The sequence below is a fragment of the Bacillus sp. FSL R5-0443 genome, assembly GCF_038608285.1.
GTDB lineage: Bacteria > Bacillota > Bacilli > Bacillales > Bacillaceae > Bacillus > Bacillus velezensis.
Window position 1 is genome coordinate 2485968 of the sequence record NZ_CP152013.1, and the last position, 115343, is coordinate 2601310.

69 protein-coding genes and 1 pseudogene (2 of these 70 cut by a window edge) are annotated in these 115343 nt (G+C 48.9%); 19 read left to right on the top strand and 51 right to left on the bottom strand.

Annotation, left to right across the window (positions count from 1 at the left end; all coding sequences use genetic code 11):
* The 7 genes from spoIIM to NYE28_RS12495 form a co-directional block, all read right to left on the bottom strand.
* A protein-coding gene (spoIIM, locus tag NYE28_RS12465) for a stage II sporulation protein M (RefSeq protein ID WP_007409404.1) crosses the window boundary here: on the bottom strand, positions 1-259 show its 5' end (the start). The gene continues 386 nt to the left of window position 1, outside the view; the window shows 259 of its 645 coding nt (coding positions 1-259); the start codon lies at positions 257-259; its stop codon lies beyond the left edge, outside the window.
* Positions 260-335: 76 nt separating this feature from the next.
* Entirely contained in the window at positions 336-563 is a 228-nt protein-coding gene (locus tag NYE28_RS12470; RefSeq protein ID WP_012117898.1) for a hypothetical protein, read from the bottom strand.
* A gap of 56 nt (positions 564-619) precedes the next feature.
* Complete coding sequence (locus NYE28_RS12475) at positions 620-910, bottom strand: hypothetical protein (protein ID WP_003153325.1); 291 nt, start codon at positions 908-910, stop codon at positions 620-622.
* A 112-nt stretch (positions 911-1022) separates the two neighbouring features.
* On the bottom strand, positions 1023-2336 hold the full coding sequence (locus NYE28_RS12480) for an NAD-dependent malic enzyme (RefSeq protein WP_007409402.1): 1314 nt from the start codon (positions 2334-2336) through the stop codon (positions 1023-1025).
* Between the two features lie 12 nt (positions 2337-2348).
* Complete coding sequence (nhaC, locus tag NYE28_RS12485; RefSeq protein ID WP_033574746.1) at positions 2349-3755, bottom strand: Na+/H+ antiporter NhaC; 1407 nt, start codon at positions 3753-3755, stop codon at positions 2349-2351.
* 141 nt (positions 3756-3896) lie between these two features.
* Positions 3897-5324, bottom strand: coding sequence for an aspartate ammonia-lyase (aspA, locus tag NYE28_RS12490; RefSeq protein ID WP_003153322.1), 1428 nt, complete (start codon positions 5322-5324; stop codon positions 3897-3899).
* A 37-nt stretch (positions 5325-5361) separates the two neighbouring features.
* A complete protein-coding gene (locus NYE28_RS12495; RefSeq protein WP_003153321.1) occupies positions 5362-6351 on the bottom strand; it encodes a type I asparaginase in 990 nt (329 codons plus the stop codon).
* 176 nt (positions 6352-6527) lie between these two features.
* On the opposite strand from NYE28_RS12495, the gene NYE28_RS12500 reads away from it, so the two are divergent.
* Positions 6528-6881: a helix-turn-helix transcriptional regulator gene (locus tag NYE28_RS12500; protein ID WP_007409399.1), complete on the top strand. Its 354-nt coding sequence runs from the start codon at positions 6528-6530 to the stop codon at positions 6879-6881.
* Between the two features lie 10 nt (positions 6882-6891).
* Here NYE28_RS12500 and NYE28_RS12505 read toward each other — a convergent pair whose 3' ends face one another.
* Both NYE28_RS12505 and NYE28_RS12510 read right to left on the bottom strand, forming a co-directional pair.
* Entirely contained in the window at positions 6892-8055 is a 1164-nt protein-coding gene (locus NYE28_RS12505) for a TIGR00375 family protein (protein WP_033574748.1), read from the bottom strand.
* Positions 8055-8609, bottom strand: coding sequence for an NUDIX hydrolase (locus NYE28_RS12510; RefSeq protein WP_003153317.1), 555 nt, complete (start codon positions 8607-8609; stop codon positions 8055-8057). The genes NYE28_RS12505 and NYE28_RS12510 overlap by 1 nt, the downstream gene beginning before the upstream one ends.
* Before the next feature lie 78 nt (positions 8610-8687).
* Between NYE28_RS12510 and mciZ the strand changes: the two genes are divergently transcribed.
* Together mciZ and NYE28_RS12520 are read left to right on the top strand one after the other, a co-directional pair.
* Positions 8688-8810, top strand: coding sequence for a Z-ring formation inhibitor MciZ (mciZ, locus tag NYE28_RS12515; RefSeq protein WP_003153315.1), 123 nt, complete (start codon positions 8688-8690; stop codon positions 8808-8810).
* Between the two features lie 62 nt (positions 8811-8872).
* Positions 8873-9793 carry an aldo/keto reductase gene (locus tag NYE28_RS12520; RefSeq protein ID WP_225046395.1) on the top strand — a complete coding sequence of 307 codons (921 nt, stop codon included), beginning with the start codon at positions 8873-8875 and terminating at the stop codon, positions 9791-9793.
* A 32-nt stretch (positions 9794-9825) separates the two neighbouring features.
* On the opposite strand, the gene NYE28_RS12525 is transcribed toward NYE28_RS12520, so the two are convergent.
* On the bottom strand, positions 9826-10050 hold the full coding sequence (locus tag NYE28_RS12525; protein WP_007409396.1) for a YqkE family protein: 225 nt from the start codon (positions 10048-10050) through the stop codon (positions 9826-9828).
* 122 nt (positions 10051-10172) lie between these two features.
* Between NYE28_RS12525 and NYE28_RS12530 the strand changes: the two genes are divergently transcribed.
* A complete protein-coding gene (locus NYE28_RS12530; RefSeq protein WP_342490083.1) occupies positions 10173-11087 on the top strand; it encodes an alpha/beta hydrolase in 915 nt (304 codons plus the stop codon).
* A gap of 39 nt (positions 11088-11126) precedes the next feature.
* Here the strand turns inward: NYE28_RS12530 and NYE28_RS12535 are convergent, their stop codons facing one another.
* From NYE28_RS12535 to NYE28_RS12555, 5 genes and pseudogenes are all read right to left on the bottom strand, one after another.
* On the bottom strand, positions 11127-11366 hold the full coding sequence (locus NYE28_RS12535; protein ID WP_003153307.1) for a DUF2552 family protein: 240 nt from the start codon (positions 11364-11366) through the stop codon (positions 11127-11129).
* On the bottom strand, positions 11341-11703 hold the full coding sequence (locus tag NYE28_RS12540) for an iron-sulfur cluster biosynthesis family protein (RefSeq protein ID WP_014305346.1): 363 nt from the start codon (positions 11701-11703) through the stop codon (positions 11341-11343). The genes NYE28_RS12535 and NYE28_RS12540 overlap by 26 nt, the downstream gene beginning before the upstream one ends.
* A 74-nt stretch (positions 11704-11777) precedes the next feature.
* Positions 11778-12743, bottom strand: a pseudogene (locus NYE28_RS12545) (GNAT family N-acetyltransferase); the annotation flags it as partial.
* On the bottom strand, positions 12740-13084 hold the full coding sequence (locus NYE28_RS12550; protein WP_015240143.1) for an antibiotic biosynthesis monooxygenase: 345 nt from the start codon (positions 13082-13084) through the stop codon (positions 12740-12742). The pseudogene NYE28_RS12545 and the gene NYE28_RS12550, both read right to left, overlap by 4 nt.
* 12 nt (positions 13085-13096) lie before the next feature.
* A complete protein-coding gene (locus NYE28_RS12555) occupies positions 13097-13567 on the bottom strand; it encodes a GNAT family N-acetyltransferase (RefSeq protein ID WP_012117908.1) in 471 nt (156 codons plus the stop codon).
* A 214-nt stretch (positions 13568-13781) separates the two neighbouring features.
* On the opposite strand from NYE28_RS12555, the gene NYE28_RS12560 reads away from it, so the two are divergent.
* The 5 genes from NYE28_RS12560 to NYE28_RS12580 all read left to right on the top strand — a co-directional run bounded on the left by NYE28_RS12560 (position 13782) and on the right by NYE28_RS12580 (position 17076).
* Entirely contained in the window at positions 13782-15008 is a 1227-nt protein-coding gene (locus tag NYE28_RS12560) for a DNA polymerase IV (protein ID WP_015417758.1), read from the top strand.
* Positions 15009-15023: 15 nt separating this feature from the next.
* On the top strand, positions 15024-15368 hold the full coding sequence (locus NYE28_RS12565) for a YolD-like family protein (protein ID WP_327954709.1): 345 nt from the start codon (positions 15024-15026) through the stop codon (positions 15366-15368).
* A 99-nt stretch (positions 15369-15467) separates the two neighbouring features.
* Positions 15468-15674, top strand: a complete 207-nt coding sequence (locus NYE28_RS12570; protein ID WP_003153294.1) for a YqzH family protein — start codon at positions 15468-15470, stop codon at positions 15672-15674.
* A gap of 73 nt (positions 15675-15747) precedes the next feature.
* On the top strand, positions 15748-16830 hold the full coding sequence (locus NYE28_RS12575; RefSeq protein WP_033574766.1) for an AI-2E family transporter: 1083 nt from the start codon (positions 15748-15750) through the stop codon (positions 16828-16830).
* 78 nt (positions 16831-16908) lie between these two features.
* Positions 16909-17076, top strand: a complete 168-nt coding sequence (locus NYE28_RS12580) for a DUF4083 family protein (protein WP_007409388.1) — start codon at positions 16909-16911, stop codon at positions 17074-17076.
* A 1-nt stretch (position 17077) separates the two neighbouring features.
* Here the strand turns inward: NYE28_RS12580 and NYE28_RS12585 are convergent, their stop codons facing one another.
* The 5 genes from NYE28_RS12585 to NYE28_RS12605 all read right to left on the bottom strand — a co-directional run bounded on the left by NYE28_RS12585 (position 17078) and on the right by NYE28_RS12605 (position 21634).
* Positions 17078-17467 (bottom strand): VOC family protein, encoded by a 390-nt coding sequence (locus NYE28_RS12585; RefSeq protein ID WP_025284959.1) that lies wholly within the window; start codon positions 17465-17467, stop codon positions 17078-17080.
* A gap of 24 nt (positions 17468-17491) precedes the next feature.
* Complete coding sequence (gene coaA, locus NYE28_RS12590) at positions 17492-18451, bottom strand: type I pantothenate kinase (protein WP_003153290.1); 960 nt, start codon at positions 18449-18451, stop codon at positions 17492-17494.
* Between the two features lie 75 nt (positions 18452-18526).
* Positions 18527-19876, bottom strand: a complete 1350-nt coding sequence (gene dsdA / locus NYE28_RS12595; RefSeq protein WP_038464056.1) for a D-serine ammonia-lyase — start codon at positions 19874-19876, stop codon at positions 18527-18529.
* A gap of 16 nt (positions 19877-19892) precedes the next feature.
* Positions 19893-20669, bottom strand: coding sequence for an SDR family oxidoreductase (locus tag NYE28_RS12600; protein WP_012117914.1), 777 nt, complete (start codon positions 20667-20669; stop codon positions 19893-19895).
* A 5-nt stretch (positions 20670-20674) separates the two neighbouring features.
* A complete protein-coding gene (locus tag NYE28_RS12605) occupies positions 20675-21634 on the bottom strand; it encodes an MBL fold metallo-hydrolase (protein ID WP_025284961.1) in 960 nt (319 codons plus the stop codon).
* Between the two features lie 396 nt (positions 21635-22030).
* Between NYE28_RS12605 and proC the strand changes: the two genes are divergently transcribed.
* Positions 22031-22870 carry a pyrroline-5-carboxylate reductase gene (proC, locus tag NYE28_RS12610; protein WP_012117916.1) on the top strand — a complete coding sequence of 280 codons (840 nt, stop codon included), beginning with the start codon at positions 22031-22033 and terminating at the stop codon, positions 22868-22870.
* Between the two features lie 36 nt (positions 22871-22906).
* On the opposite strand, the gene NYE28_RS12615 is transcribed toward proC, so the two are convergent.
* The 15 genes from NYE28_RS12615 to fabD all read right to left on the bottom strand — a co-directional run bounded on the left by NYE28_RS12615 (position 22907) and on the right by fabD (position 92434).
* A complete protein-coding gene (locus tag NYE28_RS12615; RefSeq protein ID WP_015240152.1) occupies positions 22907-23653 on the bottom strand; it encodes a polyketide synthase in 747 nt (248 codons plus the stop codon).
* Between the two features lie 58 nt (positions 23654-23711).
* Complete coding sequence (locus NYE28_RS12620) at positions 23712-24959, bottom strand: hydroxymethylglutaryl-CoA synthase family protein (protein ID WP_007409381.1); 1248 nt, start codon at positions 24957-24959, stop codon at positions 23712-23714.
* A 57-nt stretch (positions 24960-25016) separates the two neighbouring features.
* Complete coding sequence (locus NYE28_RS12625; RefSeq protein WP_015240154.1) at positions 25017-26171, bottom strand: cytochrome P450; 1155 nt, start codon at positions 26169-26171, stop codon at positions 25017-25019.
* Between the two features lie 81 nt (positions 26172-26252).
* On the bottom strand, positions 26253-32468 hold the full coding sequence (locus NYE28_RS12630) for a beta-ketoacyl synthase N-terminal-like domain-containing protein (RefSeq protein WP_342490084.1): 6216 nt from the start codon (positions 32466-32468) through the stop codon (positions 26253-26255).
* Positions 32465-38617 carry a type I polyketide synthase gene (locus NYE28_RS12635; RefSeq protein WP_342490085.1) on the bottom strand — a complete coding sequence of 2051 codons (6153 nt, stop codon included), beginning with the start codon at positions 38615-38617 and terminating at the stop codon, positions 32465-32467. Before NYE28_RS12635 ends, NYE28_RS12630 begins: the two co-directional genes overlap by 4 nt.
* A gap of 22 nt (positions 38618-38639) precedes the next feature.
* Positions 38640-46358, bottom strand: coding sequence for a type I polyketide synthase (locus tag NYE28_RS12640; RefSeq protein WP_342490086.1), 7719 nt, complete (start codon positions 46356-46358; stop codon positions 38640-38642).
* 4 nt (positions 46359-46362) lie between these two features.
* Positions 46363-61980: an SDR family NAD(P)-dependent oxidoreductase gene (locus NYE28_RS12645; RefSeq protein ID WP_342490087.1), complete on the bottom strand. Its 15618-nt coding sequence runs from the start codon at positions 61978-61980 to the stop codon at positions 46363-46365.
* 51 nt (positions 61981-62031) lie between these two features.
* Positions 62032-67758: a type I polyketide synthase gene (locus NYE28_RS12650; RefSeq protein ID WP_342490088.1), complete on the bottom strand. Its 5727-nt coding sequence runs from the start codon at positions 67756-67758 to the stop codon at positions 62032-62034.
* 23 nt (positions 67759-67781) lie between these two features.
* Complete coding sequence (locus NYE28_RS12655) at positions 67782-74093, bottom strand: type I polyketide synthase (RefSeq protein WP_033575313.1); 6312 nt, start codon at positions 74091-74093, stop codon at positions 67782-67784.
* A gap of 18 nt (positions 74094-74111) precedes the next feature.
* On the bottom strand, positions 74112-86705 hold the full coding sequence (locus NYE28_RS12660; RefSeq protein WP_342490089.1) for a type I polyketide synthase: 12594 nt from the start codon (positions 86703-86705) through the stop codon (positions 74112-74114).
* A gap of 39 nt (positions 86706-86744) precedes the next feature.
* Complete coding sequence (locus tag NYE28_RS12665) at positions 86745-87482, bottom strand: SDR family oxidoreductase (RefSeq protein ID WP_025284970.1); 738 nt, start codon at positions 87480-87482, stop codon at positions 86745-86747.
* Positions 87483-87496: 14 nt separating this feature from the next.
* Positions 87497-88861 (bottom strand): fatty acid--CoA ligase family protein, encoded by a 1365-nt coding sequence (locus tag NYE28_RS12670; RefSeq protein ID WP_160223162.1) that lies wholly within the window; start codon positions 88859-88861, stop codon positions 87497-87499.
* The gene (locus NYE28_RS12675; RefSeq protein WP_003153264.1) at positions 88858-89130 is read right to left on the bottom strand and encodes an acyl carrier protein; all 273 of its coding nucleotides are present in this window, start codon (positions 89128-89130) and stop codon (positions 88858-88860) included. Before NYE28_RS12675 ends, NYE28_RS12670 begins: the two co-directional genes overlap by 4 nt.
* Before the next feature lie 24 nt (positions 89131-89154).
* Complete coding sequence (locus NYE28_RS12680) at positions 89155-90135, bottom strand: LnmK family bifunctional acyltransferase/decarboxylase (RefSeq protein ID WP_015240163.1); 981 nt, start codon at positions 90133-90135, stop codon at positions 89155-89157.
* Positions 90136-90175: 40 nt separating this feature from the next.
* A complete protein-coding gene (fabD, locus tag NYE28_RS12685; RefSeq protein ID WP_337681040.1) occupies positions 90176-92434 on the bottom strand; it encodes an ACP S-malonyltransferase in 2259 nt (752 codons plus the stop codon).
* A 733-nt stretch (positions 92435-93167) separates the two neighbouring features.
* Here fabD and loaP point away from each other — a divergent pair.
* A complete protein-coding gene (loaP, locus tag NYE28_RS12690) occupies positions 93168-93698 on the top strand; it encodes an antiterminator LoaP (protein ID WP_007408401.1) in 531 nt (176 codons plus the stop codon).
* A 333-nt stretch (positions 93699-94031) separates the two neighbouring features.
* Here the strand turns inward: loaP and NYE28_RS12695 are convergent, their stop codons facing one another.
* On the bottom strand, positions 94032-94910 hold the full coding sequence (locus tag NYE28_RS12695) for a LysR family transcriptional regulator (RefSeq protein ID WP_337681039.1): 879 nt from the start codon (positions 94908-94910) through the stop codon (positions 94032-94034).
* 138 nt (positions 94911-95048) lie between these two features.
* On the opposite strand from NYE28_RS12695, the gene NYE28_RS12700 reads away from it, so the two are divergent.
* From NYE28_RS12700 to NYE28_RS12710, 3 genes are all read left to right on the top strand, one after another.
* Entirely contained in the window at positions 95049-95372 is a 324-nt protein-coding gene (locus tag NYE28_RS12700; protein WP_032870644.1) for a GlpM family protein, read from the top strand.
* 139 nt (positions 95373-95511) lie between these two features.
* Positions 95512-96528, top strand: coding sequence for an NADPH dehydrogenase NamA (gene namA, locus NYE28_RS12705; RefSeq protein WP_003153250.1), 1017 nt, complete (start codon positions 95512-95514; stop codon positions 96526-96528).
* Between the two features lie 113 nt (positions 96529-96641).
* Positions 96642-97415 (top strand): alpha/beta hydrolase, encoded by a 774-nt coding sequence (locus NYE28_RS12710; protein WP_012117933.1) that lies wholly within the window; start codon positions 96642-96644, stop codon positions 97413-97415.
* A 49-nt stretch (positions 97416-97464) separates the two neighbouring features.
* On the opposite strand, the gene rpmG is transcribed toward NYE28_RS12710, so the two are convergent.
* Positions 97465-97614 (bottom strand): 50S ribosomal protein L33, encoded by a 150-nt coding sequence (gene rpmG / locus NYE28_RS12715; RefSeq protein ID WP_003153246.1) that lies wholly within the window; start codon positions 97612-97614, stop codon positions 97465-97467.
* 75 nt (positions 97615-97689) lie between these two features.
* Positions 97690-98616 (bottom strand): ribonuclease Z, encoded by a 927-nt coding sequence (gene rnz, locus NYE28_RS12720; protein WP_160223164.1) that lies wholly within the window; start codon positions 98614-98616, stop codon positions 97690-97692.
* A 208-nt stretch (positions 98617-98824) separates the two neighbouring features.
* Between rnz and zwf the strand changes: the two genes are divergently transcribed.
* Positions 98825-100294, top strand: coding sequence for a glucose-6-phosphate dehydrogenase (zwf, locus tag NYE28_RS12725; RefSeq protein WP_012117935.1), 1470 nt, complete (start codon positions 98825-98827; stop codon positions 100292-100294).
* 89 nt (positions 100295-100383) lie between these two features.
* On the opposite strand, the gene gndA is transcribed toward zwf, so the two are convergent.
* A complete protein-coding gene (gndA, locus tag NYE28_RS12730; protein WP_007408395.1) occupies positions 100384-101793 on the bottom strand; it encodes an NADP-dependent phosphogluconate dehydrogenase in 1410 nt (469 codons plus the stop codon).
* Positions 101794-101901: 108 nt separating this feature from the next.
* Positions 101902-103146, bottom strand: a complete 1245-nt coding sequence (locus tag NYE28_RS12735; RefSeq protein ID WP_012117936.1) for a DNA polymerase IV — start codon at positions 103144-103146, stop codon at positions 101902-101904.
* A 75-nt stretch (positions 103147-103221) separates the two neighbouring features.
* Between NYE28_RS12735 and NYE28_RS12740 the strand changes: the two genes are divergently transcribed.
* Both NYE28_RS12740 and NYE28_RS12745 read left to right on the top strand, forming a co-directional pair.
* Positions 103222-103503 carry a hypothetical protein gene (locus tag NYE28_RS12740; protein ID WP_342490090.1) on the top strand — a complete coding sequence of 94 codons (282 nt, stop codon included), beginning with the start codon at positions 103222-103224 and terminating at the stop codon, positions 103501-103503.
* A gap of 32 nt (positions 103504-103535) precedes the next feature.
* Entirely contained in the window at positions 103536-104372 is an 837-nt protein-coding gene (locus NYE28_RS12745; protein WP_007408393.1) for a membrane protein insertase YidC, read from the top strand.
* Between the two features lie 113 nt (positions 104373-104485).
* On the opposite strand, the gene NYE28_RS12750 is transcribed toward NYE28_RS12745, so the two are convergent.
* Genes NYE28_RS12750 through mce form a run of 3 tightly spaced genes read right to left on the bottom strand, consistent with a single transcriptional unit; the run spans position 104486 to position 107556 of the window.
* Entirely contained in the window at positions 104486-105601 is a 1116-nt protein-coding gene (locus NYE28_RS12750) for a tripeptidase T (protein WP_003153237.1), read from the bottom strand.
* A gap of 16 nt (positions 105602-105617) precedes the next feature.
* Positions 105618-107135 carry an acyl-CoA carboxylase subunit beta gene (locus tag NYE28_RS12755; protein ID WP_124693166.1) on the bottom strand — a complete coding sequence of 506 codons (1518 nt, stop codon included), beginning with the start codon at positions 107133-107135 and terminating at the stop codon, positions 105618-105620.
* Complete coding sequence (mce, locus tag NYE28_RS12760) at positions 107128-107556, bottom strand: methylmalonyl-CoA epimerase (RefSeq protein ID WP_015240172.1); 429 nt, start codon at positions 107554-107556, stop codon at positions 107128-107130. The genes NYE28_RS12755 and mce overlap by 8 nt, the downstream gene beginning before the upstream one ends.
* Before the next feature lie 93 nt (positions 107557-107649).
* Between mce and prli42 the strand changes: the two genes are divergently transcribed.
* The gene (gene prli42, locus NYE28_RS12765) at positions 107650-107745 is read left to right on the top strand and encodes a stressosome-associated protein Prli42 (RefSeq protein WP_007408390.1); all 96 of its coding nucleotides are present in this window, start codon (positions 107650-107652) and stop codon (positions 107743-107745) included.
* 13 nt (positions 107746-107758) lie between these two features.
* Here the strand turns inward: prli42 and NYE28_RS12770 are convergent, their stop codons facing one another.
* The 6 genes from NYE28_RS12770 to brxB all read right to left on the bottom strand — a co-directional run bounded on the left by NYE28_RS12770 (position 107759) and on the right by brxB (position 112276).
* Complete coding sequence (locus NYE28_RS12770; protein WP_003153233.1) at positions 107759-108289, bottom strand: L,D-transpeptidase; 531 nt, start codon at positions 108287-108289, stop codon at positions 107759-107761.
* Positions 108290-108358: 69 nt separating this feature from the next.
* On the bottom strand, positions 108359-109312 hold the full coding sequence (locus NYE28_RS12775) for an aromatic acid exporter family protein (protein ID WP_007408388.1): 954 nt from the start codon (positions 109310-109312) through the stop codon (positions 108359-108361).
* Between the two features lie 77 nt (positions 109313-109389).
* Positions 109390-110112 carry an amino acid ABC transporter ATP-binding protein gene (locus tag NYE28_RS12780; protein ID WP_064115739.1) on the bottom strand — a complete coding sequence of 241 codons (723 nt, stop codon included), beginning with the start codon at positions 110110-110112 and terminating at the stop codon, positions 109390-109392.
* Entirely contained in the window at positions 110105-110764 is a 660-nt protein-coding gene (locus tag NYE28_RS12785; protein ID WP_003153227.1) for an amino acid ABC transporter permease, read from the bottom strand. Before NYE28_RS12785 ends, NYE28_RS12780 begins: the two co-directional genes overlap by 8 nt.
* A 61-nt stretch (positions 110765-110825) precedes the next feature.
* Complete coding sequence (locus NYE28_RS12790) at positions 110826-111593, bottom strand: transporter substrate-binding domain-containing protein (RefSeq protein WP_007408386.1); 768 nt, start codon at positions 111591-111593, stop codon at positions 110826-110828.
* Positions 111594-111838: 245 nt separating this feature from the next.
* Positions 111839-112276, bottom strand: coding sequence for a bacilliredoxin BrxB (brxB, locus tag NYE28_RS12795; RefSeq protein WP_003153223.1), 438 nt, complete (start codon positions 112274-112276; stop codon positions 111839-111841).
* A 178-nt stretch (positions 112277-112454) separates the two neighbouring features.
* Here brxB and NYE28_RS12800 point away from each other — a divergent pair, with 178 nt between their 5' ends.
* Positions 112455-113351 carry a YegS/Rv2252/BmrU family lipid kinase gene (locus NYE28_RS12800; protein WP_020956063.1) on the top strand — a complete coding sequence of 299 codons (897 nt, stop codon included), beginning with the start codon at positions 112455-112457 and terminating at the stop codon, positions 113349-113351.
* Between the two features lie 43 nt (positions 113352-113394).
* Here the strand turns inward: NYE28_RS12800 and NYE28_RS12805 are convergent, their stop codons facing one another.
* Positions 113395-114657: a dihydrolipoamide acetyltransferase family protein gene (locus tag NYE28_RS12805; protein WP_342490091.1), complete on the bottom strand. Its 1263-nt coding sequence runs from the start codon at positions 114655-114657 to the stop codon at positions 113395-113397.
* 21 nt (positions 114658-114678) lie between these two features.
* On the bottom strand, positions 114679-115343 hold the 3' portion of the coding sequence (gene bfmBAB / locus NYE28_RS12810; protein ID WP_342490092.1) for a 3-methyl-2-oxobutanoate dehydrogenase subunit beta. 319 nt of this gene lie beyond the right edge of the window; the window shows 665 of its 984 coding nt (coding positions 320-984); the start codon falls outside the window, past its right edge; the stop codon is at positions 114679-114681.

Sequence of the window (115343 nt, forward strand, 5' to 3'; positions counted from 1 at the left end):
TCAGCCCCAAATATTTCACATCATGAAAGACGGCCTGCCAAAACATTTCTGAAGCGCCGGCATGTTTTCCGTCAGACAGCTGTCCGAAAAACTTGCTTAAATAGTAATACAAATCTTCTTTCTGCGTGATGGTCATGCTGTTGACGATAATCGCCCCGAAAATGACCCCCATTAAAAACAAGACGAACACAAATATATAAAGTGACAGATGATCCTTTACATGGCGAAAAAACAGTTCTTTGTACGATTGTTTTCTCATACCGCTTTCCTCCCGCTAATCTATTGACTTGATTTAGTAGATTGTATGAAAGAAAAGAGAAAACATGACAGAGAAATCATAGAAAGGCGCGAGATTCGGGCATAAAAAAAGAACCCCCGTCATCACTCCGGTGATCATAGGGGTTCCTTTTTTTATGCTTTATTCTTTCAAGCCTGTCTTTTTTGGTTTTCGTCACTCTTTCATGGGTGCTGAAAGACGGCGCCGTCCCCCTTGACAGGACTGCGTCACGCATCCCGTTTCTTTTGAGATGCTCGCGCATTTTTTTCGTTTTGCTCTTCGCCATGTGCCAACCGCTCCTTTTTCCCTTTTCTTTATCATAACAAAAAAATCCAGATGTGTTCATGAATACGGCTCATGTTTCGACCGGTAAGCGCGCAGAGACGTTTTGGCAGATGAATAGCTCCCCATTGCGGCGTATCCGTAAAAAAACCCCATAAAAATCCCCGCATACACGTGTTCATGATGACCGAAAACGATAGACACAACATTTCCGGCAGCAAGGGCAATCGTGGGAACGAATATGCCCGGAACCCGGCAGAACACTTTGATCAGCTGTGTGACGCATAAGACGACCGGCACGCCGATCACAGCATCCCAAATATTTGTATGGATCAGCGGAAAATAATCCACATCGACACCTCTTTATTCCGTCTTTTGCTATCTGTTAGCCTGCCTAAGAATTCCGCTTCCTATTCATGATAAAAAAACAGCACCGGCACATGTCCGGTACTGTAAGAGTTGTTTATTTCCCTGCCGCGGCCCGTTCTACGGCTGCTGATACGGCTTGATGCACGTCCGCATCCAAAGGCTGAGGCACGAGATCGCCGTGTTTCGTGCAAGAGGCGATGGCTTCTGCGGCCGCCACAAGCATTTCATGGTCGATTTTCTTGCTTTTGGCGTTCAGCGCGCCGCGGAAAATCCCCGGGAAGCCGAGAACATTATTGACCGAACGGCCGTCAGCTGCATAAGCGGCCCCGGCTTGTAATGCCTCTTCCGGTTCAATCTCCGGCTTCGGATTAGATAAAGCCAGAATGACGTGTCCTTTTCTGACATCCTCTTTTTTAATGAGACCCGGAACTCCTGTGGTGCTGATCACAATGTCACACGTGTCCATTAATTCTTTGATGCTTCCAAGCGGCTGACCTCCGTACTGAGCGAGGCGGTTCATTGCGTCTTCTGACTTGTCCGTTCCGCAGACCGCTTTGACTCCGTATGCCATAAACATGCGGCAGATGGCGACGCCTGCCGCGCCGAGACCGATCTGACCGACCTTCGCTTCTTTTAAATCAAGGCCGGCGCTTTTACAAGCGGAAATGGCGGCGGCGAGCGTGACGACCGCCGTGCCGTGCTGGTCATCGTGCATAACCGGAATGTCCAGTTCTTCTTTCAGGCGGTCTTCAATGTCAAAGCAGTGGGGCGAACCGATATCTTCAAGCAGAATTCCGCTGAACCCCGGAGAAATATGTTTTACCGTGCGAATGATTTCTTCCGGATCAGAGGTATCGAGCAAAATCGGAATTCCGCTGATACCCGCCAGCTGGTCAAAAAGCGCGGCTTTCCCTTCCATTACGGGCATTCCGGCGACAGAGCCGATATTGCCGAGACCGAGAATCGCCGTTCCGTCGGTGACAATGGCGACAGAATTGCTGATTGTCGTATAGATGGACGCTTTTTCAGGCTCGTTTTCAATCAGTCTGCACACATCGGCGACACCCGGCGTATAAACACGGCCAAGCTCAGCCAGTGTCCGGATCGGCATTTTGCTTTTCATCTGAATTTTGCCGCCTTCATGAGCAGAGAGCACTTCATCTGAGACTGTATGAAGCCGGATGCCTTCACCGAGAGCTTCAATGGCTTGAATGATTTCCTGCAGCTGCTCTTCATTTTCGGCCTGCACCGTGATGTTGCGCATTGTGTAGTTCGGGCCGACTTTAACGGTTTCAACTTCCCCGATATCTCCGCCCATCACTCCGATGGCGGTTGCCACTTTTCCGAGATTTCCGGGAACAGTCGGCGTTTCAATCATTAACGTCCGAATCATATGCTTTGTAATCATGAAATGAACCTCCTAACCCAATTTTTGAGATTGCAAGGATTTTTCTTTCGTGTACCAAATGAATTTCCCCGTGTACCCGTACAATATTGCCAGTCCGATAGATACAAAACTGAGCCACATGAACGGCAGATAAGAAAATGTGGATACGCCGAGAATGCCGGCCATATAGATGCCGTTATCAGACCACGGCACCATCCCTGAAGTAAGCGTGCCGCCCACCTCTGCGTTCCGGGATAAAACTCTTCTGTCAAGTTTCAGTTTATCATAACTGTTCTCCATGATTTTCGGCGTCAGGATCAATGACACGTACATCGCACAGCCGAAAATGTTTCCTAAAAGGGCGACGATCAATGTCGAAAGCGTCACATTTCCCGGTGTGGTCAGCTTTTTCTCAAAAGTTGAGACAATCACTTTTAATACGCCGAGCTTCTCAAGAATTCCTCCAAAACCGAGACCGAACAGGATAACGACTAACGTATCCAGCATACCGGTAATGCCTCCGCGGTTTAACAGGCCGTTTAAAAATTCGACATCCGTTTTAATGGAAAAACCATTATAAGCAGTCGCGATGGCACTGGCAAAATTCATTCCCTGAAAGACGGAAGCCCAGATTGCGCCAAGCAAAGCACCGATGATAATAACGGGCATAGACGGCTTTTTCAAAATCAGAAGGACAACGACGACAACAGCCGGAATGAGCATCCATATATGAATGTCAAACGTTTTCTGCAATGAAGATTTTAAAAATTCCACTTTGCCAAGATCAATATTTTTTCCGCCGTATATAAATCCCGTTACGGTAAACAGAATGGCCGTAATAATATAGGACGGAATTGACAGAAACATCATCGCTCTGACGTGTGACAGCACATCCACCTTAGAAAGCGTGGAGGCAAGCACCGTACTGTCAGACAGCGGTGAAAGCTTGTCTCCGAAGTAAGCGCCGGACAAAACGGCTCCCGCCACGATCGGAAGCGGTATACCCATTCCTTCTCCGATGGCAATCATGGCGATCCCCGCGGTCCCCACGGTTCCCCACGACGTTCCGGTCGCAACGGACATAACGGAACAAATAACCAGTGTGGCCAGAAGGAAAATATGAGGATTAATAAACTCTAAACCATAATAAATTAACGTCGGTACAACGCCGCCGGCAATCCATGTCCCGATGAGCGCACCGACCGAAACGAGAATCAATACCGCTTCAAGACCGTTTGATATGCCGGTGACAATCGAAGCCTGCAAGTCTTTATATGAATATCCCAGCCTGACTCCGAGAATAATAGCGAAAAACCAGGATATTAATAGAGCTAGCTGGATCGGCAGGTCTAAAAACACTGTGAACGATAAGACAAGTGCTAAAAACCCGAATAATAAGATAATAATTTCCAATAAATTTGGCAATCTGGCCTCTTTCACAAGAAAATCCCCCTAGAAGAAAAAAGCTAAAACGCTTTCATCAAATGATATAACAAATTATACTATACTGCCTCATCCCTTTGTATGGCAACCGCCTATTCACTAAAAAACGTGAAAAGGCGGCTGTTGTTGCTTTAAAATTTATTTTTCTAATAGATCTTTTCCGGCAATCCCCGGTTTTGTCATTTCATATGGATTCAAAATGATATCCAATTCTTCTTCTGTCAGTACATCATTTTGAAGACAAAGATCTCTTACAGATTGCCCCGTCATGATTGCTTCACGGGCAATTCGCGCAGCCGCTTCATACCCGAGGTGCGGATTGACCGCTGTAATGACGCCGACGCTTTTTTCCACGTATTGCTTCAGACGTTTTTCGTTGGCTTCAATTCCCGCCAGACAATGATCGGTAAATGAACGGAACCCGTTATTCATGATGCTGATGGATTGAAGCAGGTTAAATACGAGTACCGGCTCCATTACGTTAAGCTCCAGCTGGCCCGCTTCTGAAGCGAGGCAGATCGTATTGTCATTCCCGATGACCTGGAAGGCGATTTGGTTGATCAGCTCTGCCATTACAGGGTTGACTTTCCCAGGCATAATGGATGATCCCGGCTGACGGGCGGGCAGTGAAATTTCCGCAAGTCCCGCGCGCGGACCTGAAGCCATTAAGCGCAGATCGTTGGCGATTTTAGACATGTTCATCATGCATACTTTCAACGCGGCTGAAACTTCCGTATACGCATCAGTGTTTTGTGTGGCGTCAACCAAATGGCCGGCGCCGACAAGCGGCAGTCCGCTGATGTCAGCCAGGTGCTTCACAACCTGTTCTATGTAGCGCGGATCGGCGTTAAGTCCCGTACCTACGGCCGTTGCCCCCATGTTTACTTCATACAGATGCTGGCGGGATTGTTTAATTCGCTTTATGTCACGCTCAAGCACGCGGCTGTATGCTTCAAATTCCTGTCCGAGACGGATCGGCACAGCGTCCTGAAGGTGTGTGCGCCCCATTTTAATGACAGAATCAAATTGTTTCGCTTTATCTTTAAAGACACTGAGCATATGCGCCATCGTATCAAGGAGCTTATCCAAAAGTTTCAAGGTTGAAATATGGATTGCCGTCGGGAACACGTCGTTCGTCGATTGTGACATGTTGACGTGTGTGTTCGGGCTGAGGTGAATGTATTCACCTTTTTTATGCCCCATGATTTCAAGAGCCCTGTTGCCGATTACTTCGTTGGCATTCATGTTCATGGACGTTCCGGCTCCCCCTTGGATCGGATCGACGATAAATTGGTCATGCCATTTTCCCTCAAGAATTTCATCTGCGGCCTGTACAATCGCATTTCCGATTCCTTCATACAGCCGTTTTACATCCATGTTGGCAAGCGCCGCCGCTTTTTTGACGATGGCGAGCGCATTAATCATTTCTTCGTGGATGCGGTAGCCGGTAATCGGAAAGTTTTCTTTCGCGCGCAGCGTTTGTATTCCGTAATACACATCAGCTTCAATTTGTTTTTCTCCGAGGAAATCTTTTTCCTGACGATATTCTTTTTGCGCGTTTGTCATGCTAAAACCCTACTTTCTCTTTGTGGTAGTCATGTTTTTACAGTACAACGTCGTCTGCGATCGGTGTCTCCATAATGTTTTTGACTTCAGCCAAGTTGTGAGACTGGCCGAGCGCCCACATTAATTTCGGCACGATGGCTTCCGTGTTCATATTTCTGGAGCGGATAATGAGATCTTGATTGACTCTTCGGCCGACTTCATAGACGCTCATGTCCTCTCCTTCTTCAAGACATTGTGTCGTAATGACGACGACAATGCCGCTTTCAATCATTTCATTGACTTTGGCGAGAATGTCTCTTCCTTCAAACGGCACGCCGCCGCTGCCGTAGCTTTCAATGACGATTCCTTTGTACATGCCCTTTAATGCGTCAAACATTTCCGGTTTCAGCCCCGGGTGTAGCTTGAGCAGGCACACGTCCGTGCAAAGTGAAGTATTGACCGTAAAAGCATCGTCTTTTGGCATGTGCACTTGTTTGTTGTATTCAATTCCGTTTTCGGTAATAAACGCGATATACGGATAGTTAATGCTCTCAAATGCATCATAGCTTTTCGTTCTTAATTTAATGGCGCGTGTGCCTTGAATGACTCTGCCGTCAAATACGACGTATACGCCGCCCACCCCTTCACATGCGAAGCGGATCGCGTCCGTGATATTTTTTTTGGCATCGGTTTTTTGAAATGTAATCGGGATTTGCGAACCCGTAATGACGATCGGTTTATCAGCATGCTGAAGCATATAAGACAGTGCCGCTGATGTATAGGCCATTGTGTCTGTTCCGTGCGTAATGACGAACCCGTCATATGCGTCATATTTTTCTTTGACAGCATTTGCGATTTCGGCCCAGTATTCAGGCTGCATATTTGTGCTGTCGATGTTCATTAACGAATGGGTTTCCATCGTGTAATCGTTATCAAGTTTTGATACGTAGGTTAACAATTCGTCTGCTTTCACCCCGGGTGCAAGCCCGTTTTCTCCTTCGACTGAGGCGATTGTTCCTCCGGTTGTTAACAGCAATAATTTTTTCATACCCTGCACCTCTTCATCCATTTCTCAAGATGTGTTAAGCATTCGCTTTTCGCATACTTTTAATCAAATTATAGACAGACGAATGAAATTAATCAAGTGATTATTATTCAATTCGCGTACACTTTTGCATATCGATATGATATAATTTGCTCAAGTGAAAAGGAGCGGTTTTGAATATGAATTTAGATCGTTTAACTGAACTGAGAAAAAAGAAAAATTGGTCTCTTCAATATACGGCTGACCGTCTCGGCATCGCCAAAAGCACGTACGCCGGGTATGAATCAGGATACCGGCGTCCGTCATTCGAGGCGCTGGGCACGCTTGCCGATCTGTTTGACACGACGTGCGACGATTTACTCGGGCGCACTGAAAAAAAGGCGGAGCCGTTTGCCCAGACCATCGAATTAACAAACGCCGCACAAGGCCGCGGCACACTGACCGTTGACGGACAGCCGCTGAATCAGGATGAAATCATCGAATTGATTGCGTTTGTCCGCACGAAAAAGAAGGTGCAGGAGGAGCTCCGTTAAAAACCGGCTTTTACGGCTTGATTCTGCCGTACGTCCCTCCGCCCCCGGCCTCAAGGACAAGCTGCCCGGTGCGCGCTTTATGAATGACAGCCGCTATTTTAGGCTGGACGACACGCGCCAATTCCTCTTCTTGCGCCTGATGAAGAATCGCCATCTCCGTCCCGAAAGCCCGCTTCAGTTTTTCTAACGTTTTCGGCCCGACCCCGGGAATGAACTGCAGCGGGATTTGATGAATATACGGCGGCCGCGGCACGCGGCTTTTTTTCGGGCCGCTCAGTTCCTCCAGCCGTTCACTGACCCCTTTTGTCATTGTTTTCCCCCCGCACTCCGGACATGCGGAAGCTCCTTTTTCAACCGGGCTGCCGCAGCGGTCGCAAGCCGTCCGGTAATACTTCCCGAGCTTCGGGTTCAGCCCGTAATTCGCCGTGATTTTTCTTCCGTCCTTCCCTTTTAAAGCCAGCGAAAATTCCGTGAAATTCGCTTCTTTAAGAAGCATTTCATTATATTCTCTGCCGATTTTTCCTAAGGAATGCGCATCAGAATTTGTTAAAAATGTATACGGATCAAGTTCTGTTACCCGCGAAGCCATGTCGGTGTCACAGCTTAACCCGAGTTCCGCCGCGTCAATGAGCGACGGGTCGAAAACCTCTGTCAAAGAAGATCTGACCCCTTTTCCGTACAGGCTTTTATGCGGGGTGAACATATGGGCGGGAATAAACAGCCCGCCCAATTCCTTTGTTTTCCTTTGAAGATTCAAACCGGTTTCATAAATGCGCTGAGAACTGAGATGGATATTTTTAAGCCTTTTTGCGAGCCACTCAGAAAACATCTTCATTTCGGCAAGAGACGGCATAAAGACGAGAACGTGAATCGGCCCGCGGCATGTGTGATCATAGATTTCAAGCTCACTGCCCAACAGAAGCGTCGTATTCCGATACCGGATGCCGCCTTCTTTCAGCTCACGGTATCTGCCTTCATCAATTCCGCGCTCGATTTCTTCTATGACTTCCGGGGAATGGCAGTCGATGATGCCCAATAGTTCAATTCCCTTCCCCTCACTGGCTTCTTCTAAAATCCGGTGCAGCGTCAACGTTTTGGCCCCGGTGATTTTGACCGGTTTTCCCGTATGGGTGCGGCCGACATGAATATGCAGATCCGCATAGATGGTTTTCATCATTTTTCCTTCAGCGCTTCTTTCAGCTGGAGATACTGAATCGCGTACGCCGTTTTTGCGTCATACACCCTGCGGGATTCAATCAGCTTCACGGCCTCTTCAAGCGTGACCTGCATGACTTCGACAAATTCATCCTCATCCAGCTCTCGTTTTTCTTCCAGCGGCGAAAGCCCTTCCGCAAGAAAGAGATGCACGATTTCATCAGCAAACCCGGGTGATGTATAAAAAGCGGTGATTTTCGTCAAGGTTTCCGCCGTATATCCCGTTTCTTCCTCGAGCTCTCTTAACGCCGTATGTTCCGGCTCTTCCCCCTTTTCAAGCTTCCCGGCCGGAATTTCAACGATTGTCCGTTCCAGCGGCTTTCTGAACTGGTTCACCAAAATAATTTTTCCTTCCTCGGTCACCGCAAGTACGGCCACCGCTCCCGGATGTTTGACGATTTCCCGCTTGCTTGTTTTTCCGTTCGGGAGCTCTACATCCTCTAAGTAAAGATCTATGACTTTCCCGTCATACAGCTTTTTTTTCGCAAGTGTTTTTTCTTCTAAATGTTTCATCATGTCATCTCCCGTTCTGTCTCTCTATTATGCCTCATATATTTTATCATACATGCATGAGAGGGAGGTGCTTTTCGATTGAAGGTGTACCGGAAGGATAAGAGTATCGTATTGGTCGGAAAGGCGTGGGAAGTGCGGGCTAAACTGAAAGAATACGGACGGACATTCCGCTATGTCGGAGATTGGATCACCGGGCCTTAACAGTTGAAAACTTCGCGCCTTTATATTACGGTCAATAAAAGACTATAAAAAGGAGCGAAACGATGAGAAAACGCACACTGGGACATTCTGATTTAGAAATAAGCGAAATCGGGCTCGGCTGTATGTCGCTGGGCACGGATAAAGCTAAAGCGCTGTCTATTTTGGATGAAGCGATCGAGCTTGGAATCAATTATTTAGATACCGCTGATCTTTATGATTTCGGCAGAAATGAGGAAATTGTCGGAGAGGCCGTCAAAAACCGCAGGCACGACATCATTTTAGCCACGAAAGCCGGGAACCGCTGGAATGATGATAAAGACGGCTGGCATTGGGACGCTTCCAAAGGATACATAAAAGAAGCGGTCAAAAACAGCCTGCGCCGGCTGAAAACGGACTATATCGACCTTTATCAGCTGCATGGCGGCACGATGGAAGACCATATTGACGAAACGATCGAAGCATTTGAGGACTTAAAACAGGAAGGTGTCATCCGGTATTACGGCATTTCCTCGATTCGTCCGAATGTTATTAAAGAATATGTGAAAAAATCAAATATCACCAGCATTATGATGCAATACAGCCTGCTGGACCGGCGTCCCGAGGAGTGGCTTCCCCTTTTAGAGGAGAACGGAATCAGCGTAGTCGCAAGAGGGCCTGTCGCTAAAGGGCTTCTTACGGAAAAACCGCTTGATCAAGCGGCCGCAAGCGTAAAAGAGAACGGCTATTTAACATATTCTTTTGCAGAACTGGCAGAAACCAAAAAAGCGATCAGCGCTGCCGCACCTGACTTGAGCATGACGGAGCTTTCTCTTCAATACTTACTGTCACAGCAGGCCGTCGCTTCTGTCATCACCGGAGCCAGCTCACTTGAGCAGCTGAGAGAAAACTGTTCGGCTGCAGAGGCCCGGCGTTTAAGCAGCCAGGAAATCAAAGCCCTGCAATACCATACAAAACCGGACGTATACGAAGCCCATCGTTCTTAAATCATAAAACCGGCACCTTTTCAGATGCCGGTTTATTTATATTTGTGCCAATCGAGACTGCTTTCATTCAGCAGCTCTTCAAAGCTTTTATGTTTTTCTTTTTCTTTTCGTTTTCTGATTTGTTCCGCCTTTTGCTGCGCCTGTTTTTTCTCGTCTTCTTCCTTCAGCTCACTTTTCATTTGCAAAAGCCTGGCCTTCAGATCTTCCTCCAGATCGTCTTTTAAGCTGTGTTTTTCTTTAGGCAGCTGCTTTTTCATCATTACGCCCCCCGTATCTGAATATGGTGAAGCAAGTGTACCACGGAGCGCCGGAGGCCGGCAACGTTCACGGTCCTGAAAAGCCGGAGGAAGGATTTTTCATATGAAAGGAGGGTGCCTGTGTGAAAAAATGGCTGGCGGTGTTCGGTTCGGCTTGCGCAGTCTTTTTGGCTGCCGGATTCGCTTTTACGAATCTGATTATGTTTATGAAGAAAAAGACGGATGAAGATATCATGAAAAAAGAAACGGCGGACGGGCATGATAGATTTGATTCCTTTCAGGCCATGGAAAAAGAAGAGGCCGTCATCCTGTCACGCCACGGGTATGAGATCAAAGGCTTTTACATCGCCCCGCATCATACGGCAAACACCATGATTATTTGTCACGGCGTTACCGTAAATTCGTTCAATTCATTGAAATACATGGATTTATTTTTAGATTTAGGATGGAATGTGCTCGTATATGACCACCGCGGGCACGGAAAAAGCGGCGGCAGAACGACGAGCTACGGCTATTTTGAAAAAGATGATTTGGAAGAAGCCGTGAATTGGGTGAGACACAAAACCGGAGACGGCGGTCAAATCGGCATCCACGGGGAATCGATGGGAGCGGTGACGGCCTTATTATACGCGGGCGGGCATCAGGATGAAAACGGCGCTGATTTTTATATTGCGGACTGTCCGTTCGCAAGCTTTCGCGATCAGCTCGCCTACAGGCTGAAGCGGGAGTTCCGGCTGCCTCCGTGGCCGCTTCTGCCTTTGGCTGATTTCTTTTTGCGGATGAGAGAAGGCTACCGTATCCGTGATGTATCTCCTCTATCGGTTATCAGCCGAATCCGGCAGCCCGTGCTGTTTATTCACAGTAAGGAAGATGATTATATACCCTCCGCTTCTTCCGAATTGCTGCACCGCAAAAAACGCGGCCCTAAGATGCTCTATCTGGCCGAATCGGGCGGGCATGCCATGTCGTACACCAAAAATCCGGAGAGCTACCGTAAAGCCGTTCAAACCTTTTTAGATACCATGACGCAAACGTAAAAAAGCGAAAGAACGTATGCTGGTTCTTTCGCTTTCCCGTCATAAAACGTCGGTAATCCCGTCCATATTTTCTCCGATCCAGTCAATGGCGAGGTCGATTGTCGTAAACTCCTGCGCTTTGAAGGTCATCTCATCCTGAAGCAGCCAGACATCCTTCTGAACGGATTCAGCGCCTCCGATGGACCAGTGCAGCAGACTGTACGGGTGGTTGTTGTTCAGAAAGGATACCCACGTTTTATGCTGTGCCGTCTGTTTAATGGCTTTCAGCTTTTGATTCACTTTCCGTTTCTCCCTGCTTTACTAATATGCTCATTCTCGGGCTCAGCATCTCTGCCGGGCTTTTTAAGACGAGCGTTTTTGCCTTTTCATTGTAATCGATTGTCATTTCCTCGTCAAAAAACACTTTTTGTGAGGTCTGGATGTAAAGCGGAAGTCCGTTGGTTTCAATGGCTTCGCATTGTCCCGTTAATTCGTCCGCCAGCCAGATGGTCGGCACGCCGCTCACCGCGCACCCGCAGCCTTCTGCGTCATAGCGGAGCTGCGCTTTTTTCCCCGGGTTGGCGTCCATTGCCTGCTGAAGTGTGTGTTTCGCCGCATCCGTCACATGTATTTGCATAGATGATCCTCCGTTTTTCATTTTCGCCATTGTAGCATACCGAGCCGCTGTATGCATTGTTTCTGCTTTCTTTACAGCAGCCCGCTCTCCCAGACCTTTGCCTCTTGTTCAGCCGCCTTGATCCAGTCATTTTTCCCTTCACTATACTTTGCCATATCGTATGGGTACGTCTTAGCGAGGTGCCGTTTCAGTTCCATGTATTGAGCCGCTTTTTCAGGCTTTGCGGTGAGGTAATCCCGGAACAGCAGATGACGCTTCACGTCCGGATGGCCTGTTTCGTATATGTGAACGTGGTGTGTGCGCTTGCTGCCGCCTTTTTGAAAGAAACGCCGGCCCTCTAGCCCGTTTTCCCCTTTCGCCTCATAGCCGAGTGCTTCCAGCTGCGGACTGAATCGGTCAGCGTCCGAAATATCTTTAACCTCCGCCAGTATATCGATGACGGGTTTGGCGGCCATCCCCGGGATAGAGGTGCTGCCGATGTGGCTGACAGAATGAAGTGCTGGGCCGAAGATTCGGATCAAGTCCGCCTTCTCTCTTTCAAACATTCCTTTCCATTCCGGCTTGTACGGAACAACTTCCGCTTTCCTCTTCGGATAAAGATGAAAAAATGAGAGGGCCAGCCCTTCCGGCGTCTCTATCTGTCCGGCTTCTGTGAAACCTGTTTTTAAATAGAGAGAGACTGCCGGAACGTTTTGGCTGGCGGTAGCCGCCTCTATTTTTTGGGCGTCCCGGTTCTCGTCTATCACAAATTGAATAAGCGCCCGTCCGATTCCTTTCCGAAAGCCGGACGGGTGCACCGTCAGCCTGCATATGACAAGGTCATATCCCTTTTTTTCATACGAAATGACGCCTGCAAGCTGATCTTTTTCCTTGAAACCGGCAAACGTCTCCCGTGACCGCTGTATATCATCGGGTGTTTCATGCAGGGCGGGAATGCCGAAAAAGCCGATCAGCTCTGCTTCTTTTTGATAAGCGCAGCGCTGAACCGCCGCAATTTCCCGCGCGGTCTGTTCTTGTGTATGCTGTAAAAATGTAATCAATCTTCCGCCCCTTTTGACGCAAACATCCGCTGTGACTCCGTCTTCGTAATGCGGACCGCGTACGCTTCATACCAGGCGGTTTTTCCTTTTTGTTTTGCCGCCTGGTGGTCAGTATGATCTTTCCACCTTTTAATCGCTTCCAGGCTGTCCCAGTAGGAAACCGTGATGCCGCAGCCGTTTTCCTCCCGAACGCTTTCCGCGCCTAAAAAGCCCGGCTGTCCGCCTGCCAAATTCATCATGCGCTCTGCCGTATGTTCATATTCCTCATCATATTTTCCCTTTATTGATGAAAAAATGACCGCATAATAGGGCGGTTTGGGCGTGTCAGCTAAAAAACCCATATTCATCCCCCTCTACATATATTTCACAAACAGAATCCGGTCTTCTCCCGGACCGTCATAATTCGCAAAAACAGGGATTCCGTTTACGGTTTTGGTTCCTTTTTCAGCTTCAAAGCCTAATTTTGTATGATAAGCGATTGATACTTTATTGACAGGCGCCGTCACGCAATTGACTTTTGTGCAGCCCCTTTTCTTCACCGTCTCCATAAATCGGTCGTAGAGCTGTTTTCCAATTTGCATTTTTCTGAAATCCGGATGCACACCGGAAAAATGAATGTAGGCTGTCTCAGGGTCTGATTGCGACTGAAAACCGATTAAAAAACCGGTCATTCCCTCCGGCCCGTACGTGATAAAGCTTGTGTCCTGAAAATGTTCAAAAAACAAGCGCGGCAGTTTGTCTTTCATCTGCCTGCCGCCCCACCATTCATTCAAAACAGACGTAACCATTTCATAGTCTTCAGAGGTAATTGTTCGAATATCCATTATCGATTGACTCTCCTTTTCGTCCGGCAAAATGAATGTCAGCTCTTCTCATTGGAATATAAAAAATTATATGTGGGTTGTTTGCAATTGTAAATGATTTCTTTTCAAGCAAACAAATCAGCACGTCTTCCAGCCGGGGAATGATTTACCAGTATAAACGTGGTCATTGTTCGGGTACAATGAAAAACAGAACAAACGTTCCCGGAGGTTTTTTATGGCTGATATTCTTCTTGTAGATATGCAATCGTTTTATGCGTCTGTGGAAAAAGCGGAAGCGCCTCATCTCAAAAGCCGGCCCGTGATTGTCTCGGGAGATCCCGAAAGACGCAGCGGCGTCGTGCTTGCGGCTTGTCCGCTCGCCAAACGATACGGCGTAAAAAATGCCGAACGGCTGTGGGAAGCGCAGGCCAAATGTCCCGACGCCGTTATTGTCCGTCCGCGGATGCAGCGGTATATTGATGTATCCGTCATGATTACCGAACTGTTTGAACGGTATACCGATCTTGTAGAACCCTACTCCATCGATGAGCAGTTTCTCGACGTGACCGGAAGCAGGCGGCTGTTCGGTGATCCTTTTACAATTGCCAAAAGCATTCAGCAAGCGATTATGCGTGAATTCGGAATTTATGCCCGTGTCGGCATCGGGCCGAATAAGGCGCTCGCGAAAATGGCTTGCGACCATTTTGCCAAAAAAAACGCATCCGGCATCCACAGATTGGATATGTCAAATATCAGGCAGGATCTGTGGCCGCTGCCGGTCGGAAAATTATTCGGCATCGGAAAACGAATGGAGCATCATTTAAGACGGATGGGCATCAGCACAATCGGCGGGCTTGCCGGACACCCCGCCGAATTGCTGAAAAAACGCTGGGGCATTAACGGCGAATTGCTTCAGCGGACAGCCCGCGGCATCGATCCCTCTCCGGTCACCGTCAACACGCACAGCCGGCAAAAAGCGATCGGCCATAACATGACCCTCCCGAGAGACTACAGCCGCTTTGAGGATATCAAAGTCGTGCTGCTGGAGTTAAGCGAAGAAGTGGCCCGCCGCGCCCGTTTCAAACAATACATCGGCCATACGGTTTCGGTCAGCATCAGAGGCGCTGATTTTGAATTCCCTTCAGGTTTTCACAGACAGAGAAAGCTGGTGTCTCCGACTAATTTCGGAATGGATATTTTTAAAACGGCGGTCAAGCTCTTCAAAGAGCATTGGAACGGTGAGCCCGTCCGCAGCGCCGGCGTCTCCCTTTCCCAGCTGGAGCCTTGTGATTATGTTCAGCTGAGCCTGTTCGATGCCCAGGAAAAAAAGATCAGTCTCGGCAAAGTATTGGATGATATTCATGAGCGGTACGGCCCTGCGTCGCTCCTCCATGCCGCTTCACTGACAGAGGCCGGCCAAGCCTTTCACCGGGCTGAAAAAATCGGCGGGCATTACAAATAATTTGAGGTGATATACATGAATCCGAACAAATTAACACCCGGGTATAATGTCATGTGGGAATCAAGCCGGATGATGCTGCCCGAACATCGGGAGCAGCTGCTTGCGAAAAAACGAAAAGAACGGGAATTCCGGCCTCCGGAACTGAGCGAAGAGCAACTGAACGACATGAACCGCATCATTGCGGCGTCGATTGAAGAAGACAGGGCCATTTCGGTCACCTACGCTTCCGCACACGGCCCCTGCCGCTTTTGGGGCTGGGTAAAACAAGTGATGCATGACGAAAAGCGTTTAAAAATCATAAACGATGAAGATGCGTTAACGCTGCCGTTTCATCGTATTCTCTCGGCTGAACTGGAATAAAAGCCTAAATTGTCCTGACAGAAAATATGATAGAAGAGTGGGAGGATCACATGATATTTAGTAGAATAAAGATGAATGACAAGAATAGGAGAATATATGATGGATCAATTTATAGAAAAAATGCTGGGACAAGCCCTCCGCCAGTATGGACGGAATGTGTCGACAGATCCGCTGAGCCCCTATGAAAAACAGAGTTTAAAAAAAGCTTTAGAAGAAAGAAGGAATGAAGAACCCGATGAGGATCTCCATGCCCATGTAGAAGATATTATCTACGATTACGTCACCAATCAAGGGCAGTTTTCCTGACACGGACGTTTATGCACCGGGCGATAAGGGAAATGTCCGAGAGTAAACCCTTAAAGATTGCGTGGTGCAGGATATGCCTGTCGGGCCTTATTTCAGGATCGGCTATGCCGTTCTTCTGTTATTTCTCATCATTTACCTCGGAACATTAATAGACTTTTTGTTCCAGCCTGTTGTGATTACAGTTAAAACCTTGTTTCCGCCCATTGTATTATCGGGCGTCCTTTACTATTTGTGCCGCCCGCTCGTCAGAGTGCTGCATGCGAAATTAAAGCTGCCCGAAGGAATCGCGATTTTAGCGATTTATGCGGGAACAGCCGGCCTTTTTGTCCTCTTCCTTTATACGGCGGGCCCTGCCGTTCAAAAACAGTTTACAGCCTTCACAGATCATATTCCGGAGCTTTCCGCAAAAGCTGAAAATTGGATCGGGCATCTCCAGGACAGCAAATGGTTTTCCCGGCTTCAGCATGGGGATTCCTTTAAAAAATTAGCAGACAAAGCCGCAAATTATTCCGGTTCAATCGCTGATTCTCTCAGCAGCCTGGCCGGTACGGCTGCCAATGCCGCCATCACCGCAGCCATTATTCCGTTTGCGCTGTATTACATGTTAAAAGAAGGAAACAAAGCCCCTCGGCGACTGCTGCAGCTTCTTCCGGAAAAACATCAAAAAGAAGGAAAACAAATCCTTCGGGACATGGATGAAGCTCTCAGTTCATACATACAAGGACAGCTGCTCGTCAGTTTCTGTGTCGGCGTTCTCGTCACGATCGGCTATTTTATAATCGGGCTCGATTATCCGCTCGTTCTGGGCGCGTTCGCCATGGTGACAAACCTGATTCCGTTTATCGGGCCTTGGATCGGCACATTTCCCGGAGTCATTGTCGGATTGTTCGATTCACCGACCGAGGCGGTGCTGGTGATTACGGTCGTCGTCATTGTCCAGCAGCTTGAAAGCCAGCTGATTTCCCCGCAAATTATGGGACGGAAGCTGGACATTCACCCGCTGACCATTATTTTTCTTCTGCTTGCCGCCGGCAAATTCTCAGGAATTGCCGGGATGCTTCTGGCCATTCCGGGATATGCGGCCGCAAAAGTGGTCATAAGCCACATGCAGAAACTATTCATTCTCAGAAAAAAAACAAAGCTAGGAGAGAAATGATTCATCCCCCATGTCTTCACATCGGTCAAAATGAAAAAACGGCGGGCTGAAGAAGCCCGCCGCACACAGGTAAAAAAGATGAACATCGGTGATGTCATTTTTCAATTGATTTCATTTATTGCAGCCGCATTTTTCCTGTTTGCCGTGATATACGTATTCAGAAGCTTGAACAAGCGCCGCATACAATTGGACAGAATCGAAAAGAAACTCGACGCGCTGCGCGAAGAAAAAAACGAAAAGTTATAGTTCATTCAGAAGCAGGAGCAACGAGCTCCACTTTTATCCGATCCGGGTCCTCCGTGTATACGGCGTAATGCGTGCTTCCGCCTGCATATGGATGGCGGTCCCTGTAAAGCACGGGGCATCCTCTGGCAAGCAGCTTTTCTGTCATCTCGTCAACCTGCTCTTTTGATGCAGCATGAAAAGCCAGATGGTTCAGCCCGACCCGGCATCTGTGGTACTCCGGTGTTAAAAAACGCTCCTCTGTCTGTACAAGCACAACATAAAATCCTGCGTTTTTCCAGCTGATGCCGGAGTCCCAATTTTGAAATTCCCTATAACCGAGCTCACCTAAAAACCATCCCCAAAACCGGGCGGAGGCTTTCAAGTCAGATACATACAACTCAATATGATGCATCATAATATTCGCTTCCTCCTCCCATTACACCCGCCTTACCAGCACCTCTTCAACTTTATGGCCATCACCTTTTCTCAAAATCAAATCCGATCTGAATTTTGTCGGCAGGATATTTTCATACAGATTCGGACGGTTGACGCTCTCCCAAATGGAGGCGGCCATGGTATCCGCTTCTGCATCAGACAAATCCTTAAATTTATGAAAATAAGAAGCCGGATCCTGAAAAGCGGTTTCTCTTAAGAGGCGGAAACGCTCCAAATACCACGTGAAAATCCGGCTTTCTTCGGCATCCACATAGATCGAAAAATCAAAGAAATCCGATACAAAAATCCGCGGATCTTCCCTGTCGTCCTCTAAGGTCGGCGACTGCAGGACATTGATTCCTTCGATAATAACGATATCCGCACCTTCGACAACCTCGACGGCGCCCTCTTCCCTGTCATACGTAAGATGGGAGTATACGGGCGCCTCCACTCTCTCTTTCCCCGACTTTATATCGTTCAGAAACTCAAGCAGCGCTTTCACGTCGTAGCTTTCCGGGAATCCCTTTCTGGACAGAAGGTTTTTCCTTTTTAATTCCGCCGTCGGATACAAGAAACCGTCGGTTGTCACCAGGCTCACCTTCGGCCTGTCCGGCAGACGGGAAAGAAGCTTTTGCAAAATTCTCGCCGTCGTGCTTTTGCCGACGGCGACGCTGCCCGCGATTCCGATGATAAACGGGATTTTCGCTGAATGCGGATGCTTCAGAAACACATTGACATGCTGATTCCGTCTTGCGGCAGACGTGACATGAAGATGGAGCAGGCGCACAAGCGGAATGTAAATCGTTTCTACTTCTTCCACCGACAGGTAGTCATTCAGCCCCTCTACGGCCTTGGCTTCTTCCTCTGAAACGGCAATGGAAAGATGGCCGCCGAATCCGGCCCACGACTCGCGGCTGTGCTGCGTATACAATGTATGTAAGTTCAATTCTTTACTTTTCACAATTCACACCAATCTCTCTGTATGGCTTTCCGATAAAAAAACAAACGCTTACAAAGATTGTAACGGAAAACCGCTTCACTGTCTGCCCATTTTTTTCAAAAATGAGGAACCGATCCGGCTGTACTCTTCCATTTCCTCCTCCGGAACCATGCTTCCGCCGGTGCTCCACACAAGGTGCACGGCATTTTCCATCTCAAGCCCCCGCTCTTTTATATAACGGTTTCCGGCTTCGGTCTGAACGACCTTGACGGCCCCGGCCAGTCCGGCGAGTGCAGAGGGTTCAAGGCTCTTATTCTCGGCCGCCCTTAATTGATAAAGCAGCGAAAAAAGCGTGCCGTCATCGGCGGTATAACAGCCGCTGAGTATAGGTTCCATCAGAGGGCCGGCCAGTCCGGACGGCCTTCCCACCGCAAGTCCGTCGGCGGCCGTTTGATTATCAAGACCGATATCCTGCACGCTGATTCCGTCATGCAAGCCGGAAAACAGTCCTAACAGCATACACGGTGAATGCGTCGGCTCACCGAAAAAAATATGGACATGCTCGCCATAGATCAGCTTTAGCGCAAGCGCGACGCCCCCTGGGCCTCCTCCGACCCCGCATGGCAAATAAACGAAAAGCGGTTCATCTGCATCAGGCTTTATGTTCATTTGATCGAGCTGCTTTTTCACACGGCTTCCCGCAACGGCATACCCCAAAAACAGATCCCGGGAATGCTCATCATCAATAAAATAACAATAAGGGTCCTGCTTCGCCTGCATGCGCCCCTCTTTGACAGCCAGACTGTAGTCTGCTTCATATTCGATGACGCGAACCCCCTTTTCCCGGAGCAGCTCCTTTTTCCACTGCTTTGCGTCACTGGACATATGAACGGTCACACAAAAGCCGAGCTTCGCGCCGATTATGCCGATACTCAGACCTAAATTGCCCGTAGAGCCGACGGCTATAGAGTATTTTGAGAAAAAAGCGGTAAACCGTTCTTCAGTCAATATGCTGTAATCGTCGTCTGCTGAGAGCATTCCCGCTTTTACCGCGAGATCTTCGGCATGCTTCAGCACTTCGTAAATCCCGCCGCGCGCTTTAATGGAACCGGAAATCGGAAGTTCGTCGTCGCATTTCAAAAGCAGACGCCCGGGGAAAGCCTGAGCGGCGCTGTGTTCCAGATGCTTCTTCATTTCATTAATCAAGACAAGCGGAGATTCAATGAGGCCTCCCTCCGCTTCCGTCTCCGGAAAAGCCGACGCGATATAAGGCGCAAACCGGCGCAGCCTTTCTTCCGCTTCGGCAATCTCCTTTTTCCATTCAGCGCCATGCTTTACTGGATCATCGGTTTTATGCGGATTGATCCAAAATACTTCACGCGCCTCCGCCATTTGCCTGACTAGAGGCTCTGCCATCAATGCCTTGTGTATATCCCGGTCGGACATTCCTTTTTCCCCCTTGTTACTTTTTCTTTAATGCGCGGCCGGCCAGTTTTTCTGTAAACGATGGGAAAAGCTGATACAGCTTCGTCCCGAGGCTCATCCATCGCGGAAGATTCATTTCCCGTTTATCCGTCAGAATCACGGATGTAATGCGCTCTGCCACATGGTCGGCATCAAGCATCCATCTGCCGACGCTTTTCACATAACCGCCCTCTTTATCTGCAATTGTAAAGAAGTCTGTTTTGATCGGACCGGGATTAACCGTTGTCACAGCTACACCCGTACCGGCCAGCTCAAGCCGCAGCGCATTGGAATACCCTAACACGGCGTGCTTCGTTGCAGAATAAAGGCTTGATTTCGGCGTCGCCAATTTGCCGGCCTGTGAGGCGATATTGATAATATGGCCGCTTTTCGCATGAAGCATCACAGGAAGACAGGCCTTCGTACAGGCGATTAATCCGAAGACGTTGACTTCAAACATTGCCTTCATATCATCCAAAGATGAATCAGCGGCCGTTTCAAAAATGCCGAAGCCGGCGTTGTTGATTAATACGTCAACATGACCGATCAAACGCCTTACGTTTTCAGCCTCTTCTGCATACCGGACGTCAAACGGAACGACATCACACTGTCCGCCGCACGCGGTAATCGTCTTTTTCACTTCCTGCAAGCGGTCCTCCCGCCTGGCGGATAAAAAAACATGAGCCCCTTCTGCCGCGCAAGAATATGCAAGCCGTTCTCCGAGTCCGCCGGATGCTCCGGTGATCCAAATCCGCTTATCCGTTAATCTGCTCATTTCCTTCACCCCTTCACAGCTTTAAACTTCAGAGTGTTCCCCGACTGAAAGGATACAGCCTTCCCTTCGGCGGCCAGCACGTCAAGATGGCCGATCGTTTCTGACATCGTTAAAAACAATTCATTTTCATACACAGCCGGAAACAGCCGCCGGCATACCTGGAAAGCCGTCAGTGTTTCCTCTGACAACAGGCGCAGCACATATTCCGACCGATTTCTCTGTTTTTCAAGCCGCCTGTCAAAAGCAGGCTTCACGTCTGTCAGCAGATCGCCGTGTCCCGGATATAAAAAGGACGGGTTTACGTCATACAGCCGCTTCATTGAGTTCAAGTAGTCGAGCATCGGGGCCGCGCGCACGCCCCCCTTTTCCGGAGCTTCCAGAATCGGATTGGTGGAGCTGTTGGACAAAAGCAGATCGCCGCTGAACATTTCACCGCTTTTTTCATGGTAGAGCGCAATGTGAGAAGCGGCATGACCCGGGATTTCGAGCACCGTCCAGCCGTTAAGCCCGTCAATTTTTCCGCCTTCCCTCACTGTTTTCGTTAACGGACGGTTTGCAGAAAATAAGTATGACAGCTTAACTGTTTTATGTATGTCTTCGGGCGTCAGAGGAACGCCCATTTCTGTCATAAGCGACAGAAAAAAATCCTCCTGCCGGGCGATATACGACTGGTTCTGAGTAATGTACCTGTCATTCAGCGGATGTCCGATCACTTCCGTATCCTCAGAAAAAAGGTGCAGCAGACCTGAATGATCTGCGTGATGATGAGTGAGCACCACCTGTTCTATATCCGCCGCAGAAACCCCGTGTTCCTTAAGCTGCAATGAGAGCGATTCAGCCGCTTCCTTTGTATTCGGGCCGCAATCAATAAGGGTTAGGGCTTCATCTTTTACTAAATAAACGATAACGTCGCCGACTGCAAACGGAGTCGGCACACGTATCGGAATGATCTTTCTCGCTGCCATGTTTACGCTCCTTCGTTCTTTTCATTCCTGAATAATCATATTTTAGCGTTTTCTTTTCACTGTGTCATTATTGCCGCATATCGGAAAAAAAGATTGACATCCCGCTCTTGCGCATAGCATAATGAACAACAAACTAGAAAACACGGAACGCGATGACGAGGAACTAGTATATAAACAACGGCAGCAGAGAGCAATGTCCCCGGCTGAAAGACATTGCGGCCCTCTTGTTTACAGAACCTGCCCTCAGAGCGGTTAGGAAAACCTAAACGTATCCCCTCGTTACGGGATTTGAGCTGAGCACGGCTGATTCGTGCTAATGTAAGGTGGTACCGCGAAACCTTTTCGTCCTTTTTGACGGGAAGGTTTTTTTGTGTTTTGAGAAGAAGGAGGATTTATATGAAGAAAATCGGTTTTATCGGGGCCGGATCAATGGCGGAAGCAATGGTGAACGGACTGCTGCAAAGCGGGATGACAGCCCCCGGACATATATATATGACAAACCGGTCAAATGACAGCCGGCTTGAAGAGCTCCAAAAAACGTACGGAGTGAAACCGTGCCGGGATAAAGAAGAGTTTTTCAGCAATACCGACATTATCGTTCTCGCCTTTAAACCGAAAGATGCGGCAGAAAGCATTGAGAACATTCGCGAATACGTGAAAGATCAGCTTGTGATTTCTGTCATCGCAGGGCTGACGATTCACACGATTCAGCAATATTTCGGCAGAAAGCTCACCATCATCCGGGCGATGCCGAATACATCCGCGGCCATTCAGCAATCGGCGACCGGTTTTTCCGCAAGCTCCGAGGCGAGTGAAGCTGAAATCCGGACGGCAAAAGAGCTTCTGGAAACAATCGGAGAAGCGACGCGCTTTGAAGAAAAACACCTTGATGCCGTCACAGCCATTGCCGGAAGCGGTCCCGCCTATGTGTACCGGTATGTCGAAGCAATGGAAAAGGCCGCCCTTCAAGCCGGCCTGCCGGAAGAAACGGCAAAAGAGCTGATTTTACAAACCATGGCCGGGGCGACGGAAATGCTTAGAACAAGCAGCAAACGGCCTGAACGCCTGCGCAAGGAAATCACAAGCCCGGGCGGCACGACTGAAGCAGGCCTTCGCGCATTAGAAGAGCGCCGCTTTGAAGAAGCCATCATGCACTGCATCGCAGAAACCGCAGCCCGGAGCGCCGAAATTAAAGAACAATTCGCAGGCTCCGTTCTGCAAAAGACGGACCAGTGATAAAGCATGGGGCTTCCCATGCTTTTTTCATTCTGTTTAACTGCCGTATAAGCGGCTGATTCTCTCTTTTACTTCAGGAAGATGGAATGTGGCTTCGTGCATGTTCACCTCTTCCTCAACCGCTTTTGTCAGCTCTCTTTTGATCCGTGCCGTCACATTGGTTTTCAGCGCAACCAGTGAGGCTCTCGGTTTATCCGCCAGCAGCCGGGCTAATTCGCGGCCTCTTTGAAGGACGTCTTTTTTCGGCAGCACTTCAAACGGAACTCCCCGTTTTTCCAGAGCGGCGCCGCTGAAATTCGCGGCAGTAAACAGCATTTCTTCCCCGAGGACAATTCCCAGTTTTTCAGGCACAATATACGTCGCGCCCATTCCCGGTGTAAATCCGTACTTCATATAATTACAAGAATAAAAACTCTCTCTGCTTAAAATCACAAAATCCGAGCTCAGACCGATCGTAAAGCCGGCTCCGATCGCATGCCCCTGCATGGCGGAAATCACAGGGATCCTGCAATCCAATAAAAGACTGTGAAGCTTTAAATCTGTAAATTGGAGCTTTCCGCTCTGAATGGTCAAAAGCCCCTCCTGCGTTCCTCCCGTGCAGAAATAATTTCCGTAACCCGTCAGAAGGACGGTTTTATAGGACGGGTGGGCATTGATGTCTTGGAATACCCGGTGCAGCTCTCTGACAAACTCTTCTGACAGCCCGTTTTTCCCGGCCGTATCCTGCATTGTGACCTGCACAATGCCCGGTTCTGTTTCCTGTACATCAATCATTGGATTCATGTTTATTCTCCGTTTCTTTAAAAATACTCAAGCCTTCCGTCTCTGAGTGTTTCTGATACTAGGTCGTCCATTCATACTTTCTGTGAAACTCTTTTATTTCAGTCAGCACCAATCGCGTTTTTCCTTGATGCGCATTCGGGATGTCTGCTGCGGGCGCGGCATTTCTTGTGCCGAATTTTACGATGCCGCTGTCTTGGAGCAGCCGGTCATAATCAGCCATCGATAAACGGACGCGTTCATCCAAATGCCGGCTGATCTGAAATTGATTCTGCCGCGTACGGCTTTGCGGCATAACGACACCGCTGTAAAATTCAGAACAGCAGCCCGAACCGTATGAAAAACAGCCGACTCGTTTCGGCGTTTCAAAAGAGCCGTTATCAATCGTGCTGGCAAGAGATAAAAATACGGTGGCCCCCATGATGTTGCCGACGCGCTGACAGTATTGAATCCCAGGCAGCACGCGTTGCTGAAAATCCGCTTCAATGTCTTGCGGCTTAGCCTTTGCCAATTTTCTCATCATCGTCCGATGCGCTCCTTTTACCATTCCGCCAAACGGAGTATGAAAAGAAAGGTATTGAAATGTATTCTTATAATCCGCCCCGCTCACACGCTTTCTGTATTCCTGAAATGATTTTTCACAGCAGTCCAAATAAGACATGAGCGACAGATCAGCATCCCCCGCTTCACTATCCGGGATCGGGCGGCAGGTATCCATGACTTCATACCCGTAATACCCGCTTGCGCCTTGATCAAGCAAAAAGACATGAGGGGTGCTGCTGACTAAAAGCGCCACAGCTCCCGCCCCCGCACTCGGTTCGGCATAGGACCATTCCTCCGTCAACGCGTCACCGCCTTCAGCCACTAAAAAGCGGGAAATATCCGTTCCGATGATGAGCGCTTTCGCTCCCGGCGATGTTTGCGATAAGATGAAATTCACGCCCATTTGAAACCCGGCCGTTAAAGAATAGCAAGCCTGTTTCACCTCAAATAACCGGCAATTCCGCTTCAGCTGCAAATAATCATGGACGTATGTACTGATGGATTTGCCAAAATCAATCCCGGATTCCGTACAGGTGATGACCATTTCAATCTGATTCCGTTCCTCTTCTGACAGAGAGTCGATAATTGGTTTTGCGGCATTTACGGCGAACGTAATCGGATCTTCAAACGGAAGCGCCACCACTTTTTCTTTCATCAGCAGGTTCTCAAACCTTTTTTTATCCAAGTTCCGATGTTCCGCAAGCTCCATGACGTCTACATACGCGGTTCCGCCAAACACGTTCATTGCTTCGATTCCTACATTCATTTCTCCAAGCCCCCAGAGTAAAGAGGCTTCCTGTGGAAGCCTCTTTTATTTTTTCGCTCAAAACTCAACAAGCAGCCTGTCAACGCCGTGAAATACAGGGCTCGGAACCAGATTCGGCTCTTGATCCTCAGTAAAACGCCATGCGGGCACCTGTTCAAAAAAGTGGGAAAGCGCGATTTTCGCTTCAAGCCGGGCCAGCGGCGCTCCTAAACAATAATGGCTGCCCTGACCGAATGACAGATGCTGATTCGGCTTTCGTCCCAAGTCAATTTGATCGGCATTTTCAAACTTCTTTTCATCTCTGTTCGCCGATCCAATCCACGCATACACTTTTTCTCCGGCCGGAATCGTTTTTCCGCCAATCTCGCTCTCAACCGCGGTGTAGCGGGTTACCCGCTGAATGGAAGGTCTGAGGCGGATGACTTCCTCAATAAAGTCAGGAAGGAGCGCCTTGTTTTCAAGCAGCCGGGGCAGAATGTGCGGGAACTCCTTGAGACTGAGAAATGAATTTCCGATCACATTTTCCGTCGTTACGTGCCCCGCGACGATCAACAAGCCGCAAAAACCGATTAATTGCTTGTCTGACAGCGGCTCTCCGTCTAAATCAGCTGAAATTAAATGGCTGATTAAATCATTTTGCGGCTGTTTTCTCCGCTGTAAAATAAACTGCATGAAGTATCCGATCATCTGCTTTTGCACTTCATTCATTTTCTTTTCATCTTTTACATTCTGGCTTTGGTCGACCCAGCTTTTAAAGATATCTCTGTCTTTCGGAGGAAATCCTAGAAGCTCTGCGATCACGATAATCGGAAGCGGAAATGCGTAATCTTCAATAATGTCCATCCTGTCTTTTGAACGGACGGTCTGAAGCAGGTCATCAGCGATAGCGGCTATACGCGGTGCAAGAGTCTCAACCGATTTCGGCATGAACGGCTGATTGACCAATTTTCTGAAGACGGTGTGTTCAGGCGGGTCCATTTTCAAAAGGCTGTCTTTGTTAATATGCCGAATCATTTTTTCCTGTTTGTCCGCACTTAAGTATTTATGATCGGAAGAAAAATGACTGTAGTCAGAAATCACCCGCTTCACTTCATCATAGGTGAAGATTTCCCAGCAATCTTCCTTTTCATTGTAATGAACGGGAGAGGTTTCTCTCATCGTTTGGTACCACTTGTACGGCTGCTGCTGTCTGATTTTTGTTAAACTGGTCATTTTCATTCCTCCAAGATGTGATCAAGATTTGAAATGACCCGCCAAAGCTTACGAGTAAACCCGGCGGGCGGATATGTGAAATTACGGTCTTGTTTTGGCGGGCTGCTTCAGCATCTTACCATGCACATTCAGTATCTTTTCCTGCAGCTGCAGAAAGCTGTATTCTGTCATTCCGTCTGCCGAATATAAAACGCCGCAAAATTCAGAAATCGTTTCGGCTGCGCTGTCTTCTGCCAATAACGTCATATGGTTGGATACCGCCACATCCATGATGGCGATGTTTGTCATATGCTCTTCCCACTGGCTCCAATAGTTGACGAAATCAGCGGATAAAATATCAGCCCTGATCGTAAAATACGGATCAAGCTCACCCAAGAAAATACCGTTTTTATTTCGGAAATAATAGCATGTCACCCCGTTCGGATCCGGAAGCGGCAGGAGTTCGTAATCAGTGATTTCGTAAGCGTCCTGAACGTTTATATTCTGCCTGATCAGATTTTTCACCAACGCGTCCGTCTTCGTTAACCCCCGCTGTTTGGCTTTTGCGATTAATTGCTCTAAAAATATGTCTTCATGAAGATCGGCATTCAGTTCATCACGATGAATCAAGGTTTCAGAAATGCGTTCCGGATGTTGATAGATTGGTGCAAATAAAGCCATGTTCACCGTCTGCAGCATCATATTTTTATCAAATAATTCATCAGGAATGTTTATTTCCCGCGCACCCGCTGAGTCAAAGGAGTCGAGCATGACGATTGACTCAACGGTTTCTCCAGCCAGCTGCAATTGCCGGGTGACTTCATAAGCGAGCATGCCCCCTAATGAATAGCCGCCCACATCGTAAGGACCCCGGGACTGCACGGTACGTATGAGCTTAACGTAATATTCGGCCATGTTTTTAATGCCGCGGATCGGTTCCCGGTCTGTCATCCACCCTCTTGCCTGAATTCCGTAAAAAGGACGCCCGGTCCGTTCGGCAACAGGCTGGTACAGCTCCACTGCCCCCAGCGCGGAATGAAACCAGAAAATCGGTCTTCCCTTTCCACCCGGGTTAAGACAGATCAGCTCGGGCGGTTCTTGATCATCTGTCTCTTCTGATATATCGTTTTGTTTCGTATGTTCCCCATGTACTTCCTCAGTGTCTTTTTGGACAGAACCGGTCAGATACCCGGCTAATGTTGCGATTGTCGGATATTCATAGACCAGATTTGCCGTAATAGACGCTTGATAGGTTTTATTAATGGACTGAACCCATTCCACACCGATAATAGAATCCAGCCCCATCTCAATGAATGCCTCATGCTCATCAATATCTTCCGGCTTCAGAAACAGGATGTCCGCAAGGCTTTCTTTGAGCTCTTTGCGCAAAGTGCCGTCAGAGATGCCGGCAAGGGGAGTTTCTGCTTCCGGGATTTGCGGACGTACCGCTGTTTCCTCCGCTTCAGCATACTCGGGTTTCTTTATTTGTCCCGCTATATATTCCGCAAGCTCTTCAAGCGTCGGGTGTTCATACACCTTATTGGCAGTAATCTCAGTGTGGTACGTTTTATTTACTGTTTGTATCCATTCAACCCCGATAATGGAGTCAAGACCCATGTCGATGAAAGGCTCATCAGCATCAATATCTTCCGGTGACAAAAATAAAATATCTGCCAGGCTTATCCTCAATTCTTCAAGCAATGTTCTATTGTCTTCGGAAACGGCTTTTTCTGGCTGCTGGACAGAAACAGTACAATCCAAAGGCTGTAACACGATTGGCTTTTGCAATGTCTCCGGTTCAAACGCTGTCATTTCGATCTCAGTTAAAGGACTCAGAGAAATCAGCCCTTCATGTTCAGGCTGTGGCGAAGACGGGAGAACGGTTTGCGTTTCAGACTTTTTCATGGTCTGTCCTGGTAAAGAACTGTTTACATCAGCCGCCCAATACCTTTCTTTTAAAAACGGGTAGGCAGGAAGCGGCGTTTTATAATATTGCCCTCCGTCAAAAAGCCGTGTAAAAGGAAGATCATACCCTCTGCAAAAAAGGTCAGCGATATGTGCCAGGTTTTCTCTGTACTGTGCGGGCGAAGCCGCCGAGCGGCACTGTTCAATGCATTCCATTCCGAATGTTTTCATTCCGGCTTCTTCTGCCGGCTTCTGATCCTTCAAATTGGACACAAACACACCCGGAAGCTCTCTTTTTACAAGCCACTCCGATAATACCCGCTTCAGTTCGTCCGCACTGCTGACGATACAGGCAAACCGGTGATGTAAATGCTTTCTGCCGAGCAGGAGCGTATAACTTATATTTCCCAGATCGCTGTCTTTGTTCTTGCTGAGTGAATCCAGCAGGCGTTCTGCCTGAATTTCCAGCTGACGCTCCGTCCGCGCAGATAAAGGAATGAGGCAGGCTGGTTTTGCCGGCGACCGGCGCACGGTTTGCGGCGCCTCTTCAATCACAAGATGGGCATTTGTTCCGCTGAATCCGAATGAACTGATGGCGGCTCTGCGCGGTGCATCCGGATTCCGTTCCCACGGTATCAGCTTTTCATTCACAAAAAACGGGCTGTCCGCAAATTGAATATGCTGATTGGCTTGATGAAAATGCAGGGAAGCCGGAATCTGCCGATGCTTCAGCGACAGCAGGATTTTAAACAGTCCGGCCATCCCCGCGGCCGCAGCGGCATGTCCGAGATTGGTTTTCACAGAGCCGATGGCGCAATATCCTTTTTTATCCGTATAGCGGCGGAAAGCGCGCGTTAAGGCGCCGAATTCGATCGGGTCGCCCAGTGCAGTGCCCGTTCCGTGAGCTTCCACCATTTGAATGGTTTCCGGATCAATGTGAAAAGTATCATAGACATGACGTTCCAATCGTTCTTGAGAAAGCGCGCTTGGAGCGGTGATTCCGTTTGTAGCGCCGTCCTGATTCATTGCAGATCCTTTTATGACGCCGTACACATGATCTCCGTCACTAACGGCGTCGCTAAGACGTTTCAGCACCACCGCTCCCACGCCTTCACCAGGCACGAACCCGTCCGCGCTTTGATCAAACGTATGGCAGCGTCCGGTCGGTGACAGCATATTCGCCTTATTTGACGACTGATAAAAAGCGGGAGTGGATTGAATGAAAACCCCGCCCGCCACCGCCATTTCCGTTTCTTTCGTCCAGAGCCCCTGACATGCCAAATGAATGGCTGTCAGCGAACTGGAACATGCCGTATCAACAGTGATCGCCGGACCTTGTAAATTAAGGTGATAGGCGATCCTTGCCGGAGTGACGGAATTATGATTGCCCCAAAACGCCTGCGCGGGCCCCTGCTGTTTAAAAATGGCCTGGTAATCTCCGCCGCAGGAGCCGGCATACACGCCGCATTCCCGGCCTCTTACCGAGTCTCCCGCATATCCCGCATCTTCAAGCGCTTTCCATGATTCTTCCAAAAACAGCCTCTGCTGAGGGTCCATATAGGTCGCTTCACGTCCCGATATATGAAAGAAAACGGGGTCAAAACATTCAATGTCCTCTATAAAACTGCCATACTGGCATTGGCTGTAAGAGATATCCCATCTGTCTGCTTTTTTAATCAGATCCCGTCCGGCGGCTAAGTGTTCCCAAAACTCATGGAGATTCTCCGATTCAGCAAACCGCCCGCTCATCCCGATAATCGCGATCGGTTCTTTTTCAGGTAACACAGCTGCTGATTTTACTGTATCGGCCGGATCCTTTTGTTCGGGGCGGTACGTCATTTGATACGGTTCAGAAACGCTGATGACGATTTTCCCGATATTTCCGCGGTCATCCAGACAGTGATACGCTTCTTTTATGTCTTCAAAGGAAAAGATTTTTGAGATGACAGGCTGAATGACTCCCTCTTCCGCCAGCCGCTGCAGTTCCAATTGATAGTCCTTGACCTGATCCGGATTTTGAAGGGACAGCTTCCGCAAATCCACGCTGTGAAACGATTGATTGTTATGAAGGACGGACAAGTCGACTGATTTAGCGGATTTCAGCGCAGTCATGGCAATTTCGATATATCTTCCGCCCGGCGCCAGGCAATTCATTCCTTTTTGCATGGCATCACCGGCCAGGGTATTAATGACAACATCCACCCCCCGGCCGCCGGTCATTCGCATGATTTCCGTTTCAAAATCTTCTTCTAAATAGCAAATGGTATTGCGGACCCCGAGCGAATGCAAATACTCAATTTTTTTCTGTGATCCGGCCGTAGCATATATTTCCGCGCCGATATGCCGGGCCATTTGCACCGCGATCAGCCCCGTTCCTCCCGTCGCGGTCTGAATTAATATTTTTTCGCCTTTTTTAAGTCCGGCTTTCCGGAAGGCGTCTATCATTGTCACCGCCACGGTGGGAAGAGCGCATGCTTCTTCAAAGGTCAGCCGGGCCGGTTTATGATAGACTTGATGTTCTTTACATGTGATGAGATTCGCCTGAGATCCAAATTCCTCTCCCATGCCGACAATCACTTCATCACCTGGAATGACGGATGTTACATGCCTCCCTGTCTTGATCACGACGCCGCTTGCTTCAAATCCCGGAGTGAACGGATAAGGCGGCATCGTCGGGTACAGCCCTCTGACACAAAGCAAGTCTCCGAAGTTTAAAGAAAAGGCGCGGACGGCTATTTGAACCTCGTCATCTTTTGTCTCGGGCACTTCACTGCGGGCAATCGTCAGATCTTCAATGCCGCCCGGACGGTCAATCACAACCCGGAACATTCCCGAGTCATCGGACTTTGCGAAAGAAGGCGGCATACGTTCTTGTTTCGGTTTCTGATAACCGTTTTCCTTTCTTTCCGTCTGCAGAGGTTTTTCAGCAGGCCGTTCTTCCTGAAGCGCCGGGCGGATTTTCGCTCTTTCGGCCTTCAGAGACGAGGCTATGATGGTTTCGTATTCTTCCGAGATATAACGGGTCAGCAGTTTCACATGATAGTAATCAAATAAAATCGTTGTCTGCAGTGTAAGATTCAATCGCTTATTAATCTCGTTAATCACATTGACGGCCAGAATGGAATCAATGCCGTATTCAGAGAAATTCAGTTCTTCCTGAATATCCTCTTCTTTCATTTTTAATACATCGGCAATACTTGTTTTGATGACAGAGCGGACATGGGAAGAGACCGATTCCCCATCAACCTTAACAGCTTGATGCTCCTCTGGCGCGCGGCTGCGGGAAACAGGCTGCGCGGGCTTTCGGAAAACTTCGGCCGGGGCGGCGTATGGCTTTCTGCCGTCTCTGATCCCTTGCATCCGGACGAGTCCGTCACTCTCAGCTGCGATAATCTGCTGACCTAAATCATGAGCCGTTTCAGCAGGGAAGCAGACCGCTCTGTATCCTTCCGAATGCAGCACACGCTCCCACGATTTTGGATATAAGCCGGGACTTCCCGGAATCCGAAGCTCAGCATCCTCATAGGACCACCAGCCGTCAAGCAGCCCGAAGGTTAAATGGGTAAAAACAGAACGATCGCTGATTTCGTTTATCAAAATCATCCCGTGGTATTTCAGGAGCGCTTTCAGACGGCGCAGTGTCAAACCGATATTTTTTGTGGCGTGAAGCACATTGGCGGCGATGACAATATCGTAAACACCCGTTTTGATATTTTGTGATTCGCAAGGCTCCTCCGCATTAAACAAGGCTGTTGTCAAATACGGCACATCAGGTCCGTATTCCTGTTCGGCATGCATTAAAAAAGCTTTAGAAACGTCCGTATAACAATATTCCGCAATCTGTTTTGCAAATGGTTTCAGTTTTGTAAACAGCATGGCGCTCGTTCCGCCCGTCCCGGCCCCTACTTCTATCAGCCTGATGCGGGCATCAGGGTGTTCTGTAAGATAGGCTTTCAGGTAAGCGGCCGCGGAATCTGCTAACACTTCATTAAAATAATCCGCGACAGGATTATGCTTATAAACACCTTCAACGAGCCGCATTGATGAATCGGGAAATACGATATCCGTAGCCGGACGTTCTCCTTTTAAAATGGAAGGCATCGCTTTTATCGTCGCCTCGGCCAATTCAGCTTGCGCAAGCTCCCCATTGGGAAGCAGGCGTTTATGGGCATTCCACTCATTCCAGACTGTGCGGCCGTCCTGGCGCTGATCCGTGAGAAGAGTGATCGTGTATCCGTCATACGCGATATATCCGTTTTCTTTTAATAGATTCAGGCTTTCTTCCAGCCATCTGCCGTATGTGCCGATCACGCCGGCGCTCCGCATGGATGCTGCAGGTGTGGTGACAGGCTCGCTGAAAAACCCGATTGACTGTAATTGGTAAAAGAGCAGTTTGCAAAGAAGGCTGTTCATATGCGCAACTCCATTTCTCGTTTTAAAGTCTCAAGCCGGTCATTCCGATCCGGATTTTGCCGCTTGACGCTTTCCATAAATGAAGGCTTCGGGCCGGATACAACCGATATTGCATCTTGATCCGTCAGCGCGGCTAAGCCGTGCGGAGCAGCTTTGATGAATGCTGCTTGGCTGAACGGTTCTGATAGTAAGACTTCCAGCGCCTCCATTGCTTCATCGGGTTCAATAGAACCGATCCCTGACGCCTCCATCCGTTTTCTGTAAGACGGGTCTGATACAACACCCAGACTGCCCCAATATCCCCAATTCATGACTTTCACTTCACAATCAAGCAAGGAAGCGATATGGCGAGCAAAGGCGTCTTGAAATGTACACCCTGCCGCATAGTTGCTTTGCCCGGCATTTTTTGTGAAAGAATTAACGGATGAGAAAAACAGCACAAAATCAAGCGGTTCTCCCTTAAAAGCTTCGATCATTCGGACGCTCGTATTCACCTTAGCTGAATAAGCGTTTCTGAAAGAAGCTTCATCCATATTCGCCATACTTTTGTCGGCAAGCGTTATCGCGGAATGGATGACTCCCGTTATATTGCCGTATTGTTCTCTTACGGAACGGACGGCCGCTTTAAGCGCTGCGGCATCTTGAGCATCAGCCTGTATATAATGCGGCGCGGGGCCTGATAGCGCCAGCCTGTCTATTTTGCTCTGAATCTCCTGATCCTTAGGCCGCCTGCCGATCCATATCATCCGTGCCTTGTAACGGGTGATCATGTATTTGCTCCATGCTTCTCCGATGCCGCCCGCTCCGCCGATGACAGCATAAACGCCGCCTTCTCTGTACGACATACGCGGAGCGGAACTTGTCAGCACCCGGACTGTTTTTTGCTTGTGCCAAGCTCCGTGACGGTACGCGGCAGCATTTCCGCCCGGATCTGGAGGAAGGCGCCAGATGTTTTTCATCTCAGACGAATCACTGCCTTCTTCTGCATCAATCAGCCTGATGTCCCAGTTCGGATATTCTTTTGCCAATGAACCGATCAAACCGTGTACGCCTGCATGCTCAGGCTGCGGCAGATCACCCGGATACACGGACTGTGTCTGCCGGGTCACCGCCGTAAAGCTGATGTTTCGGTTTCCATACCCGAGTGACAGCAGCGCTTTGATGAAACGGAAACATTGAATCACCCCATTCTCCTGCTCATCAAGCATTTCCTGACTGACGGATGCGGGTGCGAAACGATCCGGCGCAATCCATAAGAAATGGCGGATATCCTGATACCCGGCTGTCAATTCACGTAATGTTTGCTCGCTTGAATGATCCGGCGTCTCCGCCAGATGGGCGCGGGGCCACATTTTTGCCGCAGCCTTTATGGTATTTCCCGGCTTTCCGATGATCAGCAATTGTTCCTGATCAACCGCTCGATTTTCTTCCAGAGAAAAGAAAGTTTTGTCCCAAACAGGGGCAAGCATCGCCGTCTGAACTTCCTGCCGTTTGCTTTCGGTTTGGTTTGTCTGCCGGACAGCCCGGCAGGAAAATCCTGTTAATCTCATACAAACAGCGCCGTTTTCATCACATAAATCAATATCCAGCGTCAGCGCTCCGTTATCTGACCGATCGCTCTGTTTGCGGACAAGCGCCCACATCGTTTTCTGAGTCGGCAGAAATATTTCTGCCTGCCTCAGGGAAAACGGCAGCATCGGAGTGTCTCCGGCAGTATCTGAACCGGCACCAAGTGACGCCTGAAACGCGGCATCTAAAAGACTCGGATGGATGACAAACTGATCGGCGGTACTGTCTGCCGTTTCCGGCAGCGACAGCCGGGCTGCAGCACCCCTCTCTCCGATCATCAGCTGATCAATTCCTTGATGGCTCGGCCCGTATATCATACCCGCATGCCGGAAAGCCTGATAAACCTCATCAGACGTCATAACCGATTGGCTGCAGCCGGACAGCCAGCCCTCTAAGTGAACTGACGGAGCCGCTGCTATCTCTCCTGATACCGCGGTGCCTTTACTGTATAAAATCCGTTCTCCCCCGGGTTCTTCCGATAGGCTGTAAATTGTAAATTCAATGTCTTCATTTCCCTTAAGGATAAGGCTGATATGGACTTCTACATCCGTCCCCTTATGAACGACAGGCCTCATCCATATGAGATCTTTCAAATACAGTCCTTTACGTCCATCCGGCACAGCGTATGCGGCACGCTCAACGGCCGCCCTGGCCATTTCGATCACAGCGGCTCCCGGGAGCACCTTCTCCCCATTGACTGTGTGGTCAGTGAAAAAGAATTCCCGTCCGGTAAAAACAGAGGTGAATTTCAGCTCCCACAGATCGGATGTGTTTTCATGAAGCAGCGGATGGATCACCGTTTTGCCGTCATTCCGTTTTGAAACCGCCTCGGCTTCATCTTGAATCCAGCATCTGACCTTTGCAAACGGATAGGCGGGAAGGCTGATTCTCCGGGGTTTTTGTCCCGAATATAACAAGTTCCAGTCCACATCGACTCCCTGCACCCACATGTTCAGCAAATGACCGTACTTTCTCTTTTTCAGCCATTTGACCATGGCTTCCTGCAAATCTTCATCAGATTCAAACACAGCCACTGTCTCATGATTTCGCTTCGCCCGCCCCCTGTAAAGATGCGGTGCGTTTTCATTTTCCAAGTACGATCTGAGCTTGTCCTCCAGCTCCTTAAGAGAGTCCGCAATGAAAGCCAGCCGCTCATCCATCGCTTCCCGCCCCGCTTGTAAAGTGTATGCGACATCAAATAAGTCCGGCTTATCCGTATGCTTCTTTTGAAGAAAAGCAAGAAGGCGCTCCGCATATTCTGTCAGACGCTCCCCATTTTTCGCAGACAGCAGAATGACAGCCGGCTCTTGGCTGCTGATTGCTTGTTTGACAGGAGCCTCATATTCTTCAATAATGATATGCGCGTTAGAACCGCCCGCCCCAAAGCTGCTGATCCCCGCCCTGAGAGGCTGTTCTGCTCCGTCTGCTGAAATCCGTTTCCAATCTGTTAATTCCCGGCAGACGGAAAACGGCCCTTCGTCAAATTGGATATTCGGATTTAAAACATCCGCATGCAAAGATGGGGCGATTTGTTTGTGCTTCATCTGCAGCAGCACTTTTGTGACAGCGGCGATGCCTGCTGCAGATTCCCCATGTCCGATATTTGATTTGACAGACCCGATGAGACATGTTTCAGGAACATCACCGAATGCATCGGTTAAAGCCCGGATTTCAATCGGATCGCCTAATTTCGTCCCTGTCCCGTGCGCTTCCACATAGCTGATCTGGCCCGGAGAAACCCCCGCCTCCTGTAAAGCTTGAGAAATGACTTCGCTTTGCGCCTTGGGGTTCGGTACGGTGTAACCGCTCGCTCTTCCGCCGTGATTAATGGCAGCTCCCTTAATGACGCCGTAAATCCGATCTCCGTCTTGTACGGCGTCTTCTAAACGTTTAAGAAGCAGCACCCCGACCCCTTCTGCCGGAATATAGCCGTCACCCCCGGCGCCGAAACTCCCGCAGTGTCCTTTAGATGAAATGAACTGCCCCTGGCTCAGCATGAAGTACTTGTTAGGATGAACGGTGAGATTCACTCCGCCGGCAAGCGCCGCGCGAATCCGATGATCCCGCAGATCCCGGCACGCCATGTACAATGAAGTCAGCGAACCCGAACACATCGTATCGACCGAAATGCTCGGCCCTTGAAAATCACAAAAATAGGAGACACGGTTAGCAATGGATGAAATCCCGCCGGGGAGCCCGATATGCCGTCCTTTCACTCCCGCTTCAGCCGCGAATAGCGGGTATTCCTGATACATGACACCGGCATACACACCTACCTGACGGCCAAGTTCAGGTGATGTCCTCGTATATCCCGCATCCTCCATGGCCATCCACGCATGCATTAAAAACAGCCGTTCCTGAGGATCAAGGTGTTCCGCTTCACGGGGGGAAATCTTAAAGAACTCAGGATCAAAATCGGCGATCCCGTCAATGAATCCGCCCCATTTGCTGTAGATCGCTCCCGGCGCCGTCCGGTCCTCGGAAAAGTAATGTTCCCATTTCCAGCGGTCTTTCGGAATTTCGGTAATACAATCCTTTCCTTGTTTGAGATTTTCCCAAAACGCATTGATATCATCGGCCTGCGGATACTTGCCGGAAATCCCGACAATGGCAATATCCAGCGGATTTCCTTTCGTTTTCGGACGGTTTTGATTCCCGGACGGGGCAAAAGACGCATTTTCAAGCCGATTTGGCTGAAGCACTTCTTTCACAGACGCGTTTTTCAATTCCGCCAGCTGTTCCCCGGTATGACTGAGGACTGCGGCATCAAATGAGAGAAACCCGTCTTTTTTATGTTTGATTGTATTCACCACATAAACGGTATCAGACATGACAGGTCCGTAAAGCGTCAGCCTCTCAATCATGAGCGGAACGTGAATTCGCTTTTTCAGCTGCAATTCTTCTTCACCGAGCGACATATAACAAGAATTCAATATAAGCGGGTCAAATGCAAAGTGACGCAGATCGCCTTTTTCTTTTTTTCCTGATAAGTCCAGCTGCAATAAAAAGGAGCTCTCACTCATTTTGTATCCCGCCGTTACCGTTTTCAGCATCGGGCCTATCGTGAAGCCGGCAACCGAATCGTACAGACGGGAAATAACATCCGGTGCTACCTTTTGTGCATGCGCCTTCATTTGTTCAACGTCATACGATTTTTTTACGGGTGCCTCTATACCTCTGCTTATTTCTCCTTCGGCACACGTCTTCCGGCTTTCTTTACCGGAAACAGTGCAGCTTGCGGTAAAGCGTTCGGCACTCTTTTCTGCCGCAAATGAAATGTCAATCTGTGCGGCCTCTCCCTGCTCCAGCGTGACGGGCCCGCCTGTAAAGCGGATATCTTTCAGCTCGGCGGGATACGTGCCGGAATGAGACGCTCCGGATGCTTCAAGCACCAGACACGGATACACTACACCCATCAGTGCCGATTTGCCGAAAACCAGATGATCCTGAAGGAATGCTTCATGTTCATAGAAAGTAAATGTCTGACTGACTGATTGCGTTTCAGAGACCGGTGCTGCATCCGCGACAAGGCCGGAAGATTCACCTGTTCCTTTTGTTTTTATGTCTTCAAGCAGTTCGGATATGCTGCTGCACTCAAATAAAAGAGTCGGATTCAGCCGCAGATCAAACGCCCCTTCGATGTCTTTAATAATGGCCAGAAGCTGTGACGATTCAAGGCCTAATTCAAAAAATACGGTGTGCGCATCATTTCTTGTGACAGGACGGCCTACGTATGTTGAAAAAATGCGGTATAAGGTTTCCTCCATCTGCTGAACGCCTGGTATCAGCTGCCGGTCTGTCCGCACCTTTTTGGCTGTCAGGCCGAGCAGTGAAGCAATATGCGCACCGCTGAGGCTGTAAAAGTCAATATCCATTTTCACCATTTCAGAAGGCGTGCCGGATTTTTTCAAAATCACCGCGTAACAGCGCTCCGTAACGGTTTCAGCGGCACTAAACGAATCATAATAAATCGGTAAAAACAAACCGGCGCCTGCAGCTGTCTGCAATACGCCGGAGGCCATGGCGGCACCGTCCATCAGCGCGGGGTGAAAGAGAGCGCTGGGGAGATTTTCCTGGCATGAATCAGACTGCCGAATATCAAGGAAACATTCCTCTTCATTTGCATAGATCTCTCCCTCCGGCTTCATCAGCCCGTCATGCGACAGTCCGCGGCTTCTCGCGTCTTCGTAAACCGTATGCAAGGAGACTGATGGAAGCGTAACTTGTTTTTTCTCTTCCGCGTCAAGGCGCTTATCTGATGAGAAAGCCCCTTCATGCACCTCCGCTGATAAGAAAACCGTCCCGGAATCCGCCCCGCAAATCGAGGCAGTCCAGAACTCCTTTTCTTTACTGAATATGACACTCACATCAAGCCGCTCTGACCGCTTCACTGATAAAGGATGATAAATGGTCACCCGTTTCAGACAGATGGAACGGAATGAAAGATCAAGGCTTTGCTTTGCCAGCTGATACAGCATATCAATATAGGCCAGACCGGGCATGACAGATTCTCCGTGAACAAGATGGTTTTTCATAATGGGATGTTCTGCCGTCAGGCGCAGATTCACTGTTTTTTTCATGGTTCGTCCCCTTTTAAAAACGTCACGTTGTCACCTGCCAAAACGAGTCTGCAGGTGCAGTGCTTGTCTCTGCTTTTTTCTCATATTTCTTTAAAAGATCCGCAATGTCTGTTTTTTCATTACTTGTTTTTTCCGCTTCATTCTCCGTGCTGTTCCAGCCGCCCAAAAGCGGGTAGTGTTTTTTTCTGAATTCCGGCGGCTGAGGCGCCCGGTGATGTTCCCCCTGCCTTTCACCTCTGTATTCTTCAACGAGGATATGAGCATTTGTCCCGCCGTCAGGAAATGAACTCTGAGCTGCGACGCGGGGTTTCTTCTCTGAATGCCAATCAACGGGTTCACGATTAAAATGAATACGCGACGCTTCAAAGTCATAATGTTCAAATGGCTCACGCGCTGATAAGAAAGGCGGAATCCGCTTATGATAGACGCTCAGCACACATCGGATGAAGCCCGCAAGACCTGAAGACAGAAGCAAATGCCCCACATTCGGTTTCACCGATCCGATCCGGCAGGGCAGAAGCGTTTTCCGGTTCAGCTGATAGACATCTGAGAGCGCCTTGATTTCCACCGAATCAACGATTGGGGAACCGCCTCCGTTCACTTCTATATATCCAATGTCTTCGGGCGACTTTTCCGCCATGTCAAGCGCAGTTTGAATGGCGTCTCTCTGCGCTCTTATATTCGGTGAACCGGGACCGAGCGTCCGGCCGTCATTGTTTACCGAGACGGCTTTTATGACGCCGTAAATACGGTCTCCGTCCCGCACCGCATCGCTCAATCGCTTGATAAAAACCGCCCCCGCTCCTTCTCCGAGCACTTCTCCCGCTGATTCACGGTCGAATATATGAAACACGCCGTTCTCATTTAAAATATGGCGCGCTCCGAATAACCGGTGCGCGGACGGAGATAAGAGCAGACTCACCGAACCGACTAAGGCTGCGTCAATCCTTCCGGCCAAAAGGGCGTCTTTTGCAAAGGACAGCCCGATCAGCCCTGAGGAACATGCTGTATCCACGACAAGGCTCGGCCCTGTGACATTCAAAAATCGTGAAATGTTGGCCGCCAAATAGTTTTGCCCCGCCCCCAAAATCGGGTTAGGCGCCTGCAGGATATGTTCCATACCGGCTGAAGGCTGCGCCCTGCCGCCGATGTACACGCCGACTTTCCGGCCCGATAAATCCTTTTGGCCGTACCCGGCATCATAAACGGAATGAACCGCTTCTTCTAATATGATCCGCGCCTGCGGGTCCATAATTGCCGCGTCTTTTTCAGAGATGCCGAAAAATCCCGCATCAAACATGTCGATATCATCAATCCACCCCGCATAATCCTTTGCATGTGCTGTTGCATGCCAGCGCGATGCGGGGACAGGCCGGATGGCGGTGTTTCCTTTCATCAGCAGCTCCCAAAAAGCATCCGTTCCGCCCGCCCCCGGAAAACGGCAGGACATGCCGACGACGGCAATATCGTCTTCGGTATCCGCTTTCGGCTTCATGGATGTTCTCTCTTCAGCTGCGGCGGTTAAATCAGGCTCTACGTCCCTGTCTTGAACGAAACCATTTTCTTTTGTCACAAAATCGGCTTCATGATGCGCTGCGAAATAGTCAACCATTTCTGTAATCGTTTGATATTGAAGCATTAAGGACGGTGTTAACTTTATGCTGATCCGTTTTTGCAATGATTGAACCAATTCCGCAAAGAGTATTGAGTCAATCCCGTATTCATCAAACGGCATATCATCTTTTATCTGCTCATCCGTCATTTTCAGTTCTTCGCTGAAAACGATGCGCACCCATTGGCGAATCATATCCTTCACCTTTTGGTCACCGGCAGTGCTTTTTTTCACGGGAGCTTCAGATTTCTTCACCTTCAGAAGATCACCAAAATCAGGCTCACTGTCTTCGGGAACACAAGGAATTCCGCAGCTTTGTCCGTTTAAGATGATGTAATCTAAAAACTTCAGTCCGTCTTCGGCAGACAGCCTGGAAAGTCCTGATTTTTGATAAGCAGGTGTTTCCGGCAGGCCTTCAGCCATGCCGGTTTCTTTCCAGACGGGCCATTGAACGGCTTTAACAAACACGTTTCCTTTACCTGCTTGATGATTTGCAAAAGAGTCCATAAATGAATTAGCCATCGCGTAGTCACTTTGCCCCGCAGCAAGCGAAGGGATCAGACCCGAAACGGATGAGAACAAAATAAAAAACGACAGCGGCTCATTCTGAACAGCTTCATAGAGACCGCGAAGCCCTGTTACTTTCGGCTTGCAAACGCTTTCTATTTCAGTTTCGGTTTTATTATAAAAAGCGGGGTGTTCTCCCATTGCGCCCGCGCAATGAAAAACGCCGGTAATCGGTCCCATCGTGCCGCGGATGCTGTCCGTCATTTTCTGGAGCCCCTTTTGATCCGTAAGAGAAACGCTGTAATAACGGATCTCCGCGCCCCGCTCGGCTAACCTCTGCATCCGCTCGGCTTTTTCCGGGAGAATGCCGTCCTTTTTCATGTCTGCCCACTCTGAGGAATCGGGAAGCGGCTCCCGCCCCATGATGACCAGTTTCCTGCATCCGCGTGAAACGGCATGCTCCGCCGCAATTGCGCCGATCCCGCGCGATCCGCCCGTTATTAACAGCACATCATCAGACGAATAGGAAAGCTCAGGCGCCGCCGAAACATTCATACCCTGCTTCAGAAACGGCACATAACGGCGATTCAGCCTGTAGCAGCATTCACTGACGCTTTTGGCCCGCGGCTGTAAAAATTCAGTCTCAATCTGTCTGCTTAATTCTTCTGTATGCTCAATCTCACAATCGCTATCTATCGTAAAAGAATGAATGTTGGCATACTCAGCGCCCAGCATCCGGTACAGCCCCGCCGTTTTCGCCCCTTGCATCAGAGGTTTACTTTCCTTGAAAGGCTGGAGGCGGTGTGTCACTTGGCTGAACACAGCGCCGCTATGACGGAGTGATTCCAGAGCCTGCTGCAAAAAGGCAAGCTTTCCGTGTTCTATCTCTTCCTGCCGTTCATATTCCGCGTCATATGCGGTTATGTCGACGACCCCGAGTATCTGTTTGTTTTGAAGAGACTCCCGCACTCTGCCGTAAAGGTTTCGCCCCGATGCGGCGGCGTAATAATCGGCGCCGTCTTTTGCCTGATGGATGAAGCAGATCGTTTCAATATGGCCGTTTCCTTTAAAAAGAGCATCGGCCAATCGGCTCGTCTTATCAGTTGCAAGTATCATTACTGTTCCTGATAATGCTTCAGACTCCGCCGGATCTTGCTGCTTCCAGTCTTTTTGAAGAATGATCTTTTGGTTTTCCGCCGGTTCGTCTGTCTGTTTCCGGATATCCGCAGGCACAGGCACCCAATACCGCTCCTTCGCGAACGGATATACAGGAAGGCTGACCCGTTTCGGCTTCTCTCCTTCGTATAACAGGCTCCAGTTAACGGCGGCTCCTTTTGCCCACTCAGTGAGCAATCTGGAATATTGCTTGTTTTTCAGCAGCTCGGCCAATCCACTTGATGAAATATCATCTTGAGCACGTCCGCGGAAACATCCTTCAATTTCTGTTTTCCGTTCAAGCACATCCTTCAGTTTCGCTTGCAGGCCGCAAACGGATGTAACGATAAATGCCAGCCGTTCAGGCATCGCTTCTCTGCCAGCTTGAAGCGTGTAGGCCAGGTCTTTAAGGTTGACTTCTTTTTCCCGTAAAAAGCGGTCATACCGTTTGACATATTCTAATAGGCGATCTTCATTTTTTGCCGAAAGCAGAAACAGAACCGGCTCGTCTTCCCGTATATTCACCGATTTCTTTTCAGCCTGCGGCGGCAGATATTCTTCTATGACAAAATGGGCATTGCTCCCGCTGGCGCCAAAAGAGCTTAAACCCGCTCTTCTCGGCTGGTCAGGATGTGACGGCCGTTCCCATTCTTCCAGCCGGTCCGCCACATAAAACGGCGTGTCCGGAAACGGAATATGGGGATTCAGCGTGTCCGCGTGCAATGACGGAAAGATTTCTCCATGCTTCAGCTGCAAAAGCACCTTTGTTAATCCGGCGATCCCGGCTGCTCCTTCTAAATGGCCGATATTTGATTTGGCAGAGCCGATGGCGCAAAACCGCTTCTTGTTTGTCCATTTGCGGAAAGCGCGGCTCAGCCCTTCAATTTCAATCGGATCACCCAGAGACGTACCCGTTCCGTGAGCTTCAATATAACTCAATGTCTCCGGATCAATGCCGGCACTCTGAAAGGAATCTGTAATGACTTCCGCCTGTGATGCCGGATCAGGCACGGTCAAACCGGATGTTTTTCCGACATGGTTTAAAGCGGAGCCTTTTATGACGCCATATATCGGACAGCCCATTCTTTCCGCTTCTTGAACGGTTGTCAGTAACACCGCGCCGACGCCTTCTCCCGGCACATAACCGTCACCGCCGTCGGCGAAGCTTTTGCAGACGCCTTCTGAAGACAGAAATCCGGCATTCGCCAAAAACGCATATTTATGCGGGTGTGTGACCGCATTCACACCGCCGGCAATGGCGAATTCGCACTCCCCTCTTTTAATGCTTTCACATGCCAAATGTATGGATGTGAGCGAAGAAGAGCACATCGTATCAACAGCCATTGACGGTCCCGTAAAGTTCAGGCAGTGAGACACGATATTCGGAACAGAGGCAGGCGTCACGCCCATAGACAGCGGTGTGCCCCGCTGTGTGATTTCAGCCCCGAACAGCTCATAATGGCTCCAAAACACACCTGCGAATACCCCGACGCGTTTTCTTTTTTGTGAAGATGGCCCGCGCGCCGTTCTGTCCTGATAAAAACCGGCATCTTCACAAGCTTCCCAAGCCGTCTCTAAAAACAGCCGCGCCTGCGGGTCCATCATTTCAGCCTGGCGAGGAGTCAGATTGAAAAACAGCGGATCAAAGCTGTCTATGCGATCTAAAAATCCTCCGTAACGGTAGAACTGATCTGCTTCATATGAGAAAGGATAACCTTTCCATCTGTCTTTCGGCATTGTTGTGATGCAATCTTTCCCTGAGCGCAGATTTTGGTAAAATTCATCAATGCTTCCCGCCTGCGGGTATCTTCCCGCCAATCCGATTACCGCAATATCGTGCTCTTCTGTATGTCTCTCTTGTTTTCGGCTCCTTCTCTTTACAGCTGCATGGGATAATGAAGATCCGTTCTTGTCTCCCTTTGGACCCAATCGGCCCATGCTTTCAGTTACAGCCGGCTCTTTCCCGTATAAAATAACGGATTGCAGCTTGCCGAGACGCAGCATATATTCAAGTGCAGCCATCCCTTCCCCGGCCGGAAGCGGGCTGGTGCCCGTTGCATCATTCATGATCTCTTTCATCAAGCTGTCAACCTGCATGCCGCCATCTTCCCAAAGCGGCCAGTTGATCGTCATAGAAGCCCCGGTCCGTTCGCCTTTTTCCGCTCTGCAATCGCGATATTTCATATATTCATCCATAAAAGCGTTCGCTGCGGCATAATCTGTTTGGCCCGCATTTCCGGCCAACGCCGAGAATGAGGAAAATACGGCGAAAAACTCAAGCGGTTCATGCCGTGAAGCTTCGTCCGCATGAATCAAGCCGCTGATTTTCGGCAGGAACACCCGCTTCAAGTCAGAACTGTCTTTTTGGATGATAAATTGATCTTTTAAAACACCGGCGCAATGAAAAATGCCCGTTAGCCGGCCGAAGGTTTCTGTAATCTGAGCAAATGCCCGCTCTGTTTCGGCTTTGCTGCCGATGTCCGCTTGAACGTAAAGAACTTCTGCGCCCAATGCTTTCAGTCTGCTGATCTTCTCAGACTGTTCCGGCGAACGGCCGATGAGTGCGAGCTTCACCTTTTCTTTTTCTGCAAGGTGACGGGCAAGCAGAAATCCAAGACCGCCGAGACCTCCTGTAATGACATATACGCCGTTTTGTTTCCAGGGAGACTGTGTCTGCCCGTCCAGTTTCTCAATACGTTCGAACAATCTGATCTGCCGTATATTGTCTTTATACCGAATGTCTGTGCAGCCTGCATGAGAGCAGTCTGCTTCTGTTCTTATCATTGCGGCCGTTTCACTTGGCAATCTCTCATTCTTGTCACAGAAGGTGATCACCTGAGTGCGAAGAACCGGATTTTCCAGATGTGCCGTTTTCAGCATAGCCCCGAGAGCGGAAGACAATGCCGCTCCATTCTCAACGGCGCATACAAGCTGAATCAATGTATGTTCTTTTGGATGGTCTGTCAGTTCCCGTTTGAGCATACGAAATATGCGCTCGGCATCTGCTTCAAACTGCTCATCTGCAACCTCATGCTCCCTTTTCAGTTCTATCACTTCCGCTTCCGGGCAATATGTGCCGAGTTCACCGGTGAGACGGGGTCCTGCATCGGCAGCGATAATGAGATGACGGGTGTGTTTTTGCCCGTTCTGCACCGCCGTTTCCAGCGGATGATCTTTCCAGGCGGGTTCAAAAAACAGAACCTCATCAGCAATGTCAGCGTCTGATGTATGCCGTTCTTCGGCCGAATCTTTCAGCACACAGCCCGCTTCATTGATAAGGTAATCCGCAAGGCGGCCGACAGAGGAATATTCAAAAAGCAGTGTCGGATAAAACTGCTGCTGAAAAGTCTGCTCTAATATCTTTACAAGCTTCAGCAAATGCGCTGAGTCAAGCCCCATATCATAAAAGCCTTTCCGCACATCAATATCCTGTGCCGGACGATTGATCAACCTGGCGATTTCCGACTTTATGTAAGTCACCATGTTTTGTTCCGGCGTTTGCTGTTCAGACACGTCTTCTGCGGCCACAGAATTTTCCGACTCACCACGGCCGCTTCTGTTCTGCTGAGACGGCTTCTCTTTGTCTATCAGATGGGTAATCATATTCGCTTGTCTGACCCTTTTTACTGTCAGTTTCTCACATTCGGCCAATACGTTCCCTGCCCTGTCGTAAATCGTGAAGTCGGCCGAATAAACATCAGGTTCGCTATCTGATACGCCGCTTTCAGTGCGGCTGTTTTTCGCAGAATAAGTGTAAATCGTTTTCGGAAACGGCTGATACATGCAAAAACGATTGATCATAAAAGGAATATAAGGTGTGTCATTCTGCTTTTGGGCCGACAATGCAAAGGAAGAGCCGGCAAGGGTGGACGCATCTAAAAAAGCCGGATGCGCCTTAAATTTCTCCCGGAATCCTTCAGCCAAATCACTCAGAGTGAGCTCCATTAATTCTTCTTTATCCTGAAGCTGATAAACGGCCCCTTCATTTTTCATAAACTCGCCATGCTCAATATGGCTTCTTCTTGCAATTCCGTAAATGTCATGCATGTCCCATTTTCGGCTTGCGTTTTTTATGAACGCTTCAATATTCAGTTCTTTTGCCCGGGGCGTGTCTTCTTGCAAATAAAGCTGGCATTCCATATTCTCATCCCGGTTTCCGCCAAGCGGTGTGCCGTTTTTTGCTTTTTCGCTAGTGATCTCAACTTTCCAGCTGTCACGCGCCGGCGTAAAGGTCACATACAGGTGTTTATCAAACTCTTCAGATGTTACAACAGGCTGCTTAAAAATAATCTGTCTTAATTCTATAGGCCGTTCACCGAGATACCCGGCGGCGAGCCGATACAGCATATCTATTAAAGTCACGCCCGGGAGGACGCGGATTTGATGAACGCGATGATCCCGGACGATATAATTCGTATGGCTGATTTTCTGCAGGAACGTTTTGACTTGATCGGTGGCAACTGCCAATCTATCACACCTCGCTTATTTCAAACATTGCTTCTGTGCCCGCCTCATTTTCTTCCGCTTCGGGCAACTGTGCTTTTTCAGGCCAATACCGCTGTTTTCGGTATACTGTCTGGCCGCCTTTCGGTTCCATGGCCGCTTTTCGCTCTTTCGGTATTCCTTCGTTGCTGACAATGATATGGGCATTATTCCCGCCCAAACCGAACGCGCTGACCCCGGCCCTGAGTATCTCTTTTTTTCCGTCCCACCGCTTCAGCTCAAGCACAGGATAAAGCGGCGAATCATTAAATTGAAAGCGGGGATTCGGTTTATGGCAATGCAAAGTCGGCGGCAGTTCTTCATTGGCAATCGCCAGCAAAACTTTGATGATTCCCGCCGCGCCCGCCGCACTCAGCAAGTGGCCGATATTGCTTTTGACGCTTCCTACACCGCAAAATTGTTTTTCATCGGAATAAGCAGACAAGACATTGGTTAATCCTTTTAGTTCAATCGGGTCGCCGATCAATGTACCGGTTCCGTGCGTCTCTACGTATGTCATGGTGTCCGGCTCGATTTCCGCTGATTGAACCGCCTGCTCAATCAAGTCCTGCTGCGCCCGGGGATTCGGCGTCGTCACGCCCATTGTGCTGCCGTCATTATTAATCGCAGAGCCGTCAATAACGCCGTATATTTTATCTTCGTCTTCTATCGCTTTTTCAAGCGGCTTCAGCATCAGCACTCCGCAGCCCTCTCCGATTCCTGTTCCGTCCGCATCGGCATCGAAAGATTTTGAACGGCCATTTGGCGATAAGATTCTCGCCGCGCTCATTGTGAGAAAAGGTTTTTCATCAAGCAAAATGTCAACCCCGCCCGCAAAGGCCGCTTCCGCTTCTCCATTTTGAATGGCCTGTACGGCCAAATGAATTGCCGTTAGCGAACTGGAACAGGCCGTATCTACGACCAGGTTGGGCCCTGTAAAGTTATAAATGTGCGCCATGTGTGCGGTAATAAAATTTTGCCCCGCGCCAATAATCGCATCTTTTTGCAAATATTGGAATTTCTGATGAAACGCACCTGCCCTTGCACCGGCAAAAACGCCGATACGGCGGCCCCAGAGATCCTCTTTTTGATAACCGGCATCGGCCAAAGCTTCCGCGCTCACTTCGAGCCACTGCCTTTGCAGCGGGTCTATCATCGGTGCCAGCGTTTCTGAAATATTGAAATACTCCGGGTCAAATTGATCAATATCGTGAATAAAACCGCCCCATTTACTGATGCTTTTTCCTTCTTGATATTCACCCGGCTGATAGTGTTCCCCGGCGTTCCATCTGTCCGGCGGAACTTCAGTGACGGCATCCGTTCCGCTGCGGAGATTCTTCCAAAATTCTTTTATATCCCCCGCTTTCGGAAAATGGCAGGCCATGCCGATGATCGCAACCTTTCCCCGTTTCCCGGGCTTATCTGCCTTTTTTTTGCTCCGTTTCGGCGTCTTCTGCAAAGGGACCTTCTCCGCGGGAACTGCTGCATCTGCCGAAAAAGCTTCCGGACAATGTACGGCTAAATAATCCGCGAGCTGTTCTATGGTAGGGTGTTCCAGAAGGACAGTCGGATCAATTGAAACGGACGGCAGTTTTTGATCGATCTTTGTCAGCACTTGCGCCAGAAAGATAGAATCCATTCCGTATTCCTGAAAAGGCACATCGATATCCATATGCGTTTCATCGATACTCAGCTCTTTTGCCAAAAGCGACCTTAGCCAAGATTGAATATCAGTCCGGTTATGGTCCCGTTTTTTTGTTTCAGGAGGTTTGGAAGCTGCTTTCATTCCTTTATGGGCGGCTGGCTTGGCATTTTCCAGCGCTTTGGCGTCCCAATCATGTTTCACTTGTGCCGGCAGCACGACAGCTCCGGGTCTTTCTCTTAAAATGTAATCAAGCATCTTGAGACCTTCAGCGTCAGAGTGCCGCAGCAATCCCGTTTGCTCATAAATCCCGCTTTTTATATCCCTGCTCATGCCCGTCTCATCCCATGCCGGCCATTGTATGCTAATGATGCCGCTCTCATTGTTTTCTGCAAAATAGTCCATGTAAGAATTAGCCATCGCATAATCGCTCTGTCCCGCCGCAAGAATCGGGACGGCTGCTGAGACAGATGAAAACAGGACGAAAAATGCCGGCGCATCATCCTTTACACTCTCATACAGACTGTGAAGGCCGTCTGCTTTCGGCGCGAGCACCCGCGCGATACTGTCTTTGGATTTGCGGAGAAAAGCAGGGTTTTCACGGTCCGCAATTCCCGCGCAATGCAGAATGCCTCCGACAGGTCCGAGCGTTGTGGTTACCTCTTTTATAAGCCGTCCGACGGCCTGCTTATCCGTCAGATCAACTGCTGAGACGCACACTTTTACACCTTGTGATTCCAGCTGCCGGATAAGCTGTATTTTTTCCGAAACGACAGGGTCTGTTTGCTCAAGATCCCACTCGGTTTTCGGCGGCAGCTCCTTTCTGCCTGTCAGAAGCAGTTTCTTCACACCGTATGCGGAAACGAAATGCTTGGCGCATAAAGCGCCGAGTCCGCGCGTTCCTCCGGTTATCATCAGGACGGCGTCTTTTGGAAACGCAGCCCGGTCTGTTTGCACAGCTTCTGGTTCAATCTGATCAGTCTGCCGAAGAACATAGCTGAAGCGCATGCCGTCCCTATAGCAAACAGCAGACTCCGTTAAGTCTGATTCAATTTCTTGTTTAATAAAAGCAGCTGTCTGCTCCAGCGGCTCTTCAGGATCAATATCGGCGTGACAGGTGAGAATATGGCTGTATTCATGCCGCAGCATGCGATAAAGCCCCGCTTTTTCAATACCGTGCATAACGGCAGCCTTATTTTTGAAGGCTTCAAGCCCTTTTGTAAGATAAAGCATTTTCATGTTTTCTAGTCCGCGGCCGTATTCAATCAGCTGCTGCAGCGATGCCACCCAGCTGATGTCCTGCCGCTTTTGTCGGGAGCCGCAGCCGGTGAAGTCAATAAACCCGGAATAGATGGCCGCGTTCGGACCCTGTAAGAAAGAGATGAGATGATTTTCCTGCACAATGTCAGCATCATTCAGCTGTTTTTTCACCTCGGCGGCAAGGTCTTTTGTATCTTCAGAGACGATGAGCGCTATTTTGTTGTTGAACGGCTCGGATGAAGACAATGCCTCGCACGGTTCCCATGTTTTTTGCAATAATACTGTTTTTTGATTCGAAAGCGGCAGCTGCTCCCGTTTCGGCACCCAATAGCGGTCGGCTCTGAACGGATAGGAGGGCAGGCTGATGCGGCGCGGCTTACTGCCCGTATACAGCTGCTCCCAATCTGTGTCAAATCCGTTTGCCCAGAGCCGCAGCACTTTCCTGTATTTCTTTTTCTCAAGCCAGGCGCTGACGAGGTCAGCCGCGTCTTTATCGTCTGAGAACATGGAGATCGTGTTATTCTCGCGTTTTTTACGGCCGCTGATGATATCTTCGCTGTTTTTTCCCAACAGAAACGCGTTCAGTTTTTCAGTCAGTTCCTCTGCGGAGCCTGCAATGATTCCCAGCCTCGCTTCCATCGCGTCCCGTCCGGTCTGCAGTGTGTATGCGGCATCTGCAAGATCGATATCGCGGGATGATCCGTTCTGGATAAAATCTCGAAGGAGACGCGCTCTTTCTTTCAGCCGCTCTTCATTTTTAGCTGACAAAACAAAAAGAGATGACGCTTTCTCACTGGTTTCCTGCTGTTCCGTCTCACTTCTGCCCATGTATTCTTCAATAACGATATGCGCATTGACACCTCCGAAACCGAATGAGCTTACACCCGCCCGGCGGGGCAGGACCCGGCCGTTTTCATCACGCAGCGCTTCCCACTCCTTTGTTTCTGTCACAATGTAAAACGGACTGTCCTTCAATTTGATATGGGGATTGATGTTCTCGCAATGCAGACTTTTGGCGAGCGTCCGATGTTTCAGCTGCATCAATACTTTGATAACGCCCGCAATACCTGCTGCGAGCTCCAAATGTCCGATATTTGTCTTCACTGAGCCTATCCCGCAATATCCGCCCGGCGCCCCGTCTGTTTGGAAAGCTTTTTTCAATGCATTGATCTCAATCGGATCGCCGAGTGCCGTTCCTGTTCCGTGCGCTTCTATATAAGTGATGGTTGACGGGTGAATACCGGCTTCTTGATAAGCGCTTTTCAGCACATCCGTCTGAGCCTGCGGATTCGGCGCGGTAAGTGACGCTGAGCGTCCGCCGTGATTTTCCGCTGTACCGCGGATGAGGCCGTAGATGTGATCCCTGTCACGCTCAGCCTCTGAAAGCTTTTTCAAGACAATCATGCCGGCGCCCTCTCCTCTGACATAACCGTCAGCCTGATCAGAAAATGTTTTGCAGCGCCCGTCTTCACTGAGCATGCCTGCTTTTTGAAAACCGATATGCCCTTCAGGCGTGACGATCGTGTTGACGCCCCCTGCGACCGCCATATCACAATCTCCCGTTTCAATGGCTTTTACCGCGCGGTGAATGGCGACTAAAGAGCTTGAACAAGCGGTTTCTACCGGCTCGCTCGGCCCGTGGATATCAAGAAAATAACTCATCCGGTTCGGCCCGACGGACGGCACGATTCCGGTCATCGTATACCCCTCGACAGGAAGACCCGCCTTATTGATTAAAGTTTGATATCCGCTTCCCAGTGTGCCGGTGAAAATGCCGGTTTTTGTTCCGGCAATCCGTTTTGCTGAGTACCCCGCGTCTTCAATGGCTTTCCACACATACATCATTAATAGACGCTGCTGAGGATCCATCATTTCAGCTTCTTTCGGAGATATCCCGAAAAACAGCGGGTCAAACCCGGCGATTCCATCTATGAAACCGCCCCATTTAATTGACGTTTTATTTGCATCCGCTGCCGGATCGCCGTAATATTCGCGCCAATCCCAGCGATCTCGTGGAATTTCTGTGATGCAATGCTCTCCTTTTTGTAAACGTGTCCAGAATTCATCTATGTCTTTCGCTTGCGGAAAAATACCGCTGATTCCGATAATGGCTATCGGTTCGGTTTTTTCTTCTGATTTTCCTTTTACGGATACGGGCGTTTCCCGCTTGACATGAACGGCCGCCGGAGCTTCAGCTTTTCTTATTCCGGCTTTTGGAGCGGTTTTTAAACGCTCTCCTTCTAAGCCGCTGAATGCTTCTTTCCATTCAGATATCAAATGGCCGCTCAGTTTGCGCAATGTCGGAAATTCAAAGAAGATAGTCGGGCTGAGCTCAAGCTGATAAGACCGATTTAATAGATTTGTAAATTCAGTGAAGATGATCGAATCAAATCCGTATTCCGTCAGTTCGCTGTCAGCCTCAATATCTTTCATGCTTACCTTTAAAAGATCTGATACATGCCGCTTTAGTTTCTCTTGAACCTGATCTTTCAGATCTCTTGCATCTGCCACTGCCGGAGCTTGTCCGGCGGCGCTTTGTTCTTCGCCCAGATCGAAAATATGGCTGCGGATCCGTTTTTCGTCGCCTTCTGCCACCATGACCTGGTGTTCTCCGGAGGCAAAAGCGGCGTAAAGCGCTTGGATGCCTGAGGCCGATCGCATGGCTTTCATTCCGGTCTGTTCGTACATCAGCCGTTCGGTCTCTTTGTCCACACGCATACCGCCTTCTTCCCAAAGCGGCCAGTTGACAGACAGAGTCTGCCCGCTCCGCCTGTTGTCCCGCACGAGACGGTTCCGGCGGGCTGCATAAACATCCATAAATGCGTTGGCTGCCGCATAACCGGCCTGCCCCGGATTTCCCATGCCTCCCGCTAAGGAAGAAAACAGAATAAAAAAGTCCAGCCGCACATCTTTCGCTGCTTCATCAAGATTGATAAGCCCTTTCACTTTCGGCGCCATGACGGTCTTCCGTTCGTTTTCTGTCTGGTTCAGAATGTAGTTGTCAGCGATCACGCCTGCGCCGTGAATGATCCCGTCGAGTGTTCCGTGCTCCTCCTGTATGCCGCGGACGAGGGCGATGACCGCCGCCCTGTCTGTCACGTCAACCGGTTGATACAATACGCGGGCGCCCGACGCTTCCAAGCGCCGTAAGCGGGCGGAGCGCTCTTCATCAAGCACTTCTGCCCTCCCTGTTAATACGAGGACGGCGTTTTTGACGCGGGAGGCTATTTCTTCAGCGAAAATCAGGCCGATGCCGCCCGCTCCCCCTGTGAGGAGGTAGACCCCTTCGTCTTTCCACGGAATGGCGCCGCTTTGAGGCGCCGGCAGATGACGCCAGTTTCTGACGAGACGTTTGCCGTCTTCATAACGGATTTCCGCTTGTTCAGGATGCGCCCGGTTTTCTTTCAGCTTGGCAAGAAGCGCCGAGGCTGACTCGTCCGGATCAGCTTGGATGACTTGGCCGTACAGCTTCGGATGTTCAAGGTGAGCCGTTTTCAGAAAAGCGGCCAGCCCCGCCAATACATTGTCTTCCCCCCTGTCGGGGACAAGAAGCTGGATCAGCGTTTTTTTCTTCTGTTTTTCTTTGATAAGACGCGTGACGATCGCTGACAGCTCCGCCGCGCAGGCGTCATAACGGTCTTCAATCGGACCTTCGCCGTCAGCCGCACATACGGCGCCGCCGCTTATGTCCTCAGCGTTCATTCCGCCATACAGCGTCACGTATCTGAAAGACTCTTCTTGTCCGCCGCCTTCATCCGGTGGTGATTCCTGCCACTTTGGCTGAAGCAAGAGCGGTTTTTCCTCCGTTTCCTCTTCCAGAAAACGGGCGGTGAGCCCCGTCAATCGGACACATACCGCGCCGTTTTCATCACACAGCTCAATATGATAGGCGCCGTCCGCTGAGGAAAGCACCGCCCACATCGTCTCCCGGCACGCAGAAAACACCTGCATATCCTGGAGGGCAAACGGCAGAAACGGCCGTCCGGACGCGGAACCGTCTGAGAGCACGAGACCGATAGAAGCCTGAAGGGCGGCGTCCAGCATGCTCGGATGCAGGATGAACGGCTCCTTTTCCTCGCGGGCGGACGGCGGAAGAGTGAGCTTCGCGAGCACTTCTCCGTTTCCGGCATAGACGGCGTCAAGCGCCTGATGAGACGGTCCGTAGGTGATGCCGAAGCTGTCGAACGCTTCATAGCACTCAGCCTTTGACAAGTGACGGCCGCCGCAGCGCGCCTGAACCGCTTCTACATCGAGAACAGGAGCACGTTCCGTCTCTTCGAGCACGGCCTTTCCCTGGAAAAAGACAAGCGGCTCTTCTCCTTCGGCATACGCTTCAAAAGCGATGTCTCCGTTTTCTTCCGGCTGAAGCTTTACATGAAGCGTCACTCCTTCAGAAAGCGCCGTCACCGGACGGAGCCAAACGATCTGTTTGAGCCTGACACCCGTTTTCCCGCCGGGCAAGTCTTCAGCAGCCAGCGTAACGGCGGCCCGGGCCATTTCTAAAGCAGCCGCGCCCGGAAGCACCGGTTTTCCATTGACGATATGATCGGCAAAAAACGGTTCATGCCCTGAAAAAACAGAAGTAAAGCGCTGGGCGGTCAAGGTCGATGTATTCGCGTGGAGCAGCGGGTGAAGCTTTTCACGTTCGTCTGAATTCCGGCTTTCAAGCTCTCCCTGAAGACGATCGGACGCCCAATACGTCTGCCTGGCAAACGGGTAGCCCGGCAGATTGCCGATTCGCGGCAAAGGTCCGCCATAAAGCAAGTCCCCTTCGATTTCATAACCTTGACAATAAAAATCTGCCAGCACGCATAACAGCTCCTGATACTTTCTATGGTCAGAATATGAGGCGCTGCACTTGCCGAGCACTTCTATTATGTGCTCCTGAATATGCTGACGGCCTGCAAAGTGCTGCGGTACTTTTCCCGAAAACACATAAGGATGATGTTCATTAAGCTTTGCCTGCTTCCATACATACACTGCGTCATCAGCATCTTGCACTACGATGGCGGTGCGATGGTTAAAGTGATGCCGTCCTTTTAACAACGTATAGCTGAGCTGGGCTAGATCATTTTCTTTCAGTCCGCCATTTTCCGCCCAAGTGATCATATCTTCGATTTTTTCCTGAAGGGCCTCCTTTGTTTTTGCAGACAAAGTCAGTAAATATGCAGGGGCATCCGGATGAGGTGAAGCGCTGCGCTTATAGCTTTCCATAACGACATGGGCGTTTGTTCCGCTCATCCCGAATGCGCTGACTGCCCCCATTCGGTTTTTACCCGGCAGAGAAGGCCACGCTTTAGCCGTTTTATTCACATAAAAAGGACTCTTCTCCCAGTTGATATAGCGGTTTTCCCCGCTGCAATGCAGACTGGCGGGAATCATTTCACGGGAGAACGCCTGTAAAAGACCGATCAAACTGACAATGCCTGATGCGGCAAACGTGTGGCCGATATTGGTTTTAATTGATGTGAGCGCGCAAAAAGCTTCTTCGTTTGTATAGGCAGAAAATGCGTCATAAAGCGCGTTAATTTCCACCGGATCACCGAGTTTTGTACCCGTGCCGTGTGTGACGATATATTCGATATCTTCAGGGTTGATACGCCCCCGGTCATAAACGGAAGTAAGCAGCCGGGTCTGCGCGACGCCGCTCGGAGCGGTAATTCCGTTTGTTTTCCCATCATAATTGATGCCGCTCGCCCGAATCACCCCGTAAATCGGATCACCATCTTTTTCCGCCTCTCTCAGCGGCTTCAGAACAACCGCCGCGGCCGCTTCCCCCGGAACCATGCCGTCAGCCCTTTTATCAAACGCGAAGCATGTCCCGTTTTCCGACAGCATTCCGGCTTTATCTATCGTTTCAAAAAAGTCCGGGGTATTCATGATATTCACCCCGGCCGCAACAGCTGTTGTGCACTCTTTATTCTGCAGGCTTAATACCGCCTGATGGACAGAAACGAGCCCCGAAGAACATGCTGTATTTATCGCCATCACAGGACCGGATAAATTCAAGTGATAAGCCAGCCGCGCCGCCAAAATACCGTTATGATGAGACGTGACATTGCCTTTGTCCCGTGTTAAAAGGTGATAATCTCCTTCTTCCGCCCCCACAAACATACCGATCGTCTGCTGCTTGATGTGACTGGCGCCGTAGCCGGCGTCCTCAAGGGCCCTCCACGCTTCCTGAAGAAGCAGCCGCTGTTTCGGATCCATCGTTTCAGCTTCCCTCGGCGATATTTCAAAAAATAAAGGGTCGAATTCGTCCGCCCCCGGTACAGCGCCGAGTTTCCATTTTGAACTTGTGAAGCCTTTTTTTGCGACCGGTGCGACAACGTCCTTTTCCTGAAACAGAATGTCCCACAGCTCGTCCGCCGTGCGCGCCTGAGGAAATCGGCCGCTCATGCCGATAATGGCAATGGAATCAGCTGCCTGACTGCCATCGGTTCCGGCGTTCAGCTTATTTCTTCCCCTCTGCTTCTTTCGCTTTTCCGTTCCTGACTTTTCAAAGACAGATTGATCTGCGGATTCAGGTTTCTTTTCTTCATAGATATGCTCCATGACGGACTTGTGTTCCGTCAGAAAATAGCGGACGACCTTCTCCAGTGTGGAATGTCCGAAAAACAGGGCCGGTGTCACTTCAATTCCGTAATGAGCGGACAAAGAAGAGGCGAATTCCGCCAAACTGATAGAATCAAAGCCGAAATCAGCCAGATTGTCAGCGTCCGTCAGTCTGTTCTTGTCTATTTTCAAAAGCCCCGCCGCCAGTTCTTTCACATCCCAGCTTACGCATTCTTCCAGTGTAAAGCCTTTCATTTCACTCCGCCTTCCTGAAAACGGGACGTTCCTGTTTACAGAACCCGAAATCGGCCGTTCGCCTTGATCTATCTGCAGGAAGCGTTTGGCCCTCGACGGAAAACCGGCCAGGACGAGATACTGGCTGGACGGCTGGACTAACAATGTTTCAAAAGCTTCGAGTCCTTCCTCAGTGTATAAATAACGCTGTCCGCTTGATTTTAAATACATATCGGTGCTTTCCGCCGTGCCGACATGCATCCCCCCTTCTTTCCAAAGCGGCCAATTGATTGCAAGTGACTTGCCGCTTCTGAGCCCGAGGCTCACAAGTTTATCCCGGTGACGGACAAAAGCCATTTGGAAGCGATTCCCCATCGCGTAGTCACAAGAACCGAAGTCTCCTAAAATCGCTGAAGAAGAAGAGAAACAACAGAAGAAGTCAAGCGGCTCCCGTGACAGAACCTGATCTAACACCGCGGTGCCGTCCGCTTTTGGCGATAAGACTTGCTGAAAGGTTTGCAGATCTTTCTCCAGAATGCTTTCAGTGCCTTGAAGACCTGCAGCGTGAATGACACCGTGAATCGGCCCGCATCCTTTCTCTTTCACTTCTTGCAAACCTTTCTCCATCTGGGCCTGATCTGCGGCATCCGCCTGCACGTAAAACACCTTGGCGCCTGATTCTTCCAATCTCTTTATCTTGTTCAGCACCGGGCCGGCTGCCGCTGATCTCCCCGTCAAAATGAGCGTAACCGGTCCTTTTTCAGCGAAATATCCGGCAAATAACAAGCCTAATCCCCCGCATCCGCCGGTAATCAAGTACGTTTTTCCGCTTTTTATCACACGCTTCTCAACAGGGGCAATATCCGTCTGCTTCATTTCCATGACGTGGCGGATCTCCCCACTGTACATGACACTGCGGAACGAGTCGCTGTGAAGTTCTTCACATACGTTATGGATCAGCTTTTCAAACGGTCCTTTTTGTTCAAAATAAACCGCGGCCGTATCCGTCTCCGGCAGGATCAGTTTCAGCGACCGTTCCAGCCCGATCCATGACTCGGCGTAACTGATATCGGTATCGCTCCCGCACTGAGCGGAAAGAAGGATCCGCCTCGGTTTAGAACGCAAAGAAGCAGCTGCGCGGATCACATGATACAGAACGGAATAGTCTTTCACGGCCTTTTCATCTTCAAGCGGCCATCCATATAAAACGGCATCCGCTTTGCCTGCAGCCGTTTCAATATGCCGAAACGTTTCTTGATATGCTTGTCCGTCAGTGATTTTAATTTGATAATGCGTGTTTGAAAGCTTTTGAGTTTCCTCACCCTGTGAAATAAAAAACACGCCGGCTCCCGGATAAAGGGTTTGTAAAGACTGATAAGCATGCTTTCTGGCAGCTTCTCCCGTAAGAAAACAGATGACCGTTTTCAGCTCTTCATGAATGGATTTCTTCAGAGGCTGCTGAGTCCACATTTCTTCAAATATCATCATCTCGGATTGTTCCTCTTGCCCGTGATCCTGCTGAGACGGCTGTCTCATTCTTATCCCTTTGATTTCTGCGCAGACAGTGCCGGTTTCGTCACAAAATTGAATGTCACAGCCGGTTTGATTCTTTTTATTCATATACATCCACATGCCGGATGAGCACGGACGCATGACGCGCAGTTCTTCAACCGCTTCAGGCACGATATGGACTGACGGCTCCGTTTTTGCCAGGACATGAAAAGCTGCGTCCAGAAATTCCGGCGGCAGATGATATCCCGGATTACGGCCGCTTTCATCTGTGAGAGCAAGCTTCGCCCAAACCGCACTTTCTCCCGCATAAAGCTTTTCAACGGTGCGGAACTCCTTACTGATCGTTACACCTGATGTGCCTGGTGTTTCATAATCGAATGACAGCGGGCGGCAGTCTTTTTGTAAGGAGGCAATATCAAGCACGCGGGATGGCTGTATGTTCCCTTGTCCGATGGTTCCATAATGATGCAGCTTCTCTTCGTCACTGTATATTTCATAATGGATGCCTTCCTCGTCTTCAGACAGAAGGGAGAGATTGACGCCCGCGCCGTGATGTCCGCCGGTAATCGGGTCAGTCCATGCCGCCGTTCGGATCCATATCTCTTTTTCTTCAGAGCTGTCTGCCGCATGATGAAAAGCCGCAAGCGCCATTTCTAAATAAACGGCTGCCGACAGAACCCGCTCCCCGCTCACATCCTGGAAAACGTGTTCCCGGCCTGTAAAAGATGTATGATAGCTTTGCTCCGCCAAGGTTGACGTATTTTCATGCAGGAAAGGATGCACATATTCAGTTGTTCCTGTTTTTGGTTCTTCCCGCTTCATCCAGTAGCTTTCTTTTGCAAATGGATAAGACGGCAGACTGATACGATGCGGCAGCGCGCCTTTATATAAAGATGCCCAATCGACGGGCGCCCCGTGAACCCAGGCATTCAAAAGACTGTCAAATTGACGTTTTTCCATCCATTCACTGACTGTGCCTCCCGTCTCCGTGACAGCACTATCACTCCGGCCCGTAAACACCCCGCTTACAGAACCGGAATTATTCAGAAAAGCAATCAGCTTCTGTTCCAATTCAGAAACAGAGTCCGCTGTCATCGCCAGCCGTTCTTCCATCGGGACCCTGCCGACTTGAAGGGTAAATGCCGCGTCAAGCAGATTCGCATCTGTAATTGTTCCGTGTCCGGCGGCATCCGACAGCAACAGAGCCCGCTCGCGCAAGCGGTCTTTATCTTTTGCCGATAAAACAAAAAGCGCCGGACGGCCGGTGTCTGCCGAAGTCATTTCAGCCGGTTCATACTCTTCTATCAGCAGGTGGGCATTTGCACCGCCCGCTCCGAAAGAAGATGTACCCGCGATTCTCGGATATTCTCGTGTTACTCCTTCAGATTCTATGACCGGCCGTCTCCATTCCGCTGTTTCCTGCTGCACGATAAAAGGAGAAGTTTCAAAATCAATTTCCGGGTTCAGCTGCTTTGAATGCAGCGACGGCACCAGATATCTGTGTTTCATCTGAAGAAGAATTTTGGTGACCGCAGCAATGCCCGCCGCACTTTCCAGGTGTCCGATATTGGATTTAACAGAACCGATGGAACAAAATTGCTTTGCATCCGTATAGCGGCGGAAAGCCTTGGTTAACCCTGCGATTTCAATCGGATCTCCCAAGGAAGTGCCGGTGCCGTGGGCTTCCAGATAGCTGATCGCTCTCGGGTCAATCCCTGCCCGCTCCATCGCGTCTGCGATCACTTCTCCTTGTGCATTCGGATTCGGAACGGTGAACCCGTTCGTTTTGCCGCCGGCGTTCAGAGCGCTTCCTTTAATGACACCGTATATATGATCATGATCTTCAACAGCCTTTTTCAACGGCTTTAACACGATACAGCCGACGCCCTCTCCGTCAACAAACCCGTCAGCCTTATCACCGAACGCTTTGCACGCGTTTGACGGTGACAGCATTCTCATAGAAGAAAGTCCGATATAATGAACCGGATCTGTAATCAGGTTTACGCCGCCGGCAATCGCGCATTCAGATGCACCTGTTCTGATGCTTTCTGCGGCGAGATGAATGGCGGTTAAGGATGAGGAGCATGCGGTATCGACCGCGATGCTCGGACCGTGAAAATCAAACACATAGGATACGCGGTTCGGGATAAAGTGGTAGTGGGCCCCTGTCGGATAGTTGCCGTTCATAACACCCGCAAAGACACCAACCTTTTTACCGGCGCATAGTGAATCAGGGGTATATCCGGCATCCTCCAGGGCCGCATAAGCTGTTTCCAGAAACAGTCTCTCCTGCGGGTCCATGCGCTCCGCTTCTTTCGGGGAGATTTTAAAAAACAGCGGATCAAATTTATCAATATCTGTTAAAAAGCCGCCCCACTTTGTATACATCCGGCCTTCCTTACCTTTTGTCTCATCATAGTAGTCCCGCCAATCCCAGCGGTCTTTCGGAATTTCGGTGATTCCGTGTTCACCGGTCTTTAACCGTTCCCAGAACTCATTAACATTTTCAGCTCCGGGATACCGTCCGGCAAGACCGACAATTGCCAATTCAAAGTGTTTTGACGGCGGTTCGGAAGCGGGCGGCGCTTTTTCAGAAAAAGATGCCGCTTGGCGCTTCGTCAATCCGGCGCTTTTTTTACGGCTTTGCTTTTTCTGTAAAGTGTGCGGCGCCTTTTCGGCTTCTTTATTTGTCTTGAAAATCCCAGCCATATCTTCCTGTCTTGAGCTGACGAGATAGTCCGCTAATCCGCCGATTGTCGGATACTCGAAGAACAAAGTGCTGCTGATATCAGGGACGTCTTCCCGCACGCGGTTGGTCAGCTGTACGATTAAGATGGAATCGATTCCGTATTCTTCAAGGGGCGTATGGGCTTGAACGTCCTCAATCGGCATCTTTAAGATGGCGCTGACGATCTGTTTCAGGTACTCTGTGCTTTTTTCAAGCAAAGAGCCGGATGATGCCGCTTCAGTATGAGGGACTTCTTCAGAAAATTGCGCATGCAGTTCGCGCTCCTTCGTTTCAGCCAAGAATGCGGCAAGCTCTCCTATCGTCCGGTATTCAAAAAACAGCGTGCTGCTGATATCAGGGACGAGATCCCGCAGCTCATTCGTCAGCTGAACGATCAGAATAGAGTCAATGCCGTATTCATCCAGAGGAGCCAGCGGATTTATCTCTTCTGCCGGCATTTTTAATACTTTTGCCGCAGCCCTTATCAGAAAAGCCGCTGTCTTTTCCGAAAGCCCCTCTCCCGCTTGTTTGATGGGGAGCTGACGATCAGAGGATGTTTGCGGTACGTTTGATTGGCGCTTTTGCGCGGTGTAAACTTCCCTGCTCTGCCTGATGACTCCGTTGCTTTTCGCCGTGATAATCTGCTGGGTGTGCAGACGTTCGTTTTCAGCCGGAAATTGAATGGAATGAAAACCTTCAGCCATTAAAACGGATTTCCATGTTTCCGGATAAAGACCGGGACACCCCGGAATCCGCAGCGCCTCGTCTTCGTACAGCCACCAGCCCTCTAATAAGCCGAATGTAACATGTGTAAACGGCGTATGCCCGCCCAGTTCATTAACGAGCAGCAAACCGTCCTTTTTCAATACGGCTTTTGCCGTCCGTAAGGTTTTCCGGATATTTTTGGTGGCATGCAGCACGTTTGCGGCAATAGCGATATCGTAGGTTCTCAGATGTAATCCCTGGCCCGCCGCAGGCTGCTCCACATTAAACAGCTGATACGTCAAATACGGATTGTCCGCGCCGTATTCCTTTTCGGCATGCATTAAAAAAGCTTTTGACAAGTCGGTATAACAGTATTCCTGAATATGGTTTTGATAGGGGCGGAGCTTTTTAAACAGTGTGCTGCTCGTTCCGCCGGTGCCCGCTCCGATCTCCAGCAGACGGATGTTTGCTTCAGGATTGTTTTTCATTACATTTTCCACATACATACACGCTTCATTTGCCAGCACATCGTTGTAATAATCAGCGAGAATGTTATGCTTATAGATTCCTTCAACAAGCTCCATTGAAGAATCGGGAAACATCACGTCAGTGGCTTTTATTTTGCCTGTTAAAATGTCAGGCAAAGCTTGAATGACGGTATCCGCCAGCAGAACCTGCGCTTTCATATCCGGATCTTTCAGCCATTCGTTTTTCTTCTTATGCCACTCTTCCCAAACCGCGGCCGTTTCACCGCTTTTAAAATCGCTGTCTAAAAGACGGATGCTTTCTTCCAGCCAGCGTTCATATAAAGGCAGACAGGAAGCCGCCGGCGCTTCGCCGGTCAGACCCATTGAACGCAGCGTCACCCGCAGCACTTGCAGCAAAAGCCGATTCAATTCTTTCATTTGATTGCTTATTTCTGTTCTTAAGGATAACTGTGTACGGTCTTTTTGTTTGTCTCCCTTACCCAAAACCTTATCCTCCTAAGAAAATTAAATTTGCTCCGTCATTTTGACAGGCAATCAGATAGTCACAAATTCATGAGGGTTCATTCCCTCGATCGGAATCGGCTTGGTCAGCTTCATCAGCCCCATGCGGGAGATCGGCTGCGTCAGCAGAGTTTCCAGCGCCTGCATCCCTTCCGCCCGGCTGATCAGCCCGAGACCGATTGCACTCAGTCTGTCAAACTCTTCAGAAATGTGATTGTCAGCCCGCTCCCAATAACCCCAGTTCATCACTTTGACCCGGCATGACAGCCGTCCGGAAAGCTCATGGGCAAATGCGTCTTTAAATGCGCATCCCGCCGCATAGTGGCTTTGATTCGGATTCTTAATATATGAAATAACCGAAGAGAAAAAGAGAATAAAGTCCAAAGACTCTTTCGCAAATACTTCGGCAATGTTGACGGAAATATCCACTTTTGCCGCAAGACCGGCGTGAAACTGTGATTCTTCCATATCTTTTACGCTTTCATTCGCAAATACCATCGCTGAATGAACGACGCCGCTGATGGTGCCGTATGTGTTTTTAATCTGTTCATAGGCGCGCTGAAGCGATGGAAGATCAGAAGCATCTGCGGCTATATATTCGGGAGCCGGTCCTGATGGCCGGTACCGGTCTATTTTTTGGCGTATTCGGCTGTCCAGCGGCCGCCTCCCAATCCAGACGACTCGGGCTTTATACGTCGTCACTATATAATCTGTCCAAACCTCGCCGATGCCTCCCGCACCGCCGATGATGACATATACGCCTCCATAGCGGTAAGGAACACTTTCAGACGGCCCGCTTTGGACCGGAAGCAATTGAGGCCGGTACCATTCCTGATGTCTGCGCACCCATGCTTTACCCGTACGGTCGCGGGGCAGGCTGAATATGTCTTCTGCGGGAAAATCCCCCCCGTCTTCAAGATCGGCGAGACGGATGTGCCAGCTCGGATGTTCTTTAGCGAGAGACCCGACGAAACCGTGCACACTGGAATGAGCGGGACGCACCTCATCATATTGGGTAATAGGCTGTGCTTGGTGCGTAATCACCGTCATCCCGAGCTGCTCTTTTCCATACCCGAGACCGATAAGAGCTTTGGCCGCTCTGAAAATTTGCAGCACCCCGCTTTTTTGATCATGGCTGTCAGAATCAGCCGGCTGAGGGGCAAACCAGATCATATGCTGAATCTCACCGAGACGGCGGAGCCGATCAGATATCACTTCAACGGAAGCACTTTGGCCGATATCAAATCGCACAGCTTTAGGAAACAATCGTAAAACCGCGTCCGCCTGCCCGTCTGTACCGCCTATGATGACAGCTTTTGCTTCAGAAATGGGGAAGCCGGTTTGGTTGTCTATCGGTTCCGCGTCCCATACCTGCATCAGTTTGACGGCTCCGGTAAGGTTACCCGGGAGATCGTATTGCTTATTATCGGTAACGGCCGGTTCACTTTCGGCCATCCGGGCAGAAAATCCTTTTATCCTTACACACACATTGCCGCGTTCATCACATATATCAATGTCCATTCTTCGCACGGCCGGTGTTTCATGCGTCACAAACACGGCAGCCCACATGTTTGGCCTGCACGGATGAAAAACGGTCAGTTCATGCAATTCAAAAGGCATTAACGGCTGCTCCGGATAACCCGCTTGATCTTCATTCATAACGCCGATGGCCGCCTGAAAAGCGGAATCTATCAGACTAGGATGGAGCACAAACTGTTCAGCCTCATCAGAAACGGAAGCAGGGAGCACCAATTTAGCCAAGGCTTCTTTTTCCCCGCAATAAATGTGATCAATTCCTTGATGTGAAGGTCCGTATACAATTTCCGCCTTTGCAAACGCCGCATAGCAGTCTTCTTTTGACAGCACTTTTTTGCGGCATCGCGCTTTCAGCTGTTCAATATGCAAAACCGGCGCCTCAGACAGCGGCTCAATCACAGCGCTGCCTTCACAATAAATGTCTGAATCATTTTCATTGCTGTACACTTGAAATGAAACATTGCCGTTGTCCTCCAAAGAAAGCCCTGTCGTCATACGCAGAGGCTCTTTTTTATGAACGGCCTGGCGTATCCAGCTGATATACCGCAGCGAAATGCCGGTTTTAGCCGTGTATCCAGCGGCTAACGGCGCGGCAGCCAGTTCAGCCGCGGCTCTCGCCATTTCAAGATAAGCCGCCCCGGGGAGAACACGCTTGTTTCGGACGATATGATCGGCTAAGAAGAATTCATCTCCGTTCAGTATCGTACTGAATTTTTGTTCTAACAAATCTGATGTATTGCGGTGAAGCAGCGGGTGAAGCCTGCTTTCTGTATTTGCGGAAGTGACGGGATGATCGGGCTCCGGTATCCAATATCGTTCCTTTGCAAAAGGGTACGTCGGCAGACTCATCCTGCGCGGTTTCTCCTCCCGATACAGCCGCGTCCAGTCTATCTCAAATCCTTTTGACCACAGCTCCGCAAGTTTTTTGTAAGTGCCGCTGTCCGTCCATTTTCGGATCAGCTCCTCCGTATCCTGATCATCATTCAGGAAACCCCTGATTTCCGTTCCGCTATCAGACCGCCCTTGAAAGCAGCCGTCAATCTGCCGTTTTTGTTCTGTAAATTCAGTTAATTTCCTGATCAGGTCTGCTTGATCGTTCACTAAAAAAACAAGCCGTTCTTCCATTGCCAGCCGTCCCGTTTGCAGCGTATACGCCAGTGACCGCAAGGAAAAAGATTCATCAGGCTGCTTATCTAAGCCGGACTGGCCGAAAAGACCGGAAAGAATATTCTTATGTTTCTCATCGTTTGTAAGGCATTCTGCTAAAGTCCGGACGGAAGTATGCTGTATGAGATCAGTCATGTCTATTGCCAGCCCGTATTGATCCGTCATCAGCTCAGAAAACTGTGTCAGCTGCATGACATCCAAGCCGAATTCCTTCCAATCCTGTTCATCATCTACCGAACCGGACGCAACATGCAGAACTTCGGCCAGAACACCTCTCAACGCATCTTCCAGCTGATTTTGCATTGTATCTATTTTGTCATAAAGCGGACCGCTTCCTTCAGGCGCTTCATCTTTGAGAAACATCAGCAGGCGGGCAGCGTATTCCTTCAGCCGCTCCGGATTTTTCGCTGACAGAGGCACGATATACGGTCTCTCTTGATCCTCCGTAATACCGGGGTTTTTAGGCCTGTACTCTTCTAAAATGAGATGAACGTTTGAACCCGTCGCCCCGAATGAACTGATGCCTGCGCGTCTCGGGCAGGCATGTTCACGGCCGTTCTCTGTATACGCCGGCCTTTTCCATGACTCGGTTTTTTGCTGCACGTAAAATGGCGAGTCCTCTAAACGGAGATACGGATTAATCGTCTCTGAGTGCAAAGAAGGGACAAGCGTTTTGTGAAACAGCTGCAAAACCGTTTTATGAAGCCCGCTGATCCCGGCAGCTGATTCCGCATGTCCGATATTCGATTTAACGGAACCGATCGCACAAAATTGCCGATCCTCCGTAAACGTGCGGTAAGCTTTAACAAGACCTTGTATTTCAATCGGATCTCCTAAAGAAGTTCCGGTTCCGTGCGCTTCCACATAGGAAATCGTCCGGGGATCGATCCCCGTCTTTTCAAGACATTCAGCTATCATATCCCCCTGCGCCACGGGGCTCGGCACGGTAATCCCGCTGACGGTCCCCACGTGATTGACGGCGCTGCCTTTTATCACCGCATAAATATGATCCTTATCTTCTTCGGCTTTGTGGAGCGGCTTCAGCAGCACGGCTCCGATGCCGTCAGCTGAGACATAGCCTGTGCCTCCTTCGCCGAACGTGCGGCACAGCCCGTCACTCGAATGCATATCCATCAAGCCGTATGTGATATATTTTGTCGGGTGCAATGATAAATTGACGCCTCCGGCAAGAGCTGCTTCACATTCACCGCGTCTCAGACTTTCCGCCGCCATATGAACGGCCGTCAAAGATGACGAACACACCGTGTCAACCGCCATGCTCGGCCCGTGAAAATTGCAAAAATATGAAACCCGGTTTGCGATCGGCGCATAGTTCAAGGGATAAGGAAAGACCAGCCCTTTGGCCGCAGCTTCAGCGCCGGCGAGAGAATAATCCATATGCATCACCCCGGCAAACACACCGACGTTCATTCTCTTATTCGGCCCTTTCGGCTGAACAATTGTTTCCGGGGTGTAGCCCGCATCCTCAATCGTTTCCCAGCATGTTTCTAAAAACAATCGTTCTTGCGGATCTTTAGCTTCTGCCTCCCGCGGAGAAATCCGGAAAAATTTCGCGTCAAAACAATCCGGATCGTCTATAAAACCGCCCCATTTGGAAATCGGCTTGCCGGACGGCGATCGCAAATGCTCATATGTCCTCGTATCCCAGCGGGAACGAGGCACTTCCGTTACGCTGTTTTCTCCATTTTTTAAATTTGTCCAAAATTCACGAAGATTTTTGGCGCCGGGGTACCGTCCCGCCATCCCGACGATCGCAATATCTCCATTCTGCGTTCCGGCTGACGCCGATTTTTTCACGCGGATTTGGGTCGTCCTCTTTTTTTCCCGGTGCAAAGGCTCAGCACTTGAATGCCCGCTTTGAGCATGGCCGAAACCGGCTCCGTAATGTTCGCACAAATATCCCGCCAATTCCGCGATTGTCGTGTATTCAAATAACAGTGTCGGCAGAAGCTGCGTTCCGATTTTTCGTTCAATTTCCTTTACCATGTCCAACAGCCCCGGAGAATCCAGCCCCATTTCATAGTAGCCGATATCCGGGTCAATCTCTTTCACAGGTTTGTTCAATCGGGCGGCAAGCAATTCTTTTAAATAAAGGATGCACTCTTCAGTAAGGCCGGCGGAAGCCTCCGTACGGCGGGGCTCAGAAGGCGCCGGTTCCGCTTGCGGAGCCAGGAAGGCATTCCGCCCGTCAGGTTCTTTCTTTAGCCGTTTCTGATTGATCAGTTCCGGGTCCCTCACCAGTTTATTGGCGAAGTTTTTCAGTTCGCCGACTTTTCTGCCTTCCTCATTGAAAAACTCCATTGTCACGTAAACGAGATCTTTCTTACGGGTGACGGATTCTTTTTTTATCTTGGTGATACATGTTGTCTGCAGCAATTCGGTGCAATAAAACGATTCATAAAACAGCGGCAGAAATAATTGCCCCTCCTTCCTCGTCAAAGGAGCGAGATATACATTGGAGCCGATGCTGCTCGCATCTATCAATGCGGGATGAAACATCGTCTCTTCTGCATGTTCCAGCTGATCCTTTTGCACCGACAGATCAATATAAATCTCTTTTTCAGTTTGGTAGACGCTTCCGCAGCCTTTCATCATTCCTGAATGAACCAGTTCTTGATCCCTGCATTCCGCGTAAATGTCCTCAAGCGGTATTTCTGCCGCCGTTTGTTTTACGGCATCCATCCGGACGCTTTCTTGGAAGCCGGCGGGCTTGACGGAATGCATTTGCGCCGCGGCATATACCTTTGTCTCTGCTGCTTCGTCACCTTGTTTTTGCCCTTTCACCTCTACCTTCCACTGTCCTTCGCCGTTCTCTGTACAATTAACGGAAAGCAGGATTGTTTCTCCCTGTTCAGGAGCTAAAGGGTGAAAAATCGATAAGTGCCTGAGTTCAAGGCCGGCATGAAAAAAACCGTTTTCTCTGAAAGTCTGATAGATCAGGTCAATATAAGCCAGACCCGGCAGCAGTTCCTTTCCATAGGCTTTATGATGTTTCAGAACGGGATGCTGATTGTTAATAAGAAGCTGCTCTTGCATATGAACTTCCTCCATATCGACGTTCAATTTTCAGCGCAATCGTAAGTCTTCATTTGTTTCCAAAACGTATTCGGACGGGACTTATGTGCGTTTCCATGCAGGCTTTCGGCTTTGTCCGGACGAATGGGCCGGCGTTTTAATTCCTGTCTCGGCAAAGGCTTTCTAACAGGGGTATACGCCTCTTGCTCCCAGGCTTCCACTATGACATGAGCATTCGTCCCTCCGTCAGCGAAGCTGCTGACAGCGGCAATCCGCGGTGAATCCGTCCATTCACGCAGAGCTTGCGAAAAATAAAACGGCGAGGCGGACAGATCGTAATGTGTCATCGGCTCTTTGCCCGAAAGGAAAGGCACACGCATTCGGCGCGAGAGCATAAGCACTGTTTTAATGAATCCGGCAATCCCTTCAGCGCATAACGGGTGTCCGATATTCGGCTTCATCGACCCCAATTCGCAAGGCGCGCTGTTTTGCATACGGTACACCGCTTCAATCGCCCTCAGTTCCAAAAGGTCTGTTACTTCAGAGCCTGAACCGTTTGCTTCAATGTAGCTGATATCCTCCGCTTTTCTGCCGCTTTTGGCAAGCGCCTTGGCCATCACTTCTTTCTGCGCCTGTATATTCGGTGTGGCAGGCCCCGCGGTTCTGCCGTCATTGTTTACGGAAATGCCTTTAATGACCGCATGAATCCGGTCCCCGTCTTTTACAGCCTGGGCCGCTGTTTTTAAATACACCATTCCGACGCCTTCTCCCAATACGATGCCGCCGGTGCGGCGGTCAAAAATATGAAACGCAGGCTCTTCGCTTAACAGATTGCGAAGTTCGAACATCCGGTGGGTTTGACCAGATTCCAGCAGACTGACTCCCCCGACCACCGCTGAGTCGATTTCACCGCAAGAAAGCGCCTGTATCGCCATATTCATACCGACAAGCGCTGAAGAACAGGCCGTATCCAAAACAAGACTCGGCCCCTTCAAATCAAAGAACTGAGAAAGATTGGCCGCTAAGTAATTCGGACCGGCTGCGACTATCGGATTTTTTGCATGCTTCAGACGGTTTTCATCAGGCATACTGCCGCCGCGTCCTCCTAAATAGACACCGGCTGACCTGCCTTTCATTTCTTGTAAAGAGTAACCGCTGTCTCTGAACAGATGAAGCGCCTCTTCTAATATAAGAAAGGACTGGATATCCATTGCCTTGATGTCTTCTTCGGGAATAAGGAAAAACTCCGGGTCAAAATGCGTTACATTTTGTAAAAGGCCCGCATAATCCGCCTTCTCCGTTTTCCAGCGCTCTTTCGGAACTCTTTGAATGGCTGACGTTCCTTCAGACAGCAGCTTCCAATAAGCTTCAATTGATTCAGCTCCCGGAAAACGGCAGGACATTCCGACCACAGCGATGTCTTGCGCCGCTCTAGCACGAGAAGGCTGAATAACAGCGGCTGCTGTTTGTTTGGGAGCGTCCGGGATTTCAGGCTGAACCGGTTTTGAAACGGCAGCTTTGATTTCCGGATATGCTGTTTCAAGCCATCCCGCCAGCGCAGCAACCGTAGGGTATTCATACAGCACCGCCGGGTCAAGGTCAGCTTTGATCCTCTTTCCGATCGCTCTGGACACTTGGGCAAGCATGATGGAATCGGCTCCGTAATCTTGAAACGGTGTATCAGATTCAAATCTTGACGGCTCCAGTCTTAATTCCCGGCAGCAAATGCCCGTCAGCCACTCCTCAACGCTTTCTGTATCGGCCTGTTCCTGCTGCTTTGTTTCAGTCAGGCCGGATGAAAGCAGCAGACGGTCAGGCTCCCATTTTTCCGGGTGAATGACGGCCGGCATAATAACAGATCCGCAATCGCCTGCCATGATGGCATCAAACAGGCTCAGCCCTTCTCTGTCAGTGATGCTCTTTAAACCGCTTTTCTGATAGGCCCGGCTTTTTGATTCGCCCATACCCGTTTCTTTCCAGCTCGGCCACTGGATGCTCAGCACCGGAAAACCTTTTGCAGCCGCAAAATAATCCATATAGGCGTTAGCCATGGCATAATCGCTTTGTCCCGCTCCTAATTCCGGCATCACGCCGGACACTGAAGAAAACAGCGCAAAAAACCGGAGAGGCTCCTTGTGCAGCGCTTGATACAAAAGGTCCAGTCCGTCTGTTTTAGGCTCAAGCACGGGCATCATCTGTTCGCTTGTTTTGCGGATAAAGGCCGGATGATCGAGATCTACGGCTCCCGCTGCGTGTAACACGCCTCCTATCGGCCCCATTTGATCTTTCACACGGCTGACGGCCTGCTCATATTCAGGGCCGGAAGATACAGACAGCACTTCCGTTCGGACACCTTTTTGTTCGAGCTCTCTGATTCTTCTCACCTTATCGGAAAACGGGGAATTCCGTTTGATATGATCATCCCACTCCGCTTTCGGCGGCATTGTTTCTTTTCCGGTAAGCACGAGTTTCGTGACTCCGTAACGTTCGGCAAAATGCCGGGCAAATAAATATCCGAGTCCCCGGGTCCCTCCGGTGATCCAGAGCACATGGTCTTTCGGAAATGAAAATTCTTTTTCAGCTAAGCTGTTTGTTTCCTTTAACCGCGCGAGATAGCGCACACCGTTTCGGTAACACACTTCGATGTCTTCAGAATCGCGAAAAAACTCCTCTGCGATCTGGTTTGCCAGCTCAGGATCTTCGGCAGTCCGTTCTGCATCCATATGCCGCGAGCGGATATCCTTATACTCACTTTGGAGCATTCGGTACAATCCGGCCTTTTTTGCACCTGAGAGATTTATCGTTTCATTTGCAAAGGGTTCAAGCCCCTTTGTCACACAAAGCAGCTGAAGCTTTCGGCCGCGGTTTCTGTTGTCAATGAGAGACTGCAGACGATGAATCCAGCCGTCATCATGATTGATTTCCGTCCCGCATCCGGTCACATCAATCAGACCGCCGAATCGGGCCGCGTCCCCGGATATTTCCGGTGATGCAGCGTCAATGATTTCAGACTCGGGGAAATAACGGGACAGCTCAACGGCTAAATTTCCTGTCTGGTGATCAGCAGCTATTCCGATGACGCCCCGCATTTCCTTAGCCGGAACACTGCTGCTTTCTGCCCAGCTTTTCTGTAAAAAGCGGATTTCACGAAATGTTTCAGAATGTGTTTCAGCATCACGAACATTGTCCGGCGCTGCATCGTCCGGCCAATACCGATCCTTTATAAATGGATAACCGGGAAGGCTGATGCGATGCGGCATGCTGCCGTTATAAAGCTCTGACCAATCAATCTTCAGCCCTTTCACCCAAAGTTCCAGAAGCTTCGCGAATTTTTTTCTTTTCATCCATTTACGGACGGCTTCCTGCATATCTTCATCCTTAAAAACGGCTAGAATGTCTTTATACTGTTTGCTTTTTCCCCTGAAGCAGCCGTCTGTCCCGCCGTCAATAAAACGCTGCAGTTTTTCCGCTAACTGCTCTGTCGACGTCACGATAAACGCCGCACGTTCTTCCATCGCTTCTCTTCCGGTTTGAAGGGTGTAAGCCGCATCCCGGAGGCTGCGGTCTGTGACGTCATTTTTTCTGATCGCTTGAAGAAGCTGCTGCGCCCGCTGCTTCAGGCTGGCCTCCTGTTTGGCGGATAATAAAATGACTGCGGGATCTTCATCTGTGAATGGCTCATAAATCTCCCTATCAGGTTCAATGTATTCTTCTATCAATATGTGGGCATTTGCCCCGCCCGCGCCAAAAGAAGAGATTCCCGAGATTCTCGGAATCTCCTTTTGCGCTCCGTTTTCCTCAATGACCGGCCGTTTCCAGTCTGCCAATTCACGCTGCACCACAAACGGCGTCCGGTCGAATGCAATATTCGGATTCAATTTCCGGCAATGTAATGAGGGAGCCAGCTTTCGTTTTTGAAACTGAAGCAGCAGTTTCGTTACACCGGCAATGCCTGCCGCGGCTTCCAAATGCCCGATATTGGATTTAACTGAGCTGATGGCGCAAAAACCTTTATCTGACGTTTTCGTTTGAAATGCGCGGGTCAAACCGTCTATTTCGATCGGATCTCCGAGTTCAGTGCCCGTGCCGTGGGCTTCGATACAGCTGATCATCCGCGGATGTATTCCTGATTTTTCAAGCGCGCCGGAAATCACGTCAGCCTGAGCGCTCGGACTCGGCACTGTATACCCGTTTGTTCTGCCGCCGTGATTGATATGAGTGCCGCGAATCACCCCGTAAATATGGTCCTTATCAGCCATCGCTTTTGACAGCGGCTTTAACAGCACGGCCCCGACGCCTTCCCCGGGAACAAATCCGTCCCCGCCTTCACCGAAACTTTTGCACGTTCCGTCTTTTGAAAGCATTCGATAGGCGCTGAGCTCCGCATAAGCCGAAGGATGCGTATACACATTCACACCGCCGGCAATCGCCATGTCGCATTCGCCGCGAAGGATGTTTTCACACGCTTCGTGAATTGCAGTCAGCGAAGATGAGCACATCGTGTCGACCGGCATGCTCGGCCCTTTCAGATTAAGAAAATAGGAAACTCTGTTGGCCGCTGAACTGAACGACGTTTTCGGCTGCAGGGTGCCGCCGTTTTTCCAGTACATTCCGTACCCGTTTTTCGTAATGCCCGCAAAAACGCCGACCCGGCCGTTATACAAATTCTCAAGCTGTTCCTTCGTATAACCGGCATCCTCCAGCACCTGCCAGCACATTTCAATAAAGAGACGCTCCTGCGGGTCCATATTCAAAGCATCACGGGGTGAAATTTGAAAAAACAGCGGATCAAAGAAAGCGGTATCTTTCAGAAACCCGCCCCGCTTACTGTAACTTTTCCCTTCTTTCACGGCCGCTTCAGGATCAGGGTTGTAGTACTTGTCCTTTTCCCAGCGCTCTTCGGGAATTTCCGTCACACAGTCTTTTCCGGCCGCTAAGTTATCCCAGTACTCTTCAAGTGTTTCAGCTTGCGGATAACGTCCGCTGACTCCGATAATCGCAATCCCTTCTTTTGTCTGGTTCTCATTGGAAAAAGCAGGCCGTTTCTTTCGCTTGATAAACGACGGAAGCACCGGAAAATCTTCATTTGCCAAAACCTGTTCTGATATGCCTGAACGGTGGTCATCATCATTTGTCCATTTTCGGCATTCTTTTGGATAATCCGTGACAAAGTGAGCTGCCAGAGATCCCAGTGTCTTATATTCGTAAAAAACCGTTTTGGAAAGGTCACCGAAAAGCAGAGACAATTCGCGGTTCAATTTCGTCACAGTGACTGAGTCGATTCCGTAGGTTTCCAGCGGCTCTTCAGTATCTATGTTGGAAACAGCAATTTTTGTAGTCAGGGCAAACAGCGTTTTGAGCTGAAGAAGCGTTTGTTCATACAAACGTTCACTGCGGTGTTCGGCATTGGTTTTTCCGGGAGCGCCCGTCTTGATGACAGGTTGCAGCTTCAACCCTGATAGGGAAGCCCATATTTTCCCTTCTTCGTCACATAAATCAATATAAAAGCTCCCCGCCTTCTCTTGTATCTCGGCCCATACCTTGTCAGGACAAGATTCATAAAACAAAAGCTCGTCCAATGAAACCGGGGCGAGCGTTTTATATTCTTTGCCGCCAAGCAGCGCGCATGCCTCTGTCACACTTTTCATCACACAGGGAGGGAGGCCGAATCGGGCGGATTCTTTTTGGTTTGTCAATGGAATTGATATGTCTGCCAGCATCCGTCCTGCTGAGGCGTAAATACGCTCAATTCCTTTCATGTGCTCACTGTATTGAACGGTATCGTTCTGAGTGATGGCTTCAATTTGCTGCTGATCCATCAGGGAACCGCTGTTTTCCTTCAAGCGGCTGATATCCAGCATGCCAGGCGCAGCATCAACTGGCTGAATCGTCCCTTGGCTGTACACATCATAATGACTGAAATCGGCAGAAAATGGATTATAAATCTCAAACCTTTTGGCTTCACCCTCTGCGGGTATCAGCCTGATTTCGATATGGAACGGCTCAGCCTCAGTCAGAATGGGCTTTGACCACACGATATGCGTCAGCCGGACAGCCTCAGTCTCCTTTACTGTCAAAACAGCCGCAGCTCTCGCCATTTCCAAAAGAAGTTCTCCGGGCATAAGCTTTTTACGCTGTAAAGAAACATCAGCGAGAAAAAATTCCCGGCCGCTGAAAGCTGCCGAGAATCCCTGTCCCGTTTCATCGGAAATATGCTGCTGAGCAAGCGGATGAAGGGAATCCGCTTGGCGAAGTCCCATCCGCATATCATAATCGCGCAAAATGCCGATCGCATCCTGTTTTGTCATTTTTTTATTTTTGACGTCAGAAAAAACCCGGTGCAGAAACTCTTTCATATGGTTTCCTCCATTACGCTAATCCCTGTAAAAACCGATCGTTCTTTTTACAGCGGCTTCTATGCTTATTTCGTTTTTCTCCAATTCATCAAGCAGGCGCTCATAAGTCTCAAGCGGGGACGTATCAATCTCATAAGTCTCCCGGTGCCTTATATGCTGCGCACTGTGCGGTATCCAGCAATGTGTTTTCGCAAAAGGATAGACGGGCAGGCTGACTTTTTTTGGCCTTTGGTCCGGATATAATTTATTCCAGTCGACATGTAAACCTTGCACCCATAATTTTGCAAGCATTGCATATTTGCCTGCTTCAATCCATTGATCTACGGTCCCGCTCATTTCTGCGTTGTCCGTCATCTCTGTAAACAGCTGTTTCATCGCTTTGTTCCGGCCTGTAAAGAAATTCTGCCCCGTCTCCTTGCCGCTGAGGAAATCATTCAGCGCGTTCGTAAGCTCTTCTTTTGTTTCAGCAATGACGGCAAGGCGCTCTTCCATTTCATCCCGGCCAAGCTGTAGCGTATAAGCGATACCCGCAAGAGCTCCGTCAGCTGAATGTGTCTTTTCCAAATATCTGCGCAGCTGTTCCGCACGTTTCTTCAGCTGTTCCGCCGTCTTTGCCGAGAGAATGAATAAGGACGGCTGAAGTTCACCGGACGTCCATTGTTTCTCTTCAACAGGAGAAACATATTCTTCGAGCACGACATGAGCATTGACACCGCCAAATCCGAACGAGCTGACACCCGCTCTTCGCGGCAGTTCATTCCCGCTATCATCAGCCGCTGCTTTCCATGGCTGAGTGTCGCGGACGAAGTAAAACGGGCTGTCGTCGAGGCTGATATACGGATTAACGGTTTCACAATGCAGACTTTTAACGAGCGTTTTGTGCTGCATCTGCAAAATAATTTTTAAAAGCCCGGCCATGCCGGCGGCAAGCTCTGTGTGGCCGATATTCGTTTTGACGGAACCGATGCCGCAATGAGGCTGATCGGGTGCCGTTACTCCGGCTTTCTGATAAAGCGCTGCAAAAGCCGCTTTGAGTCCGTTGATTTCTATTGGATCACCGAGCGGCGTTCCCGTGCCGTGGGCTTCAATATAACTCACTGTACGGGGGTCGATGTTCGCTTGCTGATAAGCTTTTATCATGACTTCTGTCTGTGCTTTCGGATTCGGCGATGTAAGGGAAGCCGCCCGTCCGCCATGATTTTCCGCCGTTCCGCGAATAACGGCATAAATACGGTCGCCGTCACGTTCCGCATCGGATAATGTTTTCAAAACAATCATGCCCGCACCTTCAGCTCTGACATACCCGTCCGCTTGATCGGAAAATGTTTTGCAGCGCCCGTCTTCACTGAGCATTCCCGCTTTATTAAAGCTGATATGCATATCCGGCGACACAATAGCATTGACGCCTCCTGCAATCGCGATGCCGCAGTCTCCGGCCTGAATTGCCCTGACCGCACGGTGAACAGCGACCAATGAGCTTGAACAGGCGGTTTCAATCGGTTCGCTCGGCCCATGTATATTCAGAAAATAGCTCATGCGGTTCGGACCGATTGACGGAACCGTACCGGCGGCGGAAGAACCCTCAATCTCTATATGGAACTTTGAAGCTTCCTGAGCGTAACCGCTGTTTGTCGTGCCTGCAAAAATGCCTGTATTTGTTCCTGACAGGCTTTTGGCAGAGCAGCCGGCATCTTCAATCGCTTTCCATACATGCATCATTAAAAGTCTTTGCTGAGGATCCATCATTTCGGCTTCATGCGGAGAAATACCGAAAAATAAAGGATCAAATTGAGCGGTTTCATCAATGAAGCCGCCCCACTTTACATTGCTCGCATTTTTATCTTTCTGCGGATCTCCGTAATACTGTCTCCAGTCCCAGCGCTCCGGCGGTATTTCAGAAATGCAGTCCTTTTCTCCGGCTAAATTCTCCCAAAACATTTCCGGATTTTCAGCCATTGGAAATGCACAGCTGATTCCGATTATCGCCACGGGCTCAGGTGCAGCTGCGGTTTTTGTTTTAGGAAGACGGGACGGAATCGAGAATGGCTCCGTCTTCATTTTTTTACGCACAACCGGTTTCTCCGTTTCTGTTTCTGCCTGTGAGCCGAATGTATCCGGATGTTCCGTCAGCAAGTATTGGGCAAAACGAAAGACTGTCGGATATTCAAAAAACACGGCCGGTGTCAGTTCAAGCCCATACATTTTATTTAGTTCATTTGCAAACTGCGTGAATGAAACCGAATCAAAGCCATAATCTCTCATCTCTGATTCAGCATCTATCTCGTCTTCTTTCACCTTCAGAATGCCTGATATCATATGTTTGAGTTCCGCTTGTACTTTATTCGGCATATGGACGGGCGTCTTCCTTGACACATGAATGCTACGGGACGGTTCCGGCGTTTCAGGCATCAGTTTTTTTCGAATCCGTTTTTCGTCGCCCTCTGCCACCATGACCTGGTGTTCTCCGGAGGCAAAAGCGGCGTAAAGCGCTTGGATGCCTGACGCCGATCGCATGGCTCTCATTCCGGTCTGTTCATACATCAGCCGTTCGGTCTCTTTGTCCACGCGCATACCGCCTTCTTCCCAAAGCGGCCAGTTGACAGACAGAGTCTGCCCGCTCCGCTTGTTGTCCCGCACGAGACGGTTCCGGCGGGCTGCATAAACATCCATAAATGCGTTGGCTGCCGCATAACCGGCCTGCCCCGGATTTCCCATACCTCCCGCCAAGGAAGAAAACAGAATGAAAAAGTCCAGCCGCACATCTTTCGCTGCTTCATCAAGATTGATAAGCCCTTTCACCTTCGGCGCCATGACGGTCTTCCGTTCGTTTTCTGTCTGGTTCAGAATGTAATTGTCAGCGATCACGCCTGCGCCGTGAATGATCCCGTCGAGTGTTCCGTGCTCCTCCTGTATGCCGCGGACGAGGGCGATGACCGCCGCCCTGTCTGTCACGTCTACCGGTTGATACAATACGCGGGCACCCGACGCTTCCAAGCGCCGTAAGCGGGCGGAGCGGTCTTCATCAAGCGCTTCCGCCCTTCCCGTTAATACGAGGACAGCGTTTTTGACGCGGGAGGCTATTTCTTCAGCGAAAATCAGGCCGATGCCGCCCGCTCCCCCGGTGAGGAGGTAGACCCCTTCGTCTTTCCACGGAACGGCGCCGCTTTGAGGCGCCGGCAGATGACGCCAGTTTCTGACGAGACGTTTGCCGTCTTCATAACGGATTTCCGCTTGTTCAGGATGCGCCCGGTTTTCTTTCAGCTTGGCAAGAAGCGCCGATGCTGACTCGTCCGGATCGGCTTGGATGACTTGGCCGTACAGCTTCGGATGTTCAAGGTGAGCCGTTTTCAGAAAAGCGGCCAGCCCCGCCAATACATTGTCTTCCCCCCTGTCGGGGACAAGAAGCTGGATCAGCGTTTTTTTCTTCTGTTTTTCTTTGATAAGACGCGTGACGATCGCTGACAGCTCCGCCGCGCATGCGTCATAACGGTCTTCAATCGGACCTTCGCCGTCAGCCGCACATACGGCGCCGCTTATGTCCTCAGCGTTCATTCCGCCATACAGCGTCACGTATCTGAAAGACGCTTCTTGTCCGCCGCCTTCATCCGGCGGTGATTCCTGCCACTTTGGCTGAAGCAAGAGCGGTTTTTCCTCCGTTTCCTCTTCCAGAAAACGGGCGGTGAGCCCCTTCAATCGGACACATACCGCGCCGTTTTCATCACACAGCTCAATATGATAGGCGCCGTCCGCTGAGGAAAGCACCGCCCACATCGTCTCCCGGCACGCAGAAAACACCTGCATATCCTGGAGGGCAAACGGCAGAAACGGCCGTCCGGACGCGGAACCATCTGAGAGCACGAGACCGATAGAAGCCTGAAGGGCGGCGTCCAGCATGCTCGGATGCAGGATGAACGGCTCCTTTTCCTCGCGGGCGGACGGCGGAAGAGTGAGCTTCGCGAGCACTTCTCCGTTTCCGGCATAGACGGCGTCAAGCGCCTGATGAGACGGTCCGTAGGTGATGCCGAAGCTGTCGAACGCTTCATAGCACTCAGCCTTTGACAAGTGACGGCCGCCGCAGCGCGCCTGAACCGCTTCTACATCGAGAACAGGAGCACGTTCCGTCTCTTCGAGCACGGCCTTTCCCTGGAAAAAGACAAGCGGCTCTTCTCCTTCGGCATACGCTTCAAAAGCGATGTCTCCGTTTTCTTCCGGCTGAAGCTTTACATGAAGCGTCACTCCTTCAGAAAGCGCCGTCACCGGACGGAGCCAAACGATCTGTTTGAGCCTTACACCCGTTTTCCCGCCGGGCAAGTCTTCAGCAGCCAGCGTAACGGCGGCCCGGGCCATTTCTAAAGCAGCCGCGCCCGGAAGCACCGGTTTTCCATTGACGATATGATCGGCAAAAAACGGTTCATGTCCTGAAAAAACAGAAGTAAAACGCTGGGCGGTAAAGGTCGATGTATTCGTATGGAGCAGCGGGTGAAGTCTGGCTGCTTTCTCACTTTTCGCTGAGCCTGTTTTGTCAAGTGACACATCAGCTTTTGTGACCCAATATCGGTCTTTGGCAAAAGGGTAGGCCGGGAGACTGATGCGGCCCGGGTTGCGCTGATAAAGAGCTGACCAATCGACGTCAAGTCCTTTAACCCAAAGGTCAAGCAGCTTTCCGTATTTCCCTTTTCTCAGCCAGGCATTTATGGTAAGCGCCATATCTTCATCAGAAGTGAGTGAAGCCGCCAATGAATGATGTTTGGCTGTCCTGCCCCGCCAGATATGAGCATGTTCGATATTATGATCGTTTGAGAAACTCATAAGCTTCATTTTCAGTTCTTCTATCGACTCGGCCGTAAATGCAAGCCGCTCAGCCATCGGTTCTCTTCCCGTCTGAAGCGTGTAAGCGATCTTGGCTAAATCCCCGTCAGAACGTTTTTTTCTTATGACATCATCCAGAAGCTGGCGGGCGCGCTCTGTCAATTGCTGCTCATTTCGAGCTGATAAAATAATAACAGCCGGTTTTTGCGGAGAAACAGACGCGTTTTCCATTGGTTTCAGGCTGTCAGACGGCACATATTCCTGAATGATGACATGCGCGTTTGAACCTCCTGCTCCAAACGAGGAAATGCCGGCAATTCTCGGATATTCCTTCATTTTACCCGTGATATTCAAGACAGGTCGTTTCCATTCCGTTTCTTTTTGCTGTACGAAAAACGGAGTGTGCTCAAACTCAATATTCGGATTCAATTCCGCCGCATGCAATGAAGGGGCAATCCTCTTATGTTTCAATTGCAGAAGCAGTTTGGTGATCCCCGCAATCCCGGCAGCGCTTTCTAAATGTCCGATATTTGATTTAATTGAACCGATGGAACAAAACTGCCGGTCTTCTGTTGTCAGGCGAAAAGCTTTCGTTAACCCGTCGATTTCAATCGGATCACCGAGCGCAGTGCCCGTTCCGTGGGCTTCCAAGTAACTGACCGTTCTCGGGTGAATGTCTGTCCGTTTCAACGTCTCTGCGATCAGATCAAACTGCGCTTTCGGATTCGGCACCATATAAGCGTTTGTCCTGCCTGCTGCGTTCAGCATGCTTCCTTTGATAACGCCGTAAATATGATCGCCGTCTTTCTCCGCTTGAGCAAGCGGCTTTAACACAATCGCCCCTACTCCTTCACCGTCAACAAAACCGTCCGCACTGTCTCCGAAAGATTTGCATTTATCACCGGGAGACAGCATTGAAAAAGCGGACAGCCGCTCATAGTGGGCCGGATCAACGATAAGATTGACTCCGCCGGCAATCGCTGTTTCACTCATTCCGCTCCGCAGGCTTTCTGCGGCGAGATGGACAGCTGTTAAAGAAGAAGAGCATGCTGTATCCACAGCCATACTCGGCCCTTGGAAATTGAACAAAAACGATACTCTGTTTGCGATAGACCAGTCGCTGGGAACTGTCGGGTAATTGCTGTTCATCACACCGACAAAGACTCCGATTTTCCGGCTGTCACAAAGCGTGGCCGGGGTGTACCCCGCATCTTCAATGCTTGAATAAGCAGTCTGCAGAAACACTCTTTCCTGCGGATCCATCCTTTCAGCTTCCGCGGGAGATATACGGAAAAACAGCGGATCAAATGTATCAATGTCATCGAGAAAACCGCCCCATTTTGAATAAATGGACCCCCATTTTCCGCGTTCCTCGTTATAAAACGTTTTCCAGTCCCAGCGATCTTTCGGCACTTCAGTAATAGAATGCCTGCCGGCTTTTACATTTTCCCACAGTTCATCAACGTGATCGGCGCCCGGATACCGGCCTGACAGACCGATGACAGCGATATCCCGGATATAGGGATCTCCGTTCGTCCTTTCGCCTTCCTCGTTTTGAGGAATCTTGTTTTGTTTTACATTCAGGTTATCTGTGTGATCAGACAGCTGCTCCTCACGCACACCCATCGCTTTCATAAATGCTCCCCGCTGAGAAAGAAGCAGGTAATCCGCGATTTCTTCTATCGTCTGATATTCAAAAAAGAGGGTGCTGGTCATTTGGTCAAACACGTTACGAAAGGCATTTGTGAGCCTGACGACCAGAATAGAATCCAAACCGTATGCGGTTAAGGAAACCGACGGATCCATTCTCCCGCTCGGAATCTTCAGCGTTTTTCCTATTAATTCCGTCAGATATGCGATGCTCCGTTCCCTTACGTTTGGAATCGGCGCGGCGCTTTCTGCGGGAGCCTGCACCCGTCCGGCGTTTTCGGGATGAGCCCGTCCATTCCCGAATTGCCGCTCGAGCGCTTCTTTACGGGAAGACAGAAAGTAATCAGCAAGCTCATCAATGGTTTGATATTCAAAAAATAAAGTGCTGCTGACAGAACCGAAGACGTCTTTTAACGCGTTGGTCAGTCTGACGACCAGTATGGAATCCAATCCGTATGCGGTTAAAGGTTCATGGGCTAAAAGACGATGCGCCGGCACTTTAAGCGCTTCACCGATGACCTTCTTCAACAGTTCAACGCTTTTTTCTCTCAGGCTGACATGCAAAGTATCATCCGAAAGACCATCTGCGTCATACGGACGGCGCTCCGGCTTCTCTTCTGACGCCTGCGGGAGGGCAAGCCTGACCGTTCCGTCACTTTCAGCCGCTATAATCTGCTGGCCTAAGTCGTGTGCGGCTTCAGCCGGAAACAGAGGATGGACGAACCCTTCAAGCGAAAGCGCTTCCGCCCAGCCGGCCGGCTCAACCCCCGGACAGCCCGGAATCCGTAAATCATGATCCTCATACAGCCACCAGCCTTCAAGAAGGCCGAACGTCACATGGTTGAATATGGTACGGCTGTTGATCTCATTTATAAACAGCTGACCGTTTTTTTGCAGCATTGCTTTCGCATGGCGCAGCGCAGAGCGGATATTTTTTGTCGCATGAAGCACATTGGTCGCGATCACTGCGTCATACGTGCCGATGTCCGGCGCTTCTGCTGATACCGGCTGCTCAGCGTTGAATATTTTATAAGTGACATAAGGATATTCCGGACCGAATATGTCTTCTGCATGTAAAAGAAATGCTTTAGAAATATCCGTGAAACAATATTCGGCAATATGCGCTTCATACGGTTTCAATTTTCTCATGACCGCAGCGCTCGTCCCGCCCGTTCCGGCTCCGATTTCTAAAATGCGGATTTTCGCCTGCGGATCTTTTTCCAGACGTTCCTTCAAAACTGCAATCAATGTGTCAGCAAGCTTGTCATTGAAAAAATCAGAAATGATATTATTGCGGTAAATGCCTTCCACAAGACGGAAAGAGGAGTCAGGGAACATCACTTCCGTTGCCGGAAGCTTACCGGTTAAAATGTCTGGAAGCACACGCAATGTCTCTTCTGCCAATCTGACATGCGCCCTCATGTCTTTCTGGCGCAGCCAAGTCTCTTTTTTCCGCTCCCATTCCTCCCACACCTGCCCTAGATCCGTTTTTTCCGGAGTAAGCGCTAATTTATTCAGGAGGACAAAGCTCTCTTTCAGCCATCTGCTGTATTGTTCCGTTATGCCGGCAGCCGATTGAAATAACGGCAAAGCCTGACCAAGCCCGGCTCCCATCTCATAAAGGGTTGATACAAGCATTTTTTCAATAAGGGACTCCATCTCTCTCATGCAGCTCATGACACTTGATGCTTTTAACCGCTCAGCTTCGTCATTCTGCGTGATGTTAACCGTTAATTGTCCGAGTGCGGAAGGAATCTTTTCCGGATAAACCGTTACTTGTTCTTTCAGATCGTCTTTCATAAAAACCGGATCTGTCGTTTTGATCAGCGCCAGCTGGTGATGAGGTCCGGAAAGCAGGGTTTCCAGCGTTTTCATCGCTTCGGGCGCCTCAATAGAAGCGATTCCGTCCCGCTCCATCCGTTTCCGGTATTGTTCTGAAGCGACAACGCCGACACTTCCCCAAAAGCCCCAATTGACAACTTTTACGGCATACGGCGCTTTCTGTGAGATCCGCTTAGCAAAAGCGTCTTTAAACGTGCACCCGGCGGCATAATTGCTCTGTCCCGGCGCTTTTTGAAACGACATCATCGAAGAGAAAAACAGCAAGAAATCCAGGGGTTCCCCTTCAGCTATCCGGGCAATCTGCAAGCTCACATCAGTTTTTGCAGAAAGTGACGCGCGGAACTGATCCTCTTCCATATTGGCAAAACTGCGGTCTGATAACACGATGGCGGAATGGATGATTCCGCGGACCTTTCCATTTTCCTTTACAATGGTGTCATACGCCCGTTTGAGAGAGTCATAATCGGCAGCATCCGCGCTGAAATATTGCGGTGCGGGGCCTAAAGCCGCAAGTCTTTTCAGCTTTCTTTCAATCTGTGTATCTTTTTTCCGCCTCCCGATCCAGACAATTTTCGCCTGATAGGTCTGAATCATATATTCAGTCCATACTTCTCCTATTCCGCCTGCTCCGCCGATAATCACATAAACCCCGCCGTGCCGGTATAATGAAGGCTCATCTGCATGAGGCTGGCAGACGGCCAATTGCTGTCGATGCCACTGACCTGCACGAAAGACCCACGGATTTCCCTCGGGGTCCGACGGTAAAGAGAAGACATCAGGAAGATGCCGGTTTCCCCTTTGAGATTCCAAATCAAGAAGCCGGATGCTCCAATTGGTGTATTCTTTTGCGAGCGCCCCCGCTAATCCGTGTATGCTTGCATGACTCGGATTGACCTCATCATGTTCATGAATCGGCTGTGCTTGAAACGTGCAGATTGTCAATGATAGTTGTTCCGTGTCAAAATTCAGAAGCAGAAGCGCTTTTACCAGCCGGAAAAGCTGCATGACCCCGTGCTCCTGTCCCTCGGCCGTATCCGCATCATAAACGGATGGAATGGGATGATCCGGCGCCGCCCATATCATGTGTTGAAAAGAACCTTGCGCTTTCAATGTTTCAGCCATTTGTTCCGCGCTGTCCAAAGAAGTGATGTCCGGAAAACGGACATCGGAATACATCTCTTTCAAAGCCTGCTGAAAATCCGGCCCGGCCCCGATGATGATTATTTTTTCTTCACGCATGAAAGACATGCCGGTTTCCGGAATGGTGACGGTGTTCCAAACCGGTGTCATAAGCAATTCCGTTTCACGGCTTTTCTTCGGCGTGACGCCGGCTTTTTGGTTAAACCCGGCGCTTTCCTGCACCTCTTTTATGATAAAATCTTTCACTGCCGCCAACAGCACGCCGCGCTCATCACAAATATGCAGATCAAATTGGTGAACGGAGGCCGCTTTTACCTCCGCATGCACAAATACGGTTTTCGCTAACGGTTCAAGCAGCTGTATTTCTCCGAAGGAAAACGGTACGATAAGCGCAGGCTCTTTTTGAAATTGCAGCACATGCGCCATTGCAGTTTGAACAGCGCCATCCATTAAGGACGGATGTAGGATGTACTGTTTAAAATCGGCTTCCAAGTGTGACGGGAGCGTTAATTTGGCCAGTGCTTTCCTTTCTGTATAAGAGAATTCGCGGATGACCTGAAAACTGTCCTTTTGCACGATTCCCGCCTCAGAGAACGAGTGATAGATGTCTTCCGGCTCCGTTCTCTGCGCAAATGGCGCCGGGAGCTGAAAGGCCGAGGCCTCAAAAGACGCCCCTTTTTCTTTACAAATCACTTCTCCTTGCGAAAAGAGGGCGCCGTCCGCTCCTTTTTCTTTAATGACATAGCTTATACGCTCTTTTTCTGCTTCAAACTCTATCATGACGGATCTTGGGTCTGTCCCTGTCACAATCGGCTCCATGTACCACACACTTTGAAGAGAGACGACCGGGCGTTCTCCCCACAATCCCGCGCCGTATGCCGCCATTTCCAGATGACAGACTCCGGGAAGCACATATTTTTCGTTCACTAAATGATCTTTAAAGAAATATTCATCCTTGGAAAATATCTTTTGAAACGTCCCTTTCCGGGCGGATGAAATATTCTCATCAAGCAGAGGATGCAGCGCTTCACGCTTTTTGATATTTTGGGGCTTTTTTGTATACCGCTTTTTTTGATCGGTCAGCCAGGACGTTTCCTTTAAAAACGGATACGTAGGAAGCGGAACTTTCTGATACGGCGTTTCCGGCTTTTTGCAACCTTGAAGGCCTTTCACCCACAGCGCGGCAAATTTCTCAGGATCTGAAACGGATTGGCCTGAAACGTCCGGCCGCCCGTGTGACGCTTTTCCGAAGTACATATACCTGCCGTCGCTGTGACCGCTTACAAATCCGTCCAATCGCTGTTTCAGCTCAGAAAGGGATGATGCAATGACAGCAAGCCGGAAGGAGAAAGGCTCTCTGCCTGACAATAAGGTGGCAGCGATATTTTCCAGACTGTATCCGCCGGCAGAAGGCAGGTTTTCCAAACGGGCAAGAAAGGAGCTCAATTTCCCGGCATATTCTTTCAGCTGCTGTTCGGAATGTGCGCTTAATACGACGGCATGCGGTTTTTGCTCAGTATTCTTGTCCGCTTGCCGTTTTGGCTGATAAGCACCTACGATCAGATGGGCATTAGAGCCTCCTGCGCCGAATGAACTGATTGCGGCGATTCTCGGTTTATCTCCTTCAGCCGGCCACGGCCGGTTGTTTCGGACGACATAAAATGGCGAATCAGAAAAAGAAATCTTGCGGTTCAGTTCCTCGGAGTGCAGACTGGCGGGAAGCGTTTCATGTTTCATGCTTAAAAGCACCTTGATTAAACCGGCGATCCCTGCAGCCGCTTCCAAATGTCCGATATTGGATTTCACCGAGCCGATTCCGCAGTAGTTTTTCTCATCGGTCTGTTTATCAAATGCCATAGACAGGCCGCGTATCTCAATCGGATCGCCGAGCGCCGTGCCGGTTCCGTGAGCTTCAATGTAGCTGATATCCGCCGGACTTACCGCGGCTCTGTTTAGAGCGGATAAAATCAGGTCCCGGTGCGCTTCCGGATTCGGCACCGTATACCCGGTCGTTTTGCCGCCGTGATTAGTGGCTGACCCCTTAATGACACCGTAGATGTGGTCTTTGTCCGCAATCGCTTTTTTCAATGGTTTTAACAAAACGGCTCCCGCGCCTTCGCCGGGCACGTAACCGTCTCCGCCTTCACCGAAACTGCGGCATTTTCCTTCAGAAGACAGAAAATGCGATTGGCTTAAAAACATGTATTTTTGCGGATGTAAGCTGAGGTTGACGCCTCCGGCCAGCGCCATTTCACAGTCGCCCGACATAATGGCCTGACAAGCCTGATGGACGGCGACAAGCGATGAAGAACACGCCGTATCAACAGCGATGCTCGGGCCATGGAGATCAAGGAAATAAGAAACCCGGTTCGGAATGCCCCAATATAAGGAGCCGGGGCCTTTGTACTGATCTTTGAGGAAACCTTCTTCGTGTGCAATTAATGAATATTCATTCCAGGTCACTCCGGCGAATACACCGATTTGATCCGTCGGCCTCGCCGCCGGATTCCCGTAACCGGCATCCTCCATCGCTTCCCAGCAGCACGTGACATACAATTTTTGCTGAGGATCCATTAAATCAGCTTCCCACGGGGAAACAGAAAAAAACAGCGGGTCAAATTGATCCGGATGATCAATAAAACCTCCCCATTTACTGTATGACGCGTATTCTGCCGTTTTCTCTTCCGAGTAATAAGAGCTGTCCCATCTGTCCTCTGGGATTTCAGAGACACAATCTTTATTTTCCATTAAATTGTTCCAAAAATCATGCTGGTTTTCCGCTTTCGGAAACATCCCGCTCATTCCGATAACCGCAATATCAGAGCTCCCGTCCGTTGCCGGTTCAGGCACCTTTTCAGCCGCCTGTACAGGAAGCAATTCTTCTTCCTGCCGGCTTCCCGTATCAGGCTCCGTTTCTTTGAATTCAAGAACGCTTTCGGGATTTCGTTTCTGCGCACTTAAAAACTCACTCAATTTCTCAATGTTCGGATATTCAAAAAGCAGCGTTTCAGAAAGGCCGGTAAATTCTTTATGCAATATGGTCATGATTTCTTCACTGATGAGAGACGTCACGCCAAGAGTAAAAAAAGCGGTTTTATCTTCCGCTTCGGTCACCTCGGCACCCAGCTTTTGCGCTATTACCGTTCTTAAAAATTCGTTAATACATTTCATGAGGATACCATCCCTTGTACAAAAGAATTTTTCTGTGCTTTAACAAGTTAATCCGCCGTCTATTGCCATTGTCTGTCCGGTCATAAAGGACGATTCAGGAGAAAGCAGGAAACGAACGAGTCCGGTCATATCGTCTGTTTCGCCTAAACGGCCCATCGGCGTCCTTCTGATAATCTGTGATTTTTGTTTTTCCGGCATATTTTTCGTCATATCGGTGTCCACAAAACCGGGCGCAAGAGAATTGACACGGATTCCTTTAGACCCGAGCTCCCTGGCCAGGCTTCGCGTCAAGCCGTCAAGAGCCGCTTTGGATGCACTGTAGACTGAAGTGCCTTTAAATCCTCTTGAGCCGATAATGGAGCTTATGTTAACGATTGATCCGGAATTTTGTTTCAGCATGACACGGGAAACGTTCCGGGTCAGCTTGATGACTGAGCCGATATTCAGATTGAGGATGCGGTCAATGTCTTCATCATTGGTCAGGGGCAGCAGCTGATCAAGGTTCAAACCGGCGTTATTGACCAAGCCGTCTATTCTGGAAAACTTGCGGTATACTTGAAGAACAAACTGTTTCATGGCGGCATCATCCGCCGCATCCGCCGCTTCCCAATAAAAGCGGCCGCGGTACTTTTCACTCTCTCTCAATGTGTTAATAAAATCAGATTCACTGCGGCTGAAAGCGGCTACTATGTAATCCTCATCCAAAAGCGTCTGTACAATCGCTTTTCCCAGCCCCCGGCTTCCTCCGCTGACGACCGCTACTTTTCCGTTATTCATATTTGCCTCCTGTTTTACACGTTTCTTATTTTTTTAAATCGATCATTAGACAGTTTCCGATCTGTAACAGAGATGATCTGCGGTATCTGATATGGCTGCAGCTTCTGTTTGCAATGAGCTACGGCCCGCTTTCTGAAAGATTTGATATCTTCTTCTTTTTCGAGCACGGCCTCTGCCGCGACAATCTCGCCTGTAATCGGATTTTTTCTGCCTGTTATGAGAACATCCCGGACATTCGGTATCTCCAGAAAGACGCTTTCCACCTCTGCCGGAAACACTTTCTCTCCGCCCACATTAATGATTTCACTCTTTCTTCCAAGGATTCTTATATATTCGCCGTCTGTTTCCACCTGGTCACCGGTGTCATACCAGCCGTCTTCATCGAAAGGTGACGGTGCGTTTAAATAGCCGAGCATCGCGGACTCAGAACGGACCCAAAGCGTGCCTCCGGTAATTTTGGTCTCTGTTCCGGCACCGCCCACTTTCATCCAAGTGGATTGGCTGTCTTTTGATTTCGTTGAGAATATACCCAGTTCAGTTAATCCGTATGTTTGTTTCAGCCGTACATCCGGAAACAGCCGGTGAATGCCGCGCAGCGTTGATTGGGGCATCGGTTCTGTGCCGTAAGTGATCAGCCGGAGTGAAGAGAGGTTATAGCCGGCATCCGCCTTGGACATCAGCAGCATGTTTAAAAAGGTCGGGGTGGCGGGGAGCACTTGGACAGCATGCTTGTCGACCGCCTGATAAACGGACTCCGGCGTTCTGCTGTCTGATGTGACGATGGTTCCCCCGTTAAATAGAATCGCAAACAGCGTATTAATGCCGCCGATATGATCCAATTTCAGAAAAATGAGCGTACGTAGCGGTTTTCTCTTCGCCGTTTTATATTTTTCAAGCAGCCGGCCGGCGCTTAACACGGATGCTTTGCTTTTGCCGGAAGTTCCCGATGTGAAAATAATAATGCCTGACTCCTCTCTCTCGCGCAGGTCATCAAGCAGAGGGTGAGAGGCGCTTTCAGAACCTTCACGAAGCGTCCAGCTGTCATTTTCATTTATTTCAATGATTTGATTCACTTTCGCGTCTTCAAACATATCGAGATGCTTTTCCCTTGATTCATTGCTGAGAGGGACAACGATATTTCGGTTTAACAAAAGCGCCATCAGCAAAAAAATAGCGTTCGGGGAATAATCCCCGATAAGCGCCACACATTCTCCTTCACGTATTCCGTTTTGTTCAAGTTCTTTCTGAAAAAAGCTAATTCGTGCCAGCAAATCATCATACGTAAAAGTCTGCCCTTTAAAAATGAGAAACTCACTGTCTTGCGTTTCCCTAAGCTTATCAGTCACCCAGCTGATATCTCCCCCGCTTTCTGTTTTCATGATTGAGCACTGTCCATATATTTTTGATAAATATCACAAATGCTGCCGACGGTTGTAATGCTTGAAATTGTTTCTCCTTGGGAAAAAGGATCTACTCCGGTTTCCATCTCCATCTGTGCGACTAATTGAGCGATATCCAGTGATGAGAAGCCCAGATCCTCTATGACTCTCACATCATCTCCCGCTTCGACGGCCCGATATGACTGCTGTTCTTGAATGTCCTGAATGATTTGAGCGATGATCTGCTTCATTTCCTTGGTTTGTTCCATTTGCTTTCAGCTCCATTCTTCATTTTATAGACTTCTGATGACCCGCTTATAATCCGGAATATGATCTTGTGAAGAGGTCGGCACCGCCAGCAGCTTGTCCACCTTGGAAATGGCCAGCAATGTATGATTTCTTTTCATATAGACTTCAATCTGATAGCTGATTTTCGCCACTGAGATCATACCGAGGGACTCACCGTGAAAGTCGGGATCGCATTCTTCAATGTGTCCCGTCATATAAATATCAAGCTCTTCATCTGCAAAACAATTTCCGTAATAATACGTCTCTCTTTCAAGCAAAAATAAATGCCGCGCGATTGAAACCGGAAAACCCGGCTTCGACCGGCGCGTCATCCATTCAAATTCCGCCGCATCCATTATCTTGCTGAATTTCGCAAACACCATGGCATGCCCGGGCGCAGCATCCTGATCAACAGGAACCCGATATGAAACGGGGTCTGCTGTTTTGAGATTGCCCGGCTTCATACCGAAGGCGTCCGTTCTGATTTTCTTTGACCGCATCAGGGCGTAAGGCGGCTTGGCTAGCTTAGAAAGTTCCGCAATGCATTCAGCCTTAGGCGCTGAGACTTTGCGCGTCGAACCTTCTGTTTGTGTGACGTCGACGACAATTAAACTATTGGCTTTCATAGAAGGAAACCGTCCCCGGTCCCACTCGCTTTTATCAGAGCTGACCGCTCCTTTCGGCCCGAACAAATAATCAGATTCTAATATGGTTTCTCCAAACCGGGAGATATCGACTCCGACGGAAACCTCGTCCCATAATCGGTACTGATCAAGAGGCTGATCTGAAGGAACTTTGAGATGTGTCATAAAATAAGCCGGATACAAAATCAGCCCTTGGTGATCGGCCATCTGATCAGGCCGGAATCCCGTTCCGTCCGTTAAATGGTGACTGTGTGCGTTTCCGAATAACAGCAGCAGCGCGTACTCATTCAAATTCCCTAACCCGACATGGCTCATCGTTAATTCATGATTTTCAATCAGCATGGTCTGTCCTCCGCAGAAAAAATGTAATGGCTGGTCATACTCAGCCTGTAATCGATACCAGCCTTTGCGCAAGAAGGCCGGCTGTTTCTTCCATGAGCTGTTTGCCGATCAGATCGACATGCCTGTTTCTCCAATTTTCAAGCGGGGTTCCTTTCACCCATTGATTAAACGCGCCGAGCGCAGGACCGCAATGAATTTGGTAATCTATTTTACTTTCGCTTTTTCCTTCCAGAGCGAGCCTTGTCGTATGAGAAAAATACCATTTAAATACCATCGCCATTTTGTGTTTCGGATTCTGTTCGGCTTTGGCGATCTGCTCAGGAGATTTATCACGTTTCAACTGCTCATACACTTCTTCAAAATTGCGCTGGAAATACTTTTCTTCAATTAATGTTTTCGTTTTTTCATCTATTTCATCTAAAGAATTGTATTGTCTGTACAAGTCAAAGAGTTTATTGGCTCTTGCCGGGAAAAACAGGCCTTTTTTCAGCACCTGCACCCTTGCTCCCGCTTCAAACATATCTCCCGCGGGAGCGTATGACGTATCCTGCACGTTCGCTTCCTGAAGCAGATCTTTCACTGAATCACTTGTCCCGGCTTCGACCGTGCATTGATTAATAGAACCGGTTCCGATAAATTCGGCGCCGAGCAGAAACGCGGCAGCAGCCGCTTCCGGAGTGCCGATGCCGCCCGCTGCGCCGATTCTTACTTCTTTCGCATAACCGTGCTTCTCCATCATGCGGTCTCTGAGTCTGATCATAGCAGGCATTAATGTATACGGAATCCCTTGGTCGGTATGCCCTCCTGAATCCGCTTCAACGCAAATGTCATCAGCCATCGGAATTTCTTTTGCAAGCGCCGCTTCCCCGGCTGTCAGCCGATTGTCAGACACAAGTCTTTCCAGCACATGAGCCGGAGCCGGATTCAGAAAGGCCTCAGCGACTTCAGGCCGGGATACTTTCGCGATGATTTTGTTTTGAACTGACACCGACCCGTCATGATTCCTGCTTAATCCCTTTGCCCTGTATATAACAAGAGCGGGGGTTATGCCCATAAATGCCGATGCTTCAATAAGATGAATGCCGTTTTTCAAATATAAATCTATCATTCTGACTTCCTTGTCAGGTAACATCATATGATGAAGAAGATTCATTCCGAATGTTTCCCCTTGCCGCAGTGCAGACCGGATGGTTCCGATGGCCTGTCCGATCCGTTCGATACTCAATCCGCCCGTTCCGAAAAAGCCCAGCATTCCCGCTTTTGCCGCTTTAATGACCATCTGTTCCGAAGCAATTCCCCTGTACATGGAGCCCGTCATGTAAGCATATTGGATGTTATAATCTTTTTTAAAATCTTCGTTCCCTAATCTCATTCCCGCCGTTTTTTGCGGATCAGCTGCCGATGCTTTAACATCAGCAGTATCAGACTCTTCTTTCGGCATAGGTAATGGGACGGCATCTTTTTTAATCTGACGCGTCAGTTTTGTCAGCACTTCCCCGGGCCCGACTTCTGCAATTTCATTATTTTCAAGTCCCATCAGACGGCGTATCGTGTCCGTCCACTTTACCTGATTGGTCATTTGCAAAGTCAGATTTGTTTTGATTTCATCATTCTTATAAGGTGCGGCATGAAGATTTGAGATCACCGGAAAACGAAGAGGCAAAAACGCCGTTTCTTCTAAATAATCCGCGAACTCTTTTTCAGCATCTTTCATATAGCGGGAATGGAAGGCGCCGCTCACATTTAAAGGAAGGTACATTCTCACGCCGGCTTTTTCAAAGACGGGGCCCGCTTTTTCAATGTCTTGTTTCGTTCCGGCGATCACAATTTGCGAAGGTGAATTGTGGTTAGCGATATCAATGCCGGTCAGATGATAATCGGATAGAACCTCTTTTACTTGTTCAGCGGTAAACCCCAAAACCGCCGCCATGCCTCCGGGAGCTGCCTTGCTCATGAGCTCCCCTCTTTTTTTCACAAGCTGCAAACCGGTCTCAAAATCAAAGCAGCCGGCCGCAAATAACGCATTATATTCTCCTAAACTGTGCCCTGCGGCGTAATCAGGCTCTCTGCCGGACTCTTTCATTTTCTTTAAATAACTGAGTGCACTCACCGTATATAACGCCGGCTGGGTAAATTGCGTTTTCCCCAGCTGGTGATTCGGATCCTCCAGACACAATTCTTCTATAGAGTAGCCTAATATGTCATCAGCCTGACGTGTCAGATCTTGAAATTCATCAAACAGTCCGGCTCCCATTCCTTTAAATTGAGAACCCTGCCCCGGGAACACAAACGTAAGCATCTTATCCTCATCCTTTCCGCATCGCCAATTTTGTATATCACATGTGGATCTCCATACAAAAACGTCTCTTATTTCATATATTGACTGGTGTAAACACCGGCATAAAAATAAAAACACAAACGCGTTTGCGATTCAGCACAGGTTTAAAAATCGCAAACGCATTGTGTTTTCCTTTCCTAACATAATTTATATTAAAACATATTGCTTGTTTACTGAATGTTTCGCATGACAAGCTGCAGTGCCAATATGCCCGAAAACAGCCATGACGGCACACTTCTCCCTTATCATGTATATGTAGATATATACACTACAATCATTTTTATAATCCCTATTTCCTCTTCAACGTGCCGAAACAGCGATTGAAATTTAATAGGTGCTTTACATCAATTTAATAAATTTAACAAATAGTTGCTATTTAAAGAGAATAATATCAATTTATAGATAATAATGTCAAGGAATTATTTCATTATTTTCTGACATTTATTTCACAGTTTTATGTTCGGTGGACAGTCGGCATAATTGTTTCGGGATAAATGTCAGATAATTCCCTGAACCCTATTCATGTCAAAGAAAATTCATCGCTTCTCTGTCAATTGGGTCTATACTTATTTTTCATTTTCATATATTATGTAAAAAAAAGACGAATTAGAAAAATTTTTAATCACTTTAAATACTATCCATTAAATACTTTCTTTGTATAATAATTTCTTATTATTCTAAGGAGGACCCAGTCATGAAATGGTACGCACTTTTTGTAGAGTCCGGAAAAGAAGAAACAGTTCAAAAATTTCTGCGTCTGCAGTTTGATGAGCAGGCTCTCTACTCAATCATACCCAAGAAAAAAGTCACAGAACGAAAAGCCGGAATCAAATACGAGGCACTCAAAAAGATGTTTCCGGGATATGTTCTGTTTAAAACGAAGATGACAGAGCGGACATTTCATAAAATCAAAGAACTCCCCATTTCATGCAGAATCGTGAATAACGGCGCATATTATTCCAAAGAGCGTAAAACCTATTTCACGACAATTAAGGATGAAGAAATCCTCCCTATCATTAGGCTGATCGGAGAAGGAGACACTGTAGATTATTCAAAAGTCTATATTGAAAATTCAAAAGTAACCGTTGCCTCAGGGCCTCTTAAAGGAATGGAAGGCATTATTAAAAAGATCGATAAAAGAAAAAGACGCGCCAAAATCTGCCTGTCTTTTATGGGACTGGACAAAATGGTCAACGTCGGAATTGAAGTGCTCTCCAAACCCTAGCATATCAAAAAAAGCATCAACAGCATGTGCCGTTGATGCCCTTTTTATATACAAACGAAAGCCCGACATCAAAATAACCCCGCTCACCACCGTCACGGTCAGACTTTTTGACATAGTTGACCTGAAGCCGGGCTGCGCCCATGAGGCAAAATCACATTTAGGGGAAGATACATTTTAATCAAGAGCGGTGAATTGACGGTTGAGCTTCATGACGAAAAGCATGTGCTGACTTCGGGCGATGCCGCAAAGTTATTTTAATTCCTCGGATGAACCGGTGACATATTTTATGCTGGTCTATTATGCTGAACCGGCTTAAACGCATATCAGGCTTCTTCAGACAGAAGCCTGACGGACCGCAACCCATTCTTGTATGCATTGAATCAGTTTCTGGACAGAAGGTGTCTGCGTCTCCTTTGCATGAGCTGTCAAAATGCCGAGCTGCCTGGAGACATACCGGTCAAACCGTTTGATGAGCACATCACAATCATTCACCAAAAGCTGCGGCAAGATGCTGATCCCCAGATTGTTCCGCACCATTGCAATAATCGCTTCATCCCCTCTGATTTGATAAGCGACCCGCGGCGTAATCTTTTCTTCCTTCAGCACTTTCAGCACATCAAAATGTGTCTCCGGATAAGGCACGATACATTTGACGGACTCCATGACATGTAACGGAACCGTTTCACATTGCGCCAATTCATGCTGCGGGCTCATCACCGCTACAATCGGATCCTCTGCCAACGGGTAAAAATGCCACTTCTCGCTGTGGGATGTCCCGATCGCCGCATCAATCCGATCATCTTTCAGCCATTCTTCCAGTTCAGTAGAATTTCCTTCAAACAGATGCACCTTAATGGAAGGATACAGCTCATTAAATTCCCTCAAAATTTTCGGCAGCCATTTTACCGCCACGCTCGTAACAGTGCCGAGCCGGACTCCCCCTCTTTCTAACCCATTAATATTATCAACGGTTTCAGACAGTTTTTCATAGTTTTTTTGAATTTCCTTCATAATATGTAACACTTTCAAGCCATTTGCGGTGGGCCTCACTCCATGCCGCTGTCTGATCAAAAGCGGAAAACCGTACTCTTCCTCTAATTTACTGATCATTTGGCTGATGTTCGGCTGTGTGTAATTCAATATGGCAGCGGCTTGGGTCAGGCTGCCGCTTTCAACCGTTTTAATAAAGGCTAAATGCTTCTTTAAAACCAACCGGCTTCATCTCCCAGATATCATTCTTTATTATCCAATGCATTAGTTATATTTAGTTTACTTATACATCAATCAAAAATAAAATGGCAATGTCTCCATCATTATACTTGATCACAAACAGAAGGTGAGCGTTTCAGCATGAGTTTTCTCATTCAATTTTTTATCGGCGGCACCGTTATGGTGGCCGCCGCGTATTTAAGCAAATCGAAATACTTATTTTTATCAGGCGTTATTACATTGCTGCCGATCATGACGTTACTGAATATTCACTTGCAGCTGAAAAATATGAGCGCCGACGATTTCAGAGCCGCTCAAAAAAACGGAATATTCGGTGCCTTCGGCGCAGTGATCTTCATCAGCAGTATTTTCATCCTGACAAACTGGTTCAAAGGTGGCCACGCAGTCATCGGTGCGTTTCTCATCTATATTTGCTATATGATCGGCTGTAAATGCCTGTTATGAAGATACGGCCACGCTGTGTATAAAAAAATGCCCGTCCAGAACAATAATAACAATGCGCTCAGTCGTGAGCAGTTTATATGACTGAATGATCATGAGTTGTTATAATCAATGTCTAAAAACATTCCGGGAGGCGAAATAAATGGCCAGAAAATTATTCACACCATGGACCGTTAAAGATGTAACGATCAAAAACCGTATTGTTATGGCACCGATGTGCATGTATTCCTCACATGAGAAGGACGGAAAACTGCAACCTTTTCATATGGCGCACTACATATCGCGTGCAATCGGACAGGTCGGCCTGATTATCGTGGAAGCGACAGCCGTTAATCCTCAGGGGCGCATTTCCGATCAGGATTTGGGCATTTGGAGCGATGATCATATCGAAGGTTTTGCCAAACTGACGGAACAAGTGAAAGCGCAAGGATCTAAAATCGGCATTCAGCTTGCGCACGCCGGACGTAAAGCTGAGCTTGAGGGAGACATTTACGCTCCGTCAGCCATTCCGTTCGATGAGCAGTCCAAAACACCGGCTGAAATGACGACAGAACAAATTAAAGAAACCATTCAGGAATTCAAACAGGCAGCGGCGCGCGCGAAAGAAGCCGGCTTTGATATTATTGAACTTCATGCGGCACACGGCTACTTAATGCACGAATTTTTGTCCCCTCTGTCCAATCACCGTACAGACGAATACGGAGGCTCACATGAAAATCGCTACCGCTTCTTAGGCGAGACCATTGAAGCCGTCAAGGAAGTCTGGGACGGCCCGCTATTTGTCCGTATTTCTGCATCGGATTATACAGACAAAGGGCTGGACATTGCAGATCATATCGGTTTTGCGAAGTGGATGAAAGAACAGGGAGTCGACCTCATTGATTGCAGCTCAGGCGCACTCGTTCAAGCTGATATTAATGTCTTCCCAGGCTACCAAGTGAGCTTCGCAGAGAAAATCCGTGAACAGGCCGAAATCGCAACAGGCGCCGTCGGTTTGATAACGACGGGAACAATGGCGGAAGAAATTCTGCAAAACAACCGCGCTGACCTTATTTTTGTCGCGAGAGAACTTCTGCGCGATCCGCACTTTGCAAGGAGTGCAGCGAAGCAGCTGAATACTGAAATACCGTCACCGGTTCAATACGACAGAGCATGGTGATGAAGTGACAGCCGGAGTTTTTCGATCCGGCTGTCTCTTTTTTTTTTTTTTGAGAAACGATTGCCGAAGCTTCTCCGTCTTCCCTATAGAACCAATTAGAGGGGATGACTCCAATGAAAGCAGCATGGATGGAAAGGACATATCTGATTGACGGGTGTCCGTTTTATACGAAACACCGTAAAGGCGCCGGCGAAGTGACGATCGTCTTTGAAGCCGGCTACGGCACTTCTTCTGAAACATGGACATCATTACTCGCTGACATAGATGAAGAATTTGGGGTTTTCACATATGACAGAGCCGGAATCGGCAAAAGCGGACAAAGCCGAAACAAGAGAACGGCGGACCACATGGTACAGGAATTAAACGCTCTTCTTCTGAAGGCCGGCGTTAAGCCTCCTTATCTTGTCGTCTCGCATTCATACGGCGCGATTATCAGCAGACTTTGGGCGAGCCGGAACCGCCGGGATATTCTCGGGATGGTGATGCTTGATCCGGTTTCTGAAGATCAGGAGACGAAAGTGCTTCCGCTTCTTCCCGAAGAAATGAAAGCCGCCTATTTGAAACAGTTCATATTGGAAGGATCACACGCGGAATTTTTGACGAGCCTTCGTCAGATCAAGCATCAGCAGATTCATTTCGGCGATATGCCGCTGTTGATTTTATCATCGGGAGAGCGGGATGAGCGTTTAAAGCACGCTCATGAACAATGGGTGAAACTGCACAGAAGCATGCTTGATGTCTCTTATCAAAGCGGATGGATTCAGGCCAAAAACAGTTCTCATGCCATTCACCACGATGAACCGCACATCGTCCACCTTGCCATTTATGATGTTTGGTGCGCGGTGCGCCAGCAAATGAATGCTCCTGCCTATCAGGCGGTAAACTGATAAAACAAAAGCCATTGTGCAACGGCACAATGGCTTTTGTTATCGTGATCTATTTTGTCTCACGATGCAACGTATACTTTTTCAACCGGGGTGAATACTTTTTCATTTCTAACCGGTCCGGATTCGTCCGTTTGTTCTTCGTCGTAATATAATTTCTGTCCCCTGTCTCTGTACAGGCCAATGTAACATTCACACGCATCATTTTCACCTCTTTAAATCGTAATTATTACGTTTTATTATATCTCACCAGAAAAAAATGTCAAGCGTCCATTTTTTAAGACCGCTCCACAGTGACCTCCATGAAGTCAAATGCGATCTTACTGTTTTCAAATACCGCTTTCGCCTCATGTTCGAGACGCTCTATCGGCGATTCACCCTGATACCTTGCGCTGATATGAGTTAAGATCAGCTGTTTGGCGCCTGCTTTTTTTGCCGTTTGCGCAGCCTGTTCTGTCGTCGCGTGATAATAATTATGTGCGAGCTTTGCATCTTCCTTGGCAAATGTCGCTTCATGAACAAGCACATCCGCATTGCGCGCCAGCTCCGTTACCCGCTCTGATGCCCTCGTATCCCCGGAAAAAGCGACGATTCTCCCTTTTTTCGGGGGTTCCAAAAAATCCCGCCCGTTAATGATTCTGCCATCGTCAAGTGTGACCGTTTCGCCTTTTTTGATTTTCTGATAGACGGGTCCGGGCGGGATATTCATTTCTTTTAATCTGCCGGCCTGCAATGCGCCGGGAATATCCTTTTCCTGAACCCGGTAGCCGAACGCTTCCACGCCGTGAATGACGGATGCTGCAGTAACAATGAATTGCTCATCTTCAAAAACCGTCCCCTCTTCGATTTCATGTACGGTAAGAGGATACGTCAGATGAGTCACCGTCACGTTCAGGCTTGTTTCGATAAAGGCTTTAATGCCTTTTGGCCCGTAAATCGTCAGCTCTTCTTCACCGCCCTGAAATGAACGGCTCCCCAACAGACCCGGTAGACCGTAAACATGGTCGCCGTGAAGGTGGGTGATGAAAATCTTCTCAATTTTCCTCGGTTTGATTGTTGTATGTAATATCTGATGCTGAGTGGCTTCTCCGCAATCAAACAGCCATACGGAACGCCTTTCTTCAAGAAGCTTCAGCGCGACGGACGTTACGTTTCTCGTCTTTGCCGGCATGCCGGCCCCCGTCCCTAAAAATAATAATTCCACAATGCTTCCTCCTAGATCTTTGTACTACTAAGGATACAGGATCAGGCTGAAAATGTGAATTCACCCGGGCCTTCTCCGGCCTGATTAATTTTTTTCCGCAAACCGCAAAAAACAGGCTGAAATGTTTGCTTTCAACGAATTTTAGATTTAAAATGAAGGAAATATGCGGGGTTTTAAACCATGCTTCAGATAAAGTGAGGTACTCTAAGTGAAAACAAACGACAAACCAAAAGCAGTAATTGTAATATTTGGTGCCACAGGGGATTTGGCAAAACGAAAACTTTACCCATCCATTCACCGTTTATATAAAAATGGTCAAATTGGTGAAGAGTTTGCAGTTGTAGGTGTTGGAAGAAGACCTTGGTCAAACGAGGACCTCCGGGAAACCGTTAAAACGTCTGTTTCTTCTGCCGGGCAAAAAGACATAGACGATTTCACATCTCATTTTTATTACCATCCGTTTGATGTAACGAATCCGGGTTCCTATCAGGAGCTGAATGTCCTGCTTGATCAGCTTGAACATACATATGAAATCCCGAACAACAGAATGTTTTACTTGGCGATGGCTCCTGAGTTTTTCGGCACTATCGCAAAATCACTTAAAAACGAAGGTGTCACAGCGACAAATGGCTGGTCCCGTCTCGTCATTGAAAAACCGTTCGGCCATGACCTGCCGAGTGCGAAAGAGCTTAACAAAGAAATACGCGAAGCTTTCACGGAAGATCAAATTTACCGGATCGACCATTACTTAGGCAAACAAATGGTTCAAAATATCGAAGTCATCCGGTTTGCGAATGCGCTGTTTGAGCCGCTGTGGAATAACCGCTACATCTCAAACATCCAGATTACGTCAAGTGAGGATCTCGGCGTTGAGGATCGTGCGAGATATTACGAGAAATCAGGCGCACTCCGTGACATGGTTCAAAACCATATTTTACAAATGGTCGCTCTCTTGGCGATGGAACCGCCGATTAAACTGAACACGGAAGAAATCCGCAGCGAAAAAGTGAAGGTGCTGAGAGCTCTCCGCCCTGTCGCTCCAAACGAAGTGAGTGACTTCTTCGTCCGCGGACAATACCAAGCGGGAACGATTGACGGAAACGCTGTACCGAGCTATACAGATGAACAAAATGTAGCACCGGATTCCAATACGGAAACATTCGTGTCCGGAAAGCTGTTAATCGATAACTTCCGCTGGGCCGGCGTTCCGTTTTATATCCGCACAGGGAAACGGATGAAAGAAAAATCAACGAAAATCGTCGTTCAATTTAAAGACATTCCGATGAACCTTTATTACGGCAATGAAACGAATGTAAATCCGAACCTGCTTGTCATCCATATTCAGCCGGATGAAGGCATCACACTATATCTGAACGCTAAAAAATTAGGCGGAGCCGCTCATGCTCAGCCGATTAAGCTGGATTACTGCAGCAACTGCAGTGACGAAATGAACACACCGGAAGCCTATGAAAAATTAATCCATGACTGTCTGCTCGGTGATGCGACAAACTTTGCCCATTGGGACGAAGTGGCGCTTTCATGGAATTTCGTCGATGCGATTTCCGAAACGTGGGCAGCCGATAAAACCCTTTCTCCGAATTATGAAGCCGGGTCAATGGGACCGAAAGCTTCGGACGATCTTCTTGAAAAAGACGGTCTCCACTGGTGGAATATATAAGAAAACATTAAAAACCGCGGCGCCGTTCATGACGGCCCGCGGTTTTTAATATTAGAAAAGCCCCCGCAATAACTGCGGGGGCTTCTTCATTACTTCATCCATTCAGTATGGAAAATGCCTTCTTTATCTGTGCGTTCATACGTATGCGCGCCGAAGTAATCACGCTGCGCTTGAATCAAGTTTGCAGGAAGCACTGCCGTACGGTAGCTGTCGTAATACGCAAGTGCGCTTGAGAACGAAGGTACCGGCACGCCTTGGGCTACGGCAAGTGAAATCACTTGGCGAAGGGCGCCTTGGTAGCTTTCTGCAATGTTTTTGAAGTAGCTGTCTAACAGCAGGTTGTCAAGCTCCGGTTCACGGTCATATGCGTCTTTGATCTTTTGCAGGAACGCCGCGCGGATGATACAGCCGCCGCGGAAGATCATCGCGATTTCACCGTATTTCAGATCCCAGTTATACTCTTCAGACGCGGCTTTCATTTGGGCGAAGCCTTGTGCGTAAGAACAGATTTTACTCATGAAGAGCGCTTTTCTGACCGCTTCAATCAGCTCTTCTTTATTTTCAGTGACCGGCTTAACGTCTGGTCCGGACAGAAGGCTGCTTGCTTTCACACGCTCTTCTTTCATTGCGGAAATGAAACGCGCAAAAACAGATTCAGTGATAATCGGAAGCGGCACGCCTAAGTCAAGAGCGCTTTGGCTTGTCCATTTACCCGTTCCTTTTTGGCCTGCTTTATCAAGGATCACGTCAACAAGCGGTTTGCCCGTTTCTTCATCTTTTTTAGTGAAAATGTCAGCCGTGATTTCGATCAGATAGCTGTCAAGCTCTCCTTTGTTCCACTCAGCGAATACTTCGTGAAGCTCTTCGGCAGACAATCCGAGCACCTGTTTCAAAATGAAATATGACTCAGAGATCAGCTGCATGTCACCGTATTCGATACCGTTGTGCACCATTTTTACATAGTGCCCCGCTCCGTCCGGGCCGATGTATGTCGTACAAGCTTCTCCGTCCACTTTAGCAGAAATGGCTTCTAGAATCGGTTTCACGAGTTCGTGCGCTTCCTTTTGGCCGCCCGGCATAATAGAAGGCCCTTTCAGCGCTCCCTCTTCACCGCCTGATACACCCGTTCCGATAAAGTGAATGCCGCTTTCGGCAAGCTCTTTGTTCCGGCGCTGTGTATCTTTATAGTATGTATTTCCGCCGTCAATCAAAATATCGTCTTTTTCCAGATGAGGAAGAAGAGATTGAATCGTCGCATCCGTTGCAGTTCCCGCTTTAACCATTAATAAAATTTTACGGGGTGTTTCAAGAGACTGGACAAACTCCTCAATGCTGTATGTACCGACAACATTTTTGCCTTTTGCCTCTTCTAAAAACTCTTCCGTTTTGCTGCTTGATCTGTTGTATACAGACACAGAAAATCCCCGGCTTTCGATGTTAAGAGCCAGATTTTTACCCATTACCGCAAGACCGATAACTCCGATTTGTTGTTTTGACATATTCTAACGTCCCTTCTTCAAACGTTTAACCATTTTAAAATTTAAATTAAAATAAAATGATATTTATACTAAAGAAATTATCATACATAACCCCTTTTTTCAAGTTATTCACCTTTTCTTTTCATCCTGAAAAAAGTCTCTGTTAAAGCTCGTTCCCCTTGTTTTGCTTTCTTCTTTTTTTATAACGGCGCCTTTTCTGATCAGGTTTTGGCCGTACTTTTCATTCAGCTCGTTCATCATCTGAAAAATCGGCTCATCCTTTGCGTCCTCCTTGAATGAAAACAGATCAAGCTGTTTATACGCCTGCTGTTTTTCAACCAGTTCCGTTCCGGTGATGCCGAGAAGCCTTACCGGATTTTGGTTCCAGTGCTTGTCAAACAGTTCCATCGCCGCTTCCATGATGTCTTTTTTCTGATCAGCCGGATTGCTGAGGGTCATGCTTCTTGTGACCGTTTTCCAATCCGCATACCGAATCATGATGAACAGCCGGCAGGCCATGACCTCCTTACGCTGGAGCCGTTCGCTCACAGACAGCGCGAGCCGGTCAAACACGCCCGTTAATTCATCCCAGTCAGCCGAATCATGCGACAGGGTGGATGAGTTGCCGACGCTTTTAAATTCATATATCCGCTCGGGATTGACTTCTGCAGGATGGATGCCGTTCGCTTTATCCTTCAGCCTCGGGCCGTTTATGCCGAGAAGCGTTTTCAGCGCATGTTCATCTCCTTTTGCCAAATCACCGATCGTTTTGATGCCGAGCGTTTTTATTTTTTCCGCAGTTTTCGTTCCTATACCGTGCATCTCTTCAATCGGAAGAGGCCATAAGACGTCCGGCAGCTCTCTTTTTCTTAAAATGGTGATGCCGAGCGGTTTTTTCATGTCAGAAGCCATTTTGGCGAGAAATTTATTCGGGGCGATGCCGATGCTTGACGGAAGCAAAAGCTCTTTTTGCAGTCTCGCCTGAATGTCTTCGGCTGTCTCATACGCCCTGTGGCTGTGCGGTGTGTCCGTAATATCCATGTATCCTTCATCAATAGAAACAGGCTCGACTAAATCCGTATACTCCCTCAGAATGCTGAACATTTCTTTTGACGAACTCCGATAGCGGTCAAAATTCGGAGGCACGACGATGAGTTCCGGACAGAGGCGTTTTGCCCGCCACACCGGCATGGTGGTCTTTACGCCCCGCGCTCTCGCTTCATAGCTGCAGGTGACGATGATTCCTTTCCGTTCCTTCACGTTTCCGGCAACGGCGATAGGTTTTCCTCTTAAAGACGGATCATACGCCATTTCTACGGAGGCATAAAAACTGTTCATATCGATATGAAATATAATTCTCCCTTTTCCGGCCACTCCCGGCGCCTCCTTTCCTTTCATAGACAACCTTATATATATGTAGTAAAATAAGAGCTGAATGGATGTGATAAAATGATTCTTGAGTCAATGAATGACTTTTTATTTTTAGTCGATTTTTTCACAATTATTCTTCCCGCTCTGACCGCGATCGGCATCACTTTTCTATTGCGTGAGCGCCGCGCAGGCGAGCATTGGAGAACGAAACGAATAGATGAACATCAAGCAGTCGTTCAGCTGAACCGAACAGACTTTCTTATTATTATATATCATCGCATTACAACTTGGATACGTAAAGTCATCCGCATGAATTCACCGGCGAATGATGATGAAGATGTCAGCTTCCTCCTTTTATAACGGCAAGTGAAGATAAAAAGGAGGAGACATAATTGTCTAAAACATATCAAAAATGGATCGCATTCGGATTGTTTTTTATCGTACTGTGCACAGGCCGCTCGGCTTTTGCAGCGACATCTCAGACTCAGACGGGAGGCCTCGGGAATATCGGTTTTTTCCACGATTACCTGATCGAGCCGTTTTCGGCACTTTTAAAAGGTGTGGCGGGCCTGTTCCACGGTGAGTACGGATTGTCGATTATTCTGGTGACGATTATCGTCCGGATCGTTGTACTGCCTTTGTTTGTGAACCAATTTAAGAAACAGCGGGTGTTCCAGGAAAAAATGGCTGTGATCAAACCGCAGGTCGACAGCATTCAGGCTAAAATGAAACAAACGAAAGATGCGGAGAAACAAAAAGAACTGCAAATGGAAATGATGAAGCTTTACCGTGAGCACAATCTGAATCCGATGGCAATGGGATGTCTTCCGATGCTGGTGCAATTCCCGATTTTGATCGGTTTTTATTACGCCATCCGCTCAACGCCGGAAATCGCTTCACACTCATTTCTGTGGTTCAGCTTAGGGCATTCTGATATTCTTGTATCACTGTGCGCGGGGGCCATGTATTTCTTACAGGCTTATATTTCCCAAAAATTAAACGAGAAATATTCACCGGCTGCTCAAAATCCGGCCGCGATGCAGTCAGCAAAAATCATGGTCTTTATTTTCCCTGTCATGATGACCGTTTTTTCACTTAACGTACCGGCTGCGCTGCCGCTTTACTGGTTTACAAGCGGACTGTTTTTGACAGTGCAGAATGTACTTTTACAGCAGACGCATCATAAAAAGAAACAAGCTGCGGCTCAGGCGGAGCCCGCCAAATCATAATACTGAAACCCTGCCCGAACCTATCCGGCAGGGTTTTTTCTTGTATCTGCAAGGCTTTAAACCAATTATCATGAAGAATGAAAAAAGCACCCAAACAACTGGGTGCTTCGTTTTTAGTTGGCCGCTGTTTCGATAATGGCAACGACCATTTCCGCCGTTTTGACGAGCTCTTCAATCGGCATTTTTTCATTTTTCGTATGGATTTGTTCATAGCCTACTGACAGGTTGACTGTCGGAATGCCGTGGCCGGCAATGACGTTTGCGTCACTTCCGCCGCCGCTTGTCTGAAGTTCGCTCGGCCGGCCGATTTTTGCCGCCGCTTTTTTCGCGACTTCCACAACCTGATCGCCGTCCTGATATTTGAAACCCGGATACATGACCGCGATGTCCACTTCCGCGCGGCCTCCCATCTCAGCTGCAGCAGATTCGAAAGCTTCTTTCATTTTCTGCACTTGCGCTTCCATTTTTTCAGGCACTAATGAACGCGCTTCAGCCAGAATATCAACCTGATCGCAGACGATATTGGTTTGCGTGCCGCCTTCGAAACGTCCGATATTAGCCGTTGTTTCTTTATCAATACGGCCGAGCGGCATTTTAGAGATTGCTTTTGATGCGATTGTAATCGCGGAGATGCCTTTTTCCGGTTCTACCCCCGCATGAGCCGTTTTCCCGAAAATGGTTGCTCTCACTTTCGCTTGTGTCGGTGCGGCTACAATAATGTTGCCGACTTTTCCGTCTGAATCAAGCGCAAAACCGTATTTCGCGGTAATGTCTGAACGATCCATTGCTTTTGCCCCGACTAATCCCGATTCTTCTCCGGCCGTGATAATGAATTCAATGGTGCCGTGCTCGATGTTTTGTTCTTTCAGCACTTTAATGGCTTCAAACATTGCGGCAAGTCCCGTCTTATCATCAGCGCCGAGAATCGTCGTGCCGTCGGATTTTACATAGCCGTCTTCCACAATCGGCTTAACGCCTTTGCCCGGGACAACCGTGTCCATGTGCGATGTGAAATAAATCGTATCCGCATCTTTTGTGCCCTTTAACGTACAGATTAAGTTGCCGGCTCCATGCCCCGTCACTTCTTTTGTATCATCTTCTTTTACGCTCAATCCTAAATCAGTGAATTTTTGTTTGAGCACCTTGCTGATTTCCGCTTCATGTTTTGTCTCTGAATCAATTTGAACGAGTTCAAGAAATTCTTCAAGCAGACGTTTTTCGTTTACCATTTTCAGTTCCCTCCGTTTAAAGCGGTATATTACCGTGCTTTTTTTTCGGTCTTTCCTCTTCCTTATGCGCAAGCATGTCAAATGCCTGAATCAATTTTTTCCTCGAGTCTTCCGGCCGGATGATATCATCCACCATTCCGCAGGCCGCCGCTTTATACGGACCGGCGTTTTCCTTTTCGTATATGGCTTTTTTTTCGCGCTTCGTTTTCTCCGGGTCCTCAGAAGCCTGTATGTCTCTGCTGTATAAAATCGACGCCGCGCCTTCCGCTCCCATCACGGCGATTTCCGCATTGGGCCAGGCGAATACAAGATCTGCCCCGAGCCCTTTCGAATTCATGGCGACATAGGCGCCTCCGTAAGCTTTTCTGATGATGAGCGTCACTTTCGGCACCGTCGCTTCGGCAAAAGCATACAGCAATTTTGCTCCGTGACGGATGATTCCCGCATGTTCCTGCTGAAAGCCCGGAAGAAATCCCGGAACATCAGCGATCGTCAATAGCGGAATATGAAACGCGTCACAAAAACGGATGAATCTCGACGCTTTGTCAGCGGCATCAATCGTGAGGCTCCCCGCCAAGTGTTTCGGCTGGTTTGCGACAACACCGACTGTACGCCGTCCGAGTTTCAGAAAACCGACAGCAATGTTTTTGGCAAAATACGGCTGAATGTCAAAAAACGTTCCGTCATCCGCCAGCTCTTTTATTACCTGTAACACATCGTAAGGTTTCGAACTGTCCGCGGGAACGAGGGTGTTTAATAACGGTCTGGCGTCTTCCTTTTTAACGGGTGATGCCGTCTGTCCGCCGTGCGGGAGATAAGAAAGCAGGGTTTTCACAGCGGAAAGAGCCTCTTTTTCCGTTCGTGCGGAATAGTGGGCATTTCCGCTTATCACATTATGTATTCCCGCACCGCCTAAACTTTCCGCGTCAATCTGTTCACCCGTCACCTGTTCAATGACTTTCGGGCCTGTAATAAACATGTGCGACGTATGTTCCGCCATAATCACAAAATCCGTCAATGCGGGTGAATAAACAGCACCGCCGGCACACGGCCCAAGGATGACAGAAATTTGCGGAATCACTCCCGAGTAAAGGACGTTGCGCCTAAAGATATGACCGTATCCATTTAATGATACCACACCCTCTTGAATTCTCGCACCACCTGAGTCGTTCAGCCCGATGATCGGAGTTTTATTTTTCGCCGCCAGATCCATTACCGCCGCGATTTTTTCCGCATGTGTCTCGCCGAGCGTCCCGCCGAGTACGGTAAAGTCATGGGCAAACAAATACACGGGCCGTCCGTCAATTGTGCCGTATCCGGTAACAACGCCGTCTCCCGGAGCATTCTGGCATCCGGGCATGCGGCTTTTGGCAAACGGCTGCAGCTCTGAAAAACTGTCTTCGTCCAATAAATAGTCAATTCTTTCTCTTGCCGTCAGCTTGCCTTTTTTGTGCTGTTTTTCATTTTTTTCCGCTCCGCCGCCGTTTGTTAAAAAGGAACGTCTTTCGTTTAAGTGTCTGATATGATCACTCATGCTCATCTTGAGTTTCTCCTTTTTCAATTGTTTCACAAAGCTCAATCAGGACCCCGTTCGCCTCTTTTGGAGAGAGAAATGCGATCTTCTTCCCGCCCGCTCCGTTTTGCGGTTCATGATGGATCAAAGTCATGCGGCATGCTTCAAGCTCCTTGATCGTTTCCTTCATATCGGCGCAGCGGAATGCCAAATGATGCAGCCCTTCGCCTCTTTTCTGTAAAAAAGAGCTGACGGGAGACGCGTCCGACAGCGGCTCAATCAGCTCAAGCTTTGTGCCTCCCGCCTCTAAAAAAGCAACTCTCACATTTTGGCCGCTTACCAGCTCGTCTCCCATATACGTAAGCCCGAGCATCCGTTCGTAAAATCCTCTCGCAGCTTCAATAGAGCTGACGGCAATGCCGACATGATCAAGTTTTTTCATAGCGCGGCCACCTGCTTTCCGCCATAGGATATGGCTTGTTCATACAAGCAAAACACGTTAAAATGATAGACAGTAATCTTAAGGAGTGAAACAATGTCTCAAAAATTTATGAAAAGCGCCGTCATCGTCATTTTGGGCGTATTTATACTTTCAACCCTCCTCTCAGGCATTATGATGTATTTGCGGTAAAAAAGCAGGCGCCTCATTGCAAGGGGGTTTCCTGCTTTTTTATGAGGGCTTTCCGCTCTATTGCAATGTCCTCGAATGAGCGGTTTTCTTTTGTAATCAACACTTTCGTTCCGGGAGGGATAATCCGAAAAATACGGATGACATCCCGGTTTTTCATACGGATGCAGCCGTTTGACACAAACCCCCCGATCAGCTCTTCTCTGTTTGTTCCGTGAATGCCGTATATCCTGCCGTCGGTTCCTTTCGCGTCAAAGCCGATCCAGCGGACACCGAGCGGGTTTTCCGGCGCGCCTCCCTCTACATTTTTCTTCCGGTAATACGGATTGACGGCTTTGACCGTTACCGTAAATTCTCCTTCAGGCGTCAAATCATCCGTTTTTCCCGTCGCCACCTGATAAATGCCTTCTATTCGGTTATCCTTCACAACAGCAAGCGCATTTGTGGCTTTATTGACGATAATATAAGGGTCACCCGGCAAAGGGTTTGCGCCAAGCGGCCAAAGCGGAGACAGCAGCAGGGCGGCTGACAATAAAAAAAATCGCATGGGCTCCCCTCCTTTTTTCATTAGAATGACCAATGAAAGGAGGACTCATGCGATTGATCCATATGTTTTTTACAGCTTGATGCCTTTGAAATAACTTTTAATCACGAGATATTGTTCCATCTCACCGAGGAGGTGGAACAAAGCCGCCCGCGCTTCAAACTCCTCGCGCGTTGCCGGGAGCGGCATTTCTTCAAATTCCGTTCTCATTTCTGCAAGTCTTTTTAAAAATTTATGAGCAGTATTTCCGGGATGAATGGCTTCCCTTAATTCATGGATGAAATGGGCGATTATTTTGCCTTGCTCCACCGTTATTGAAATAGAGGTAATCTTCGGCAGCAGCCGTTCAATGATTTCAAATTGTTTCTGTCTCATCTTAAAATAATGATAGTAGAGATTTTCATGGCGCAAAATATGATTCTGCACGTCCCGATAGGCGAGGTTTTTCGCCTCTTGAATCATCTGATGCGTCTCCGGTATTTCCTTCCCCGACCAATCTTGCTCACCAGTTAACAAATACCGTTCGATTTCGGCGAAGATGACGGAAAAGTTATCCTCGATTTTTTTCCGGTACGCCGCGAGTTTTCTGTCGAGGCTCGGCATATACAGATTCATTAACAGCGCGACGCCGATACCTACGGTAATCAGCTGGAACTCATTCCAGATAAACGCCATCGTAATGCCGCCGGACATATATAAATGAAGAATGATTACTGAGCTGGTGACGATCCCTTCGTTTATTTTTAAAACGACTGTAGTCGGAATGAACAGCACCAGCAATATTCCGATCGCAAACGGATAATAGCCGATCAGTCCGAAAAAGACATATGAGAAGACGATCGCCAATAAACAGGCGGCAAATCGGGCCCACGAGGCCTGAAGCGACCGCTTTTGCGTAATCTGGATGCACAATATGGTGATGATTCCTGCGGATGCGAAGTTTTGCAGATGCAACAGCTGGGCTAAATAAATGGCCAGCGCCGTTCCAAGTGCGGTCTTTAGGGTGCGGTAACCGATTTTAAACATTGCTTGCTCCATTCTGTTTGTTTCTTTCTCAAAAAAAAAGAAGAAGAGCATTCTTCTTCTTTTCTTCCAGTTATATTTTATAATATTTTTTCTAAAAAGTCCTGTGCTCTTTTTGACTTCGGAGAAAGAAAAAATTCTTCCGGCTGCCCGTCTTCCACGATCGTCCCTTCATCCATGAATAATACGCGGTCTGCCACTTCTTTGGCAAATCCCATTTCGTGCGTTACGATCACCATCGTCATGCCCGTCTGCGCGAGCTCTTTCATCACCTCAAGAACTTCTTTGACCATTTCCGGGTCAAGAGCCGAGGTCGGTTCATCAAACAGCATGATGTCAGGATTCATGGCAAGCGCACGCGCGATGGCGACCCGCTGCTTCTGTCCGCCTGACAAACGGTTCGGATAGTCGTTCTGTTTGTCAAGCAGTCCGACTTTTTCAAGGAGGGCGCACGCCTTTTCCTCCGCCTCGTTTTTAGACTCTTTCTTCACGCTGACTGGCGCGTATGTGATATTTTCAAGCACCGTTTTATGAGGAAACAAATGAAAATGCTGAAATACCATGCCGATATTTTCCCGCACTTTCAGTTTATTCGTTTTAGCTGCGGTAATTTCATTTTCTTTAATGGCAATCGTTCCGCCGCTCGGGGTTTCCAGCAGATTTAAGCAGCGCAGAAACGTTGATTTGCCGGAACCGGAAGGGCCGATGACAGCGACGACTTCCCCTTCTTCGATCTGTGTTGAAATGTTTTTTAGTACTTCATGTTTCCCGAATGATTTTGACAGGTTGTCGACCTTAATCATTGGCTTTCAGCTTCCTTTCTACGCCTTTTCCGATGAATGCTAAGATCAAAACGAGCACGTAATAGATTAAGCCCGCCACAATAAGAGGTTCTAAATAGTTGTATGTTGCGGCGCCGGACTGGTAGGCCCGTCTCATAATGTCGCCAAGACCGATAACTGTGACGATCGCCGATTCTTTCGTTAAGGTGATTAATTCGTTAATAATAGCCGGAGAAATGTTTTTAAACGCCTGCGGCAGCAGCAGATCTTTCATCATTTTTCCGTACGGCACGCCGAGAGCGACGGCAGCCTCTTTTTGTCCTTTGTCAATTGCGTTGATTCCCGCTCTGATAATTTCAGAGACGTAAGCGGCTGAATTGAGCGATAATGCAGTGACCGCCGCCCAAAATTGATCGATCTGAAAGCCCAGAAGCTGCGGCATACCGAAATAGATGATCATCAGCTGCAGCACGAGCGGCGTGCCGCGGAATATCGAAGTATAAAAATCCGCAATCCATTTCAGCGGACTGATCGTGCTGATTTTAAATAAGCTGAGCACGATGCCTAATACAAGACCGATGACCGCCGAAACGAGCACAATTTTCAATGTGACCGCAAGGCCTTCCAATATAAAAGGAATTTGGGGGATTGTCGCTGAGAAATCCAAATTCATACGTGTGATCTCCTTTGTCTTTATTCAAGATAAAAAGCTCAACGAAAAGTTGAGCTTTCTTTTATTTCTCGTTGGTGAACCATTTTTTCTTCAGTTTTTCGATTTCTCCGTTTTTCTCCATTTCTTTCAGCGCTTTGTTGAACTTCGCTGTCAGATCACTGTCTTTGCGGAACGCAATCGCGGAACCCGATTCGTCTGATTTCGCATCTGCTGACGCAAAGCCCTGCAGATCTTGATTTGAACTGAAATAGCCTTGTGCTACGATGTCTTCGATAATCGCGGCATCAAAACGCCCGGATTTGATCTCTTCGGTTAAGTCTGAGATCCGGTTGCGGTCTTCGAGCTGAAAACCGTATTTCGAAGCGAGCTTCTTGCCTTTTTCCTCTTGAATGGAGCCGAGCTGAACACCGACGGTTTTGCCTTTCAGATCATTCAAGGATTTCATGCTGCTTCCCTTTTTCGTAACGATCATATTGTTAGCAGTATAATAAATATCAGAAAAATCAACTTGCTTTTTCCGTTCCGGTGTAGGTGTCATTCCAGATAAAATCATATCTACCTGCTTGGACTTCAAGGCTGTAATCAGGCTGTTGAAGTCCATGTCCTGCACCTCAACGTCATAGCCGGTCTTTTTGCCCAGAGCTTTTGCCAGATCAACGTCAAACCCGGTGATCTGATCGCCGTCTTTATATTCAAATGGTTTATAGTCAGCCGATGTACCCATAATCAGCTTGTTCTTTCCGCCCTCTGAGCCTGAATTGCCTGATCCGCAAGCGGACAGCGCAAAGGTGATACATGCGGCAGCTAATACCAACAGCCATTTCTTCATGATTCATTTCCCCCATATCTACTGATCTCTTAAATTTGAATATTTATTCGTTAACTTGTATTTTAAACACTTTTTAATTGTGATGCAATACTATTTTTGAAAAATATATTTTCCTTTCTGTGTTTATTATAGTCATTGTTTTTCAGGTTAGTGACAGCTGAACGCCGATGTATAAATATTTATATTTATACAGATGCCATATAAAAAAACCCTGCAAGCGCTTGGCTCCGGGGTTTTTCTTTCACTTATACTTCTTCACAATATTCTTCAAATGCTTCCTGCAGTTTTGTGACGACGGCCATCGGCTCATGGCCTTCAATTTCATGGCGTTCCACCATTTTCATGATTTTCCCGTCTTTTAAAATGGCAAATGACGGAGAGGACGGCGGATAGCCTTCAAAGTATTCTCTCGCTTTGGCTGTCGCTTCTTTATCCTGTCCGGCAAATACCGTCACAAGCTGATCCGGGCGTTTATCGTAATGTACGGAATGGTACGCGGCAGGCCGTGCAATACCGCCTGCGCATCCGCACACAGAGTTGACCATGACGAGTGTCGTTCCTTTTTTCGAAAGCGCTTCGTCCACTTCCTCAGCGGTTTTCAGCTCTGTATACCCGGCGGCCGTGATTTCCTGGCGGGCTTGACGCACGACATCATTCATAAATAAATTAAAATCCATATTCAACTGGGACCTCTCCTTTTTGATCATCTCTTCTTATGATAGCAAGGAACCTCCCTATCGGCAAATGACACCGCTCATATCCAATTGTTTTTTGTCCCTTTTATGTTCCCGATGTAAGTTTATGACCCTTTAAAAACGGGAAACTTGTTAAGGAGATTGTCTGAAATAAAGGAGCAGTCATATGAGCCAACGGAAAGCAGTTTTAATTTATAACGGAAACGCCGGTCAAAAACAGATTGATAAAACGCTCGGCACGGTCGTCCCCATTTTGGCCCAGTCAGCTGATGAACTTTTGATTAAACCGACCAAACATCAGGATGATGCCCGTCAGTATTGTGAAAATCTCGACAGTTCAGTTGACCATTTATATATTTTAGGCGGAGACGGCACTGTGCATCAATGCATCAACAGCATCAGCAAGCTTGATCACAGACCCGCTGTCGGCATTTTGCCGGGAGGAACGTGCAACGATTTCTCCCGGGCGCTCGGCATCCCGCAAAACCTTCAAAAGGCCGCTGAAGTGCTCGCGGCCGGACATAAACGGATGATTGACGTCTGTAAAACGGATGACGGCTATTTTCTGAACTTCTGGGGCATCGGACTGATCACCGAAGCATCAAGCCATATTAATGAAACTGAAAAAGCATGGCTTGGTAAAATCAGCTACTTCACGAGCGCCTTGCGGACGATGACAAGCGCGAACCCGTTTCCTGTCAAATTGACGATTGACGGCGAGGTGAAAGAAGACGAAGCCGTAATGGTGCTTGTCATGAACGGGCATTATATCGGGACAAACAGAGTTCCCCTGCCTGATGCCAGCCTCCAGGACGGCTTAGCCGATGTGTTAATCTGCCGCAACACAAGCCTTGCCGCGTTGCGGGAGCTGATGACGATGGAGCAGGGTTCGTTTGATGATTTCAAAGGGGAGCTGTCCTATATTCAGGCCTCCAGGATTGAAATCGAAACCGGACGTGAGATGGACGCGGATACAGATGGCGAGGTATACGGAACAACACCTTGTACGATCGAAGTGAAAAAACATCATCTCACTATGATTGTTCCCGAGGATTCACAATGAAAATAAAAAAGCTCCTTTTGCCGCCCGGGCAAAAGGAGTTTTTTTAATAGACGGAAGTATGTTCATCAATGTTTTCTAAGATCTCTTTGACGCGTCCGAGGAATCGGCCGCACACGAGCCCGTCGAGCACTCTGTGATCTAAAGACAGGCAAAGATTAACCATATCACGAACGGCGATCATCCCGTTATTCATGACAACCGGACGTTTGACGATAGATTCTACCTGAAGAATCGCCGCCTGCGGATGGTTGATAATGCCCATAGATTGAACTGAGCCGAAAGATCCCGTGTTATTGACGGTAAATGTGCCGCCCTGCATATCTTCCGCGGTAAGTTTTCCGTTTCTCACTTTTTTCGCAAGGTCCGTTATTTCTCTGGCTATGCCTTTAATCGTTTTTTCATCAGCATGCTTAATAACCGGAACAAACAGCGAATCTTCCGTGGCAACGGCAATGGAGATGTTGATGTCTTTCTTTTGGACGATTTTGTCTCCCGCCCACATGCTGTTCATCTGCGGGAACTCCTTGAGAGCCTGCGCCGCCGCTTTTACAAAGAAAGCGAAAAACGTTAAATTGAAGCCTTCTTTCTGTTTAAATGAGTCTTTAATGCTGTTTCTGTACGCCGTCATGTTCGTGACGTCCACTTCCATCATCGTCCAGGCATGCGGAATTTCTGTTTTGCTTTTATGCATATTGGCGGCGATGGCTTTTCTGACGCCTGTAACCGGAATTTCAATATCACCGGCTGACAGAGCGGGTGCCGGCGCTTGTTTTTGCTGTTGTTTCGGCGCTTGTTGCGTTGTTTGAACGGCAGCCGGCACCGGTGCTTCCGACTTCTGCTTCATTCCCGAATCAATGATCTTTTGAATGTCTTTTCGCGTAATTCTTCCGCCTGCACCCGTTCCTTCAACTTCTTCAAGCTGAATGCCGTGTTCTCCCGCTAACCTGAGCACGGCCGGCGAATAACGCGCTTTATTTGACTGATCTTTACCTTGACGGTTTGCATCTGTGTCTGAAGTGGTATTCTGCTCTTCTTCCCGCTTCGGCGCCTCTTCGGTTTCCGTTTCTTCTGTTTCAATTTTGCAGATGATCTCGCCGACTGCAAGAGTCTGGCCTTCTTCTCCTATAAGTTCTGTAATCGTACCGGTAAAAGAAGACGGCACCTCCGCGTTCACTTTATCCGTCATGACCTCCGCGATGGGGTCATATTTATTCACTTGATCACCGGGGGATACCAGCCACTTGCTGATCGTCCCTTCCGTCACGCTCTCTCCGAGCTGAGGCATAGCCATTTGTTCAATCGCCATGTCAAAAACCTCCTTACGTCTTTAAAACTCCGCTAATTCTCTCATCGCGGCTTCTGCTTTGTCAGGATTCATCATGAAGTATTTTTCCATTGTCGGCGCATAAGGCATTGCCGGAACGTCAGGACCTGCAAGCCGCTTGATCGGCGCGTCTAAATCAAATAAGCAGTTTTCAGAAATAATGGCGGCGACCTCGCTCATAATACCGCCTTCTTTCGTATCTTCTGTGATCAGCAATACTTTTCCCGTTTTAGACGCGGCTCCAATGATGGCTTCTTTATCTAACGGATAAACCGTACGCAAGTCTAATACGTGTGCGGAAATCCCATCTTTTTCAAGACGCTCGGCAGCCTGCAGAGCGAAATGGACGCATAATCCGTACGTAATAACAGTAATGTCGCTGCCTTCGCGTTTTACATCCGCCTTTCCGATCGGAAGGACGTAATCATCCGCAGGTACTTCGCCTTTAATCAGACGGTACGCCCTCTTATGTTCGAAAAACAGCACCGGATCTTCGTCACGGACTGCAGCTTTCAACAGCCCTTTTGCGTCATAAGGAGTTGAAGGCATGACAATTTTAAGGCCCGGCTGGTTGGCAAAAATGGCCTCCACAGATTGGGAATGATACAACGCGCCGTGCACGCCGCCGCCGTAAGGCGCTCTGATGACCATCGGACAGCTCCAATCAT

What these genes read in the sequence shown, in the direction of transcription:
- NYE28_RS12710 (WP_012117933.1), top strand. Translation starts at nt 96,642, where the DNA reads ATGAAAGCAGCATGGATGGAAAGGACATATCTGATTGACGGGTGTCCG.
- rpmG (WP_003153246.1), bottom strand. Translation starts at nt 97,614, where the DNA reads ATGCGTGTGAATGTTACATTGGCCTGTACAGAGACAGGGGACAGAAAT.
- NYE28_RS12775 (WP_007408388.1), bottom strand. Translation starts at nt 109,312, where the DNA reads ATGTTTAAAATCGGTTACCGCACCCTAAAGACCGCACTTGGAACGGCG.
- NYE28_RS12785 (WP_003153227.1), bottom strand. Translation starts at nt 110,764, where the DNA reads ATGAATTTGGATTTCTCAGCGACAATCCCCCAAATTCCTTTTATATTG.
- NYE28_RS12780 (WP_064115739.1), bottom strand. Translation starts at nt 110,112, where the DNA reads ATGATTAAGGTCGACAACCTGTCAAAATCATTCGGGAAACATGAAGTA.
- NYE28_RS12625 (WP_015240154.1), bottom strand. Translation starts at nt 26,171, where the DNA reads ATGACCAGTTTAACAAAAATCAGACAGCAGCAGCCGTACAAGTGGTAC.
- aspA (WP_003153322.1), bottom strand. Translation starts at nt 5,324, where the DNA reads ATGACAAACGCGCAAAAAGAATATCGTCAGGAAAAAGATTTCCTCGGA.
- NYE28_RS12555 (WP_012117908.1), bottom strand. Translation starts at nt 13,567, where the DNA reads ATGGATATTCGAACAATTACCTCTGAAGACTATGAAATGGTTACGTCT.
- NYE28_RS12600 (WP_012117914.1), bottom strand. Translation starts at nt 20,669, where the DNA reads ATGAGCAGATTAACGGATAAGCGGATTTGGATCACCGGAGCATCCGGC.
- NYE28_RS12540 (WP_014305346.1), bottom strand. Translation starts at nt 11,703, where the DNA reads ATGCAAATACATGTGACGGATGCGGCGAAACACACACTTCAGCAGGCA.
- NYE28_RS12565 (WP_327954709.1), top strand. Translation starts at nt 15,024, where the DNA reads ATGAATCCGAACAAATTAACACCCGGGTATAATGTCATGTGGGAATCA.
- mce (WP_015240172.1), bottom strand. Translation starts at nt 107,556, where the DNA reads ATGAAAAAACTTGATCATGTCGGCATTGCCGTCAGCTCTATTGAAGCT.
- loaP (WP_007408401.1), top strand. Translation starts at nt 93,168, where the DNA reads ATGAAATGGTACGCACTTTTTGTAGAGTCCGGAAAAGAAGAAACAGTT.
- NYE28_RS12655 (WP_033575313.1), bottom strand. Translation starts at nt 74,093, where the DNA reads ATGAAAGAGTTTCTGCACCGGGTTTTTTCTGACGTCAAAAATAAAAAA.
- NYE28_RS12620 (WP_007409381.1), bottom strand. Translation starts at nt 24,959, where the DNA reads ATGAATGTAGGAATCGAAGCAATGAACGTGTTTGGCGGAACCGCGTAT.
- NYE28_RS12800 (WP_020956063.1), top strand. Translation starts at nt 112,455, where the DNA reads ATGAGCCAACGGAAAGCAGTTTTAATTTATAACGGAAACGCCGGTCAA.
- NYE28_RS12650 (WP_342490088.1), bottom strand. Translation starts at nt 67,758, where the DNA reads ATGCAAGAGCAGCTTCTTATTAACAATCAGCATCCCGTTCTGAAACAT.
- NYE28_RS12525 (WP_007409396.1), bottom strand. Translation starts at nt 10,050, where the DNA reads ATGAAAAAGCAGCTGCCTAAAGAAAAACACAGCTTAAAAGACGATCTG.
- namA (WP_003153250.1), top strand. Translation starts at nt 95,512, where the DNA reads ATGGCCAGAAAATTATTCACACCATGGACCGTTAAAGATGTAACGATC.
- NYE28_RS12605 (WP_025284961.1), bottom strand. Translation starts at nt 21,634, where the DNA reads ATGGCAGCGAGAAAGATCATTCCGATACGTGTGCCGACTCCGTTTGCA.
- NYE28_RS12580 (WP_007409388.1), top strand. Translation starts at nt 16,909, where the DNA reads ATGAACATCGGTGATGTCATTTTTCAATTGATTTCATTTATTGCAGCC.
- NYE28_RS12550 (WP_015240143.1), bottom strand. Translation starts at nt 13,084, where the DNA reads ATGGGTTTTTTAGCTGACACGCCCAAACCGCCCTATTATGCGGTCATT.
- NYE28_RS12755 (WP_124693166.1), bottom strand. Translation starts at nt 107,135, where the DNA reads ATGAGTGATCATATCAGACACTTAAACGAAAGACGTTCCTTTTTAACA.
- proC (WP_012117916.1), top strand. Translation starts at nt 22,031, where the DNA reads ATGAAGAAAATCGGTTTTATCGGGGCCGGATCAATGGCGGAAGCAATG.
- NYE28_RS12510 (WP_003153317.1), bottom strand. Translation starts at nt 8,609, where the DNA reads ATGAAACATTTAGAAGAAAAAACACTTGCGAAAAAAAAGCTGTATGAC.
- NYE28_RS12740 (WP_342490090.1), top strand. Translation starts at nt 103,222, where the DNA reads ATGATTCTTGAGTCAATGAATGACTTTTTATTTTTAGTCGATTTTTTC.
- NYE28_RS12470 (WP_012117898.1), bottom strand. Translation starts at nt 563, where the DNA reads ATGGCGAAGAGCAAAACGAAAAAAATGCGCGAGCATCTCAAAAGAAAC.
- NYE28_RS12660 (WP_342490089.1), bottom strand. Translation starts at nt 86,705, where the DNA reads ATGAAATGTATTAACGAATTTTTAAGAACGGTAATAGCGCAAAAGCTG.
- prli42 (WP_007408390.1), top strand. Translation starts at nt 107,650, where the DNA reads ATGTCTCAAAAATTTATGAAAAGCGCCGTCATCGTCATTTTGGGCGTA.
- NYE28_RS12630 (WP_342490084.1), bottom strand. Translation starts at nt 32,468, where the DNA reads ATGAACAGCCTTCTTTGCAAACTGCTCTTTTACCAATTACAGTCAATC.
- NYE28_RS12805 (WP_342490091.1), bottom strand. Translation starts at nt 114,657, where the DNA reads ATGGCGATTGAACAAATGGCTATGCCTCAGCTCGGAGAGAGCGTGACG.
- NYE28_RS12570 (WP_003153294.1), top strand. Translation starts at nt 15,468, where the DNA reads ATGGATCAATTTATAGAAAAAATGCTGGGACAAGCCCTCCGCCAGTAT.
- NYE28_RS12770 (WP_003153233.1), bottom strand. Translation starts at nt 108,289, where the DNA reads ATGCGATTTTTTTTATTGTCAGCCGCCCTGCTGCTGTCTCCGCTTTGG.
- NYE28_RS12585 (WP_025284959.1), bottom strand. Translation starts at nt 17,467, where the DNA reads ATGCATCATATTGAGTTGTATGTATCTGACTTGAAAGCCTCCGCCCGG.
- NYE28_RS12495 (WP_003153321.1), bottom strand. Translation starts at nt 6,351, where the DNA reads ATGAAAAAATTATTGCTGTTAACAACCGGAGGAACAATCGCCTCAGTC.
- NYE28_RS12505 (WP_033574748.1), bottom strand. Translation starts at nt 8,055, where the DNA reads ATGAAAACCATCTATGCGGATCTGCATATTCATGTCGGCCGCACCCAT.
- NYE28_RS12560 (WP_015417758.1), top strand. Translation starts at nt 13,782, where the DNA reads ATGGCTGATATTCTTCTTGTAGATATGCAATCGTTTTATGCGTCTGTG.
- NYE28_RS12520 (WP_225046395.1), top strand. Translation starts at nt 8,873, where the DNA reads ATGAGAAAACGCACACTGGGACATTCTGATTTAGAAATAAGCGAAATC.
- NYE28_RS12665 (WP_025284970.1), bottom strand. Translation starts at nt 87,482, where the DNA reads ATGAATAACGGAAAAGTAGCGGTCGTCAGCGGAGGAAGCCGGGGGCTG.
- NYE28_RS12750 (WP_003153237.1), bottom strand. Translation starts at nt 105,601, where the DNA reads ATGGTAAACGAAAAACGTCTGCTTGAAGAATTTCTTGAACTCGTTCAA.
- NYE28_RS12680 (WP_015240163.1), bottom strand. Translation starts at nt 90,135, where the DNA reads ATGCTGATTGAAAATCATGAATTAACGATGAGCCATGTCGGGTTAGGG.
- NYE28_RS12790 (WP_007408386.1), bottom strand. Translation starts at nt 111,593, where the DNA reads ATGAAGAAATGGCTGTTGGTATTAGCTGCCGCATGTATCACCTTTGCG.
- gndA (WP_007408395.1), bottom strand. Translation starts at nt 101,793, where the DNA reads ATGTCAAAACAACAAATCGGAGTTATCGGTCTTGCGGTAATGGGTAAA.
- NYE28_RS12670 (WP_160223162.1), bottom strand. Translation starts at nt 88,861, where the DNA reads ATGAAAACAGAAAGCGGGGGAGATATCAGCTGGGTGACTGATAAGCTT.
- NYE28_RS12635 (WP_342490085.1), bottom strand. Translation starts at nt 38,617, where the DNA reads ATGAAAAAAACAGTGAATCTGCGCCTGACGGCAGAACATCCCATTATG.
- NYE28_RS12500 (WP_007409399.1), top strand. Translation starts at nt 6,528, where the DNA reads ATGAATTTAGATCGTTTAACTGAACTGAGAAAAAAGAAAAATTGGTCT.
- NYE28_RS12675 (WP_003153264.1), bottom strand. Translation starts at nt 89,130, where the DNA reads ATGGAACAAACCAAGGAAATGAAGCAGATCATCGCTCAAATCATTCAG.
- NYE28_RS12700 (WP_032870644.1), top strand. Translation starts at nt 95,049, where the DNA reads ATGAGTTTTCTCATTCAATTTTTTATCGGCGGCACCGTTATGGTGGCC.
- fabD (WP_337681040.1), bottom strand. Translation starts at nt 92,434, where the DNA reads ATGCTTACGTTTGTGTTCCCGGGGCAGGGTTCTCAATTTAAAGGAATG.
- NYE28_RS12480 (WP_007409402.1), bottom strand. Translation starts at nt 2,336, where the DNA reads ATGATTACAAAGCATATGATTCGGACGTTAATGATTGAAACGCCGACT.
- dsdA (WP_038464056.1), bottom strand. Translation starts at nt 19,876, where the DNA reads ATGTCCGACCGGGATATACACAAGGCATTGATGGCAGAGCCTCTAGTC.
- NYE28_RS12615 (WP_015240152.1), bottom strand. Translation starts at nt 23,653, where the DNA reads ATGAATCCAATGATTGATGTACAGGAAACAGAACCGGGCATTGTGCAG.
- NYE28_RS12575 (WP_033574766.1), top strand. Translation starts at nt 15,748, where the DNA reads ATGCCTGTCGGGCCTTATTTCAGGATCGGCTATGCCGTTCTTCTGTTA.